The sequence below is a fragment of the Danxiaibacter flavus genome (assembly GCF_041060425.1).
GTDB lineage: Bacteria > Bacteroidota > Bacteroidia > Chitinophagales > Chitinophagaceae > Danxiaibacter > Danxiaibacter flavus.
Window position 1 is genome coordinate 17,134 of sequence record NZ_JAULBC010000006.1, and the last position, 86,545, is coordinate 103,678.

The 86,545-nt window shown below is 41.5% G+C and carries 45 protein-coding genes and 1 tRNA gene; 29 read left to right on the forward strand and 17 right to left on the reverse strand.

The genetic code is table 11. From position 1 onward, the window contains the following. Positions 1-577: 577 nt before the first annotated feature. Positions 578-2,023 (reverse strand): amino acid permease, encoded by a 1,446-nt coding sequence (locus QTN47_RS17380; RefSeq protein WP_369330677.1) that lies wholly within the window; start codon positions 2,021-2,023, stop codon positions 578-580. 134 nt (positions 2,024-2,157) lie between these two features. Further along, positions 2,158-2,568: a VOC family protein gene (locus QTN47_RS17385; protein ID WP_369330678.1), complete on the reverse strand. Its 411-nt coding sequence runs from the start codon at positions 2,566-2,568 to the stop codon at positions 2,158-2,160. A gap of 155 nt (positions 2,569-2,723) precedes the next feature. On the opposite strand from QTN47_RS17385, the gene QTN47_RS17390 reads away from it, so the two are divergent. Together QTN47_RS17390 and QTN47_RS17395 are read left to right on the forward strand one after the other, a co-directional pair. After that, positions 2,724-3,551: a GNAT family N-acetyltransferase gene (locus tag QTN47_RS17390; RefSeq protein ID WP_369330679.1), complete on the forward strand. Its 828-nt coding sequence runs from the start codon at positions 2,724-2,726 to the stop codon at positions 3,549-3,551. 665 nt (positions 3,552-4,216) lie between these two features. Continuing rightward, positions 4,217-4,654 (forward strand): SRPBCC domain-containing protein, encoded by a 438-nt coding sequence (locus QTN47_RS17395; RefSeq protein ID WP_369330680.1) that lies wholly within the window; start codon positions 4,217-4,219, stop codon positions 4,652-4,654. A gap of 396 nt (positions 4,655-5,050) precedes the next feature. Here the strand turns inward: QTN47_RS17395 and QTN47_RS17400 are convergent, their stop codons facing one another. Together QTN47_RS17400 and QTN47_RS17405 are read right to left on the reverse strand one after the other, a co-directional pair. Beyond that, entirely contained in the window at positions 5,051-6,622 is a 1,572-nt protein-coding gene (locus tag QTN47_RS17400) for a RagB/SusD family nutrient uptake outer membrane protein (protein WP_369330681.1), read from the reverse strand. A 37-nt stretch (positions 6,623-6,659) separates the two neighbouring features. After that, on the reverse strand, positions 6,660-9,845 hold the full coding sequence (locus QTN47_RS17405; RefSeq protein WP_369330682.1) for a SusC/RagA family TonB-linked outer membrane protein: 3,186 nt from the start codon (positions 9,843-9,845) through the stop codon (positions 6,660-6,662). Between the two features lie 707 nt (positions 9,846-10,552). On the opposite strand from QTN47_RS17405, the gene QTN47_RS17410 reads away from it, so the two are divergent. After that, positions 10,553-13,900, forward strand: a complete 3,348-nt coding sequence (locus QTN47_RS17410; protein ID WP_369330683.1) for a VCBS repeat-containing protein — start codon at positions 10,553-10,555, stop codon at positions 13,898-13,900. 20 nt (positions 13,901-13,920) lie between these two features. On the opposite strand, the gene QTN47_RS17415 is transcribed toward QTN47_RS17410, so the two are convergent. Beyond that, positions 13,921-14,946: a LacI family DNA-binding transcriptional regulator gene (locus QTN47_RS17415; protein WP_369330684.1), complete on the reverse strand. Its 1,026-nt coding sequence runs from the start codon at positions 14,944-14,946 to the stop codon at positions 13,921-13,923. 338 nt (positions 14,947-15,284) lie between these two features. Here QTN47_RS17415 and QTN47_RS17420 point away from each other — a divergent pair, with 338 nt between their 5' ends. The 6 genes from QTN47_RS17420 (at position 15,285) to QTN47_RS17445 (ending at position 23,668) form a co-directional block, all read left to right on the forward strand. Beyond that, positions 15,285-17,855 carry a glycosyl hydrolase 115 family protein gene (locus QTN47_RS17420; protein WP_369330685.1) on the forward strand — a complete coding sequence of 857 codons (2,571 nt, stop codon included), beginning with the start codon at positions 15,285-15,287 and terminating at the stop codon, positions 17,853-17,855. 198 nt (positions 17,856-18,053) lie between these two features. Next, positions 18,054-19,139: a glycoside hydrolase family 43 protein gene (locus QTN47_RS17425; protein WP_369330686.1), complete on the forward strand. Its 1,086-nt coding sequence runs from the start codon at positions 18,054-18,056 to the stop codon at positions 19,137-19,139. Positions 19,140-19,166: 27 nt separating this feature from the next. Continuing rightward, positions 19,167-19,967 carry a polysaccharide deacetylase family protein gene (locus tag QTN47_RS17430; RefSeq protein WP_369330687.1) on the forward strand — a complete coding sequence of 267 codons (801 nt, stop codon included), beginning with the start codon at positions 19,167-19,169 and terminating at the stop codon, positions 19,965-19,967. A gap of 5 nt (positions 19,968-19,972) precedes the next feature. Further along, positions 19,973-21,355 carry a glucuronyl esterase domain-containing protein gene (locus QTN47_RS17435; RefSeq protein ID WP_369330688.1) on the forward strand — a complete coding sequence of 461 codons (1,383 nt, stop codon included), beginning with the start codon at positions 19,973-19,975 and terminating at the stop codon, positions 21,353-21,355. 502 nt (positions 21,356-21,857) lie between these two features. After that, positions 21,858-22,946: an endo-1,4-beta-xylanase gene (locus QTN47_RS17440; RefSeq protein WP_369330689.1), complete on the forward strand. Its 1,089-nt coding sequence runs from the start codon at positions 21,858-21,860 to the stop codon at positions 22,944-22,946. 224 nt (positions 22,947-23,170) lie between these two features. Next, a complete protein-coding gene (locus QTN47_RS17445; RefSeq protein WP_369330690.1) occupies positions 23,171-23,668 on the forward strand; it encodes a hypothetical protein in 498 nt (165 codons plus the stop codon). 178 nt (positions 23,669-23,846) lie between these two features. Here the strand turns inward: QTN47_RS17445 and QTN47_RS17450 are convergent, their stop codons facing one another. Both QTN47_RS17450 and QTN47_RS17455 read right to left on the reverse strand, forming a co-directional pair. Then, a complete protein-coding gene (locus tag QTN47_RS17450) occupies positions 23,847-24,092 on the reverse strand; it encodes a hypothetical protein (protein ID WP_369330691.1) in 246 nt (81 codons plus the stop codon). 427 nt (positions 24,093-24,519) lie between these two features. Continuing rightward, entirely contained in the window at positions 24,520-27,315 is a 2,796-nt protein-coding gene (locus QTN47_RS17455; RefSeq protein WP_369330692.1) for a hybrid sensor histidine kinase/response regulator transcription factor, read from the reverse strand. A gap of 265 nt (positions 27,316-27,580) precedes the next feature. On the opposite strand from QTN47_RS17455, the gene QTN47_RS17460 reads away from it, so the two are divergent. From QTN47_RS17460 to QTN47_RS17485, 6 genes are all read left to right on the forward strand, one after another. Continuing rightward, positions 27,581-28,381 (forward strand): Cof-type HAD-IIB family hydrolase, encoded by an 801-nt coding sequence (locus QTN47_RS17460; RefSeq protein ID WP_369330693.1) that lies wholly within the window; start codon positions 27,581-27,583, stop codon positions 28,379-28,381. A 298-nt stretch (positions 28,382-28,679) separates the two neighbouring features. Further along, positions 28,680-30,017 carry a sugar porter family MFS transporter gene (locus QTN47_RS17465; RefSeq protein ID WP_369330694.1) on the forward strand — a complete coding sequence of 446 codons (1,338 nt, stop codon included), beginning with the start codon at positions 28,680-28,682 and terminating at the stop codon, positions 30,015-30,017. Between the two features lie 85 nt (positions 30,018-30,102). Continuing rightward, the gene (locus tag QTN47_RS17470) at positions 30,103-30,999 is read left to right on the forward strand and encodes a carbohydrate kinase family protein (protein ID WP_369330695.1); all 897 of its coding nucleotides are present in this window, start codon (positions 30,103-30,105) and stop codon (positions 30,997-30,999) included. 26 nt (positions 31,000-31,025) lie between these two features. Beyond that, positions 31,026-34,253, forward strand: coding sequence for a SusC/RagA family TonB-linked outer membrane protein (locus QTN47_RS17475; RefSeq protein ID WP_369330696.1), 3,228 nt, complete (start codon positions 31,026-31,028; stop codon positions 34,251-34,253). A 16-nt stretch (positions 34,254-34,269) separates the two neighbouring features. Then, positions 34,270-36,027: a RagB/SusD family nutrient uptake outer membrane protein gene (locus QTN47_RS17480; protein WP_369330697.1), complete on the forward strand. Its 1,758-nt coding sequence runs from the start codon at positions 34,270-34,272 to the stop codon at positions 36,025-36,027. 502 nt (positions 36,028-36,529) lie between these two features. Next, positions 36,530-39,775 carry a VCBS repeat-containing protein gene (locus QTN47_RS17485; protein WP_369330698.1) on the forward strand — a complete coding sequence of 1,082 codons (3,246 nt, stop codon included), beginning with the start codon at positions 36,530-36,532 and terminating at the stop codon, positions 39,773-39,775. Positions 39,776-39,817: 42 nt separating this feature from the next. On the opposite strand, the gene QTN47_RS17490 is transcribed toward QTN47_RS17485, so the two are convergent. Continuing rightward, on the reverse strand, positions 39,818-39,946 hold the full coding sequence (locus QTN47_RS17490) for a hypothetical protein (RefSeq protein ID WP_369330699.1): 129 nt from the start codon (positions 39,944-39,946) through the stop codon (positions 39,818-39,820). 118 nt (positions 39,947-40,064) lie between these two features. On the opposite strand from QTN47_RS17490, the gene QTN47_RS17495 reads away from it, so the two are divergent. Beyond that, positions 40,065-41,588, forward strand: a complete 1,524-nt coding sequence (locus tag QTN47_RS17495) for a glycoside hydrolase family 32 protein (RefSeq protein WP_369330700.1) — start codon at positions 40,065-40,067, stop codon at positions 41,586-41,588. Between the two features lie 205 nt (positions 41,589-41,793). Here QTN47_RS17495 and QTN47_RS17500 read toward each other — a convergent pair whose 3' ends face one another. Continuing rightward, entirely contained in the window at positions 41,794-42,960 is a 1,167-nt protein-coding gene (locus tag QTN47_RS17500; protein WP_369330701.1) for a LacI family DNA-binding transcriptional regulator, read from the reverse strand. A 998-nt stretch (positions 42,961-43,958) separates the two neighbouring features. Here QTN47_RS17500 and QTN47_RS17505 point away from each other — a divergent pair. From QTN47_RS17505 to QTN47_RS17540, 8 genes are all read left to right on the forward strand, one after another. Next, positions 43,959-47,000 carry a SusC/RagA family TonB-linked outer membrane protein gene (locus QTN47_RS17505; protein WP_369330702.1) on the forward strand — a complete coding sequence of 1,014 codons (3,042 nt, stop codon included), beginning with the start codon at positions 43,959-43,961 and terminating at the stop codon, positions 46,998-47,000. Positions 47,001-47,050: 50 nt separating this feature from the next. After that, the gene (locus QTN47_RS17510) at positions 47,051-48,541 is read left to right on the forward strand and encodes a RagB/SusD family nutrient uptake outer membrane protein (RefSeq protein ID WP_369330703.1); all 1,491 of its coding nucleotides are present in this window, start codon (positions 47,051-47,053) and stop codon (positions 48,539-48,541) included. 7 nt (positions 48,542-48,548) lie between these two features. After that, positions 48,549-49,364: a sialate O-acetylesterase gene (locus tag QTN47_RS17515; RefSeq protein WP_369330704.1), complete on the forward strand. Its 816-nt coding sequence runs from the start codon at positions 48,549-48,551 to the stop codon at positions 49,362-49,364. Position 49,365: 1 nt separating this feature from the next. Further along, positions 49,366-51,351, forward strand: coding sequence for a glycoside hydrolase family 2 protein (locus tag QTN47_RS17520; RefSeq protein ID WP_369330705.1), 1,986 nt, complete (start codon positions 49,366-49,368; stop codon positions 51,349-51,351). A 15-nt stretch (positions 51,352-51,366) separates the two neighbouring features. Next, positions 51,367-53,379 (forward strand): sialate O-acetylesterase, encoded by a 2,013-nt coding sequence (locus QTN47_RS17525; RefSeq protein ID WP_369330706.1) that lies wholly within the window; start codon positions 51,367-51,369, stop codon positions 53,377-53,379. A gap of 44 nt (positions 53,380-53,423) precedes the next feature. Further along, positions 53,424-55,709, forward strand: a complete 2,286-nt coding sequence (locus QTN47_RS17530) for an FAD-dependent oxidoreductase (RefSeq protein ID WP_369330707.1) — start codon at positions 53,424-53,426, stop codon at positions 55,707-55,709. Between the two features lie 189 nt (positions 55,710-55,898). Then, positions 55,899-58,475 (forward strand): glycerophosphoryl diester phosphodiesterase, encoded by a 2,577-nt coding sequence (locus QTN47_RS17535; RefSeq protein ID WP_369330708.1) that lies wholly within the window; start codon positions 55,899-55,901, stop codon positions 58,473-58,475. 73 nt (positions 58,476-58,548) lie between these two features. Then, a complete protein-coding gene (locus QTN47_RS17540; RefSeq protein ID WP_369330709.1) occupies positions 58,549-60,237 on the forward strand; it encodes a sodium:solute symporter family protein in 1,689 nt (562 codons plus the stop codon). A gap of 727 nt (positions 60,238-60,964) precedes the next feature. Here QTN47_RS17540 and QTN47_RS17545 read toward each other — a convergent pair. The 4 genes from QTN47_RS17545 to QTN47_RS17560 all read right to left on the reverse strand — a co-directional run bounded on the left by QTN47_RS17545 (position 60,965) and on the right by QTN47_RS17560 (position 68,202). Next, positions 60,965-61,285: a fibronectin type III domain-containing protein gene (locus QTN47_RS17545; protein WP_369331079.1), complete on the reverse strand. Its 321-nt coding sequence runs from the start codon at positions 61,283-61,285 to the stop codon at positions 60,965-60,967. Continuing rightward, complete coding sequence (locus QTN47_RS17550; RefSeq protein WP_369330710.1) at positions 61,286-62,473, reverse strand: right-handed parallel beta-helix repeat-containing protein; 1,188 nt, start codon at positions 62,471-62,473, stop codon at positions 61,286-61,288. Positions 62,474-63,235: 762 nt separating this feature from the next. Further along, the gene (locus tag QTN47_RS17555; RefSeq protein ID WP_369330711.1) at positions 63,236-64,747 is read right to left on the reverse strand and encodes a fibronectin type III domain-containing protein; all 1,512 of its coding nucleotides are present in this window, start codon (positions 64,745-64,747) and stop codon (positions 63,236-63,238) included. Positions 64,748-65,394: 647 nt separating this feature from the next. Continuing rightward, complete coding sequence (locus QTN47_RS17560; RefSeq protein ID WP_369330712.1) at positions 65,395-68,202, reverse strand: FG-GAP-like repeat-containing protein; 2,808 nt, start codon at positions 68,200-68,202, stop codon at positions 65,395-65,397. A 1,080-nt stretch (positions 68,203-69,282) separates the two neighbouring features. Here QTN47_RS17560 and QTN47_RS17565 point away from each other — a divergent pair. Together QTN47_RS17565 and QTN47_RS17570 are read left to right on the forward strand one after the other, a co-directional pair. After that, positions 69,283-75,270 (forward strand): FG-GAP-like repeat-containing protein, encoded by a 5,988-nt coding sequence (locus QTN47_RS17565; protein ID WP_369330713.1) that lies wholly within the window; start codon positions 69,283-69,285, stop codon positions 75,268-75,270. 155 nt (positions 75,271-75,425) lie between these two features. Next, complete coding sequence (locus QTN47_RS17570) at positions 75,426-78,341, forward strand: FG-GAP-like repeat-containing protein (RefSeq protein WP_369330714.1); 2,916 nt, start codon at positions 75,426-75,428, stop codon at positions 78,339-78,341. 251 nt (positions 78,342-78,592) lie between these two features. Here the strand turns inward: QTN47_RS17570 and QTN47_RS17575 are convergent, their stop codons facing one another. Then, the gene (locus QTN47_RS17575; protein WP_369330715.1) at positions 78,593-78,886 is read right to left on the reverse strand and encodes a DUF3606 domain-containing protein; all 294 of its coding nucleotides are present in this window, start codon (positions 78,884-78,886) and stop codon (positions 78,593-78,595) included. A 508-nt stretch (positions 78,887-79,394) separates the two neighbouring features. Here QTN47_RS17575 and QTN47_RS17580 point away from each other — a divergent pair. The 3 genes from QTN47_RS17580 (at position 79,395) to QTN47_RS17590 (ending at position 83,086) form a co-directional block, all read left to right on the forward strand. After that, the gene (locus tag QTN47_RS17580; protein WP_369330716.1) at positions 79,395-81,011 is read left to right on the forward strand and encodes a hypothetical protein; all 1,617 of its coding nucleotides are present in this window, start codon (positions 79,395-79,397) and stop codon (positions 81,009-81,011) included. 264 nt (positions 81,012-81,275) lie between these two features. After that, the gene (locus tag QTN47_RS17585; protein ID WP_369330717.1) at positions 81,276-82,097 is read left to right on the forward strand and encodes a GNAT family N-acetyltransferase; all 822 of its coding nucleotides are present in this window, start codon (positions 81,276-81,278) and stop codon (positions 82,095-82,097) included. Between the two features lie 26 nt (positions 82,098-82,123). After that, a complete protein-coding gene (locus tag QTN47_RS17590; RefSeq protein WP_369330718.1) occupies positions 82,124-83,086 on the forward strand; it encodes a hypothetical protein in 963 nt (320 codons plus the stop codon). Here QTN47_RS17590 and QTN47_RS17595 read toward each other — a convergent pair. From QTN47_RS17595 to QTN47_RS17605, 3 genes are all read right to left on the reverse strand, one after another. Beyond that, entirely contained in the window at positions 83,041-84,213 is a 1,173-nt protein-coding gene (locus tag QTN47_RS17595) for a tyrosine-type recombinase/integrase (RefSeq protein ID WP_369330719.1), read from the reverse strand. The two genes, QTN47_RS17590 and QTN47_RS17595, sit on opposite strands and share 46 nt — an antisense overlap. Positions 84,214-84,346: 133 nt before the next feature. Then, positions 84,347-84,420 (reverse strand) — tRNA-Met (locus QTN47_RS17600). Positions 84,421-84,646: 226 nt separating this feature from the next. Then, positions 84,647-85,846 (reverse strand): pyridoxal phosphate-dependent aminotransferase, encoded by a 1,200-nt coding sequence (locus QTN47_RS17605; protein ID WP_369330720.1) that lies wholly within the window; start codon positions 85,844-85,846, stop codon positions 84,647-84,649. Between the last annotated feature and the right edge of the window lie 699 nt (positions 85,847-86,545).

Below are 86,545 nucleotides of genomic sequence, written 5' to 3' on the forward strand. Positions count from 1 at the left end.
TGCAATTTTTCCCGTAGGGAATTAAGCTCAATAGAAATGATCGAATAGGGAATTTCATAGCCCGTTAGTGCTTTAACCAATGAAAGGGTTAATGTCCTATGGACAAGGAGAACATGAATTATTGACTTTTCTATTGAGCTATAAGCCCTACGGGCTATCGACACCAAGCGTACTGTCACCACCTTTTTGATGGTAATTAACCAAATTCCCTGGTGCCAATGACAGATTTTATAACAGTTGCAATTTTTCCCGTAGGGAATTAAGCTCAATAGAAATGATCGAATCGGGAACTTCATAGCCCGTTAGTGCTTTAACCAATGAAAGGGTTAATGTCCTACGGACAAGGAGAACATGAATTATTGACTTTTCTATTGAGCTATAAGCCCTACGGGCTATCGACACCAGATATACTGCCATTACCTTTTTGATTGTGGTTAACCAAATTCACTGGTCGGGATGACGATCCTGGCTTATCAACAAGCAATCACAACATTCCGCTAATTTTGAATTTTTACTTTGCCTTATCCCTCACGCCTCAAGCCCGACACCTGATGCCTGACACCTGATACCTCACGCCTTACAGCTTCTCCCTCAACCTCAACCTGCTATTCTTCTTCCCGTATCCAAAATAAATGGCAAAGCCTATCGCAAGCCAAACGATCAATCTGATCCATGTATCAGCAGGAAGAGAAACCATCATTACGAGACAGGTGATAATACCCAGAATAGGTACCAACGGAACAAAGGGCGTTCTGAACGGACGATGAACGTCAGGCTGTTGCTTACGAAGTATAAGTACTCCGGCACAAACCATAATAAAGGCCAACAGGGTGCCGATGCTTGTCATTTCACCAACGACACTTATCGGTACCAGTCCTGCAAACAGGCTGATAAAAATGCAAAGCACAATATTTGATCTTGCAGGTGTTTGAAACTTAGGATGCAATTGAGAAAAGGTTTTGGGCAACAAACCATCGCGGCTCATGGAATAAAATACACGTGACTGGCCAAGAAGATCAACCAATATCACCGATGTGTAGCCGATAAGTATGGCCACAATCACAGCCTGGCTTAGCCATGCATACGGTGTTTTTTGTATAGCTACCGCAACAGGTGCGGCACTGTTTTTAAATTCTGTGTAGTTGGCCATTCCCGTCATAACATAGCCAAACAACACAAACAATATTGTACATATCAGCAATGAACCGATGATGCCGATGGGCATGTTGCGTTTTGGGTTTTTAGTTTCCTGCGCCATGGTGGCAACAATATCAAATCCAATAAATACGAAGAAAACAACACCAGCGCCACGTAATACACCGCTCCAGCCAAATTCGCCAAATTTGCCGGTGTTTGCCGGTATGTAAGGATGATAGTTGGCCGGATCTATATAGTTCCATCCTAAGGCAATAAACACCAATACAACGCCCACTTTAAGTGCAACAACAATGATATTAAATAACGCTGATCCCTTTGTGCCTCTGATAATTATTGCGGTGATGAGCGCGATGATTAAAACTGCAGGCAGATTAATAATGCCATGAATAATTTCTCCATTGGCTAACGTAACACTTTCAAATGGAGATTGAACAAATTGTGCAGGCAAATGAATGTTGAATTTTGCGAGGAACTTAACCAGGTATTGCGACCAGCTGATGCCTACCGTGGCTGCGCCAACAGAGTATTCAAGTACCAGGTCCCAGCCAATGATCCAGGCAAACAGTTCGCCCAGTGTTGCATATGCATAAGTATAAGCACTTCCTGCAACAGGAACCATAGATGCAAATTCCGCATAACATAAGGCGCTGAATGCGCAACCAACTGCGGCAACAACAAATGACAGCGTTACCGCCGGCCCGGCATTGTTCGCCGCGGCAATGCCTGTTAATGAGAATAACCCGGCGCCAATAATTACACCTATACCAATAGCAACCAGGTTAATTGCTCCGAGGCTTCTTTTTAAAGTTAGTTTTCCTGTTTCTGCAGCTTCCTGCTGCAGCATTTCCAATGACTTCTTCAACATGCCAGATAATGTTCATATAAAAAAAGCCTTTCATAATGAATGGCTTTTAGAAATTAGTTGTTCGTTACAGGCGGCAAACATACGACAAAAAATGATAGTCTAGTTAATTGGTAGAGATTAAAAAGTTTTGTGTGTTATGGTTGCGGGGGCATGTCGCTTTCGTCCATATAAAAAATCTCCCACAAATGGCCGTCAGGGTCTTCAAATGAGCGGCTATACATCCAGCCATCATTTTGGGTGTCTTTTGGTGAAGTTCCACCTGCTTTAATAGCATTATCAACTATATCGTCCACCTTGCTTTTGTTATCAACCGACAAAGCCATTATTGCCTCAATATTTTTTGAAGAATCACAGATTTCTTTTTTTGTAAAGGTTTTGAAAAAAGGTTCTGTCAGAAGCATTGCAAATATGTCTTCGCTAATGATCATGCACGTGGCATTTTTATTTGTGAATTGCGGGTTGAACATAAAGCCAAGGGCCGTAAAGAATTGAATCGATCTGTCCAGGTCTTTCACCGGGATGTTTACATAGATTTGTGTTGCCATAAGTGTTGTTTTTAGATTGATAAAGCAAATTTACTTTCAGCAAAAATGAATGAAGCTGTGTTGATCCGACCATTTGACGGGTAGATTGCGACAACCATAAAAATATTCTCAGCAAGCATATAACCGATATTATTTCCAGTGCTAAAACGCGTACTATGAGAAATGGAGACGCTAATGCAGGACCGGTTCTCTCTCACGCCGAACCGGTGATGGCTGTAAGAGATGTGGAAGAAACCATTCAATACTGGCAGAAAGTGTTGGGTTTTCCCAATAAGTGGACCTGGGGAGACCCGCCTGATCATGGAGGCGTTTCCTGGCAAAAGGTGTTTGTGCAGTTTCATAAGGATGAGGAGCGGGCAGCAGCTTCAAAAGGCAATATTGTCTGGATCCGTGTGCAGCGAATTGCCTTACTTTATGCAATTCATCAGCAAAAGAATGCCGACATTATAGAACCACTTAAGGCTGCTTCTTACGGGTTTTCAAGGTATATTATCCGCGATATCAATGGTTACATGATCCATTTTGCAGGACCTTATGAAGAACGGGAAACGGGGCCAGCCAAACTTCCTGAAAACATACAAATTGTTGCCAGGGTGCCAACTGAAGAAGAGGCTCGCGCACTGTCTTCATCCATTGGGTGGCGTTATTCATCGCCTTCAGGCAACGGTAATCCGGCACCGTTACCGGTGGTGTTTGCAGTAGTTGCAGAAAACTCAGATGATGGCACCGTTGTTGCATCAGCACTGTTATTAGGCGATCAGCGCAGCTTTTATTACATAAAAGATGTAATGGTTCATCCTGACTGGCAGGGCAGGCGTATTGGCACCGCATTAATGATTAAGATAAACAACTGGCTCGATAGAAATGCCACCAATCATTCACTGGTCGGATTATTCGCAAAAGAAACACTTGAACCATTTTATCAGCAGTTCGGTTTTAGCCAGGCGTTTGCTATGCTGAGGTATATTGAAAGGGAGGAATAATGCCGGAGTAGGTCAATGTGCATTTTAATACCAGTCATGCTTCTATACAACTAGTGAATAGTCAATGGTCAATGGTGAAGGTCCGGGCTGGCTAAGTAAATGTAAAGTCGTTTAAGTGCAATTATTATCGCAGGCAAAATTCTTATTTGCTCTATATGCCTTCTATACAACTGGTGAATAGTGAATGGTCAATAGTGAAGGGTACAAACTCGTTGAGTAGGTACAGCCGGCTCTAGTCAACATTGGCCGGCGTGTAAGGCCTTATATTCCCTTACATGCCTTATATGGTTTAAAAAACTTCGCTTCGGTCAGCTTTTGGCTTTAAGCTTTAGGCTTTAGGCCAGTTGTTTATAGAGAAACGTTGGCATGGCCGACACCTTGGTTATATGTTAATTGTAAAACCAATCATATGCGTTTGCCTGTAAATGTAACCTTGCTTGATTTCAGCACAAACCCTGATTTGCCAAGGTATATTTTTTATATTGTCATATTTAGTTTGATCGCGGTGATTGCGATCAGGGCGATCAGGAAAAGAAACAGGAAAAACAATGTGTAGGCTGGGCTTTTCTATTTAGCCTGTCGTATTTAACCCTCAAAAAGACGTCATCATACCCCTGCTTGTTTGAAATTGGTTGCAAACTTTGTTACACAAAAAAATTATTGTCATGGACTTTACAATCACCATCAATGCACCCAGGGAGAAAGTCTGGAACACGCTCTGGGATGATGCAACTTATCGCAAGTGGACATCCGCATTTGCCGAAGGTTCCAGGGCCGAAACAGATTGGCAGGAAGGAAGTAAAATACTCTTTCTGGACGGAAAAGGAGAGGGTATGGTTTCTGTCGTTGCCGAAAGCAGGCCCAACGAATTTATGTCTATCAAGCATCTTGGAATTGTGAGTGGAGGTGTTGAAAGTATAGACAGCGACGAAGCCAAACAATGGGCCGGCGCACTCGAAAATTATACGCTCGTAAACGAGAATGGCAAAACTCAATTGCATGTTTCAATGAGTGGTGCTGAAATTCCTAAAGAGTTTGAAGACTATTTTAAAAATACCTGGCCAAAGGCGTTGGATAAGTTGAAAGAGCTGTCAGAGCAATAGCACTCAAAGGCCAGTACAAATACGAATTACGAAGTACGAAGTACGTTGGTTCGGAAAGGCTCACTGGTTTGAACACGCAGCTGTGCTTTAAGTACGAGGTACGTTGGTTGGGAAAGGTTCACTGATTTGAGCACCCGCTAGACTTTATGAATGAATTATAAAATGCGAAGTACGTTGATTTGTATTACAAGGTTTGATATTAGAACTGTCTTAAATTAATTAAGTACTTCTTCGTTCGTACTTCAAAAACAAAAAAGGGGCCGGTTATTTAAACCAGCCCCTCTTCGTATAATATAACCCAATTGCCAATTCTAAATTGATAGTTTTTGAAAACTGTTAAGAAAAAAGACGGTATACAAAATTAGGTACTTCGTACTTCTGACTTCGTACTTGCTGTTAGTATCCCGGATTTTGCTTGTCAATCCCACCTTCTCCCAGTTTCGGATTATTATCAATTTCCTGTTGTGGTATCGGAAGCAACTCATCTCTTCCCTTTCTGAAATAAGGCAACGGATCTGTTGTGTAGTAGCCTTTTTTGCGCCATCTTATAATGTCTATGTTGCGAAGTTCTTCATCACCTAATTCCACGGTTCTTTCATGCATAATGGCTTTGGTAACCTGGTCCTTGGTTCCGGTTGGAAATTGAGCTGTGGGATAGTGTGGCATTTTCACTGTGGCCCTGTCTCTAACCTGGTTCAAATATGCTACGGCATTAGCGGTACCGCCTGTTTCGTTTTCACATTCAGCCAGCATCAGTAAAACTTCGGCATAACGAATGATACGCTGGTTATTGCCGGCGGGATGGAAAGATGCCTGGGCAAGGCTCTGTTTGTAGATCATCATAAACTTGCGCCAGCTTACCTTCTTTGTAACTCCGTTTACAACCGAAGCATTACCGTTCTGCATGCCATCTGTTAAAACATCCTGATCATTATTGAATTTGTCGCCTGTTTCGTATACAGTCACTTTATAACGGGGGTCAGTTTTTGTTGCGCCTGTTGCGGTATTTTCAAATTCGTTCAGGAATCTGTTGGAAGGGATCAGGTTTCTCCATGCAACAGGGCAGTATTCCTGGTTGCGTACAGTTGCCTGTGCGTTGCCGGATCCGTCACCTGTATAACCCCAGTCAAAAGCATTGTCACCTTTATCGAAATAAACAGCTTCCCAAATGGATTCAGGGTTGAACTCAGTTTCTTCAATAAAATTATCTTCATAGTTATCTACCAGGTGATACAGGCCCGAAGAAGTAACCTTTAACAAGGCTGTTTTAGCTGCGGCATAATCGCCTTTCTGCATATTCACTCTGCCAAGCATTGCATTCGCAGCACCGGAAGTAACTCTGCCAAGGTCTGAAGTACCGTAACTCGGGCTGAGTACCCCTGCAGCATCGTTAAGATCCTGGAGGATTTGTGTATAGATGGCATCTTCTGACACGCGTGACTGAAACTGGTCGGGAGCAGATACAACCTGTGTGTACAAAGGAACAGGTCCCCACATGCTCACCAATTCAAAATAAGCCCATCCGCGGAAGAATTTTGCCTGGGCAACACATTGATCGCGCACAGCATCATTATCTGTAACATTGGCTGCACTTCCTATCACAGCATTTGAACGGTGAATTACTGTAAACAATCCGTTCCATACACTGTTCATTACGGAATTATCAGAAGTGGTTGCACCGTTTAATATTTGGGCACGTGGCACTTCCAGCTGACCGCCGCCAGATGATACATCATCGCTTCTGCAATCATGCAGAAAGAACCATTCGCGTCCAACCAGGCCGCCACCATGAAAAACAGAATAGATGGCGTTGGTGCCTTTCTGCAATTCGTCTGCATTTTTAAAATAGCTATCCAGTGTTATATAACTGGGATTGCTTTTATCTAATTGTTTATTACACGCTATAATTAAGGCGGTTGATATTAAACAGGCAATTACAGCGCTCCGGTAAAAAGTTGTTTTTTTCATGATCAATTTTTTTGCATTTCAAAAATGAATACCTGTTTTAAAATCCTACCTGTAAACCGATTTGGAAAGATCTGGCCGCCGGATATTGACCATAGTCAATACCGTTGGTAAGTGTTGTGTTTTTAGAACCGATTTCAGGATCCCAACCTTTATAACTTGTAAAGGTCAGCAGGTTTTGAGATGCCACATAAACTCTGAAACTTGCCACTGTGCCTTTCGTAATATTGCGCAGTGTAGAAGCCGGAATGTTGTAACCCAGTATAATATTTTTGAGCCTCAAATAAGAACCATCTTCAATCCATCTGCTGGAAACACGCACGTTCTGATTGGGGTCTCCACTAATCGCTCTCGGAATATTTGTGTTGGTGTGTGATGAGGTCCATGCATCAAGCACTTCAACTCCCGCGCCAAACAAACGGGCCATACCTTCGCGCAGTACACGTGTACCATCATATATTTTGTTGCCGGAAACACCCTGAAAAAAGAGAGACAGATCAAAGTTATTATAGGTTGCACTATAGTTCAAAGCGTAAGAGAATTTTGGTATATAGCTGCCGAGGAATGTGCGGTCATCAGCAGTAATTTTTCCATCATTATTCAGGTCCTTGAACTTAAGGTCACCGGCTGAGGTTGATTTTGTAGGATCGGTGCCAGATATCTGTGTCGGGCTCTTGCTTACTTCATCCTGGCTTTGGAAAATGCCATCAACAACATATCCGTAGAATGATTGAATCGGCTGTCCCGCAACAGTTCTTGTGATGTTGCCATTACCAAAGTCAGCATCAGCACCCGCGTCAATAGTTGCATTCGGCGTGTTCAGATTTAAGATCTTGTTTTTGATAAAGCCGATATTACCGCTTAAGGTCCAGGTAAATTTGCCTGACGTTTTATTGTACGCAGCCTGAATATCAACACCTGAATTTTCCATGGCTGCTGCGTTCAGTTGAGAACCAGCGCCGCCAAATCCAAAACTGGAAGGTGTTGGAATGGTAAGTATCAGGTTGTCTGTTTTTCTTTTGTACCACTCAGCAGTAATAGTCACTTTATTTCTCCATAAACCGAGGTCAATGCCCAGGTTAAGCTGTTTTGTTTTTTCCCACTCAAGACTGCTGCTTGCTAACTGGTTGTAGTAAGAAGCGTTACCGGTGCTAAGTGTATTGCCGAAAGGATAGGTGGCTCCGTTAGCCTGTACAACAGCCTGCCAGGGATATTCGTTTGCAAGAATAGAGTTTTGCAGTGCAGGGAAAATACCAATGGCATTTAAGCCGGTAATGCCCCAGCCCCCTCTTAATTTTAACTCTGAAATTGTTGGGATCTGCTTCATGAAACCTTCCTGGTCAACTCTCCAGCCTGCAGAAAACGATGGGAAATTCTGGTACTTCTTTCCCGGTGCCCACACTGATAAACCATCCCGGCGTATAGCGCCACTCAGCAGGTATTTGCCTGCGAATTCATAATTGATTCTTCCGATCAAAGATGTAATAAGTGTTGCTGTTCTTGTTGAAAATGCTGTCACATTTGTTGCGCCTGTAAGTGTTTCTACATCGTTACTGCTTTGGTTGCCTGTTTGATTTTCGCCAAAGTTTTTACCATCCTGGTTTTCGAATACGGCGATAGCGTTAACATGGTGTTTGCCAAATGTTTTATCAAATGTCAACTGTTCAGTATACAATAGTGTGGTTCTGTTAGCGCGTTGATCGGTGATAGTAGCAACGGTAGCATTCCTTCCTTTATCATTGAAGATAGGGCTGAACTGATGCTGATATTGGCTTGCATAGTCTGCTCCAAAAGTTGATCTGAAATTCAACCATGGTGTAAAGTTTACCTGCACATAAGCGCTACCCAGTAGCTTAAGGGTCTGACGGTTAGCATCGCCTAACAACAACGCGTCTTCAACCGGATTGGTAGGATCTGCACCATCTACACTGTTTTCAGCATTGCGGTAACCTCCCAAAGTAGTTGGATCACGTACCGGTAAATAGGGGAGCGATCTTACAACGTTTGCGATCCTTGTTCTGTTACCGCCAGTGTTATCATATCTCTGTTTGGAATAAGAAAGCAAAAGATTTTCACCAACGGTGAACACCTTGCTGATGTTGTGATCTGCATTAACTCTGAAATTACCGCGCTGGTAATTTACACCCTGTGCAATACCATCTTGTTTAAAATAACCACCCGACATATAATATCTGGATCTGTCATTACCCCCACCTACAGAAAGGTTGCTTTGCGTGATCATTCCATTCTTGAAATACTCATCCTGCCAGTTGGTATTTGTCTGCGCGTAAGTCTGCGTGGTACCTTCATATATAGGCGAATTAAAGTTTGCATCCTGTAATCTTGGAGGCTTAGCAATGCCCGCCGCGCCATTCAGTGCGCGCTCATATTGCAGGTATTGATTGGTATTTAATAAGTCAACTTTTTTCCATGGACTTTGAACACCAATATAACTGTCCAAATACACATGCGCCTTACCATCTCTGGATCCTTTTTTTGTAGTGATGATGATAACGCCGTTGGTAGCGCGTGAACCATAGATAGCCGCGGCACTCGCATCTTTCAATACTTCTACGGATTGGACATCTTTACTGTCAAAGTTGGCAAGATTACCTGTAGGTATACCATCAACTACATATAAGGGATCGGATGCGTAGCTGATTGAACTGATCCCGCGGATCCTCACAATGGGATCAGTGCCCGGTGCTCCGTTGTTGGTAACGGTAACACCTGCAACACGTCCCTGTAACGCACCCTGTACACTTGCTACAGGTAATTCATTGATGGTTTTACCTGTAACTGAAGCTACCGAACCGGTTAATGAACTTTTCTTTTGCGTACCATAACCAATTACAATAACCTGTTCCAGCGATTGAGTCTCAGGCCTGAGGCTTATATCATACTGTTCACCGCTGCCAACTTTTATTTCGTTCACAGTATAGCCAACATAGGTGAAAGTAAGTATGTTGCCTGAGTTTGCGGTGATGCTGTAGCTGCCATCGTTTCCCGTAACAGTACCTTTTGTTGTGTTTTTTATACCAACGGAAACGCCTGACATTGGTTTGCCATTTTCGTCTGTTACAACACCTCTGACACTCCTGGATTGCGCATAGGCTTTAGGGATGAAAAAAATGCAAAATGCAGATAGGAAAAAAAGATAAAAGATGCGCTTCTGGATATTTAATAGCGGCTGCATCTTTGAAAAGACTTCTGACAATGATTTCATATAGCAGTAATTATAGTTGAAGCAATATGGCTGTTGAAGCCACGTTTCTGGAGCAGAAGGTTTGGCAAACAGTTTTAGCTTGAGTTCATAAATAGTTTTTTAATTGTTTTCAAAAGGCAGCATACGTGCTGAAGATCTGTTCAATCTTACGGTCATACTTGTTCAGAAAGTAACATCTCCATTGTCTGAGCATCATTATTTAATTCAGCAGTCATAGAATCAAACAATGATTTTTTTTAGACGGTCTGTAATGCAAGTCAACATCTGTTTACTGAAATAGAAGCAAGGCACGTCCAGTCCGGCTTATAGCGCTATAAGCCAGTTGCAGTACAACTGTTTCAGATAAAAGAATTGGCATTTGTTTCCGGAGTAAGCAATTGTTGATATTGGCATTTTTCAATCGTTTTACTCTCCGGCAGTTAGCATTATCAAAATAAAAGTAAGTATGTTTTAAATATATTGCAACCGATTGCAAAACTTTTAAGCTTTATTAAATGTCTGTATAAAAAAGGCCTTGATATTATGCACTATTTGCACGGAATAAACCTATTTTTAAACCAGTAACCGATTGCACAATTTTATTAGTGTTGCCCCTGTTTTGTAAATCATAGCGCCGGTGGATCAAACAAATTGAACAATGCGATGAAGTCATAATTGGTCTATATTGTTTAACAAACCGGTATAAATAATCTGCAACGTTCTTCCTTATGATGAAACAACTAACTGCGTTAATCCTTGCTTGTGGTATTATAATGGCATCATGCAAATCGCCTGGTAAAGAGAAACTGTTTACAAAACTTTCCTCCGGACAAACGGGAATTCATTTTAGTAATGACATTGATGAATCATTGTTTAAGAAACAGGCGCTGAATGAGTTTGCCTATATGGGCGGAGGCGTTGGGATCGGGGATTTTAATAATGATGGGTTGAAAGATATTTTTTTCTGCGGCAACCAGGTAAGCAGCAGGCTGTACGTTAATAAAGGAGAAAACAAGTTTGACGATATTACGGAAAAGGCCGGCGTTTTCACTACTGCCTGGTGTACCGGCGTGAGTATTGTAGATATTAATGGTGATGGTTATGATGATATTTATGTTTGCAACTATGGTAAAGGGCTAACATCGGCCGCTGCTAATCAATTGTTCATTAATCAGCACGATCTTACATTTAAAGAAGAAGCGGCTTCATACGGACTCGCTGACAGCAGTTACTCTACGCAAGCCGCATTTTTTGATTTTGACCTGGATGGAGACCTGGACATGTACCTGTTGAACTATCGCTTTAACGGGCCTAATGCAAATACAATTTTCCCGAAAGATCTTTCAGGCCATTCTCCTGCAAATGACAAGTTATACAGGAACGATGGAAAGATAAACGGCGCCGCTCATCCGGTTTTTACAGATGTAAGTATGCAGGCCGGTATAAAAGAAGATGGTTACGGACTGGGGGTTTCTGTAAGCGACTTTAATAATGACGGCTGGCCGGATATTTATGTATCAAATGATTTTTTATCGAATGATGTGTTTTGGTTGAATAACAGGAATGGTACGTTCTCCAATAGGCTGGACGCCGCTACCAAACATCAGAGTTATTCAAGTATGGGATGCGATGCGGCAGATATTAACAATGACGCCCTGGTAGATTTTGCAACGCTGGATATGATGCCGGAAGATAACAAGCGTAAGAAGTTAACGTACTCCTTTATGAATTATGAACGTTATGAAACAGAACGTTCACTGGGGTATTCGCCGGAGTTTATGCGCAACATGTTACAACTGAATAATGGCAACTGGAACATGCATGATACAGCAATTCCTTTTTTTAGCGAAATAGGGCAAATGGCGGGCATTTCAGAGACAGACTGGAGCTGGAGTGTGCTGCTGGCTGATTTTGACAATGACGGTTGGAAGGATGCTCATATTACAAACGGTATTGGCAGGGACTTTATTAATTCCGATTTCATTCAGTTTACAACAACAGTGGGTGTGAATACAATTGATCCCGAAAAACAGCGCCAGTTGATGAATGAGGAAATAAAATCACTTGATCATGTTAATCTTCCCAATTATCTCTATATCAATAATCACAACTATAGTTTCCGCAATGCGTCTCATGAGGCAGGCATTGACCAGCCTTCATTGTCTACCGGCTGCGCTTATGCTGACCTTGATAACGACGGTGATCTTGATCTTGTAGTGAATAATATTAACGGAGAAGCCTTTGTGTTTAACAACAATTCCATGCAAACCAAAGAAGGCCGGCACCACTATCTGGGTTTTAATCTTGTAGGAGAGAGTGCCAATCGCGAAGCAATTGGCACTAAGATATATGTGTACAAGGATGGCAAGGCGCAATTGCAGGAACAGGAACCGGTAAGGGGATATTTGTCAACTGTCGACAGGAAGTTGATCTTTGGTTTGGGAGATGCATTGTCGGCGGATTCAGTTGTGATATCCTGGCCCGGAAGCAAACGGTCGGTGGTGAAAAATGTTCGCGCAGATTCAGTATATCGTATCGAAGTAATGGATGCAGTTGCCGCACCACCACAGGTAAACGAACATCATCCCTTTCTGTTCAGCAACGTAACAGATAGTACCGGTCTTATATACAAGCATATGGATGTTACTTATAATGATTATGCAGTTCAGCGATTACTGCCACAAAAGTTTTCACAACTGGGGCCGTTCATTGCAGTTGGTGATGTAAATAATGATAGCCTGCCCGATGTATTTGCCGGAGGCGGATTTAACTTTTCCGGAAAGCTGTTTACGCAGCAAAAAAATGGCTCTTTTCTAGGAAAAGACCTGGTAAGTGGAGTGAAGATGCAGGAGGATATGGATTGTGTTTTCTTAGACGTGGACAATGATGGTGATAATGATTTGCTGATAAGCAGCGGAGACACAAGATACAGCGACACATCATCCTGGTATAAACCGCGTTTATATATAAATGATGGTAAGGGAAATTTTTCTCTTGCTGCGAACGCTTTGCCAGAAGCCGTTCGAACGATAGCAGGTTGTGTTGCCGCCGGCGATTATGATAACGATGGAGATATGGATTTGTTTATTGGCGGCAGAGTTTCTAAGCGCTATCCACTTTCACCCAAAAGTTTTATTCTTCAAAATAATAAAGGAATTTTTACTGATGTGACTGCAACTGTTTGTCCTGCACTGAAAGAACCCGGTATGATTACAGCAGCGAAATGGGCCGATTATGATGGAGATGGAAAGACAGATCTTGTAGTGGCGGGAGAGTGGATGCCTGTCCGGTTCTTCAAAAATAACGGATCTGCCTTGACGGAAGCAACTGGAACTACCGGTCTTACTCAAATGAACGGCATGTGGAGGAGTCTTGCTGCTGTAGATATTGATAAAGACGGAGATCTGGATTTTGTTGCAGGCAACCTGGGGCTTAACTGCAAATACCGCGTTGTAGCTGGCGAGCCAATGAAACTGCTTGCCAAAGACATAGATGGCAACGGAAGCATTGACCCGGTGATGTTCTATTATTTAAAAAATGACAATGGGAAAAAAGAGCTGTTTCCTGCCATTAATCGCGATCAGTTTGCTGACCAGGTGCCCGCAATTAAAAAAATGTTCCTGAAACATAAAGATTATACTAAAGCCGATGAGGATAAAGTATTCAAAAATAAAGAAGGGTTATTGGAGTTTACTTGTGATGAAACTGCCAGCTGCTGGCTGGAAAACAAGGGTAATGGTAAGTTTGTAAAGCATCTCCTGCCTGCAGAGGCGCAGTTTGCGCCTGTAAATGCAATTATTTGTGATGATCTGGATGGCGATGGCGTCAATGACTTATTGCTTGCCGGTAATGAATATCAAACGGAAGTAATGACCGGCAGATACGACGCTTCTTATGGCTGCTTTTTGAAAGGGACTGATAAGGGGACATTTGCTTACACTTCACCGGCTACTAACGGCTTCCGGGTTGACGGAGATGTGAAGGATATGAAAATCATCAGATCAGGAAATAACAAATTGATCCTCGTGGCCATAAACAATAGCTATATGAAAGTATTCAGGGTGAACCCAAAATAGCCATGAGATAATATGTTGCGTTAAGACTTTTTTCTAAGTGAAGATTCTCTTATCAATACTTCAGACTTAAGAATGATCTTATTTGTTATCAGGATGTTGGTTAATCCGGCTAAATGATTGATCATATATGTAGCGGCCATTTCTCCCATTTGAAATGCCGGGTAGTTCACCGTTGTAATATTTGGTTCTATCAGCCTTGATACGGGATCATTGTTAAATCCGGCAATCGCAATGTCTTTCGGTATTTTAAGTCCGTTTTGTTTAAATACCCGTATACAACAGGCCGCGCTCATATCATTGGCAGCAAATAAACCGTCAGGTAGCTTTTTCATTGAAAGGATCTTCGCTGCTACTTCGGTTGATGCCTGTTCAGAAAGATCACAACTAAAAACGAGGTCGTCCGAAAAGTTGATACCAGCATCCATTAAAGCATGCTTGTAGCCGCTAAACCGTTCATTGTAAACGTTGCGTTTTAAATTGGCTGTTACGTGTGCAATTCGTTTGCAACCTTGTTCTATCAAGTGTTTGGTAATATCATAACCGTTCCGGTAATTATCGATCACAATGCTTACCTGTTCTGTGCTTTCCGGAACGCGGTCAAAGAAAATTACCGGAATATTTTTTTCTGCAAACTTGCTGAAATGATTTACAGTGTCTGTGTCATATGCTAAGGAAACGAGCAGACCATCAACCCGGTTGTCAAACATGGTCTGTGCGTTAATGATTTCTTTTGAGCCGGATTCGTTCGACTGGCTGATGATGATGTTATATCCTGCAGCGCTGGCAACTTTTTCCATAGCTGCGATAGCGGTGGAAACAAAATGGCTGTTCAATCGCGGTATGATTACGCCAATTGTATTCGTTTTGCGCTTTCGCAAATTGCTGGCAAAAAAATTGGAACGATAACCCATTTGCCGGGCTTTCTCCACCACCCGTTTACGTGTATTGCCGTTAATGCCTGAATGATCCTTAAGAGCACGGCTTACAGTAGCAGCAGAAATATTGAGTTCTTTCGCAATGTCGTAAATGGTAATATCCTTGTTCATAGTTGGCAGGCATCCATTATTTTAAAATTCCATGAAAAAGTTTTGCAATCGGTTGCAATGTTCGGATTCTTGTTTACATTAGTAATGAAAATCAGAATGCTTGCTGCCTGGTTAGTTGGCTTTTTCGGAGGAGCCAGTAGTGAAATTAAAATAAAAATAATTAACTGTAAAGAGAAAAATCGTTTTAGCTATTGTAACCGATTACGATTTTGAAACAAGGAATGGATGAGTTATTTACCCGGTTAGTTTTATTTTAATGGCTGATAGCTGAATGCTGATAGCTGAATGCTGATAGCTGAATGTTACGTATCAAATGCCTGTCGTCTAAAAACACCAAAATGAATTGCTTGCTAAAATATGGTTTCATCTTTTTGATACAACTTTTTTGTAGCGGAAATCTACCGGCGCAGCAGTTTGTTTCGGACAAGCCCGGCGCAGACTTCGTTGATATTTGCTCGAAGGCCGGTGCTGCTACTATATACGTTGACGACAACGACTTTGCCGTAGTAAAAAAAGCTTCTGTGCTTTTGCAACAGGATATTGAATCTGTAACCGGAATAAGACCTGATATTAAAGGAAATATTTTACCTGCAAAGACTGGTATTATAATCGGATCAATTGAAAGATCTTCCCTGATCAGGCAACTGGTACAGCGTAAAAAAATAGATGTAGCAAATATCAAAGGCCACTGGGAGGCATACCAGGTGCAAATGGTTCAGCATCCGTTTGCCGGTATGCAGCAGGCATTGGTGATTACAGGAAATAACAGGAGGGGAGTGGCTTATGGCATATTTGAGCTGTCAAAACAAATAGGTGTATCTCCATGGTATTGGTGGGCTGATGTGCCCGCAAAGAAAAGGGAAGCAATCTATATCAAGAAAAACCTGTTTATATCCGATGAGCCGAAAGTAAAATACCGGGGCATTTTTATTAATGATGAAGCGCCGGCATTAAGCGGCTGGACCAAAGAAAAATTTGGGGGCTTTAATCATCTGTTTTACGAGAAGGTCTTTGAATTGATATTGCGTTTGAAAGGAAATTATTTGTGGCCCGCGATGTGGGGAAATGCTTTTTACGATGATGATTTGTTGAATATTAAGGCTGCTGATGATTATGGCGTTGTCATCGGCACTTCGCATCATGAACCGCTGATGCGTGCGCACGTTGAATGGAAGAGATACGGTACAGGCCCATGGAACTATGATAGCAATGAGGTTAAACTAAAAAAGTTTTGGGAAGAAGGAATGCATCGTGCAACCAATGAGAAAATTGTAAGCATAGGTATGCGAGGTGATGGTGATGAACCAATGACAAGAGAAACAGCAACAGCTTTGCTGGAAAGAATTGTAGCAGATCAGCGTAAGATTATCACCGATGTTACACACAAACCCGCTTCCGAAACACCACAGTCATGGGCGCTGTATAAAGAGGTGCAGGACTATTATGATAAGGGTATGCGGGTTCCCGATGATGTTACGTTATTGCTGTGCGATGATAATTGGGGCAATATCCGCAGACTTCCAAAGCCCGGAGATAAACCAAGAAAAGGTGGCTACGGTATTTATTATCATTTTGATTATGTTGGCGATCCAAGAAATTATAAATGGCTCAATACAAACAATATTTCCAGAACATGGGAGCAAATGAACCTTGCCTGGGAATATAACGCAAGACAGATCTGGATCGTAAATGTGGGTGATATTAAGCCAATGGAGTATCCCATCTCTTTCTTTCTTGATCAGGCGTGGGATCCGGAAAAGATGACGATAGATAAGCTTACGACGTATTCAGAACAATGGGCCGCTGAACAATTTGGAAGTACTTACGCAAAAGATATCGGTGACATACTTACAAAATACTCAAGCTACAATGCACGGCGTAAGCCGGAATTGCTGGATGCGGAAACGTATAGTATTGAACATTACGACGAAGCAGACCGGGTTACCCATGACTGGCTGATGTTGCTTAAAAAAACTGAGGAAATCAACTCGAAACTTCCTGCAGTTTGTAAAGACGCTTATTTTCAACTGGTGCTTCATCCTGTAAAGGCTTGCGCAAATCTTCAGCAGCTATATACTGCAGTCGCCAGGAATAAATATTTTGCGGCCAGGCAAAATGCTATTGCCAATGTTTATGCGGATAAGGCAAAAGCGTTTTATAAAAATGATTCCATGCTCACAATCCAATACCACGCCATTGCCAATGGTAAATGGAATCACATGATGGATCAGACACATATTGGTTATACATACTGGCAGCAACCTCCCAATAATAGCATACCTGCTGTAACATATGTATCAACGGGGGCCAGCTTGCCGCAAAATTCAGTTTCTGTCTCTGCTTCCCAGGTAGCCAAAAACACGCAGCCGGCAAACAGTAAACAAAATGTTTTTTATGAGAATGATGGGTATGTATCTATGCTGGCAGGCAATTATACCAAAGCTATAAATGGAACGGATGCGCAATGGAAAGTGATTCCGGGCATTGGAAGAGAAGGTGATGGGATAACAACTTTTCCTGTTACGATGGCGCCAAAAGACCGTGAACTGTCACTGCGATTTGAATTTACCTGTAATGACAGCGGCGCAGTGAAAATCTATGCATTTTTCTCACCTACGTTGAATTTCCTAAACGGAGGTGGACTCAGGTACTCAATTGCAATAGATGATGAACAACCGCAGAGTATTGCCATTAATAAGGATGACGATGATAAGCCGACGTGGGAGAAATGGGTGGCGAACAATATTATTATAAAAACTACAGAACATCATTTATTGAAACCGGGAAAGCATACGATCCATTACAGCGTGCTGGATCCGGGAATTGTGCTGCAGAAAATAGTGATTGATTTTGGTGGAGTAAAACAAAGTTATCTCGGTCCGCCGGAGACATTGATGAATGGAGAATAGCGACAGTTGCCAACAATTAAAATCAATGATTTTTGGATGCTGAAATACTATACATTCTCAATATTGAGTACTTCGTAACTGTACTTAAAAACCGGCATAAATGTCTGTTAAAAGACAACATAGCATGTTCAATATGGAGTACTTCGTAACTCGTACCTAAAATAAATTCTTTACAAAACAAACAGAAAAACTTTTCACATGGCAATAATTAACCGCGCTCTGCCCATATTTGCCGCAGCGATTATTACAGGATGTGCGAATAACAAAAGTCCTGTAAATATGCAGGACAGCGCCAAAAGTAGCACAGAAAAAAAGAGAGAACCAATTTCTCAGCCACTGGTATCACACATATATACAGCAGATCCGTCTGCTCACGTATTTAACGGGTGCATTTATGTCTATCCCTCTCATGATACTGCAACGGGGACGCCGGAAAACGATAACGGTGATCATTTCAATATGATGGACTACCATATTCTATCGATGGATTCAATCGGCGGTAAAGTAACGGACCACGGCATTGCGTTACACATAAAAGACATCCCATGGGCAGGACGGCAGTTGTGGGCACCTGATGCAGCTTTTGCAAACAATACGTATTATCTCTACTTCCCTGTAAAAGATAAGAAGGATGTGTTCCACATAGGTGTGGCTACAAGCAATAAACCGGAAGGTCCTTTTGTGGCAGAGAAAGAGCCGGTCAAAGGAAGTTACAGTATTGATCCGTGCGTGTTTAAAGATGATGATGGCAGCTATTATATGTATTTCGGCGGCATTTGGGGCGGACAACTTCAACGCTGGAATGACAATAAATATGATTCAGCAGCAGGCCTGAGAAAAGGTGATGAGCTGGCTGTTTTGCCGCGTGTAGCTAAGTTGTCAAAAGACATGAAGCATTTGGACGGCAATGTAAAGGAGATAAAGATCGTTGATAAGAACGGCAATCTTTTTAAAGAAAAAGACAATGACAAACGCTTCTTTGAAGCATCATGGCTACATAAGTACAAAGGGAAATATTACTTCTCCTACTCAACCGGCGATACACATTTTATTTGCTATGCCACAGGAGACAGTCCTTACGGACCTTTTACCTACCAGGGTGTTATTCTAAAGCCTGTGGAGGGTTGGACAAACCACCATTCCATTATCGAGTTTAAGGGCAAATGGTACCTGTTCTATCACGATGTGCAGTTAAGTGGCAAAACGCATTTGCGGAATGTAAAAGTCACCGAGCTGAAATACAATGATGATGGTTCGATTCAAACTATTGATGCATATAAATAACATTTAGTAAAACACATTGCCAAATTCATGACTACTAAGATCATAACGCTTATTGTATTAGTTTGTGCATACTCATTTGTGTATGCGCAAAAAGGAAATGTATGGAATTTAAAAAAATGCGCCGTTGTATTGACTTATGATGATGCATTGAATGAAGACATTGATAACGTGGCACCTGCACTTGATTCATTGGGATTGAAAGGGACGTTTTATTTGTCCAACTATACAGGCACGTTAGATACACGTATGGATGCGTGGAAAAAAATAGGCGCAAATGGTCACGAGCTGGGCAATCATACTTATTACCATCCTTGTCTTGGGAACCTGCCAGGCCGTGGATTTGTAACTGCTGAAAAGGATCTGAGCCGTTATGCGATCCAGCGCATTGATGAAGAGATTCACATGATGAATACTTTGCTTAAGGCATTCGACGGAAAAGACAAAAGAAGTTTTGCCTATCCATGCGGAGACGTAAAAATCGGAGACTCCGCCTATCTCGATCCTTTGCGGAAAGAATTTACCGGTGCCCGTGGCACACAACCAGAAATGCCGCAAATACAGCATGTGGACCTGTACAACATTGGCTGTTATGGAATAAACGGGCAAACAGGAGCGGAGTTAATTGCGTTGGTTAAAAAAGCGGTGGATGCCGGTAGTTTGCTCGTGTTTCTGTTTCATGGAGTTGGCGGTGGTCACTCACTCAATGTGTCATTAGAAGCGCACAGCCAGCTTTTACATTTTCTCAAACAACATGAAAAAGAGATCTGGATAGCGCCTATGACGGAAGTAGCATCCTACATCCGCCAATATCAATCACAAACAAAATAAACAGCATGAAAAAAGTTGCAGGCTTTTTTCTTTTTCAATGCATGACCCTGTGTACGTTGCATGCACAAAACAATGTTGCGGATAGTCTGAAGCGCGACAGCATCTGGCGCGCCAATATGAAAGCGATTCAACAGGAGTCGCAGGCCGATCATAAAAAAATGCTTGAATTGTTGCATATCGATTCATTGAGGCCCGGCCCTTCCGGTGATCCAGAAGCGCCAAATGCGGCTAATGTTGATGAGTCAAAAGCAACTACATATACATCGCTGCCTGATCCTCTTGTGCTAAAGAATGGTGAAAAAGTGACCGATGCTAAAACATGGTGGGAGAAACGCAGACCAGAAATTGTGGAAGATTTTGATCGCGAGGTGTATGGCCGTGTTCCGCAGGAGGTCCCCAAAGTTACTTGGGAAGTAAAAAGCGTGACTAGCGAGGCCGTTGGGGATATTCCTGTTGTTACAAAAAAATTGGTTGGTCATGTAGACAACAGTGCCTATCCATCGATTAATGTTGATATAGACCTGACATTAACAACGCCTGCAAATGTGACGACGCCGGTGCCTGTAATCGTTGAGTTTGGATTTATATTTCCTCCCGGCTTCAGAATGCCTGCATCTCCACCGGGTGCGCCAAAAGAACTTTCGTGGCAGCAGCAGGTGCTTGCAAAAGGATACGGTTATGCAATCCTTATTCCGACCAGTTTTCAGGCTGATAACGGTGCTGGCTTGACGAAAGGAATTATCGGTCTGGTCAACAAAGGACAATCACGTAAGCCCGATGACTGGGGAACATTACGCGCCTGGGCCTGGGGAGCCAGCAGGGCGATCGACTACTTTGAAACAGACAAGGCTGTTGATGCTAAAAGAATTGCTATCGAAGGATTGTCCCGCTACGGTAAGGCTGCCATCGTTGCCATGGCCTATGAACCGCGCATTGCGATAGGTTTTATCGGTTCATCAGGAGCAGGTGGAGCAAAGATCCTGCGCAGGACATTTGGCGAGCAGGTGGAAAACCTGGCGAGTTCAGCCGAGTATCACTGGTTTGCAGGGAATTTTATTAAATATGCCGGTCCGCTGACGCCCAATGATCTTCCTGTTGATGCGCATGAGCTGGTTGCTTTGTGTGCACCACGTCCCATATTTATAAGTGTTGGCTCGCCTAAAGTTGAGGGAAACTGGATTGATGGCAAAGGCCTTTTTCTTGGTGGATTGTATGCAGGTCCGGTTTATAAATTACTCGGTAAAAAGGATCTCGGTACTGATACAATGCCTCCTATTGAAACCGGTTTGACAGACGGTGATATTGCATTCCGCCAACATGCCGGCGGCCATACAACGGGGCCTAACTGGCCGACATTTTTGAGTTTTGCGGAGAGGTATTGGAAGTGAGGGGTGAGGAATTGAAAATTGAAAGTGGAAAATTGAAAATGAACAAGGGCGACAGGTAGAAGGTTTCAGGTATGAGGTCTAAGATATTAGGAACGTGGAATAAGCTACCAGGAATGAAACGCGACTTGAACTGCAAGCCATGAGGCCTGAGTGTGCAAGTCCTGATACTCCATCAACTTTGCGTGTGAAGTAAAGAAAAAAGAGGGAAAAGATAACAACAAGACAAACGATATTTTTCTTCCGGCAATAGAAGGGGATTAATGATTGCAACCTTTGGGAAAAACTGTGTAGAATATGTACGTGTAAGCCGGATCAGTGCTGCACTTTGGAGAGGCGTGGGCCGGCAAAACGGCCGGAGGCATCGTGTTTGCCTTGAGTTTTTGGTTCTTTTGGGTTAAGCCAAAAGAACAAGCAAAGAGAACGGCTGTTTCGATGCCGGGTTTTATCTCATGTATCGGTTGCGAATAACTATTGCAATGCTACTAAACATCAAACTTGTTATATGAAACAAATAACAATTCTGCTAACACTTTTACAATGTGCATTTGCACTTCATGCGCAAGATATATCAAAGCATATTGATAGTACAAAAGGATTGAAAGACTATTATAAGAACTACTTTTCAATTGGAGTAGCAGTGTCTCCGGCAGCGCTAAAGCGTGATGATGAAGTAGCGTTGATATTGAAAAACTTCAACAGCATCACGCCTGAAAATGCCATGAAGATGGGACCGATCCATCCCAGGCCAAATGAATATAATTGGAAAGATGCAGACTCTATTGTTGCTTTCGCACAGCGTCATAATCTAAAAGTACGCGGCCACAACTTGTGCTGGCATGAGCAAACTCCATCGTGGTTCTTTACAGATTCTTCTGGCAAATTGGTCAGCAAGGAGGTATTGTTACAGCGGTTAAAGGAACATATTACAACTGTAGTCAATCGCTATAAAGGAAAGATCTATGCGTGGGACGTGGTGAATGAGGCCGTTGATGATGATGCTTCAAAGTTTATCCGCAACAGCCTGTTTCAACAGATCTGCGGAGATGAATACATTGCGAAGGCCTTCGAATATGCACATGCCGCAGATCCTGATGCCATATTGTTCTATAATGACTACAACACAGAACGTCGTGAAAAAGCAGATCGTGTATATAAGCTGTTGAAGCAACTGAAAGATAACGGAGTGCCCATACATGCAGTAGGATTACAGGCGCATTGGAGCATCTTTGAACCTTCCCGCGAAGATCTTGAGTATGCCATACAAAGATTTTCTTCACTTGGATTGCAATTGCAGTTTACAGAGTTGGATATGTCGGTGTACAAATGGGAAAAGAACCGGAGGAGTAAGCTGCCATCTGATGATGATGCTTATACTGCGGAAAAAGAGCAACAACAAGCTGCTCAATATAAAATGGTATTCGATACTTTTCGCAAGTACAGACAGTTTATTACGGGAGTAACATTCTGGAATATATCTGACAAACATACATGGCTGGATACTTATCCTGTACCCGGACGGAAAAATTATCCGCTGCTTTTTGATGTAAATCTGCAACCCAAAAAAGCTTACTACAAGGTTGTGAATTTTTAAAGAACCTAAAAGATAGTTAGCAGGGAATTAATATTGCAATTACGTTCCCTGGTGGATTGTTTTAAAATCTATTAACAAGCGTATTAGAATTCGTCGCTATAAAATAAACAAAATATCATCTTCTGTTAAGAAAAATGAAAGCCACAAAGCTTTAACACTTATGCTTTAAACGTCTTTTTCTAAAATGTATCTGTAGTTCTTTCTTTATACAAAACACAATAATTATGAAAAAGATCGTCATTGCAACATTTGCAGTTGTATTGTTTTCAGCAAGTGCAAAAGCTTCCGGAAAAAGTCACAAATTATTTGTCCCTTCAGTAATAGAATCGTCTTTTGATATCAATTTTCCTGGCGCGTCGAATCCTGCGTGGAGCCTGGATGAACAATTTATGAAAGCCACTTTCATCCAGAATAGCGTTACCGAAAATGCCTATTTCTCTTCAGATGGTGATTTAGTCGCGACAACAAAAGCAGCTTCATTTTCTGAGTTACCTGAAAAAGCGCAGCAACGCATCAACGCTAAATACAAGGATTATAAAGTTGAAGAAACTATACAGTTTGTCGATAACGATCCCGAAACAGAATCAAACATTTATTCAATACCCGATACGGAGATCAATTATTTTGTATCACTAACAAATGGAAAGGAAAATGTGATCCTTGACGTAAATAAAAATGGAGATGTCGCTTTTTATGAACAAAGACCTGAAATCAAACACTAGAGCGGATATATTAAACCATATAAGGCATATAAGCGATCATTGGCGATAAAGCTTAAAGCCCAAAGCCTAAAGCTCAAAGCTGACGGGAGCGAAGTTTTTTAAACCATTTAAGAAATAAAAGAGCAAATACGAGTTTTTGCCCAGGATAATAGTAGCACTTAAACGACAATATATTTACTTAGCCAGCCCGGACCTTCACCATTGACCATTCACTATTCACTATTTGCATAGAAGGTATATAAGAAAATAGTAGAAATGAAATATTGCCTTTGTGATCCTGGAACATGCATGTAACTGAGTTATTAGAGAGGCCGTGTTCTATCCCCGGATAAGAGATCGGAGTCGCTGAAAAGGCGCGAAGTGTAAATGCATGCAGCAGGCAAATAATGCTATTAGCCGGCGGAAGTGTTTTTCTGGGATACACAATCAGTTAGCGGTTTAATAAAATAAGCCAGGTGGGTGGCCTGGCCTTTATGCAAACGAATGCATCAGATACTAAATATACAATTTTTGAAAAACAGAAGACTACGAACCAGGTGGTAAAAAGAACGGCGGCAAGAAAAAAGCAGTCTGCGGCAAGTAGGAGAATTGTTACCTGGTTTTGAATAGATCAATGTCGTATTATTGAAAAGGAGTTGTTTTTTACCACAGAGGACATGGAGTTTTTTCACAGAGTGCACTGTTTAGGAAATTTCTTAAAACCTGGTATAACCCCTCAGTTAAACATAGTGCTTGTACCGAACAATGCGACTGTTGCATCTTTCACTATTTACGATCTGCTCATGCAATATGTAATTGTCCCACCAAATTGTACGCTGTTGCATCTTTCACTATTGACCATTCACCATTCACTATTTCGTCACATTATTCTTCTCCCTAAACTCACTGGGTGTCACATTAAACTTCGATTTAAATACTGTTGAAAAATAAGCAAGCGATGAAAAGCCAACCTTGTAGGCAATTTCCGATATGGTAAACTCTTCTTGCTGTAGCAGGTATTTGGCTTTTTGCATGCGTTTGTTAAGCACATATTCATTAGCGTTTACATTGAGCAGCGCTTTAACTTTCCGGTACAATTGCATACGTGATAACCCCATGTGTTTGCAGATCTCTTCAACACTAAAGTTTTCATTGGCAATGTTGCTTTCAATCAGTGCATTGAATTCTGCGATAAATTTTTTATCTATTTTATTAAGTGTTTGGATTTTTAATTCGGAAGGAATTTCGCCGGAATAGTGCTCCCGTAGAATTGAACGGTTCTTTAAAAGGCTCCTGATATTTTCCTCCAGAAATTTCTGATTGAAAGGTTTTGTGATGTATGAGTCTGCGAGATGCCGCATGCCCTCAATCTGCGCTTCTACTGAAGTTTTTGCAGTCAGCAGTATTACAGGAATATGTGAGGTGCGGATATCGGATTTAAGTACATTGGTTAATTCAAAGCCGTCTCTGCCGGGGATCATTACATCGCAAATAATCAGATCCGGAACGGCATCAAATGCCTGTTGCAAAGCATCGGTTCCATTGTCCGCTTCCAGTATCTCATAATATTTACCCAGCCGGTTCTTCAGGTAGTTTTTTAAATCCTTATAGTCTTCGATAATAAGGATGGAATACTCATTAGGAACCGCAGTGTCTGGCGTTTCTTCCGTGGTCGGCTGCGGCAATAATTCAGAAGTATAGATCTTTTCATCTTCATGCAAAACGATGTTGGCAATTTCCTTATTGATGATCTCGCTTTTTTCAAGATGGCTATCTCCTAAAGGAAGCGTAATAATGAACTTTGTTCCTTTCCATTTTTCACTCTGAACTTCTATGGTGCCTTTATGCAGCAGTATGAGTTCTTTTGAAAGGGCAAGCCCGAGGCCGGAACCTTTATAGTTCTCATATTCGCCCTGGTAGAATAATTCAAACGCATGTTGAATCCCTGTTTCACTCATGCCCACGCCATTGTCTTCAACAGTTATGCGTACATTCTTTCCTTCCTCATCTTTGGATATAGAGACATATATATAACCGTTGTCGTTGGTAAATTTAAATGCGTTAGACAGCAGGTTGAACAGAACTTTGTCAAGCATTGTTTCATCAAACCAAACATTCAGGCAGGGGATATTTGTTACAAAACGCAGATCAATATTTCTTTTTTTTGCAAACTCCTTGTAGGCTTCGATAATCTGATTCAGGAATAAAACGATATCATTTTCGGAGAACCGTAATTTCAGTTTATCAATCTCAATCTTTCTAAAGTCCATCAACTGATTTATAAGGCGCAGTAACATGATCGTGTTCTTATGCATCAGTAAAAGACTGCGTCCGGCATTTCGATATACTGTTTCATTTTGCAACAGTTCTTCTAACGGACCAAGGATTAATGTAAGCGGTGTTCTTAATTCATGCGAGATCTTCGTAAAGAATTTTATTTTAGCATCGTTGGCTTCATTTGCCTTTTTACTTAGTTCTATCAACTGGTTACGCTGATTAATGATCTCTTCATTTTGTATGGCAAGTCGCTTGTTAATTTTCTTATTTTCCAAAAGATAATAGAATAATATCGATCCAAAAATCAGGGCCAGGGCCAAAGAAACCGAAATAGCATAAATAATGTTCGATTGATTTTGCGTAATGATCTCTTCTTCCTGTATCTTCTTTTGCCTTCGGTCAATATCGCTTTGCTGTGCCAGTATTTTCTCATTTTGCATTTTCACAATACGTACATTCGAAGAATCGATAACTGTACTGGCAAGTGGATTTTCCTTTCTGTATGTTTTGTTTTCAAGAATATTTACGGCAGTTAAAATTGCTTCCTCGCCGCCGCTGGGATACAATATCGTAGCTTTTAATGCGCCTTTTTCAACAAGGTCAATGCCGCCGTTTATTCCCGGAAGTCCGTCGACACCGATAATCGAAATCTTTTTATCAAGTCCTTTTGATTCACTCACCCTATAGGCTGAAAGCGCCAGCCGGTCGTTCTGACAAAATATTAATTGAATGTCGGGATTGGTTTGCAGGAATTGCATAAGGTTGTCGCCAGATGGGTTTTCATCGCCGGGAAAGTATATCCTGGCTTTGTAATTTATTCCGGGATACTTCTTAATAAAATCAACAAAGCCATTGTGTCTGTCAATATCCGCCGATGAACCCGGTATGTCTGATACTTCCAGCACGTTGCCCTTTCCTTTTAAAATAGAATTTGCAAAAGCTCCGGCGCTTAAGCCTACGTCATAATTTCGCGCACCCACATAAGCTGTATACTTATCAGATGATGTTCGCCTGTCCACAATTATCACCCGTATTCCCCTGGCGAAAGCCTTTTCTACAATAGGGGTGATGGGTTCAGCTTTGTTGGGAGATACAATTAGCAGGTTAATATTTTCATCTATCAGTTCCTGTATCTGTTCAATTTGTTTTTCCGTGCTTCCATTAGCATCTTTAAATATAAAGTTGATCTCCGGGTGAAATGAGAGCTCTCGTTGCATCCCCTCCAGCATGGTTTGCCTCCATTTGTTTACCATTGTACATTGAGAGAAACCAACGAGATACTTCTTTTGATCTGATTTGCTGTTGCAGGCCAGTATAAAAATGCCCAGGGTTGTGAAAAAGATCTTTTTTTGAAGCAAGATTAAATTCAAAATGGACATGAAAACTTTCATCAGGCAATCTTCGTTTAAATTAAAACTTGATTAAAATTATCGTTGTGTTTTTATGAAAATTTCAGGTTGTGGCTAACAAGCCTGTTGGTGTGGAGTATGACAAGCAATGGCAATAAAATCCGTTACATCTTAATATCGGCTCCAGGAAAATTCCGGGCAAGCATTCAAAAGATTCCAGCCTAAGTAATTTAAGCTTTTTATTTTGTTTCATGAAAAGTAAACCGGGTAATGCGTTTTTATAAAATAATTACTTTAAGTTGTTTACATGAAATATCGCGCAATATTTATTGACGTTGACGGAACGCTTTTAACAGATAAGCTGGAAATATCCCGTGCCACGAGGGAAGCAATAGGATGGATTCATCGGATGGGTGTGTTGGTTGTTATCGTTACCGCAAGATCGCCCGGTGCATCTTTATTTCTGTATGATGAACTGGGCATTTCCAATAATCCTATAGTTTGTTTTAATGGTGCCTTAATCGTTCGTGAGAATACAATATTGCATGATCAGCAGGTCGAAACGTCAGACCTGAAAAATATCGTTCATTTGTTGAATGACTTTGACATAAACATAAGCGTCTATAAGCATCACGACTGGTTTGCGGAGAAAATAGACAAATGGATTGAACAGGAAAGTGCAATCACGCATTCCGTCATCAACAGAATTGATTTTGCCGAACTTCTTGAAAATGAGTTTTGCGCAAACAAGCTGCTTTGCATGGGAGAACCGGAAGAGATTGATCGTGCTGAAAAATATTTAAAGCATTCGGGCTTTGAACATCTTAATATTCATAAGTCTAAAACTACGTACCTGGAGATTACGAATCTCAATGCGTCAAAAAAGCAAGGTGTCCAAAAATTGTTGGATGTTTATGAGTTTAATCCGCAACAAATAATCGCAATCGGTGACAATTTCAATGATATAGATATGCTTCAATTCTCCGGGACAAGTGTAGTGATGGGAAATGCGCCGGAAGAAGTAAAGCAGGTAGCTACGTTTGTGACTGACACAAATAATAATGATGGTATAGCAAAGGCATTAGAACGGCTCTTCGGTGATAAGTAACCGGAAAATTAATAATGGATCAATTCCAAGAAGCTTATATATGCCGCTGATGTGCGAGTAATGATTCGCTCCCTTTAAAGCAGTTTTCGAGTCAGGTATTTTGAAAAAATATTAAAACTCCCCGTTACAATTTTGTAAATCATTCGAGTTCGGTGATGGCTTTTTCAACTTTAAAATTCTGATTTTCAAAGCACTATTTTTTTCTTACTCACTTTTACAATTTTTAAAAGATTTGATACAATAACTAAAAGAATTTTTTTTCTGGCGGGCTACTTTGTAAGCACTAACGCTCTTGCTTATGAATAAGAAAAAAGTTCTTTTGTGGAGTATTGTTGTTGCGTTGGGTGGCTTTCTTTTTGGATTTGATACTGCGGTAATTTCCGGCGCGGAAGAATCTATTCAGCAATACTGGCATCTCTCAGCCTTTGAACATGGCTTCACTGTATCGATTGCATTGATCGGCACAATTATAGGAGCGCTAACTGGCAGCATCCCGTCTGACAGGCTGGGCAGAAAAAAGACACTCGTCTTTATTGCCATTACCTATCTCATTGCTTCAGTAGGTTCGGCAATATCCACTAACTGGTATGCATTCCTTGTGTTCAGATTTATTGGTGGCCTGGGGGTTGGTGCTTCATCAGTTACGGCGCCGGTATATATATCAGAAATATCACCGCCGGCATACAGAGGCCGGTTGGTAATGATGTTTCAGTTTAACGTGGTCTTCGGGATTCTTATCTCATATTTCTCGAATTATTTAATTGGGCAGTTAGTTGGTGGAGAATCATCCTGGCGGTTAATGCTGGGGATTCAGGCCGTACCCTCTTTTCTTTTTTTAGTCCTGCTGCGTTTTGTTCCCGAAACACCGAGATGGCTTATCCTGAAAAAAAATAAGCTGGATGCAGCGAGAGCTGTTCTTAAGATTATCAATGCCGATGAATATGAAAGCGAGTTACAGGCTATAGTTGAGAATAATAAGGAGGAACATGCAACTACATCTTCTGATTCACTGCTGTCAAAAAAATACCGCTTTCCGGTTTTTCTGGCGGTTTGTTTTGCCATGTTTAACCAGGTGTCCGGCATCAATGCCATTATTTATTATGCACCGAGAATTTTTGAGATGACCGGTTTGGGCAGGCAATCTTCTTTGTTGTCCACGGCTGGTATAGGAATCGTCAACTTCACCTTTACACTTATCGCCATCAACTTCATTGATAAAATAGGAAGACGAACATTAATGCTGATTGGTTCTCTTGGGTTGATTGTAACGCTTGGTATGGTGTCACTCACATTTTACAGGCAGGATTTTAGCGGCTTCGGGATCATCGTATACCTGATGGTCTACATCGCCTTTTTTGCCTTTTCTCAAGGTGCGGTAATATGGGTGTTTATATCAGAAATATTTCCAAATAATGTAAGAGCAAAAGGGCAGACATTGGGCAGCTTTACCCATTGGTTTATGGCTGCTGTTATCGCTTTCTCCTTTCCAGTTCTTGCAGAAAAATTAGGAGGGGGAAATACCTTTCTTTTCTTCAGTGTTATGATGGTTTTGCAATTGCTTTTTGTATGGAAGATCATGCCTGAAACAAAAGGTAAATCGCTCGAGCAGATTGAAAGGACATTGGTGTTGCATTGATAAGATAGAGGTTATTTGGAGCGACAATTGAAATTTCAATATCCCGTGTCTGGTATTCGGATTGTGATTGAATAAACGTTCGTGTATGTCCGGCAATACTTACCAGGTAATATGCTTTGGTGAAATTCTTTGGAATGTTCTGCCTCAAAGGGCTGTGCCGTGCGGAGCGCCAATGAATGTTGCTTATCATTTGAATAAGCTTGGTAAAAGCCCTGCGCTGATTACTCGTGTAGGCTTTGATGATAAAGGTAAAGAGCTGATCAATTTGTTATCTGGCTGCGGTATTTCAACAGATTTTTTCCAGGTAGATTATCATACCCAAACAGGTGTTGTGCATACACGAATAAAGAAGGACGATGAAATGGTGTACGATATAGTAAAGCCTGCAGCCTGGGATTACATTCAATGGGAAGATGACTTTGAATCCCTGCTTCAAAATGCGTCCTACTTCGTATTCGGAAGTCTTGTTGCAAGAAATGCGCAGTCAAAAAATATCCTTTTTCAGTGTATGGAAATAGCCAAAATAAAAGTGTTTGATATTAATATCCGGTCGCCATTTTTTCATCAGCAGCTAATAGAAGAGCTTTTGGGAAAAACTGATGTTCTTAAAATGAACATCGCAGAGCTGCATCTCGTTTCAGGCTGGTACAACGATTATAAAAATGATCTGGAAAGGGTCAAGTCATTGAGAGAACGATTTAATATAAAGAGCATCATCGTTACCAAAGGGAATGATGGTGCATTATTCAATTTGGATGAAACATTTTATAGTCACCCAGGCTATACAGTTAAAGTTGCCGGTACATCAGGTAGTGGAGATGCATTTCTCGCCGCAATTATTTCGAAGCTTATTGACCGGGCACCACCTGTGGAAGCGCTTGATTTTGCAAGCAGGTTAGGCGCTTATGTGGCATCCAGGAAAGAAGCTTGTCCGGATTACACACTAAGTGTTCTTGACCGGATACATATTCTGCAGAATTAAAACATTAACGATTAAACCAAAAAATTATGAGAATATTCCTGACAATTTTTATAACATTCCTTGTTGCAGCAAGCTTTGCACAGCAAAAAAAAGTAACAGGTGTGGTGACCAGTAAAACGGCCAATACACCGTTGTCGGGCGTGGCCATTCAATCAAAAGTGGCCCATGCCTTTACTGATAGCAGTGGCAGGTTTTCTATTCTGGCCAATGAAGGTGACGAGCTCATGTTCACTTATGTAGGCATGAAAGCGCAGTCCGTAAAAGTATCCGGTTCATCTCCTTTATCTGTGCAGCTTGAAGACATAAATGCCGATCTTGTACAGGTTGTAGTTACAGGTTATAAGGCCGAAAGAAAGGTGGACCTAACAGGTGCTGTGTCAGTTGTAAACCTCAATACAGTAAAAAATTCACCTACAACAAGTCCTATGCTAGCCCTGCAGGGACAAGTGCCTGGTCTGTATGTTCAAACAGACGGATCACCCACAGGGGGCAATGGTAATCCGCCGACCATTCTTGTGCGTGGCGTAAACACGCTCGGCAATACCAATCCGTTGTATATTATAGATGGCGTGCCTACTACACGTTACGAGGATTTTGCCAATTTAAATACCAATGCCATTTCTTCCATACAGGTCTTAAAAGATGCATCGGCTTCATCTATCTACGGTTCAAGAGCATCCAATGGTGTAATTATCGTAACAACAAAGGCTAACGGTACCGGCGATAAGATGCACATTACATTAAACACCAGTTACACAAGGCAATCTGAAAAACCGTGGCAGGAAAAAGTACTGAGCTCCTACGACAGAGGAGCGGCACTATGGCGTGCTGCGGTTAACGACAGCACGGATCCCAATGGATTAGTAAACCAGATATACCGTTACGAGTGGAATGGAGACTATACAAATCCTGTGTTGAGCAAAGTGTTGATAGCACCATTTGTTGGTGCAACAAATAACAATCAACCTAACTACGATCCCTTTGTGGGACCTTATTCTGCGACAGATAGTCTTATGCCTGTAGCAAGCACCAACTGGCAGGATGCGCTGTTTAAACCAGCAAACGTGGTATCTACAGATCTGGCAATATCTTCAGGCAATGCGCGGAGTGGCTTCCTGATGGATGTGGGTTTTTACAACAACGACGGGCTTATCGAATTCACGAAATACCGACGGTATAACGCGAGGATTAATGCGCATACGTCGGCGTTCAATGATAGATTGAAGATCGGGGAAAACTTCCAGGTATCGAGAACGTCACAAGTGAATTCAACAACAGATGTTGGCGGCGCAGCTACACCCGGGCTGGCTCTCACGTTAGCGCCAACAATTCCTTTGTATAAAACAGATGGTACTTATGGTGGCCCGAGAGGTGCGGGTTATTCTGATAGGAACAATCCTGTCGATATGCAATATCTGAACAGGTTTAACGATAGAAATCAGTTGATAACATTAGGTAACGTTTATCTTGATCTTGAAATTATAAAACATCTTGTTTTTCACACCAGCTTTGGTTTTGAGTACTCAGATATATTGGCTAAAAACGCCGCGCTGATAGGTGATGAGGGCCCGGTAAGATCTTTTAATAGTTATGGTATCCAGGAAACAAAGGAATTTAGTTTCACCTGGACCAACACACTTAACTATAATCTGGAGTTTGGAAAAAGCAGGTTGAATTTGTTGGTGGGAACCGAAGCCATAAAAGATGACTATTCAACTTATGGTGCAAACACAACCAACTTTGCATTGCAGGAACAAAGTTATCTGCAGCTAAGCGCAGGCGTGGGTGCACAAACAAATAATGGTTCTGCAACAGGTTATAGATTGCTTTCTCAATTTGGAAAAGTGTTCTATGGGTACGAGGATAAATATCTTGCTTCATTTACCATCAGGCGCGATGGATCTTCCCGTTTTGGAACCAATAATCCTTATGGTGTATTTCCTGCATTTACATTGGGTTGGAGAATTAATAATGAAGATTTCTTTAATGCTAAAAAGCTCGTGTCAAATCTTAAACTACGTGCAGGTATAGGTACGGTGGGTAACCAGGAAATTGGTAATCTTTCATCATTCACCATACTGCAAGCCAACTATGGTACAGCCAGCCCGGCTTTTCCGCAATGGTTGAATACAGGTAGCGCTTATGATTTGTTTGGTGTAAACACCGGATCTCTTCCTTCAGGATTTGTGCAGGTGCAAAGGGGTAACCCTAACCTGAAATGGGAATCGACAACTGAAACAAATGTGGGTGTGGACTTTGGTTTCCTTAATGAAACAATTACCGGTTCATTCGATTATTTCAGCAGAAAGACCAGTGATATATTGATTCAGCCACCTGTAGCCGCTGCACTCGGTGAAGGGCAACAACAATATGTAAATGGCGCCAACGTGAGCAATAAAGGATGGGAAGCAGTGCTCAGCTATAATCACAGAACTTCCGGTGGTTTTAGTTATACTATAACAGGTAATGCAAGCCATTGGGCTGATAAGGTTACCAGTATTCCGGATAATGTACGACCTGCGTATCCTGGTGATGCAAATCACTCAATCGTAGGACATTCACGTTTCTCCATTTTTGGCTACAAGACAGCAGGTCTCTTCCAGACTTCAAAGGAGGCGCAGGATGCACCCACACAACCCGGAGTGCTGGATGGTGCGCTTAAAGGAGCCGGACGAATACGATATGAAGATCTTGCAGGAGTTGATGCCAACGGCAACTTAACCGGACCTGACGGAAAGATAGACGCCAATGACCAGACATGGTTGGGCACAACATTGCCCAAGGTTGAGTTTGGTCTGCGGTTAGATCTCAGCTATAAGAGTTTTGATCTGTCTGTATTCGGATCAGGTGTGGCAGGTAAGACCAGCTTTGACCCTACCAAGTTTTTTAATTCGTTTGCTAACGTGAGGAACAATTTTGGACCGGGCACCTTAAGTGCATGGAATCCGCAAAACACAGGCTCAAGCATTCCTGCATTAAGTGTTTTAAACCACAATGGTGAAGACAGAACTTCCGATTTCTATTATGTGAACTCATCTTATTTTAAACTTCGCAATGTTACGCTAGGATATAATTTCTCCAGAGGTATCGCCAATAGTATAAAGATGGAGTCCCTGAGGATATACATAGCAGGTCAGAACCTGTTTGCCATCAAGTCTAAAGACTTTACATCAAAGGATCCTGAAAGGGCCACAACCTTCGATACATGGCCGGTGCCAACCTCATTTACATTTGGATTGAACGCAAACTTTTAATTCAAAAAAATCAGTTATGAAATATAATAGCATAAAAATTTTTCTGGTTGCGATGTTGCTCTTTTCGATGAGTTGTAAGAAATTTTTGGATTACAAACCGCAGGGAGCATTGTCTGCATCAGATTTAACCACGCCAACTGCTGCAGATGGATTGGCTACGGCAGCCTATGCCGGAATAGCCAATGACTGGTGGGATGCGCCTGTTACAAGCATGTGGGAATACAGTAGTATTCGCTCTGATGATGCTTATAAAGGTGGCGGTGATATCAGTGATCAGCAGCAAATGGATAAATACGAACAGTTTTATTTAGTGAATGCATCTAACAATGGTGCCGGTGATTTTGGTTTTCCCGGTACATGGATCAGAGCTTATGCTGCCATCAGCAGAATGAACAATGCATTGAGAGCATTGAATAATCTTACCGATGCAGCGTTTCCAAAAAGAACAGTGCGCATTGGAGAAATGCATTTTCTGCGAGGACATATGTTTTTCTTGTTGAAAGTGATGTTCAGGAATATTCCATGGTTTGATGAAACGTTTTCTAATGACCAGATCCTGAAGGTCTCCAACAACATGTCAAACGATTCGCTTTGGGAACATATTGCTGCTGACTTTCAGACCGCCATTAACGATCTGCCTTTGACGCAGCCAGGCGAGCCGGGACGTGCAAACCAGCTATCAGCAAAAGCATACCTGGCTAAAGTCAGGCTGTACCAGGCTTACACACAGGATGACAACTACAATGTGACAGGCATAGATCAGGCAAAAATGCAACAGGTAATAACATTAACCAATGATGTTATTAGCTCGGGCATCTATTCACTGAATAGTGATTTTGCTTTTAATTTTTTAGATGGTCATGATAATAGTCCCGAATCAGTTTTCGCAATTCAGTATTCCATTAACGATGGAACGGCTATCGGTGGACGATTAAGTATGTCGACAAGCCTCAACTATTTTGCCGGTGCGCCCCAGTATGGATGTTGTGCATTTCATGTGCCGTCGCAGAACCTGGTGAACGCATTCAGGACAGATGCAAATGGACTTCCCATGTTCGATCATTTTAACGATGTTGCTTTGACTGATGCTGATCTAACGACCAATGGCGTTCGGATGGATCCGAGAGTGGACCATACAATCGGCATTCAGGGGCATCCATTCAAATACAACGCCGCAATACCATATGATCATAGTTGGGAACGATTGGCTGGTGTATATGGTGGATTCGGTACAATGAAGGAATTACAACTGGCTTCCTGCCCGTGTTTCAAAAAGCTTGGCCCATTCTATGGCACATCTGTGAACATGGATGTGATACGTTATGACGACGTGTTGTTGATGAATGCAGAAGCGCAGATTCAATCAGCCGGCGGTAATCTGAATACTGCATTGGCAGAGATAAATCTGGTAAGGGCAAGAGCTGCGCAAAGCACAAACCTGGTGAAGAAGAGTGATGGAACTTTCCCCTCCAACTATAAAATTGATGTATATAAGCCTGGTGTAAATATTCCTGCGTGGGATAAGGCTACTGCATTTAAGGCCTTGCAGTGGGAACGGAGAATGGAGTTTGCGATGGAAAGCCCAAGGTTCTTTGATCTCGTGCGCTGGGGAATTGCCGCGGAAACGCTCAATGCATTCTTTGCGATTGAAAAAACAAGACACTCATTTTTAAGCAGTGCGCATTTTACAAAGAACATGCATGAGTATTTCCCAATACCACAGGAACAAATAACATTCACAAACGGCCTGTATAAACAAAATAAGGGATACTAGGAATAATTAAACCATATAAGGCATATAAGGGATATAAGTTTAGTGAAACAGCTTGCATGTTCTTATATGCCTTCTATACAACTGGTGAATAGTCAATAGTCAATGGTGAAAGTCCGGTCTGGCTAAGTAAATGTAAAGTCATTTAAGTGCAATTATTATCGCAGGCAAAATTCTTATGTGCTCTTATATGCCTTATATGGTTTAAAAAACTTCGCTTCGGTCAGTTTTAGGCTTTAGGCTTTAAGCTTTATCAGTTGTTTACAAAGAAACGTTGGCGCCGCCACCTCCTTACCTATATGGTTCAAAAAATTTCGCTCCGGTCAGCTTTATGCTTTATGCTTTGAGCTTTGGGCTTTAAGCTGAAAAAAATACTATGTTTCAAGAAAAAGTTCCTCCTGGCATCAAATTTTTTTGTAAATTTTTAGACGTTTGATTATTGATATGCTGAATATTTAAAGTTTTAAGTATGCCTGTCCGGAAACTAAATATTTATATCCTGCTAATGTCAATCCTGCTTGCTTCCTGCCATAGTTCAGACAAACTGTTTACAAGTTTATCCTCATCCAAAACAAATATTGAATTTGCCAACAACCTTCAGGATAAAAGTTTTTTCGGTATCCTCAATTACATCTACTACTATAACGGAGGGGGTGTAGCTGTTGGAGATATAAATAATGATGGTTTGCCGGATATCTATTTTACTGCGAACAGCAAAGGCAACAACAAGCTATACCTGAATAAAGGCGATTTTGTTTTTGAAGATATTACAGAAAAAGCAGGAGTTGCAGGCACTGCAGATTGGTGCACCGGTGTTACCATGGCTGATGTGAATGGTGACGGTTTTCTGGATATTTATGTTTGTGCAGTCGCTACAATACATGGCTTCAAAGGTCGCAATCAATTATTTGTCAATAACGGAAAAGGTGGCTTTACAGAAGCAGCAACAGAATATGGGCTTGATTTTTCAGGCACATCAACCCAGGCTGTTTTTTTTGATTATGATCATGATGGAGATCTGGATTGTTATTTGCTCAATCAGTCGGAACATCCAAATCAGAATATCGTTGATACAAGTAGCCGGCGAAAGGTTGATGCTATTGCAGGTGACAGGTTATACCGGAACGATCTGGTAAATGGAAAAAGAAAATTTACGGATGTTTCAGCACAGGCTGGGATTTATCAAAGTAATTTGGGTTACGGACTTGGTATTGCCGTTGCCGACTTTAATAATGATGGCTGGGATGATATTTACGTTGGTAACGACTTTCATGAAAACGATTATTACTATGTCAACAACGGAGACGGGACTTTTTCCGAAAGTGGGGCAAAACACTTCAGGCATTACAGTAGATACAGTATGGGTAATGATGCGGCTGATTACAATAACGACGGACAAATAGATATTTTCACAGCCGATATGCTTCCATCTGATGAAAAAGTTCTAAAGACTTATGGAAACGGTGAACATTTGGATATCTACAACCAAAAGATCACGCACAATGGTTATCAAAATCAGTATTCAAAAAATTGCCTTCAAAGAAATAACGGAGATGGTGTAAGCTTCAGCGACGTTGGACTAATAAATGGCGTTTCAGCGACAGATTGGAGTTGGAGTGCTTTGTTCGCGGATTTTGACAATGATGGGAAGAAGGATCTGTTTATTTCGAGTGGTATTGTAAAGCGGCCCCTTGATCTGGATTTTATCATGTTTATGTCCAACACAAATCCGCGTGATGTCAACAGCAATGAAAAGTATGCAGAGCTTATTCAGAAAATGCCCGACGGTGCATCTCATCCATATTTGTACAAAGGCGACGGTAACTACAAGTTTAATGATGTAAGTGAAAATTGGGGAACTGGTAACATGAGCGGTTATTTTAACGGAGCAGCTTATGCGGATTTAAATAACGATGGGAGAGAAGATCTTGTAATTAATTGCATAAATGCGCCAGCCGTTATTCTAAAGAATAATTCTATTCCTGAAAGTTATTTGTCAATAGTATTTAAAGGCGGTGGCATGAATACTTCGGGCATTGGTGCTAAGGCTTATGTTTTTGCAAATGGAAAAATGCAGTATCAGCAACTGATGCTCACAAGGGGCTTCATGTCATCCTCTGAGCCAAAGCTTCATTTTGGTCTTGACAGCGCTTCTAAAATAGATAGCTTATTGATTGTGTGGCCCGATCAAAAGTATCAAATACTTAAAGATGTTGGGGTGAACAGACAATTGTCAGTGAAGCAAAGTGACGCTACGCAGCAATTTAGCTACCACACTTTTTTTCCTGGATCGCTACAGTCATTTGAAGATATAACAAAGCCGGTAAATGTTAACTGGAAGCATATTGAAGATAATTTTACTGATTTTAATACGCAATATCTAATCCCGCACATGCAGTCTACCAGAGGGCCAAAGCTGGCTGTAGCCGATGTTAACAAGGATGGCCTGGATGATTTTTTTGTGTGCGGGGCAAAAGGACAGCCCGGTTGTTTGATGATCCAGGCGAAGGATGGAAAATTTATCAATACAGATTCAGCGCTTTTTGCTAAAAACAAAGCCAGCGAAGATGTTGATGCCGTTTTTTTTGATGCCAACAATGATGGCTTTCCCGATCTGTATGTTGTGACAGGTGGTAATGAATATGAAGATGGCAATGCTAACCTGGCCGATCATCTCTACTACAATGATTTGCATGGCGGTTTTACAGAAGCTGTGAATGCACTGCCTCCTATACTTTCCAATAAATCGTGTATTGCTGTTGCAGATGTAAATAAGGATGGAAAACCGGATGTTTTTATAGGAGGGCTGGCCGATGCAAAGAAATATGGATACGCGCAGTCGTCTTATTTGCTAATGAATGATGTTAAGGCTCCCGGAACTTTTAAGAAGGCAGATGAATCGATGCTGGCTTTAAAAGATATCGGGATAGTGACCTGCGCAACATTTACAGACATAAACAATGATGGATGGCCCGATTTGATAGTTAGTGGGGAATGGATGCCAATGAAAATATTTATCAACAACAAGGGCGTTTTCAAAGCAGCGGATATTCCTCAATCCACCGGCTTGTGGCAGTCGGTGTTTGCCACGGATATAAATAGTGACGGATTTACGGATATACTTGCAGGTAACTGGGGGCATAATTCAAAACTATACGCCGGAAAGGCAGGACCGTTAAAACTGTATGTAAAAGATTTTGATCAGAATGGTTCTGTAGATCAGGTTATGACTTACAATATAGCAGGGCGGGAATATCCGTTCCTGGCAAAAGATCAGTTGGAACTGGATATGCCTGTGCTCAAGAAAAGACATTTATTATATGGGGAAGTGGCTGGCAAGTCTGCGCAGTTTATGTTGGGTGATATGATGGATGATGCAAAAGAATTAACCGCCGAAACGCTTGGCTCGGCCTGCTTTCTTAATGATGGTAAAGGCAATTTCAGGAAGACAGATCTTCCGGAAGAATTGCAACTGGCACCGCTTTTTGCTTTCGCCCGCGTTGATAGTAGCGCATGGTTTACAGCTGGTAATTTTTACGGTGTGTTACCATATGAAGGGCGGTATGATGCTATGTTGCCTGCAGTTTTTTCTTATGACAAAGTGCATCAGCAGTATGATGTAATATCGGTTTTCCCGGCCATCAGCGGTGAAGTGCGCGATGCTAAATGGTTGAAGTACGGAAATGAGAAATTACTGGTTGTTGCGAGAAATAATGATTCGTTGATTTTTCTTCGGCCTTTAAAGAAATAAGATTTTCGCTGACTTGTAGTGCTGTTTACTTAATGTAAATGCCTACTGCCCTGTGGCTGATTTCAATTCGTTGCCGTCTGCTTCAGCTGACGGATAGTAGTCATTCGTTTTTCCTGGCTTTAGCCCAAAAAACTGGAATGTGTAGCTAAAGCCATAATCAGAAATGCTCATTTTCGTAAGTTAAAGCACAACGTCATTTAGTTAAGAAAATTCATAGCTCCAGTGGAGCCTCCTGTTTGCTGAACGAACTTAAAATATTATTTAATTCTATTAACCAATATACCATCATATGAATAAGCTATTATCAAGCATAATACTCTGCCTTTTAGCTTCAACACTATTGGCACAAAGCGACCCGCAGGAAACTCCTCAATGGCGGCCGGTATATCATTTTACACCCGAAAAAAATTGGACAAATGATCCCAATGGCCTGATATACTTAAACGGCATATACCATTTGTATAATCAACAAAATCCTTTTGAAAACAAATGGGGGCATATGAGCTGGGGGCATGCTACCAGCCAGGACCTTATTCATTGGACGCATCATCCAATAGCCATTCCGGAGAAAATAGATAAGGATACAACCTGGATATTTTCCGGTTGTGCTGTTTGGGATAAAAACAATACAAGCGGTTTTTGCAATAACGGAGGTTGCATTGTTGCCGTGTATACTGCTGATCAACCTAATTTGAAGAAGGAGTCGCAATTCATTGCTTATAGTAATGATAGGGGAATGACATACACCAATTATGAAAGGAATCCTGTGATCGATTTGCAAAAAAGAGATTTTCGCGATCCAAATGTAATATGGCTTGCAAAAGAAAATAAATGGCTAATGACGGTCGCGTTGCCGCACGAACATAAAGTGCGATTTTACAATTCATCGAACCTGAAAGACTGGATGTTGCAGGGCGAATTTGGAGAAGAGGGAGATACACGAAGAATATGGGAATGTCCTTCTTTAACGCCGCTGCCCGTTGATGGGAATACTGCTAACACAAAATGGTTGCTGATGGTATCTTCCGGCAACCAGGATGCACAGACCGGAATGCAATATTTTATTGGTGATTTTGATGGAAGAAACTTTACAAACAACTATGCCGCCGATAATAAAATGTTTGTGGATGACGGAAGTATCTATTATGCTGCCATACCCTGGAACAACCTTCCGGATGATAAAAAGATTATGATCGGTTGGCTCGTTCCGACAAAAACAGAAACATATCCATGGCGTGGCCAGATGTCGATTCCGCGCGATTTGATGTTGAAGACAACAAAAAACGGTGTGCGTTTATTTCAACCACCCTCAGCAGTTGTAAAAACTGTGGTAGAAAAATTGCCAGCAGCCAAAACAATGGCAAAGAAAAATCTTGTCATTGATAATAAGGAAATGGTGCTGAATACAGAAAGCACGTTTAATGCAAATGTAAATTGGATTGAGGCCGATTTTGCAATTGGCTCAGCCACCGATTTTGGATTTAAGCTCGCACAACAAAAAGATAACAACGGAAAGGTTGTTGACGAGACAATAGTTAACTATAATACTAAGACAAGCGAGTTGAGTATAAGTCACAGTTTCAATGGCAGTGTTACTGAGCCCGTGTATACAACCACGGTTAATCCAATGGGGGATACGTTGAAATTAGAAGTGTTGTTGGATAAATCTTCACTGGAAGTGTTTGCAAACAAGGGAGAAAAGGTGATTACAACGCTCATATTTCCTGATAAAAATGCAACACAATTTTCAGCCTTCGCAAAAGATGGAAAGGTTACGGTGGAATCTTTGAAAGTATGGGATTTAGGTAATTGACAGTTGAAAATTGATAATTGAAAATGGAGGAGAGGTATATCATTTCGATGATATTTCTCTGTGCAACTCTGAGTTTTCTCCTGTATTCCTCTGTGTAATTGTCCTTATTTTTTAGCGAACCACGTTACAGTGATCACAGGAACCTACGTTTTGTTTCATTTTCAATTATCAACTTTCAATTTTCAATTAAATGAACTATTTAAGCTTATTTTTTTCTTACAGATGACTGTCTCTCTATTAAATTTGTTTTTAGCGATTTTGTAACCGGCTTAAAACCGTCAATTCCTTTTTTTATATTATCGAGAAGAAGGCGCATGGCTGTCCTTCCTATATCAGCCACCGGCTGTTCCACCGTTGTTAGCGCGGGATCGATCACGGCAGAGATAGGGTCATTGCTGAATCCCACCACACCAAGCTTCTCCGGAATTTTAATACCCATGTTTTTCGCGACAAGCATTAATTGAATAGCCGCCGGATCATTCACACAGAAAACAGCATCAGGTCTGTTCTTCAGGTTCAATAACTTTTCAGCACAGGCATGTGCCGCATCTTTAGAAAGGTCGCAATGTGTTATCAGTTCATCTTTTATTTTCAGTTTGTGTTTTTTTAGTGCATCCTTATAGCCATTTAACCTGTTGTGGCTAATGCGAAGGATGGATGGACCTCCAATATGTGCAATGTTTTTATAGCCGTTCTTTATCAGGTGTTCAACGGCCATAAAGGCACCATTGTAATCATCTACAAGCACACGCGGCGTATTCATTTCTTCACATACCCTGTTAAAAAACACAACTGGAATTCCATGGCGTTCAAATGTTCTGAAGTGCTCAAAGTTTTTGGTGTCTTTGGTCATTGAAATTAAAACGCCTTCCACGCGGTTGGAAAGTAAAACCTGCGCATTTGCAACTTCTGTTTTGAACGTTTCTTGTGATTGACAAATAATAACATTATAACCAGCCTTTGCCGCGACTTCCTGCGCGCCCATTATAATCGTTGGAAAAAAATAGGTAAGAAATTCCGGTACAATAATACCAATCGTATTGCTCTTGCTTTTTACAAGACTTTGTGCAAGTTGGTTGGGCTGGTAATCCAGTTGTCTTGCTTTCTTCAATACAGCTTCCCTTGTTTGCGGATTTATATCGCTGTGTTCCCGCAGTGCCCTGGATACCGTTGATTTTGAAATATTCAAAGCCTTAGCAATGTCAACAATTGTCGCCATATGCTTTTTGCCTGTTTCCGCAACAACTTTTTTATCTGCATCCGGCAAAGTGAAATACGTTTTGCAATCTTTACAATAATAGCGTTGCTTGCCTCTTAAAATACCTGCCCTCGTTATAGCATGTACCTGGTTACATTTAACACAACGGATCATCTCTTTAAATCATTTATTTTTTTTCATTGGGTATAAGCATCTGCCTTCACAACATAGCAATTTATTGACAACTTAACATCTTAATGTCATTTTCCAGATCTCTTTTACATCGCACCTCTAACATCCTGCTTAACCGCCGCATGTCGCACCTAACATATTTCATACTTAAAGGCATTTCGTGACGCGTACATCGTACACCGTACATCTAACATCTTACATGGCCGCGCCTGTTTCACCTAACATACTTCGTACCTCGTACTTCGTACTTTTTTGCATTCTTTGATGAGTACACTCTGCATCGTACACCATAAATCTAACTTCACCTTGCATACCCGCCGCCTGTTTCACCTAACGTACTTCGTACCCGTCCGAACGCACATTCGGCGCGGGCGGGCTTCGTAATTCGTACTTCATTACATTCCTTGATGAGTACATTCTACCTCGTACACCGTACCCGCCCGAACGTGCCGTCGGTACGGGCTGGCATCTGACATCGTACATCTAACATCTGACATCTGACATCGTACCTCGCATACCATCAGCCTGTTTCACCTAACGTACTTCGTACCCGTCCGAACGCACATTCGGCGCGGGCGGGCTTCGTAATTCGTACTTCATTACATTCCTTGATGAGTACACTCTACATCGTACACCGTACCCGCCCGAACGTGTCGTCGGTACGGGCTGGCATCTAACATCGTACATCGTATACCATCAGCCTGTTTCACCTAACGTACTTCGTACTTCGTAATTCGTACTTGCTGTGCCTTCCAACATCCATCCACCTACATTCACCAAACACGCTACATCGTACCCGCCCGAACGTGCCGTCGGTACGGGCAGGCATCTAACATCTTCCTCCGCCTATCGGTATCGTTTGCGAAATCGTTCCCGGTAGATTTCGTTATCAGTGTATAGCTTTCGTTTTTTAAACTTCTCTATCATTGCAATCAGTTTTACGATCATGCTTTCTGAAACTAACTAAAGATAACTTGCATATGAAGAAATTGTCTCTCACACTCAAAACCGTTTATGGTTTTGCCGCAACATTCCTTCTGATGTTGCTACTGGTTTCAACAGTCATTCATGCACAAAACCTTCCGGCGGTAACGGGCAAGGTTCTGGATGAAAACAATAAGCCCCTTGCAGGAGCGTCGGTTACCATAAAAGGATCATCCAAAAGCACAGTAACAAATAACGCTGGTGAATTTACGTTGAAAGATGTTAAACCCGGCACAACTGTCAGTATTTCCTTCCAGGGATATGAAAATGCAGACCTTGCGATTAGAGATCAAACCAACTACACCATAGCGTTGAAGCTGGATGTAAAACAGCTAAGTGATGTTGTTGTGGTTGGTTATGGAACCCAACGTAAAGCTGCATCAACAGGTTCTATTGCTTCTGTAAAAGCAGCAGATATAACGCAAACGCCTGTGATAAATGTGGCGCAGGGCCTTGCGGCAAGAGTTGCGGGTGTGCAGATAACACAGAATAATGCTGCTCCCGGCGGCAACATCAGCGTGCGTATCCGCGGTACAAACTCAATCAATGGTTCTTCCGAGCCGTTATATATTGTTGACGGAATTCAGATCTCCAACGGAGGAAGCGTCACAGATGTAAGTCCGTTATCTACTATCAATCCAAACGATATTGAATCAGTTGAAGTGTTGAAAGATGCCTCTGCTACGGCCATCTACGGTGCAAGAGGCGCAAACGGCGTGGTGCTTATCAGTACGAAAAGAGGTAAGAACGGAGCCACCAGGGTTCAGCTTGAGACATATCAGGGTGTCCAGAATATTACAAAAAAACTGGACATGATGAATGCTTCGCAGTTCGCTCAATTGGAGAATGACGTATATAATACCGCAGTTTACGATAATCCTTCATCACTGGGTGCAGGAACCGACTGGCAGGACTATACTTACCGTAAAGCAAACATGCAAAATTACCAGGCAGCAGTAAGCGGCGGTTCTGATAAAACAGTGTTTTCATTATCCGGCAACTATTTCAACCAGGATGGGATCATCATTAAATCAAATTTTAACCGCTACTCATTAAGAGCTACACTCGACCATACCATCAGTAAACATTTCAAAGTAGGAACAAGTATTCTTACAAGCTATACAACCAACAATAACATCCCAACCGGCATTAACTCAATTGACGGTCCGGTGGTTACACAAGGCATAGTGGGTGCTACGTTAGGTGCTCCCCCAACTTTAGTACCTTATAAAGAGGATGGCAGTATTTATCCTTTTGCAGATCAGTTCAACGGTCGTTACCGAGAGGTTGCCAATCCGATTGGTCTGGCAGAAATATTAAATCGAAACACCATAAAGCGCACACTTGCGAACGTGTACGTTGAAGCAAAAATAATTGACGGTTTGAGCTATCGCGGATCTTTCAATGCGGATATTTCCGGTACATTAAACGATTATTATTCTCCTTTGTATATACTGGGTAAGGCAGAAGTAAGCGTTAACTCAGGTTCAGCTCAAAAAGGAAATGTGAACACAACTGCATGGCTGCATGAAAGTGTTCTTACTTACAACCGCAATTTTGGCGATCATTCTTTAAAGTTTACGGGTGTGTATGCTACACAGGCAAATATGTACAACGCCAATAGCATAAGCGCAGGCGGCTTTCCGAATGATGCAACGCTGAATGAGGCTGTACAACTTGCGATAAACCGCACGGTAAGCAGCAATCGTAGTAAAGATGTGTTAAACTCTTACATGGGACGTATTAACTACGGCTACGCAAACAAATATTTTGTAGATATTACTGCGCGTTATGATGGTGCATCTAAATTTGGAGAGAATCATAAATGGGGTTTCTTTCCTGCAGTAGCAGCTGCATGGAGAATTATTGAAGAGCCATTCATGAAGAACAACAGGATCTTCAGCGATCTTAAACTTCGCGGAAGCTACGGATCGACAGGTAACGCAGGCGCTATCGCTCCATACCAATCACTCGCGCTTGAAGGTTCAGGAAGCAATTACCAGTTTAACCATATTTATACAGTTGGTATCAGTCCAACAGGCATTCCCAATAAAGATCTCCGTTGGGAAAGATCATTGCAGGCAAATGTTGGTTTAGATATCGGGTTCTTTAATAACAGATTGAACCTGGTTGTAGATTATTACAATAAAGAAACTAAAGATCTGCTCTTCGTCAAGAACCTGCCGTTATCCTCAGGGTATTCTTCTGTGACGGGTAACTTTGCAAGCATCCGGAACAAAGGTTTCGAAGTAGCTGCTGATGCAAGAATACTTACCGGCAAGTTTAAGTGGAACGTTAATGCAAATCTTTCCTTTAACAGAAACGAGTTATTGGGGCTTGAAGGCGGCGTGAATGAATTTGTATTGAATCCCTACAGTGTGTTAAGAGTGGGCCAGCCGCTGGGTGTCTTTAAGACGTATGTGTTTAATGGAATTTACCAGGCCGGTGAAGCAGTATTGCCTGGAAGTGGTAGCAGAACCGGTGGTGTTAAAGTTGCAGATCTGAACAATGATAAACAGATCACCAGCGATGACCAACGAATTACAGGTAATGCTAATCCTTCTTATATTTTTGGATTCTCATCCAATTTCAGTTACAAGAATTTTGATTTAAGCTTTTTCTTCTCAGGCGTCCAGGGCAACAATATCTTTAACCTGAGCCGTTACACTTTCGAGAATGCGCTTGGTGGAAGGAACGTTGTTGAAGGTATGGTAAACAGATGGTCGCCAACCAATCCAAGCGACGAATATGCATCCGGGTTCCAGGGCGGAAGAATTCCTGTATCAGACCGCTTTGTTGAAGATGGATCATACATACGTATGAAGAATATTACGCTCGGTTATAAATTTCCAGCCATTAAAGGTATTTCAAGTGCAAGGATCTATGTGAGCGGTAATAACCTGTTTACGATTACAAAGTATTCGGGCTACGATCCTGAAGTAAACTCCTTCGGCGGATCAAATACATTAATCGGCATTGATAACCTGGTATACCCAATGGCAAGATCATTCCTTGTTGGCGTCCAGGTTGGATTTTAAGTACTCAGGAAAAAAGAAAAAGTATTAAGCGGTTCTTTAAATGAAGTAATATGAAAGCAATAAAAAACTTACAATATATTTTAGGCGGCGTTTGGGCCCTGGTGATAACAGCATCTTGCAACAAGCTGGATGAAAAGCCTTACTCATCTATTTTTACGGAGAGCTTTTACAAAACAGCCTCTGATGCGGAAGCTGCGCTAACGGCCGCGTACGGTCCGTTAACGGGTTTGTATTTTACCGCTGCTACCTGTGTGCCTGATTTTAGTGCTGATCAGATCTATCCAAGACCCGTGGTTGGAAGAGATACTTACACGTTATTTAGCTATGACCAGAACTATACCACGCAAAAAAGCTTTAGCAGGCAGAATGAATCTGCTCAGCAAATCTGGGAATCTTGTTACTCAGGTATAGAGAAAGCCAATTGGGTGTTATATAAAGTGCCTTCAACAAATATGGATGAAGCGAGGCGCGACGTTATTTTGGGAGAAGCTTTTTACCTGCGCGCATTTTACATGTGGATGCTCACAAAGAATTTTCGTGATATAGTAATTAAAACTTCACCAAGCATCAGTATTGATTCAGCCATTATTGGTAAAAGTCCGCAGGCAGATGTTTTCAAGCAGATCTTTGCAGACCTGGATCAGGCTGTAAATAAATTGCCCGACTATGCACCAGGCATTCAAAAAGGACGTCCGTCGAAACAGGTGGCCCAGGCATTGTATGCAAAGGCGGCGTTGTATGCAGAGAACTGGACCCTGGCGCTTGAAAAAGCAAAAGATGTTTTAAATGCCAATAAATATGCTTTGATGCAGAATGTGAAAGATGTTTTTGACGTTTCAAAAGAAGATGTGGCAAGATTAGAAAATATGTGGGCGTTTGAATGTGAAAGTACTTCTCCGGGTTTTGGAACACAGATTATCAGTCTGTACGGACCGCGTAATAGTGATGGACCGCAATTCTCAGCTACTTCTTTTGGTTCTGCGTTTGTATACCAGTCATTCTTCAATTCATTTGATCCTTCGGATAAAAGAAGACAGTTGCTTGATACCAACTATATCAATAAACAGGGGCAGACAGTCGCACAAAAAGACATTACACCAATTACAACGCAGGGCGTACTGTTGAAGAAATACATGGATCCTGTGGCACCGAGCAATGCAGTTAATATTCCGATCCTGCGCCTGGCGGATGTGTATTTGATTGCAGCTGAAGCCGAAGCAAGACAAAATGGTGCTACTACAAATGCTTATGGTTATATAAAAGTTGTACGGGACAGGGCTGGTTTGCCTGACCTTACACCTGGTCTCAGCAAAGAACAATTTGTTGATGCCGTATTGCAGGAACGGAGCTGGGAATTTTTTGGTGAAGGCGACAGGTGGTATGACCTCACAAGAACAAACACGTTTATTAAAGTAACAACGGCGGCGGTGAACAATGTGTTCCCTGTAAGAAATCCACAGTCACGCAACCGTTATTTCCCAATTCCGTTGGATGAAATAAATGCCAATCCAAAACTTGAACAAAATCCTGACTGGAAATAAGCGATCGATGAAAGTAGTTGTGTATCTTATCTGTATTGTAATGTGTAATTGCGCAATGGGACAGGCAGGTGCATTGTTCCTGGTAGCTGGTCAAAGTAATGCGGTAGGGCAGGGCGATAGCCTGCAGTCTGCGCAATGTGATGCCGGAAGCGCTTATGAATATAGTTTTATAACGAATGCACTTAGGGAGCTAAAAGATCCGGTAGGTATTGCGGAATTACATTTCGAGAAAGCACATACAGGCAGTGCGTGGCCGGCTTTTGCAAAGGCATTTCATCAACTGTCAGGAAAAAAAGTAATTATTATTCAGGCAGCACGTGGTGGTAGTTCGTGTCATATTAAAGCCGAAATGAATAACTATGGCACCTGGGATACGCAAGGCCATCTTCCGTTGTTTGACAGCGCCATCATAAAAGCAAAGGCTGCTGCACACAATACCAACATGCCTGTTGCCGGCATTATCTGGAGCCAGGGTGAAAGAGATGCCAATGCAATTAACGCGGGACAGCTTACAATTACTGAATATAAAAATGCACTTGAAAGTGTGATTAAAAGATTCAGAAATGAGCTCGGAGAGAAGATTCCATTTTACATTATACAGACTGGCCACTATGTCAATCATCCGGTTAATGGTTTTGATGAGGTTCGTAAAAGCCAGGAAGAAGTGGCTGGAACTATGAAACATGTTTTTATTGTTTACAGCGATACAAATACGTTCAGGCAGAAGCAGTGGATGAAAGATGAGATACATTATAATCAAACTGCACTAAACGATATAGGAAAGGAGATTGCTAATAAAGTGTTTTTAACGAACAAGAAGTAAGATGAAACTAAGATTGATTCTGGTATTATGTTTTTTGCCTGCGATTGCGTTTACGCAGGGACGGAAAAGTAGTGAACTAAATGGCCAATGGACGTTTGCTATGGATCCCCTGAAAGTAGGTGAACAGCGAAAATGGTTTGAGAATGTTTTTCCGTCAGATAAATTTGACAAGGTTAAGGTTCCCCACTGTTTTTCTGTTGATCCGCGTTATATGTTCTACACGGGTACTGCCTGGTATTTTAAAAGATTTGCCGCTGCACCTGTTGATAACGGCCATGTATTTGTGAAGTTTGATGCCGTGTTTTATAAATCTAAAATATGGTTGAATGGAAACCTGATTGGCGAGCATGAAGGTGGATATACGCCATTTGAGTTTGATATTACGCAATATTTAAAACCGGAAAATGTATTGTCCGTGCAGGTGAGCAATGCATGGGATACAACTACGATACCTGGCGCAAAAACTGCTATGAATTATTCGGGCGATAACCAGGCCCAGGTTTTTCCCTGGATTAATTATGGAGGTTTGACGAGAGCGGTGCATTTGATAACCCGTCCCGACGTGTATGTAAGTAATGCAAAAGTTGTTGCTGAGCCAGATCTGAAAAAAGGAGATGCTTCCGTTCGTATTACAGCATTGGTTAAGAATAGTGCTTCTACTGCGCAGAAGGTAACGGTGAATGCCTTTGTGTTTAATAATGGTAAACAGAGCAGTATCAAATTTAAGCCTGCTACAGTTAGCGTGGAAGCAAGCGGAGCGAATAAGGTAGAAATAATTGCACACATGCCAGCGAATGAGGTAAAACTATGGAACCAGGACGAACCTAATCTATATGCGGCCCATATTGTAGCCGGTGGCGATACCTTGAATGTGAATTTTGGCATCCGCAAATTTGAAGTGTCTGGCACTAAACTTTTATTAAATGGGGAACCAATAAAAATGGGTGGTTGTAACAGGCCTCTCGATTACCCTGGCTATGGTTCAATGGATCCGCAGGAAGTACTTGACAAAGATCTTGCCCTGATAAAAGGCGGCACCATGGAGCTTTCCCGTATCAATCATTATCCTGTATCTGAATATTTGTTGGATTGGGCAGATAGAAGTGGCTTGCTGATAATTGAAGAAGCGGGCAACTGGCAAATGACGCCAAAACAAATGAGTGATACCATGATGCGTCGCAAGTTTCAATCGCAAATGCAGGAAATGGTTGAACGTGACTGGAACCACCCAAGTGTTGTGGCTTATAGTGTAGGTAATGAATTTCAATCCCAGGCAGAAGAAGGCAAGGCTTGGGTACGCGATATGAGCAGTTTTGTAAAATCACTTGATAATTCGCGTTTGATCACGTTTGCGAGTATGATTGTATTCCGCGACTGGATTAAGAAGCCTGAAGATGAAGCTTCCCAATATGTAGATTTTGTGAGTGCCAACATATACACTGATCATCTTAAACATGTACAACATATACATGAATTGTACCCAAACAAGCCGGTGTATATAAGTGAGTTTGGCCTTCGGGCAGACGAAGGTAAAACCGAGGAAGAGCGCGTGCAACATTTGAAAAAAGCGATGGCAGATTTCAGGCAATGTGATTATGTAGTGGGCGCATCAGTGTGGACTTTCAATGATTATTTCAGCCGCTTCCCCGGCACAGGTGCCAATGGATACAGGGCATGGGGCCTCGTGTCTCCGGAAAGGGAAAAACGAGGTATGTACATCGCATGGCAGGAAGAGTTTGCACCCGCTACACTTGAGCTGCTGAATAAGCAAAACGGCAAGGCTGTTATCAATGTAACTGCCAGGAAGGATTTTCCAAGCTATACGATCAAAGGATACCGCATCAGGTATAACGACAGGGAAATTGCTTTAAATACGTTGCACCCGGGTGAGAGTCAGCAGATTGATGTCGACTTGCCTGCCGGCGAAGTTGAAGTGGAACTTGTGAAGCCTGGTGGCTTTGTGATACTTAAAAAACTATTGAAATAAAGTTCTTATAAAACAATGGTTTCATTCAAAACGATATCTTCCGGTTGTTGCTTTTTGCTTTGTCTTTTTACATTGACGATTTCTAATAATGTTAATGCACAACCGGTACAATTGCCGCATTTCTTCAGCAGTAATATGGTATTGCAGCGGCAGAAGCCGATTGTGATCTGGGGCACAGCGCGTGCAAACTATGTGTTTCAAATAGCGTTTGCAGGAAAGAATAGTAAGGTTGTTACAGGTAAAGACGGAAAATGGCAGGCTGTATTCCCTGCAATGCCAGCCGGTGGTCCTTATGATTTGGTCATTAACGCAGATTCTTCTTATACATTGCGTAACATAATGATCGGAGATGTTTGGCTGTGCTCAGGGCAAAGCAATATGGAATGGATCATGCTGAAAACATTCAATGCGCCATACGAATTGCAGCATGCCGGTTATCCTGCAATTCGCTTCATCACCGTTCCAAAAAATGTGAGCGCTGTTCCAAAAGATGATATTGATAGGGCTGAGTGGAAAATATCAACTCCTGCAACTGCTTACGAGTGCTCGGCGGTGGCTTTCTTTTTTGCAAAGCGGCTTTATGAGAAGTATAAAGTGCCAATTGGTATTATTCACTCTTCCTGGGGAGGCACACCAATAGAGGCCTGGACAGGGTTTGATTCAATTGCCTCACAGCCCGGTTTTAAGGAAAAGGCTGCTGTTGTATCAAAGCAAAATGCTGAAGGTAAAACGGTACAAGCGCTGCAGGCGTTATACGCTGATAGCTTAAAACAATATCAATCGGCTTTGCAGATGTTGGATAGAGGTTATGTTGAAAAATGGTACGGTGCAGGTTTAAATCCATCAAACTGGGGAAAGATCAGTCTGCCTGCTCTTTTTACAGACACACTAACAAGCTATAAAGGGAGCATTTGGTTACGGAGATCCTTTTATGTTCCTCCGATGCTCGCAGGAAAGGATCTGATACTTAATCTGGAAACATTGAATGAACGGGATATAACATGGTTCAATGGCATTGTTGCCGGCTCAACTTCCTGGGCTCCGGGCAGAAGGACTTATCGCATACCAAAAGCTTTTGTTCATGAGGGAGAAAACAATATAGCTATCCGTTTAGAGAATTTTGAAAAGATCAGCGGCTTCCAAAGTAAAAATGCTGCAGATCTCAGAATAGAACCCCTGGTTGCTTCAGATCGATCAATTGTAATTCCGCTTGCCGGCGAGTGGAGGTATGCAACCGGTCTAAGTCTTGATAAATATCCACACCAGGTAACGGCCCCGCCTTTGTCTTATCAATTAGCTGCATTGTATAATGCCATGATTGCTCCTTTTAAAGACCTTGGGCTGAAGGGCTTTACGTGGTACCAGGGAGAAGCGAATGCCGGACGTGCATTTCAATACAGGAAATTATTGCCGTTGATGATCAATAATTGGAGGCAGCAATTCAACCAGGGAGATCTTCCTTTCCTGTATGTACAGTTGGCTGGCTTTGGAAAACTGACCGGGGATCCTGTTGAAAGTGAATGGGCTGAATTGAGAGAAGCGCAGGAGAAGACTTTGTCGTTGGCTAATACGGGTATGGCCGTTACTGTGGATGCCGGTAATCCTTACGATGTTCATCCGACAGATAAACAAACTGTAGGCAAGCGCCTCGCTGCAGCCGCTGAAAAGATGGCATATGGTGACACTGCATTGCAGATCTCGCCGCTATATCAATCTTGCCGGATTCAGAATGATACAATCTACATAAAGGTGAATAACGTTAGAAATGGGTTGATTGCAAGAGGTGCGATGGCAAAAGGTTTTTCTATTGCTGGGAGTGATCATCGCTTTGTATGGGCTGATGCAGTTATTCGCAATAATGAAATAGTTGTGTGGAATAAGTCAGTATCAAATCCATTAGCTGTGCGGTATGCATGGACAGGAAGCCCTGTAGAAAGCAATGGTGCAAATATTTACAATAAAGAGGGTTTTCCGCTGTCTCCTTTCAGAACAGATGACTGGAAAGGTATTACGGAAGACAGAAAATAAGATCTGTAAACGAATCGGTTTTATAATACGTCAAAACATCAAGAATGATACAATCAGAAAGCAGGGATAGCCGCTCTTTTCCCGTCGTAAAAATACATGCGGACCTGGTTATAACGGGAGGAGGCTTGTCGGGCGTTTGTTGCGCTATCACTGCTGCCAGGCAGGGGTTGAAAGTTGTACTGGCGCAGGATAGAAGTGTGTTGGGTGGCAATTCAAGCAGTGAGGTGAGGCTTTGGGTACTGGGTGCAACTTCTCATATGGGCAATAATAATCGCTGGGCACGAGAAGGCGGTGTGATTGACGAAATATTGGTAGAGAATATGTACTGCAATCCCGAAGGTAATCCCATAATTATGGATATGATCTTGCTCGATAAAGTGGTGAGCGAACCCAATATTGAATTACTGTTGAATACATCCGTTTATGATGTGGTGAAGAAAGATGCTGATACCATTGAATTTGTAAAAGCTTATTGCAGCCAGAGCCAGACTTCTTTTGAGTTACATGCGCCACTGTTTTGTGATGCTTCTGGTGATGGTGTTGTAGGATTCTTGTCCGGCGCAGCATTCAGGATGGGAGCGGAGAGCAAAAATGAATTTGGAGAGCAGTTTGCACCAACGGAGGAGTATGGAGAATTGCTGGGTCACTCTTTGTATTTCTATTCAAAGGATACAGGTGTGCCGGTTAAGTTTGTGCCTCCGTCATTTGCATTGAACGATATCACAAAGATCCCCCGCTTCAAAAGTTTTAATTCGCAGGAGTTCGGTTGTAAACTTTGGTGGATTGAATATGGCGGCAGACTGGATACAGTACATGATACGGAAAAGATAAAATGGGAGCTCTGGAAGATTGTTTATGGTGTTTGGAATTATATTAAAAACTCCGGCAATTTTCCCGAAGCTGAAACCCTTACGCTGGAATGGGTGGGCATGATTCCCGGGAAAAGAGAAAGCCGGCGGTTTATAGGCGACTATCTTCTACGTCAGCAGGATATTGTTGAGCAACGGACCCACCCTGACGCAGTTGCTTTTGGTGGCTGGAGCATCGACCTCCACCCTTCTGACGGGGTTTATTCCAGTGCTCCCGGATGCAATCAGTGGCACAGCAAAGGCATTTACCAGATCCCTTATCGCAGCCTGTATTCAAAAAATATCAAAAACCTTTTTCTTGCAGGTCGCATCATTAGTGTGTCGCATGTTGCATTTGGTTCTTCACGCGTTATGGCCACCAGCGCTTACGTAGCACAGGCGTCAGCAATGGCTGCAGTGTTGTGCAAAAAATACAATTGCAAGCCTGCTGATTTACTTCCAAAAGAGAAAATGATTGAATTACAGCGCTCACTCGCCCGCATTGGCCAGTTCATTCCGGGTGCTGATGTGATTGATGAAAAGGATCTTGTTCAGCAGGCTACAATCATAGCTAGCAGCGAGCTGCAATTAAAAGAGCTGGAAGAAGATATTGAAAGAGTTTCGTTAGATCTTTCAGTAGCGCAAATGATTCCTGTTGAAAAAGGACAAATTCCTGAAGTATATTTTCATGCCTATGCTGCGGAGCAGGCAATATTGCACGCTGAGATCAGGGCTTCATCACGTATTAATAGTTTTACACCCGATACTTGCCTGGCAAAATTTGAATTGCCGGTTCAGCCTGGTAAAAATTGCCTGCGGCTTAAAACGGATATTGAAGTGAGTGCGTCACAATATGTTTTTGTTACTATACATAAATGTCCCTCCGTTAGCGTGTCAAGGTCTGAAAAACGCATTACAGGCATATTGAGTGTATTTAATACGGTTAATCCCGCTGTCTCCAACTATGGCAAACAGGAAGCTCCGGATGAGATTGGTATGGATAGCTTTGAATTCTGGTGTCCGCAGCGCAGACCTGCCGGTCATAACCTGGCACTGAAATTTGAGCATCCATTGAATGTGTTTAAAGCCGGGAATATTCGCAATGGTATTGCGCGCCCGGTGAGTGCGCCAAATGCATGGGTGGCTGACTTTTCGGATAAATCACCCACATTAACCATTACGTGGGAAAGCCCAAAACACTTAAAAAAGATACTCTTAAGTTTCGATTCGGATTTTGATCATCCGATGGAATCGGTGTTAATGTCTCATCCGGAAAATGTAATGCCTTTCTGTGTGCGTAATTATGCCATTTATGATGACAGGGATAATTTGTTGTTTGAAAAAAAAGGCAACTATCAAACGAGAAATGAAATTGTGCTTGATGAAGCGATAACAACAAACAAGTTAGTCATTCGTGTTGAACATCCGTCAGAGTATTCACCTGCGGCTGTGTTTGAGGTGAGGTGCTATGAGGAGCTGTGAGCTGTCAGCTATCAGCTATCAGCTATCAGGTGTCACGTATCAGTTTTGATGCATGAGGTATGAGAAGGCATGAGGGGTAAGTGTTCGGTCAATCTGAACAACAAATATATCTATTGTAGTACTGTTTAAAATTGAGTCTTTAGTTTTAGGCTTTAAGCTTTACGCTTTGAGCTTTCAAAAAATGTGCGTATGAAAAAAGTTTTGTTATTAATAGTATTGCTGGGTTACACCGTAGGCTTGTTCGCGAAAGAAGATGTTATAGAACTTGTAAACAAAAGCATTCGGATTTCATGGGTGAAAAAAAGTGAAGGATGGCGGATTAAAAGTTTTGAATACAATGTCGGAGGACAGTGGCAATCCGTTGGTCGTCCGTCAGGCGAATACAGTTTGCTGTATGCAGCTCAGAAACCGGCTCAACAACCTGACACTATTTTCAAAACCATTACTGGTAATCCATGGCCGGATACGTTATATAAATACCAAATCAATAATTGGAAACAGGCTACTTCTCCTGTGTCTCTCAATACTGCTGGAGATGCTTATCATTATTTTCCTTCCGCAGCAACTAAGCAAGGGAATATTGTTCAGTTCACACAAGAGACACCACTGGGAATTATCAAGACAGAGTGGAAGCTCGATGATGAGCATAACGGAGATGTATTGGTGAAGCAGGAAATGACCTGTAAGAAAGATGGTTATTTTTCGCTGGCAAGCCCATCGCTTGTTACTGTAGATGAACAAGATATTTCCTGGGCAACCGTTCCTGGGTATTTTCAGGGAAATGAAGTACAGAAGAATGTGATACTGGGTTATGGGTACGGGCAGGGTATTCCGGCTTTGCCTGTTGTGTATCGTGAACGTTGTGCCAGTTCCTTTTGCCCTATCATAACTACCAGAGAACAAGTTTCTTTTGCTGTTATTCCCAATCCTGGTCTAGGGCGTGATCCATGGGCGTATGATAAAAGTACACATGAAGATTGGTTCCTGGGAATCTCTCATAAAAACCGGCGTTCGCAATTTTCCCCAACGATGTATTACCCTGTTTTAGGTGAGCCTTCGTCCCTGCAAAAGCAAGGAAATAAAATACAATACGGTTTTCGTTACAGTATTCAGAATGGGGGATGGTACAAGCTTTTAACACACGCGGTCAATGATGTGTATGGCTTTAATAAAACGCTTGCACTCCGGAAAAATAAGCAGGCGCTGGTAAACAGGATTGAAAAAATGCACGATTATCTCGTTGATAGAAAAACATCTTTATGGAGCGTTGAGGATTATAAAGGCTTAAAGATAGGAGGGCAGGCTTATTTCGGAGGCGTGGTAGGTTCTAATCGTGATGCCATGAAAAATTCGGATTATGGTGCGATGTGGATGCTGGCAAACCTGAGTGGCGACCAGTTCCTCAAAGACAGTGTGCTGCCTTTTGCTTTGAACTTTAAACTGGCACAGCAACAAACGGATGATGGCTTCTTTAAAGGTGCCGCAATAGGGCAATACTATCTTGCAAAAAGAAAAACCTTTACAGAGGAGTGGGGTGAGTTCGTGGAGCCCGTTAGCCTGACATACTACATAATGCTCGATATTGGTAATATCCTTCTGTTTGATCCCAATAACGCTGCATTAAAAGAACGCCTGGCGCTTGGTGCAGATCTGTTAATGAAATGGCAGAAGCCCGGTGGCGATTGGGAAGTTGCTTATGATAAGCATACGCAACAACCTTTGTTCACAGATATAAAAGACCTCCGGCCAACATTTTATGGGTTGATGGTTGCTTACCGCATTCTGAAGGATGAAAAATATTTATCAGCTGCTAAAAAAGGTGCAGACTGGTTTATTAAGAATGCGGTGGAAAAAGGAAATTTTATTGGTGTTTGTGGTGATGCGCGTTATGCGCCGGACTTCGCGACAGGGCAATCCGCACAGGCATTGCTGGACTTATATGATCTCACCAATGACAAAAAATACCAGGATGCTGCTATCCAAACTGCAAGAATGTATCTGACTTCAATTTATGCGCAACCTGTTGCCAGCAGCAAAATAAAGCAGGTGAATGGTGTTGAACGGGAGGACTGGCAAATTTCGCAATCAGGATTAAGTTTTGAACATGGCGGCATCTTAGGTTCAGCCAATCACGCCGGGCCGATTATGCTTTGTAGCCACGCAGGTATGTTTGTCCGTATGTTTCAACTCACGGGAGAATTGTTGTTTATAGAAACTGCACGTGCGGCCGCTATAGGAAGAGATGCCTTTGTTGACAGCAAAACCAGCGTAGCTTCCTATTATTGGAACACGATGAATAAAGGCGCAGGTCCCTACCCGCATCATGCCTGGTGGCAAATTGGCTGGATCACCGATTACCTGATGGCAGAGGTGCAAATGCGTTCTAATAACCAGGTTGTTTTTCCAAGAGGTTTTGTAACGCCTAAAGTGGGTCCGCATGAATCTTATGGGTTTGCCCCGGGCAAAATATTTGGTGAGTCAGCCAATTTAATCATCCGCGAGGGATTGGTAACATGCGACAATCCGAATGTTGAATATATCCTGGCTCAAAGCGTTGATAAAAAGAAATTGTTCATCATCTTACTTAATGACATAAATGAACCGGCCAGTGCAAACCTTAAGATCAACATTCAACAAGCCGGCACCGTTAGTCAAACCCGAAAAAATACAATAACAGAACTTTCGACGGGAAAAAGCGGGGGGTTAACAGATTCGTTTAAAACGGAAATAAAAGGTTACGGGCTGCGGGTTTATGTAATTGAATAAAATTAACCTGTTACAGTAATCGCCTTTCAGAAAAACAGAATAATTATCTTTCGAGTAAAACTAAAACAGCTATATGGGGCAACTTGATTTTATTGTGATGGCGGTGTTCGCTTTGCTGATATTGGGCATAGGCATGATGTTTACAAGAATGGGAAGCAAGAACTCTTCCGCTTTTTTTGAAGCAGGAGGATCTACTCCCTGGATGATCAACAGCATTTCGTTGTTCATCAGTTATTTTTCGGCTGGAACTTTTGTCGTATGGGGTTCTATCGCCTATAAAAGCGGTTTTGTTGCTAATGGCATACAATTAACGATGGTTATTGGCGGGCTTATAGTAGCCATGTTCATAGCAGCAAAATGGAAACGTACAGGAGCAGTTACTGCAGCCGATTATATCGGAAAACGTCTTGGCACTAAAACACAACAGTTTTATACGTTTCTTATTATGCTGCATGGATTGTTTACCACTGCTTCGGTGTTATATCCTGTTGGTAAAATGGTAAGTGTTGCTACGCCTTTGTCGCTAAATACGTGCATTCTGATTATTGGTGGTATCATCATATTATACACTTCTGCCGGGGGGTTATGGGCAGTGTTGGTTACAGACGTCGTGCAGTTTGTTATACTTACTGCTGCAGTTCTTATAATCATTCCCATTGCATTTAAAGAAGCCGGGGGCGCCAATCATTTTGTGCAGCAGTCGCCGGATGGATTTTTTAAATTCTTTAATGAAGAATATTCTTTTGGTTTCTTTCTGGCCTTTCTGGCTTATCAAACGGTCTATATCGGAGGTAACTGGGCCTATGTACAACGATACACCAGTGTTTCCAGTGAAAAGAATTCACGTAAAGTGGCTTACCTGTTTTCTATACTGTATTTGATAAGCCCATTTATCTGGATGCTTCCTCCGATGTTGTATCGCGTGATTAATCCTTCACTTACCGGCTTACAACCGGAAGGAGCATACATGATGTTGTGTCAGCGCATTTTGCCTGCCGGGCTGATAGGTTTGGTTTTGTCCGGCATGATCTCAGCCAGCGCCAGCAAAGCCAATACTACTATTAATATGATGGCTATTGTGTTCGCTCATGATGTATTTAAAAAGCTGATTAGTCCGAATGCGAGCGAGAGGACGTTGATAAAAATGGCGCGCGTATTTACGGTATTGTTTGGCGCCATTACAATTGGTATTGCCATGCTGGTGCCAATGATTGGCGGCATTGTTGAAATGGTGCTCAGTACTGCTTCAATTGCAGGCGGCGCACTATTCGCGCCAATTATCTGGACGCTTTATTCAAAAAGACAAACGGCAACATCAGTTGTGAGCGCTTCGTTATGCGGCCTGGTGATCAGCCTGGCTTTAAAGTTGTTTGGTCCGGAGCTTATTGGACATAAGCTCAACCGTGTATGGGAGACTTCGTTGGGAGTGGGCATACCTGTATTTGTGTTGTTGTGCTGGGAATTGTATTATGTAGCTAAAGGAAGCATTGCTGTTCATCGCTTTGTGCCTGCGGCAGAAAAGTCACGCGATGTAATTCATCAGAATAATGCCGATGCCCATGAGCAGAACGTTTTTGGTGTTAAAATAATCGCAGGTGCAGTTGCTGTCGTTGGCGCAGGTGTGGCATTATTGGGTATAATCGCAGATAACGGAACTGTTGCGCTCGTTGTCGGCATATTTATATTATTTACCTCATTGCCTATCTGGCGGGCAGCTTACAAGCCTGTTCGACAAAGCGTAAGAGATACCGGGTCTTTATAGTAATGTTTCGTTTTTGAATTGTTTGATCAATATCATTATTGTTCGACTAACCTGTGAAACAGTATTTTAATTAATAACGGAGAAGGTAGTCAATCTAATTTTATTAAGAAGATTAAGCTCAATTTATACAAACGTATATAAATTTCTATAATAATTTCATCCCGAAGGGCAATGTCATTAAGTTAAGCACAGACATCTTCAACTTTGGGAGATATCTCCTATCGTCGATATGACGATCCTGGCTTGTCTGAAAAAATAATCACAACAGCATCAATACCAAGTACAGAATAATGAGCAAGTCTGCAACCTCAACGTCACCTCGACGACAGGAGAGGTCTCCCGAATATAAAACTGATGGTGGTATTTTATAAGCGTTTGATATGAAAACTCTTAACTTAATGACATTGCCCTTCGGGATGGGGTAATCAGCGCTCAAATGTTCCTCTGTATATGTTATTTCTCAGTCACGTCTGTTCACAAAAATCTACATGCCAGAATAGGCTATTTTTTCTCTTTGCAACTCCTGGTTTGAAACATCGGATACTCCTCCCTTTATTTAGATGCAGCTTAAACTCATCTGGTACTATGACTTAAGAAGGGCTTACACTTAGTTTGTTCAAATTTTAGTCGGACAATAATGGATCAATATTAAAAAAAGAAAAGCCGCACCATTATTTGATGCGACCTTCTTTTTTATTTAATATCTGCCATTACAAAACATTCCTTGTTATTGAGGTATTGCCCTTATTGCAGCAGATAACGGACTTTCCCCAATTGCATTCAAGGCACTGATAACGTAATAGTAAGTTGTTCCGTTAACCTTATTTCCGTCAACGTACGATAATGTGCTACCGTTTGTAGTTTTGATAAGATTATACTTGCCAGGAGCAGTTCCGCGGTAGATCTTATAGCCTGTGATAGTTCCACCCGTTGTAGCAGGAGCAGACCATGACAAGGAAACTGTGTTGCTTGATGTAGCAGCGCTGAAATTAAGCGGAGCGGACGGCGCTGTGTTTGCTACAGTTGTTGAAGATGCAGGGGCCTGGATTTACTGGCCATCTGTACCGCCGTAGTAAACGTTTTTCGCATAGTCTACAGTTTTCTTTTCCCAGCTTGCAACATCATAAGTGAAGTTCGTTACTGTACCGGGTATTGCAGCCAGAGCTCCGTTGGTGGTACCATTGATCACATACATCGCAATTTTTCCTTTAACGCTTGTTGTCTGTTTAACACTTACGTTTTCCATGAACAGCTTTTTGGCTCCAAGATTATATCCCCTGTCGTACCTGTTGTCAACGATAATCCCGTAGGATTTAGAGGATAATGCTACATCCTGAAGGGCAACATTGCTTACGTGTACTTCTCCACAAGAGAAGATATTTAAACCTGCGGCGGTACTCTTGTTTACAGTAAGATTCTGGAATGTACCTGTTGTCGCATCCTGGATGGTAATGCCGCTCATTTGTGCTTCTTTGTTGGCTGTACCAGCGTTGATAACACGTACGCCATCCACTAAACAGTTCTGAGCGTTTGTTACCTGGAAGCCATCCCAGCCTGTGTTTTCTGCAGAAACATTCTGTACGGTAAGACCGATGATCGGGCTATTTTTATAACCATTCTGATAATCAGAAGTATTACCAATATAAAAGCCTTCATCAGTACAGTTTTTTACAGACACATTCTTCAAAGAAACGTTTCTGATAACGGCATTGGGATAGTAGGTGTTCGGATCGGTAGCTATCGCATCATTCTTAAGCATTACACCTATGGCAGCGCCATCAATGTGTATGTTTTCGAGCGCAATATCAGAGCAATAATAGGCTTTGATACCAATTGCTGTAGGCTTACCGGTGATGTTGATATCAACAAGTTTAATGTATTTACCCACGATATCAAATGAAGCGCGGTCGAAACCTCCGATGATAACACCCGGGGCAGCGGTAATAACAACTGGTTTTTCAGCGGTACCGTTCACCTTGTATAAAGTAACACGTACAACATTTTTTGGAACTACCAGCGTGTCACCTGGCAGGTACTTGATTGTACTGGCGTCTGTGATGTATACAGATGTGCCGCTGATTGGAAGATTGATTCTTTTGTTGGTAGTTATGGACTCGGCTGCAAGTCTTTGTGACTGAGATTCGGTTGCTGTTGCAGGAGCAACAACGTCGTTCTGTTTTGAACAACTTAAGAGCATAGCGCTGGCTATAAGCGCAGCTACTGCGATTTTAATCATGGATATTGGCTTTAAAATAATTGGATTTTGTTCAGGGCTTCTGTAGAATATTCCGGTGCACCTTGTGTATTCTTTTTCTCCCTTTGACGATGCAAAGTTAATACGGGGATCAATTGTTTTTTGTTAATGGAGGTACTTATGAAGACATTTAATCGTTTTCTAATTGAGTATCATTGCAGGCTGAAATGCCCGTCAGTACAGCGTGTCAGCGAATCTTAACACAGTGTAATAATATGATATGTGTAAAATGTGTTAGATAAAATAATTGCCAAATGTTTAAAAGTATAGTCTCGGTGTACACTTGCATATTGGGGTAGAAATAATAAAAAACGGGTTGATATAAATCAAACCAAAAATAAAAGTCTTCGTGACTTTTTTTAAGCCCGGCGACATTAATGATTTTAATTTTATTGATGTAGATAAAGTTTTTTTAAGCAGCGAACGGCTGAGTGTTAAAATTGTCAGCTAAACAATTTTTTAATGCGCTGCATACGGGTTTGGCACGATGAAATTTTGCGACATATCGAGGCCTAATTGATAGGTGCAGTTTCCACTTCCAATATCAATAATATATGGGTACTAGTGTTGTTTTTATTTCCATCCCTGATCTGTCGCATTGTTTGCAAAGCGCTTGTGCATGCAAAAGATAAGATTGTTGTCAAGGAACCTGTAGACATTAGGAAAGAACCTGCTGGAAAGCAAAGAAGCTGTATCATATGATACAGCTTCTTACTTCTTAAAAAATCACACTATTAAATCCTGTTAGGGGGTTACTTTTACTGCTGCTGATAACGGTCCTTCACCTATGCTGTTAAGTGCACTGATTGCGTAGTAGTAGGTTGTTCCCGGTACTTTATTGCCATCTGCATAGGAGAATGTACCTCCCGAAGCTGTTCTAATGAGGTTGTATTTTCCGGCAACAGTTCCACGGTAAATTTTATAACCTGTAATGGCGCCACCACCTGTGTTTGATGGTGCTGCCCATGTTAAATTTACAGTAGTGCCCGCCGCTGCTGCTGCAACGTTTACGGGAACTGATGGTAATGCCAGCGCCTGTTCTGTGCCTGTTGAAGAGGATGTAGTTGTAGGGATGCCATCTGTGCCGCCGTAGTAAACGTTTTTCGCATAGTCTACAGTTTTCTTTTCCCAGCTTGCAACATCATAAGTGAAGTTCGTTACTGTACCGGGTATTGCAGCCAGAGCTCCGTTGGTGGTACCATTGATCACATACATCGCAATTTTTCCTTTAACGCTTGTTGTCTGTTTAACACTTACGTTTTCCATGATCAACTTTTTCGCGCCAAGGTTAAATCCTCTGTCATATCTGTTGTCAACGATAATACCGTAAGATAGAGAGGACAATGCTACATCCTGAAGGGCAACATTGCTTACGTGTACTTCTCCACAAGAGAAGATATTTAAACCTGCGGCGGTACTCTTGTTTACAGTAAGATTCTGGAATGTACCTGTTGTCGCATCCTGGATGGTAATGCCGCTCATTTGTGCTTCTTTGTTGGCTGTACCAGCATTGATAACACGTACGCCATCCACTAAACAGTTCTGAGCGTTTGTTACCTGGAAACCATCCCAGCCTGTGTTTTCTGCAGAAACATTCTGTACGGTAAGACCGATGATCGGGCTATTTTTATAACCATTCTGATAATCAGAAGTATTACCAATATAAAAGCCTTCATCAGTACAGTTTTTTACAGACACATTCTTCAAAGAAACGTTTCTGATAACGGCATTGGGATAGTAGGTGTTCGGATCGGTAGCTATCGCATCATTCTTAAGCATTACACCTATGGCAGCGCCATCAATGTGTATGTTTTCGAGCGCAATATCAGAGCAATAATAGGCTTTGATACCAATTGCTGTAGGCTTACCGGTGATGTTGATATCAACAAGTTTAATGTATTTACCTACGATATCAAATGAAGCGCGGTCGAAACCTCCGATGATAACACCCGGAGCAGCGGTAATAACAACTGGTTTCTCAGCGGTACCGTTCACCTTGTATAAAGTAACACGTACCACATTTTTTGGAACTACCAGCGTATCACCTGGTACGTACTTGATTGTACTGGCATCTGTAATATATACAGATGTGCCGCTGATTGGAAGGTTGATTCTTTTGTTGGTAGTGATAGATTCGGCTGCAAGTCTTTGTGACTGAGATTCGGTTGTTGTTACAGGAGCAACAACGTCGTTCTGTTTTGAACAACTTAAGAGCATAGCGCTGGCTATAAGCGCAGCTACTGCGATTTTAATCATGGATATTGGCTTTAAAAAAATTGGATTTTGTTCAGGGCTTCGGTAGAATATTTCGGTGCACCTTGTGTATTCTTTTTCCCTTTGACGACGCAAAGTTAATACGGAGATCAATTGAATTTTGTTAATGGATATCCGGGACGGTAATTTAATTTTATTCTAATCCGGAAAAAAATGCTAGTGCTAATACATTTTAGCAATAATAATATTAAACAATTATAAGATATTAATAAGGTAATATGTGTAATATATAGCAGATAAAATATTTTGATAAATGATTAAATTGATTTTATTGATTAAGGATAACAATCGGGTAAACAGGATTTGAAATAGTCATTGATTTTTATCAATCAAATGTTAAACGTTGTTTTTACTTTTTTTAAGCCGCACATACTGATATTATTTTTTTATTGATCTGGATGAAGATTTTTGATGCGCTTAGCCGCGATATATGTTAAAATCGGTGGCTTGGCTGAAATTTTTTGCCTGTTGGAAATGTATTTGACTCGCAGATTACCGGATTGTTACGGCTTTACAAAAGGGCTTCCTTGCAGGGTATGGTTTACAGTTGACGCTTAACCAAATAGCGCATTTCCTGCTCAACATACTTGCTGATGAAACAGGAAATGCGCTGGAATGTATTCTTCTTTCTAACGGCTAATGAGTATACGTCTGCTAAAGCTTTGTTTCTTTTCATCTATTGCAATAACATAGTACATGCCGGGTGCGTAGCTGGCAACCTCAAAGGAGGCAAATAACCGGCTTTTTATGGTTTGCATCTTTTGAGACTGCAGTACCTGGCCGGATTGTGTTCTTAGTTCCATAATGAATTTGCCGTCGTTTAAACTGTTTATGGAAATATTTATTTTTTCTTTCGCCGGGTTCGGATAAACAGAGAAGTCTGTTATTTCAGCGATCGATGGCGCTTGTTGAGGCGCTAGCTGTACGCTCTTGGCTACAACCTGGCTGCCGCAGGCGTTAGATGCTTTTACTGATATCTTTCCAGGCATGTCATTCCATGTTATTGTTATAGCATTGGTATTTTTGCCTGATGTGATGGTGGTGCCGGATGGAACTAACCATTGATAACTGCTCACATTGTAATCATTTATTACGCTAAACATTAATCCTGCCTCGTTACTATTTACAACAGACGGACCGTCGATCGGCGACGGCTGGGCGGGTGCTTCCCTGGTTACAGTTATTTTAATGTAGTTGCTTGTAATGGGAACAATGGCGCAATTCCTTGCTAAGTTCAATATACAGGCTACCGAATCACCCGTTGCCGGTGTATTGTTTGTATAAGTATCGCTGTTCGTTCCAACATAAGCGTTGTTTTTTATCCATTGATAACTTGCTGAAGAGTCTCCATTGGTGATTGTTGCCTTAAATGTAACGGGGGTATTTTTACATACGTCAGTTTTGGTTGTTGAGATCTTAATCGTTGGCTTTAAAACCTCGTCAATATGAGCAGTAATCACATTGCTCTTCATTTTAAGGGTGTTTGTGGTAAGCACAGCCCAAACGCTATCACCTTCTAAAAGGCGTGTTGTTCTGTATTCTGCATTTCTGTTACCTACTCTTACGCCATTTTTAAACCAGTCGTAGTAAGCGCCGGACGGTTGATTGCGGATGATTGTTTTGAACAAAGTAGTCTCTTCCTTGCAACCAGATGAAGGTAAAGTTGATTTTATACTTATAGAGGTAGCTGTGCTATAAGTGAACTTGTTATACACGGCTGTGCCTGCAGCTGAAGTTACTTTAACAACGCCGGTTGCGCCGCCACCCACAACTGCTTTTATTTTAGAGTCAGATAGTATACTAAACATCTGTACTGCACTGTCGCCGAGGGTAATGCTTGAAACGCCGGAAAGATAGTTACCGTTGATAGTGATGGTATCGCGAATTCCACCCGTCGGAGTTACATGCGTTATAACCGGAGTTTGTGACGAAGTTTTTACCTGGTTTTTAAGTATATAGGTCTCGTAACGGGTGCTGTAGGTGTGATAGCCCACAACTATATCAGGTTTTGCATCATTGTCAATGTCATTTACGCAATTTATATAGTTGAAATTTCCGTCGTTATAAAGGATGGCAGGATCGAATGCGATGTTGCCATTCATTCCCGTATTCTTTAATAGAGCGATTGTTGTATTGTCTTCACTGTACTGTCCGAAAGTCTGGATGTCTGCTTTTCCATCACCATTGAGATCATTAAGTAATACCTGGAGCGGAAAGCTGCCGGTGGGGAAAGTAATGGCGGGCGAGAAGATTATTGTTCCTGCCGTCCCATTGTTTTGCAAAACAGAAACGGTGTTGTTATGAACGTCGGTTACTGCAAGGTCTGGTTTCAGGTCTCCGTTTACGTCGCCAACTGCAACATCCCAGGATGTGTTTGTTCCAATATAGAGTGAGTGGTATTCAAATATAAAATTGCCGGGTGTAGAGTTGTTTTTAACAATGTCTACATATTGATTTCCGTTCGCACCGAGTGCATCAATTTTGCCATCGGCGTCAATATCGCCAAACTCTATATGGGAGTTAGCGCCACGCAGAAAGAAACTGGCAGAAGTTGTTGTTGAAAAAGAGATTTTTCCATTGGCGCTCGTGTTTCTGAATATCTTCCAGTCTGCAATATCAACGCCTATAAAATCAGCCAGTCCATCGCCATCAATATCGTGAACATAGCTGGTATAGTTTAAGCGTTCATTTACTTTGAAGTCAACTGGTGGTTCAAATTGAATCTTACCGGAGGTGCTTATGTTCTTGTACACTTTAATTATGGAATCATATCGTGCGGAAAGGACCAGGTCAGGTCTTCCGTCCCCGTCCAGGTCAGTCAATGCATTTTCTCCCAGGTAAAAGGCGGGGCTCTGTGGTAGCTTAAATGTGCCGGAAAGCTTGAAATTAACATAGCCGGCCGACCCCATGTTTCTATAGAAGGAAAGGGTGGAGAAATCATAGTAAACGCCGTTAAATTGTCTTGAAGAAGATATTACCAGCATATCCAATCTTCCGTCGCCGTCGAGATCTTTAAATGCGGTGCCTGAATTGGGTACAATTGGTGCTGCTGTGCCAAATGCACCTTGAGAAAGGTCCCCGTTGTCGGTGAATGTAAAAATGAAATTGTCTTTTGAACGCCCGGTCCTGGAATTAGCAGTTACACTGATTGGTCCGTAGCTGGCTCCGGTTGGCACCGTAACGGTAAGTGATGTTGCTGACGCTCTCGAGACAATGGCGCGTGCGGCACCAAAATAAACAGTATTGCCCTGGGTTGTAGATGCAAAATATTGCCCTTGTATGGTTACAGTAGTTCCTTTTGCTCCTTGCAGGGGAGTGAATGATGTAATCACGGGCTGTTGCGTCGAAGCAGAATGGGTAAAGAATAACAGGCTTATGCAAGCAAGTAGTTTAGATGGCTGCAGTTTACACCACAGTTGGGTTGATGTTTTCTTCATCGTAATTTATTTTAGGTTAATATGGGCTGATCAGCAGGTGTTGGAAGTTCAAAAGGCGACAAACAGAGCAATGCTCCGGAATTATACAGTATTGCTAAATATGGGGTCAGGTAAAGCTAGATAATTTGAAAAGGATTGTCAAGAGCAAAATGTGTCTGCCAGATCGTTGGGTTAAATTGCTAACTCGCAGTGGCTGAGTTGTGAAAAAGCGAGGTTTACGTGTTTGCCATTGATGACATCATTGAGAAGCTAAAAACATAAGCCTCTGGAAACGGGAAGTAATTTTATCGCAATTGGAAACGGGAAGTAATTTTATCGCAGTATTTTTATGCAACTAATGTTCTCTATGTCAGCAGCCCACCCGACGTTTTGGATCATCAGATAAACCATGCCCTCAATTAGAATTGCAATATTTTTTAACAAGAATCGGAAGCACCTGTCTTAACCAGGACGGGCGTTTTTACATCCCGACTATTAAAACAAAAATAAATCTGCAATTTCATCTAAACTGTGTAGATAGTTATTGATGTCTACTGTATAAAAGAGATATAAAAGTGTACTTGTGATTCTAAGCTTTACCGGCGCAATTTCAGGAGTTTTTTAAAAGAAGAAACCCCTTGATTGCCAAGGGGTTCTTTCGTAGGGAAAGTGGGAACACAGTCGAATCTTTTATGGAAATAGCCGATGTTTTTAATGTTGCGATCTGAGATATAAATCGGTGATTAGACAGAAACTTAGGGCATATTCTCTGCTCCTTCAACTTTTTTGGCCAATAGATATTTTGCAAGCAGGGGGCTAGAAAATACAGCGCAAGTTTTTTGAACCTATCCTAGACCCTTGTATTTCAACGCAAAAAAGAAGGGACGCAAAACAAACCGTTTAATAAATAGCCCACATTTTAGCTATACAGACTTGTGCTATCAATAGTATTATTGTATTTTGTTATTCCTACATACTGACACAGAGCTTGGTTAACGTACCTGTAACTAGCAGCATGCCCTTCGTTGCATCTATACATAAAATTTCAACCAGCCGCACTACTGATGAAACAGTATATCTCAACACTTTAAATCTTTTGAAATGAAACTTTTTACCCAACACATTTTGACAATGCTTTTTCAGGTCTGCTTACTTGCATTTGCATACAAAACAAACAGCCAACCCCAAATACAATCAGTTGCACCAACCTCGGGTGCGATTGGAACAACCGTAACTATTAAAGGCTCGAATTTTAACCCTGACAAAGGAAAGAATATGATATTCTTTGGGCCGGTAAAAACTGTACCGGAAAATGCAACAACAACAGAAATTGTAGTGAAGGTTCCCGCAGGAGCTTGTAGTGGACCTATTTCAATAACTACAGACCACCTTATCGGCATTAGCCCATCTTTATTCTTTATTACTTTTCCAGGAGATGACATTCTTAGACCAGCTTCATTCGCTGAACCAATCAAGATCAGCAAGCAGTCCTCCGCACTTCATGTATTCACCAATGACGTTGACGGTGACGGTAAAGAAGACATTATTGTGCAGCATGACGTAGGTTTCTCTGTAATTCCAAATGCTTCATTAAACAACAACGTTAGTTTCTCGCGCCCCGTTGATTTTCCGTCGATAAAAGCTTCGCTAGGTATGCAAATTGCCGATCTGGATGGCGATGGAAAAACAGACATTGTTGTGTCCAACTGGTATGAAAATACTTTGACCATTTATCGAAACACAAGTGAGCCAGGCAAGTTCTCGTTTGCGCCCGGATTTGACATAGCGACGGAAAGAAATCCAAGAGAGCTGACTATTAATGATTTTGACGGCGACGGCAGAATGGATATTATCGTTATCAATAGTAACGCATTTACCATCTCACTATTTCACAACGAAGGTGCTAATAACGATAGAGCGATCAATTTTACTTTGCAAGAGTCTATACCCACCAATGGTTTGGTAAGTCTTTTCTCTGATGATCTCGATGGCGATAACAAGCCAGAATTATGCTTGTCCACTGTAGATCTCCAGGTATTGAGAAATATCAGTACAAAAGGAAAGATCTCTTTTGGCGAAACTGTCAACCTTCCCGTGGGCGTTTTAGTATCCTCATTGGTATCGACTGATCTGGATCTTGATGGAAAAAAAGACCTTGTTGCTGCTAATGCCCATGACAGCATGGTCTCTATTTTTCACAATATCGGAACGGTCGGCCACATCAATTTCGAAGATAGGATCGATTCTTCAGCAGCATGGTCGAATACTGTTTTAGTGAGCGACTTTAACGGCGATGGCAGACCTGAGATCGTTACAAGGGAATATTTCAATAATATCGGCATCATTCAAAACAATAGCCTGCCGGGTAAACTAAACTTTATTCCAAAGATCATGTACCCTTTACAGGGCGGAGCAAACGGATTTGCCCAGGGGGATTTTGATGGAGATGGGAAACCTGATCTGGTAGTGGTAAACAGTGATCTCTATGTTATGCGTAATTTATCAAAACCAGGCGTAGCAAGAGACACAGTGATCGCTCCGGGTAAATTCAAGTACCAGGATCCCCTCGGTTTCGTTGTTGGAAAACCAGTAACACCAATTTATCCGTTGAGATCAATTGAACCTTTAGCTTTCAATGGCGTTGCTTCGAGCGTTACGGGTGATCATTTAGGTAACTTATACATAACTGATTACAAGGATCATTCAGTAAAAAAAATAACAGCCTCCACTAATGTTGTTAGTACAATTGCAACTGATCTTCTTTTCCCTAAGGGCATTTGCGTTGATAAAGAGAACAATGTATACGTAACCGATTCGAAGGCCAACTCCGTAAAGGAGATATCAGCGACAGGCGAAATAACCATTATAGCATCTGGTCTTAATTCTCCAGTGGGCGCCGAGATAGACGATAACGGCAACATATATGTAGCAGACCTTAATAATGGTGCCATTAAAAAAATAGATGCTACAACTCACGCCATAACACCAATTGTAGCATTTCCGGTGCCTCGGTATTTTGCCGTGGATGGGCCAGGGAATATTTATTACTTACAGTATCCTTTCCAGGAGGTTAAAATGTATTCTGTTTCTGATGGTTCTATTAAAACTATTCTAACCTCTTCTACCTGGTTCACAAGCATTGCGACAGACGTATTTGGAAATGTATTTGTGCTTGACAATAAGGGCATGGATGTTAAAGAAATAGTTGCGGGAACTAACCATGTAATAACTATAGCTAAAGGGGAGTATAATTCTTTTGATTTAGGTACAGATGGAATTGGAAACGTGTTTTATGTGGACCTTGCAGGACAAGTAAGCAAAGTTGTATCACCGGGAACTGATGTTCGCTTTACAGTTAAGCCTACCTTGGTGCCCGGCCTTTCTATTAACGACAGTACCGGTGCCATAAGCGGCACTCCGTATACGCGCAGCCAGTATGTAAAATATATCGTTACCGCTGCCAATTTAAAAGGAAGCGTAACAGATACGGTCGCAATAAAAATAACTCTTCTCAATGCTCCCGGTAATTTTGCTTATAATAAGAATAATGCGTTTGTGCAGGGGCAGGTTATCAGCCCACTTTCTACTACTTTCACACAGCCGGGAAATATTAGCGTAGTTGGTTCTAACATTTTTCAACCCCAATCCGGTACAGTAGATGCAAAGCACAATGTATATGTATTGCAGAAGGGTGCAACCAAAGTGACGAAGATAGATGCACTAACAGGCAACATCTCTGGTTTAGGTTCTGGCTTAATCAATCCTGTGGACATCTCTATAGATACATCGGGCAATATTTATGTGGCTGACGCGGGAGATCAGACAATTAAAAAAATAACCGTGTCAACAGGACAAACAAATAAAGTTAAGGCGGGCTTTAAGGATCTGCGATGTATAGCGCTTGATATGCCAGGCAATATTTTTGCCGCTGATGGAATGAACGGTACAGTGCAAAAAATCGCCATCCCAAATGCACGTATGACCACCATTGCTACCGGATTAAAAAACACTTCTGACCTGGCTGTTGATGTTGAAGGCAATATATATGTGGCCAACAGCGCCAATGATACCATCAAAAAAATAGCCGTTCCTGATTACCAGGTAACAAGTATAGTCGGCAATTTCAGCGGTGTGTCAGGAATTACGGTCGATGCTGCAGGCAACATATTTGTAGCAGATAACGGTAATACGATAAAGAAGATTTTAAAAGCAAATGGAACTACAACTGAGCTCGGCAGTGGTTTCAGTATGGCAGCGGATGTGGCTGTTGATTTTTCGGGCAACGTGTATATTTGCGACGAGGGAAATAATGCAGTAAAAGTTATTGCAGGCGAGGGAAATTCCGTAAGCTCCTATGCCATAAGTCCTGCATTGCCAAGGGGGCTGACGCTCAATCCAAAGACGGGCAAAATATCAGGTATCCCTGCTATAATCAGCCCTGCTACAAAATATACAGTTACAGGCACCAATCCAGCGGGCAGTGTGATGACTACATTGGTTATAAAAGTATTTCAATATGCTCCGGCCGATTTTACGTATAGCACGCCAGATGTTTTCATTAAAAATCAACCTGTGCAATTTTTATCACCGGAATTTGTATCACCAAACACAGTTACAACAATTGCCACAGGCTTCAACAACCCTTCAGGTATTGCTCTTGATGATTCTGAAAACATTTATATAGCGGATACATATAACAACCGTATTCAAAAGATCGCAGGAGGAACAGTGATCAATATCACTTCCGGATTTAATGCGCCAACAGCTATAGCAATTGATATAGCCGGCAATATATACGTGGCTGATAAAAACAATAACGCGATAAAAAAGATAAGCAAAACAGATGGCACTGTTACATCTATTGGAAGCGGCTTTAGCGGACCAGAAGGAGTTGCTGTAGATGCAGCTGGCAATATATATATCGCTGATTCGAAACACAACGCCGTTAAGAAAATCGAAGCATCAGACGGAAGTATTAGTACGCTAGGTTTAGGGTTCAATCATCCTACGGGAATAACTATCGACATTTTTGGCAACGTATATGTAGCAGATCAGGGTAACAACGCCGTTAAGGAAATTTCATTTTCAACAGGAATGACTGAAATATTAGCATCCGGATTGAATAAGCCGCATAGCGTTACAGTTGATACGGCGGGCAATGTATTTGTGACTGACACTTATAACGACGCTATCAAAAAAATTGCGGTCAATACCATGCAGCTCACAACAATTGCAAGCAACCTTCATGATCCAGCCGGTGTTGCATTAGATGGTTCTGGCAATGTTTACGTAGCTGATACAAAAAGCAATTCCATCAAAAAAATATCATCCACTGGTGGTCCTGCAAAATTATTTACCATAAGCCCAGGATTAACACCGGGACTGCGCATAAATAAATTTACCGGCGAAATAAGTGGCAACCCGGCAACTATAGCCGATGCTATAACTTATACGGTAACTGCAAGTAATTCAGCCGGCAGTTCCAGCGCAAAGCTGGTTATTAAAGTAACCACATTTGCACCCGGTAATTTCAAATATAATAGTCCAAATCAATTTATTGCGGGACAGTCTATAACGCCTATATCACCTGAGCCTGTACCTGAAGGAACCGTACAAACAGTTAAAGGTGGATTAGAAGGGCCCAACGGCGTAGCTATAGATAACAGGGGCAATCTATATGTGGCAGAATCCGGCAAAACAACTATTACCAGGATTGATGCTACTTCAAAGGCTACCACAAACCTGGGATACGGTTTCAATCATCCCGAAGGGATTGCACTTGACTCTGCAGGAAATGTATATGTAGCAGACACCTATAACAGTGCTGTTAAAAAAATATCCGCATCAAACGGAAATGTTACAACACTCGGCAGCGGCTTTAACAGGCCTGTTGCTGTAACTGTAGACGGAACAGGCAACGTTTTTGTCGCCGATCTATACGCAGGTGTTAAAAAAATAAATATGTCTAACAACAGTGTGACGAAGATTCTATCCAACTATAATTTTATCAATCCAAGAGCCATAGCAGTTGACAATAAAGACGAAGTGTTAGTAATAGCTTCACAGGCAGATGCCCCGGAATATAACGTTGTAATAAAAATAACACCTTCGGGACAAACAGTTGTATTTGAGTCAAGCCTGGATGAGCCTCGCGGGCTGGCACAGGATGCAGGTAACGATCTGTATGTGTCTTACAGTAATCCAAAAATTGTTAAGAGGCTATCTGCATACGATGGACCTTTAACCTTTATCGGCACAGAAGCGCAAACAGCCAAAGGCATTTCGGTGGATGCTGCGGGCAACGTTTTTCTGGCGGATTCTGCAAGTAATTCCGTAATAAAAATTATTGCCAAAGGAGGCACAGCAAATTCATATAGCATCAGACCTGCGTTGCCGAAGGGACTTTCCTTCAATAAGAAAACAGGTATAATCAGTGGCACCCCTGCTAAAATTGATACTGTTACAACTTATATTGTTACCGCAACTAATAGTATTGGCTATTGCGAAGATTCGATAGTGATAAGTGTTGTGGACAAGGCATTAATTGCTTCAACAATCAGCTTGCGGAGTTTTGATGGAGGCACAATAGAATGGACAACAACTACAGAGAAAGGAATCAGACAATATAAAATAGAAGGATCTTCAAATGGAAAATTTTTTAAGCCTATAGCAACTATTCCTGCACGAAACAGCAGCAACAAAGAAGTTTATGCTTTTAGTGATAGGCAAACTTCAACAGGCATTAAATACTATCGCATAGAAGCCATTAACTACGATGGCACTTCCAATTACAGCAATCTAACAGAAGGCAAGAAGACAACTGATAATTTCTCCATCACACTTTATCCTAACCCAATACAAGCAGGTGCGGAGTTGCATATTACGTGCAGAAATTTGTCAGAGGGAAAATATGTATTGGCGTTGTACGATATGCAAGGCAAGTTATTAACAAAAGAAGCAATGCAGCATTCAGGAGATATTTTGACCCGCACAATTAACTTACCAAGGACTATTGCGGCGGGTAATTACAGGCTCATAATCATTGATGAAAAAAACACCAGGTACACCAAACAACTAATGATTGAATAATTACCTGTAATTGATTTTGATCATTTATAAAGTTGAAAGGGTAGTAAAGGAGTGTTTCCTCTGCTGCCTTCTCACACCCTGCCAACGTCATTTCTTTATTTTCCGCTTAGCTACGGATCATAAACGCACTATTAAGAACCGTTAAACTTTTTATTATGAAAAATGATTCTAATGGCTGTCTTCAGACTACAAATTCTTTCATTCGCTTTCAGCAAAACTATTTCCTTTTAAAAACAACTATCCGTAAAGCTTCCATACTGCTGCTTACATGCTTATTTTTTCAACAGCTTTTTGCTCAGCCGGTAGTTACTTCATTTTTGCCGCTAACTGGTTTACCGGGAAGCACCGTTACAATATATGGCAGCGGTTTTAGTGCAAATCCTTTGGAGAATATTGTGTTTGTGGGCGGCTCACACGCTTACGTTAAAACAGCTTCTGCCAACAAACTCACGGTCCAGGTGCCACGCAGCACAACCAATAAACCTATCAGCGTAACGGTGAATAACTTAACTGGTTTTTCAGCCTTGCCTTATATAACAACATATAAAACTGGTAATGTTATTACGCCGGGCACATTTGAAACGCCAGAAAATTTCCGAATGAGTCTCAGGGCAAATGTTGAGGATGGTTTAACGATTGAAGATCTTGACAATGATGGCAAACCCGACATTTTTGCCAAATCAAGAATTGGGCTCGGCTTTTTATATAGTATATACAGGAATACCAGTACACCAGGAAATATAAGTTTTGCCGCCGAAATATCAGCAGTAATACCATTAAGACGTATTGATAACGTACTGCCTCTGGCTGATATTGACGGTGATGGAAAGAAGGATTTTCTTTGTCGGAACTCATCTGATGAGTTTTTAGACATACGTATCCTAAGAAATAAAAGTACACCGGGCAACATAAGTTTCGAAAATCCGCAGTCATTTCCGTTAAACACAAGAGATCACGTATTCGACCTGGGTGTTGCAGATCTGAATGGAGATGGCAAATTAGACCTTTTTGGAATTAAAACCCGCTTCTATGCGACTGATGATCCATCTCCGGATTCTATAGCCTTTACACAAAATACAAGTTCCGGTGGCAATATTTCCTTTGCGCCACCGGTGTTGTTGCATTTCAATTTTCTCAACTACCGCTATGCTCTTGCTGATTTTAACGGAGATGGAAAGATTGATGTTTTATCTGTAACCCATGATGCCAGTTCAAATTATTCTATTTCCGCAAGCATCAACACGAGCAGCCATGGCAACATTTCATTTGACGATGCTAAGAATATTTATCCTGCCGGCTCCAATTTATTGCTCGGCGTGGGAGACGTTAACAAAGACGGCAAACCAGACATTGCCATCAGCAGCCTTCATAATAAAAATGACAGTTTGCTTTTCTTACTCAACACCAGCACTTCTAATAATGTGAGCTTTGCCGCGCCAGTTTCTTTTCCCTATGGACTTAACGCGGCAAATTTCCACATGGTTGATGTAGATGGAGATGGCAAGCTTGATATTTGCGCCTACAAGGGTAATACTGGCAATTATGTTATTCTAAAGAATACCAGCAGCACTGAACGCCTGTCCTTTGCCTCTCCGGTAAGTTTTCCGGCATTTCCCAAAAAGGCAATTGAATTTGGCGATTTTGATGGAGACGGCCGGCAGGATCTGTCTTACACCGTCAGAGATTATTTTTCATTTGTTTCGATCCATAGAAATCAAACAGATACAGCCTTAGGGATACCTTCCATTGTTTCTTTCACTCCTGCAACAGCAAACCAGAATGATACATTAACGATTGATGGAGATAATTTCAATGGAACAACCAATATAACGCTTGGAGGCACCCCCGTTCAATCGTTCAAGGTTATATCCAACAACAAGATCTCTGCAGTCGTAAATAGGGGAAGTACAGGAGATCTTCAGGTTACAACGAGAAAAGGTGTAGCAACAAAATCATTCTTTACTTATTTGTCAGACACGACAGTTAAACTACTAAGCACTTCTTCCGGAATAGTATGTTCTGAAAATCTTGTAAAAGTTAAGGCCGTAGTAACTAATGCGGACAAGGGAATATTTTATAGGTGGTATAAGAACGGAAAGCTTTCTACTATTAGCGGAAACATCTACTCTTCCCGCGCTTTAGTCGACGGAGATTCGCTTTGGTGCGTTGTGTTCTTTTCTCTTGCCCCGGGGCACAAAGAATGGAAGAGCGATGTAATAAAATTTGATGTGAATCTTTCAAGATCTCCCCAACTGCGAATTCAACCAAGCAGAACGACGACCATATGCAAAGGTACCCCTATTACCTTTAAAGCAATAATTAACAAGATCGATTTTGTACATCTCTGTCAATGGAAAAAGAACGACCAGGTTGTTGGTGATAGTAGTGATACTTATGTTGACGACAATCTTAAAAATGGTGATCTTATAAGTTGCATGATAGTACAGGCACCGGAATGCATAGTGATTCCCGGAATAGATTCTCTAAGGGTTGCGGTTGATGAGGCGAAGCCATCTGCACCGGCATTGATAATAGGTCCGGATGAAGTATCTTCATCTCAGGCTGGAATTATTTTCAGTGTTCCCCCCGTTGCTGATGTAAGAAAGTACAAATGGCAAATACCGCACGATGCCGGGCTTGTTTCCGGAAACGGTACGGATTCGATTATCGTTAACTGGGGTACTACAACAGCAAAAATATCTGTGTTAACCTGGAATGCTTGTGGCGCGCCTCCCGCAGTTACCAAAACGGTCCGGGTAACTTCTACCAATGAACGAATAGCTAAAACGGCAACAAGCAAGCAAGTAACTAACGAAACAGGATCAATAATGGTGTATCCCAATCCTGCTAACAACAAGGTTTCAATAGTGCTGGCGCCTAATACAGGTAACTATTGCATGATTGAACTAAGAGACCCCAATGGCAAACTTTTATTGCACCAAAAAATAACTACAAACGGAGAAATGCGGACTGAAATAAACACATCAACATTAGCGCCCGGTGTTTATTATATTCAAGTGATAGACAAAAGCAATAAAATAACCAGTAAACGATTAATGATAGCTAAATAAAAGCAGTCTATCGGCCAAAAACAACCTGTCCTAAAATTTTGAAGTGTAGGACAGGGTGTTTTTTCATTTTGGGGAGTTAAATAATGCGAAGCTTTTTGAAAACAGCCCTGCGGTACGGTTGAAATTGGTGAGTATTATTGATATAGGCGATGGCAATCTGCGAATATGCTAAAAGATAAATGACCAAAAGGTATTAAGATCTGTATCTAAACGGTTTTGCTCTTAATTGATGTTTTGACTTCTCCTCGGGTTTATTTCTTGGAAAGATATTCCTCAACTTTGGCCCTGTCATTACCCACTTGTTTTATAGCATCTAATATTTGTTGCTTGCTTACACCAAGCTTTTCTTCCAAATACTGTAATTCATAGTCTTCGGACCCTGATAGACGGTTGCGATCACGTTGATCTTGTAAGTTTGAAAATCTTGATGGAGACATCATGTCGACATTCTTATCTGTAATGTATACAGTGGAAAAGATGCCACCTGAAAAAAAAGGAAAGTACGAATCAAAATTTACCGAAATGGAAAGAAGGTGGCTGTTCATATGGATAAAAGTGGCAACGAAATGGAAAAGGAGTATTATATAGAACAATCCGGGTTACCGCAGTTAGCTCAAAATTATTTAAAAAAGAGTTACTCCGGAGCTAAATTTGAGGAAGTTTCAAAAGTGGTTAGCCCGAAGGGAAAAACGTGCTAAGAAGCCGAAACTAAAGGAAAGGAAATTTATTTTGATGAAAAAGGAAATCTTATCAAAGTTGAAAAGGAAAGAGATGAATAGTAGGGGATGTTGTAAATTGGAAATATTAAACCGGGCATGACGGCTAATAAATAAGTGTTATATAATTTCCAAATCGTAGTTCCTATTTTTGAGTTGAACAGACCTTAGAAATATTCGGGTGTGTAAATCCTTGAGTAGATAATTTGCTTTACGGCGCCACGTTCTCCTAAAAATATCAACCTTATCATCGGTGACGCCAATATTTTGCAGGCCAACTTATCACCCGACCAGGCATTCGAAAAATCCCAAACTATAATTAACCGTCTGCAGGGAAATGATGAAGAGCAGTAACCAGGAAAATGATTCAGTTACGGTTAAACTAAACCGGTCGCAAGCGTTAATCCAAATTATCAATGCAGGCACAACCTATTGCCTTTGGCCACGTGCGGGAGGTAAAACCGGTGGAGGCATAGGGCCAAGGATCCAGCGATTAAGTGAAGTGATGCCGCGTTCGCAAATATTGCTGGTCTCAGATACTTATGAGCGACTTGAAACAAGGGTGGTTCCAAATATCATCAATTTCATTACGGACAAGCTAGGCCTGATAGAAGGCGTGGATTTTGTGAAATATCAAAAGCCACCAGACCAGTGGACAAAACCACTAATACCGCTTGGCCGGTTTAGCCGTGTAATCTCTTTTGCTACTGGCATGGCCTTGTGCTTGGTCAGCATAAAGGTTGAAGGATCTGCCAATGCGTTCAACGCCCAGGCAATGATCTGCGATGAAACCAAGTACTGCGATCCGAAAAAGATCGATACGGAAGTTGTGCCGGCTCTGCGTGGTGCAGAACAACATTTTGGCCATCTTCCGGAATACCTCAGCAAATGGTTTTTCACTGACAAATACCTGGATGAAGCAGGTGATATAAAATGGCTGCTAAACAAACGCAAGCTAGTGGATCACGAAGCTGTCGAGGTTGTGTATGTTCTGCAGATGGAAATCTTCAATATGCAAAAGGAACTGCAGCAAGTAGAAGAAAAGTCAGCGAAATACTATGCTCTAAAGAAAAAGATAATAACCTATGAACAACGCGCCAATGCCATCCGGAAGGAACTTATCTATGTAAGTGAAGCTCAACCCTATGAGAACAAGGATGTGTTAGGTGACTTCTATTACCGCAGCCAAAAGCGCAACTGCGGACGCATTGAATATAACGTTGCTATTCTTAACGAAGATCCTGGTGAAATCCTTAACGTATTCTACCCAACCCTTGACAATGCCCACAAATACAAGATGCTGAACGACGTAGATCCAGCCTTGCCACTTGGCATAGCACTGGATTACCAATGGCGAATCTCTCCGATGGCGATTGGTCAGTTCGGGTCATTACCAGGAACTCACATCAATACGCTCAATATTGTAGCTGGTGTTCACACCCTTCACGAAGATAAAGGAGGACTGGAAGCTACCTGCAAGGCTTTCAGCGACCTATTTGCGACACATCAAAACAAAACGGTTTATTACTTCTACGATCACACTGCCATCGGTAGAACCGGATCAATAACAAACAAACCATTCCGGCAAATTGTCTACGATGAATTAACTTTTTTGGGCTGGACTGTGATCGAAGTCTACATTGGTAAAGCTTCCGACCACAACATACGTTTCGAACGCTTTAAAAAGGTGCTCGCTCAAACTGGCGAAGAGTCCGTAATGTTCAATGATCTAAGAGCTGCTACGTTACTCACCGCAATGCATCAGGCCGGCGCGATCACATCCGGAGGCGTGACCAAAAAGGATAAGAGCAAAGAAAAGAATCTCAACTATCCCGCAGAAGAACAAACCGACTACACCGAGGCTTTGGATATGTTGCTATGGGGCCATCTCCACTTTAACGAACTACGTTTGGCATTGTCCGGACAGGTTTTAGGCGGCATCTCGATAAGGTAAAATTTGCTGATTTTTGTTAGCTTTTATGGCAGGAAAGTCGTTTCATATACCTGACAAATGTCATCGTCCGGACAGAAAACGGATAGGGAGCGCCTTGCTGTCGATGGGCATTTCTGACTAAAACATTTTCTTTTTTTACCGGAAAGACGCATAAATGCTGCATTCCTTGTTAGAAAAATTAGACTAGTAACATTGCCTCACCATTAAAAACAGCGCGGTTGTTTGTGAATACCAGTTAAATTGCATTTCTCAAAAGTCAAACTAATGGCGTCACTTAAACCGTACGGAACTCCGTCTTCTTTTAGAAAAGCTCATGGAAACTTGTTTTCTTCAAACGATTTGTTTTTTCTCAAATTTACTCGGGTTATTGACCGGATAAAATCTGGGGAGGATGAATTTCGAGGGGCCTGCAAAATTTATGATGGTGGATCTTTTATATTATGTCTCCTGTCGTCGGAAAGATGCGTGCTCTACTCGAATAGTTTTCACAATGGAATGGTGAGAAAGCTTGCAGATTATTTAAATCGATCGAAGGGTCTTTCCATGTTAATAGGTTCAAAAAATATTGTAGAAGCAATCGCACATTGGTCAAAGGTCGAATTTCTATGTGACAGTAACGCGGTGTTTTATGAATGTGTAGCGATTTCATCGACATTCAGTATAACTACTGGGCAAATGAAAAATGCTTGTGAAATTGACATAAATAAATTAATAAGTATGTCTGCTAAGTTCAAGGAAGAGTTTACAAACGGAGAAGAACGATATGCGCATGATACCAGTAACGTGTTGGGGCCGATTGAAAATTATTACGTTTGGGTGGTCGACAACGAAGTGTGCGCATTTGTCTTGTTCGGGAAATCAGATACTAAGGATCCGTGTATAATCTCTATTTATACCCCACTTGAATTTCGCAATCATGGGTATGCAAGCTCACTTCTTTATGAAGTCACAAAAAAAATATTGGAAAAAAAATATCGTAAAGTTGTATTATGGACGAAGGAGCGCAATATGCAAGCTCGAAAAGTATTTGAAAAAGTAGGCTATTCTTTTGTGCAGGAATCACTAGATTTAAAAGTTGTCAGATAATACTTAAAAATCTAAAAATTGAATAAATGAAATTGCCAGACATTTCGCTTGAGCATCTGCAAACAAGACTTTTCCGCTGGGCTTCAGATCCAGACATTCCCATGAGCTATATTGAGTGGGAGTTAGAAAGATATTTGTCTTGGGTTGCTATTCCTCACGTGACTCTGGATAAAATCCCTCTATTAAGGGCGAGGCCAAACGATGGCAAGAAAAAATTCCATTCACTAAATGATCTCTCGTATCCTCCCGATGCCCAAAAAATTAGATTCGCGAGGGCGAATTACGAACAAGAACAAGTATTCTATGCGGCACTTGTATCCAAACGACATCTTGAAAGCAGGAGGCTTGACTCTGGACAAACAACTGCGGTAATGGAAGTTGGCGCTGACTTTGCGACAAGAATTCATGAACCTAGTGCATTATTTACGGTCGGTAGTTGGTATCTTTCGCAGCCCGTCAACGCTTATGTCTTACCCTTTACGTCTTTATCATTTGCAGCATATCATGACTTCAATTGGTTAAATTTGCTGTTCTATAACGAATTGGAAAAAATTTGTAAAGGCAACTACGAACGATTTGCTTATTCGTTGTCGTTTCTGAATTTTATGAGTGATGTTTTCTGTCAACAGCACGCCAAATATGTTCACTATCGAATTTCAGCGCCTTTTTTTAAGGCTTTAATGAAGCTCAAACTGCCATTAGCAGCCTCGGGACTTATATATCCTAGTGCGAATACGAATGCCCAAGGAATGAATATTGTTTTGCCAAAGGAGTTGGTTGACGACGGAACTATTCAAAAGCCTTATTCGGTAATAATGTACATCGCTGAACGTCAAAAAAATAAACAAATGATTGAATTGAGGCCTTATTCTTTTCAGACTCGTCCAAAGGAAAATGGATATTTTAATTGTAAGGTCAAAGTCAATAAAAAAAACGAAGATGTTCAGTCAAACGTAGCAAAATTTAATCCCTCCACTTCAATAAAGTAAGCACCAAGCTTCCTATTGTAACGATCCGTCATAGCGCTACTACTATGTCTATTTTGCATTTGTTGCCACTTAAGATCCACATTGCCCTTGTTGTTTAAGAGGTAATGAATATTACCACTATGTTTTAATGCATACATGTCTTTCATAATTCCTAAGTCTTCATGAACAAACCAAACCCACCGCCGATAAGGGAAATTATTGTCAAGCTTTTTGGTTCCTGGCTTGAAATTATCTGTTGTAAACAGATAGTCCTCTGGATTTCGGGTTTCGACTAAATGTTCCGTCAAAATATTTAGGAGTGGGGGTACGATTTGTATGGTAGCTTTTTTATCGGATTTCGTGCTTTTGGAAGGGAAGTAAATGCATGAATTTTTAAGGTCTACGTTAGAAATTTTTAATCTGTTTATTTCAGCCGGTCTGGCCCAGGAGTAATAGATAAAAAGAAGATAGTTTAAAAACGAGTGTTCGCCTAAAATTCTTAAATGTTCCGCAATTTTGTTTAGTTCTTCCGGTGTCAGCGGTTCATAAAGTTCTTTCTTGTTTAGATTTCTCGCCTTGTCTTTATTTGTTACTCTCGCTATTGAACTAAATGGATTCGAAGATGCCCATTTTTTTGCGATCATTAATTTCCAAAAATTACAGAGGTACGATAAAGAAGCATTTGTTGTTTTTGGCGATAGATCTTTGTGCTTAAATACATACTCTTTAAACTCCTCCGCCTTTTCTACATCAAACTCGTAGGCAGACATCGTATGGTAACTCTTGTCTTCCAGAAAATCCGTAAAACGCTTCGCATAACTTTTGTAAGAAGCTTGCGCATCTTTACTTGCTCCAACAGATTTAATCGATACAATTGCTTCAATTTGAGTAGGCAAAGTTTTGCCTGCAGTCTTGTACTCTTTCGATTTTACTGCAGTAAAAGGGTTAAATCCACTCTTGAGCTTTTCATTTACAAAATTTTCTAACTGTAAGGCATGTTTCATACGGGCAGACCTGATTTTAATTTGATTAATATCAAAGTATTCTCTGAAACGTTTGTATTTATTTGAAGATCCTGGTATTAGAAAGTAAAATTTTATATACCACCGGTTGGATTTTGATACTACAAGTTTGGCTTGTTTGTACATGGGCTTAGGTGTTAGGGTTCTTTCTTTAAATTCTCTTAATAGGATGTTTCCTATTGTATCTTGAAGTGACGCAGAAATTGACGCAGATTCCTGTGTAATAGAAAGAACCCCTTGATTATCAAGGGGCTCTTTGTAGCGAAGACGGGAGTTGAACCCGTGACCTCAGGGTTATGAATCCTGCGCTCTAACCATCTGAGCTACCTCGCCAAATGGGCGGCAAAAATAATAGTGGCAAACCATTCTGCCAAATAAAAACACAAAAAATATAAAAAAAGCCCGTTGTAAAAACAACAGGCCATCTTCGATTGCTTGCCATATGAAAACTCTTGATATAACTTATATTAGTTTTATATTTATGTATGTGTTATTCTGTATCGATGACACAAAGTAAAGGGATTAATCTTGAAAAACAATACATTAATGAAAAAAATATTTAAACTTTTCCGGGATAATTCTGCAAAGCTTGAGCCAAACAGTCCATAGAACTATTTATGTCATTTAAATTTAATACGTAGGCGAGTCTTACTTCTTGTCTGCCCAGTTGCGGATCACCGTAAAAGCCTGTTGCAGGGGCCAGCATTACCGTCTGATTGTTGTATTGAAATTCTTCCAGTAACCATTGGCAGAACTTGTCGGAATCATCAATGGGCAATTTGGCTATCGCATAGAAGGCTCCGCCGGGGTTGGGGCAATGCACTCCCGGCATTTCATTTAAGCGTCTTACCAGTAGATCCCTTCTTTTTTTATATTCCGCTTTGGTTTCGTCAAAGTAATTGTCGGGCAAGTCAATGGCTGCTTCGCCTGCTATTTGTGCGAATGATGGCGGGCTTAACCTGGCTTGTCCAAATTTGAGGACTGTACTATATAAGGCCTTGTTTTTGGTCACCAATGCACCTATTCTTCCACCGCAGGCGCTGTATCGCTTACTGATGGTGTCCATTAATACGACGTTTTCTTCTACTCCCTGAAGGCTCATTGCACTGAAATGTTCTCCTTCATAACAAAACTCCCTGTATGCTTCATCTGAAAACAGGAAGAGATTGTGTTTAGATACAATTTCTTTTAGTGTTTCCAGTTCTTGTTTGCTATATAAATAACCGGTGGGGTTGTTGGGGTTGCAAATAATGATTGCCCTGGTTCTTGGGGTGATTGCTTTTTCAAACTCTTCAATTGGGGGAAGCGCAAATCCGTTTTCTATATATGAAGTGATCGGAACAACTTTTACGCCAGCTTCAACTGCAAATCCATTGTAGTTGGCATAAAATGGTTCTGGAATAATAATTTCATCACCTTCATCGCAACAGGCCATCATGCCAAAAAGGATGGCTTCAGAGCCGCCTGTAGTGATAAGAATGTCTTCATAACTTACATCAACACCCACTTTCTTGTAGTAGGAAACAAGCTTTTTCCGATAGCTCTCATTGCCGGCACTGTGGCTATATTCAAGTATCTTAAAGTCGGAATGCCTGACGGCATCCAATACCATCTTCGGGGTTTCAATATCAGGTTGACCGATATTTAAATGGTATACTTTTACGCCCTTTTTCTTAGCAGCTTCTGCAAAAGGCACCAGTTTCCTGATGGGAGAAGCTGGCATTTCTTCACCTCTTCGGCTTATGGTTAAATGTGTCATGGGGCAAACCTACAAGATTCGTTGTCAATTGACAATTGAAATTCTGATAATTGACAATTGAAAATTGAAAATTGAAAATTGAAAATTGAAAATGGGGGAAGGTTGACGGGTGCGGGCCTGACAACAATTGAAGGGGGAGGTGGTCATGTAAGTTATGACCGTTATCGATTCTTAATAAGAGGAAAAAGAAGTGGTGTAGGGCCACCCTTCAGCAATTTTAAGACTTACAGGAATATACAGCTTTCGCATCTAACATACTTCGTACTTCATATCGAATTTAAAACGGACAAAAGAATCGTTTGCTTCTCTCACATAAAGTATTTCGTACTTTATCCTGGATTTATAAAAACTAAAGAGAAAGGTCAGATTTCGCACCAAACGTACTTCGTACTTCGTATTTCGTACTTCATCCGGAACTTATAAGGAATAAAAGAACCATTTGTCTCTCGCGCCAAACGTACTTCGTACTTCATATTTTGTACTTCATCCGGAACTTATAAAGAATAAAAGAAACGTTCGCTTGTCGCACCTAACGTACTTCGTACTTCGTATTTCATCCGGAACTTATAAAGATAAAAGAAACGTTCGCTTGTCGCACCTAACGTACTTCGTACTTCATATTTTGTACTTCATCCGGAACTTATAAAGAATAAAAGAAACGTTCGCTTGTCGCACCTAACGTACTTCGTACTTCGTATT

Bases quoted from the DNA above. Each gene is read 5' to 3' on its own strand.
- QTN47_RS17500 (WP_369330701.1), bottom strand. From the start codon at position 42,960: ATGATCCGTTGTGTTAAATGTAACCAGGTACATGCTATAACGAGGGCA.
- QTN47_RS17405 (WP_369330682.1), bottom strand. From the start codon at position 9,845: ATGAAATCATTGTCAGAAGTCTTTTCAAAGATGCAGCCGCTATTAAAT.
- QTN47_RS17465 (WP_369330694.1), top strand. From the start codon at position 28,680: ATGAATAAGAAAAAAGTTCTTTTGTGGAGTATTGTTGTTGCGTTGGGT.
- QTN47_RS17530 (WP_369330707.1), top strand. From the start codon at position 53,424: ATGATACAATCAGAAAGCAGGGATAGCCGCTCTTTTCCCGTCGTAAAA.
- QTN47_RS17420 (WP_369330685.1), top strand. From the start codon at position 15,285: ATGAATTGCTTGCTAAAATATGGTTTCATCTTTTTGATACAACTTTTT.
- QTN47_RS17445 (WP_369330690.1), top strand. From the start codon at position 23,171: ATGAAAAAGATCGTCATTGCAACATTTGCAGTTGTATTGTTTTCAGCA.
- QTN47_RS17505 (WP_369330702.1), top strand. From the start codon at position 43,959: ATGAAGAAATTGTCTCTCACACTCAAAACCGTTTATGGTTTTGCCGCA.
- QTN47_RS17525 (WP_369330706.1), top strand. From the start codon at position 51,367: ATGGTTTCATTCAAAACGATATCTTCCGGTTGTTGCTTTTTGCTTTGT.
- QTN47_RS17555 (WP_369330711.1), bottom strand. From the start codon at position 64,747: ATGATTAAAATCGCAGTAGCTGCGCTTATAGCCAGCGCTATGCTCTTA.
- QTN47_RS17595 (WP_369330719.1), bottom strand. From the start codon at position 84,213: ATGTACAAACAAGCCAAACTTGTAGTATCAAAATCCAACCGGTGGTAT.
- QTN47_RS17390 (WP_369330679.1), top strand. From the start codon at position 2,724: ATGAGAAATGGAGACGCTAATGCAGGACCGGTTCTCTCTCACGCCGAA.
- QTN47_RS17515 (WP_369330704.1), top strand. From the start codon at position 48,549: ATGAAAGTAGTTGTGTATCTTATCTGTATTGTAATGTGTAATTGCGCA.
- QTN47_RS17480 (WP_369330697.1), top strand. From the start codon at position 34,270: ATGAAATATAATAGCATAAAAATTTTTCTGGTTGCGATGTTGCTCTTT.
- QTN47_RS17495 (WP_369330700.1), top strand. From the start codon at position 40,065: ATGAATAAGCTATTATCAAGCATAATACTCTGCCTTTTAGCTTCAACA.
- QTN47_RS17435 (WP_369330688.1), top strand. From the start codon at position 19,973: ATGAAAAAAGTTGCAGGCTTTTTTCTTTTTCAATGCATGACCCTGTGT.
- QTN47_RS17520 (WP_369330705.1), top strand. From the start codon at position 49,366: ATGAAACTAAGATTGATTCTGGTATTATGTTTTTTGCCTGCGATTGCG.
- QTN47_RS17385 (WP_369330678.1), bottom strand. From the start codon at position 2,568: ATGGCAACACAAATCTATGTAAACATCCCGGTGAAAGACCTGGACAGA.
- QTN47_RS17460 (WP_369330693.1), top strand. From the start codon at position 27,581: ATGAAATATCGCGCAATATTTATTGACGTTGACGGAACGCTTTTAACA.
- QTN47_RS17410 (WP_369330683.1), top strand. From the start codon at position 10,553: ATGATGAAACAACTAACTGCGTTAATCCTTGCTTGTGGTATTATAATG.
- QTN47_RS17605 (WP_369330720.1), bottom strand. From the start codon at position 85,846: ATGACACATTTAACCATAAGCCGAAGAGGTGAAGAAATGCCAGCTTCT.
- QTN47_RS17590 (WP_369330718.1), top strand. From the start codon at position 82,124: ATGAAATTGCCAGACATTTCGCTTGAGCATCTGCAAACAAGACTTTTC.
- QTN47_RS17455 (WP_369330692.1), bottom strand. From the start codon at position 27,315: ATGAAAGTTTTCATGTCCATTTTGAATTTAATCTTGCTTCAAAAAAAG.
- QTN47_RS17570 (WP_369330714.1), top strand. From the start codon at position 75,426: ATGAAAAATGATTCTAATGGCTGTCTTCAGACTACAAATTCTTTCATT.
- QTN47_RS17400 (WP_369330681.1), bottom strand. From the start codon at position 6,622: ATGAAAAAAACAACTTTTTACCGGAGCGCTGTAATTGCCTGTTTAATA.
- QTN47_RS17485 (WP_369330698.1), top strand. From the start codon at position 36,530: ATGTCAATCCTGCTTGCTTCCTGCCATAGTTCAGACAAACTGTTTACA.
- QTN47_RS17440 (WP_369330689.1), top strand. From the start codon at position 21,858: ATGAAACAAATAACAATTCTGCTAACACTTTTACAATGTGCATTTGCA.
- QTN47_RS17550 (WP_369330710.1), bottom strand. From the start codon at position 62,473: ATGATTAAAATCGCAGTAGCTGCGCTTATAGCCAGCGCTATGCTCTTA.
- QTN47_RS17565 (WP_369330713.1), top strand. From the start codon at position 69,283: ATGAAACTTTTTACCCAACACATTTTGACAATGCTTTTTCAGGTCTGC.
- QTN47_RS17510 (WP_369330703.1), top strand. From the start codon at position 47,051: ATGAAAGCAATAAAAAACTTACAATATATTTTAGGCGGCGTTTGGGCC.
- QTN47_RS17560 (WP_369330712.1), bottom strand. From the start codon at position 68,202: ATGAAGAAAACATCAACCCAACTGTGGTGTAAACTGCAGCCATCTAAA.
- QTN47_RS17535 (WP_369330708.1), top strand. From the start codon at position 55,899: ATGAAAAAAGTTTTGTTATTAATAGTATTGCTGGGTTACACCGTAGGC.
- QTN47_RS17415 (WP_369330684.1), bottom strand. From the start codon at position 14,946: ATGAACAAGGATATTACCATTTACGACATTGCGAAAGAACTCAATATT.
- QTN47_RS17540 (WP_369330709.1), top strand. From the start codon at position 58,549: ATGGGGCAACTTGATTTTATTGTGATGGCGGTGTTCGCTTTGCTGATA.
- QTN47_RS17475 (WP_369330696.1), top strand. From the start codon at position 31,026: ATGAGAATATTCCTGACAATTTTTATAACATTCCTTGTTGCAGCAAGC.
- QTN47_RS17395 (WP_369330680.1), top strand. From the start codon at position 4,217: ATGGACTTTACAATCACCATCAATGCACCCAGGGAGAAAGTCTGGAAC.
- QTN47_RS17490 (WP_369330699.1), bottom strand. From the start codon at position 39,946: ATGAGCATTTCTGATTATGGCTTTAGCTACACATTCCAGTTTTTTGGG.
- QTN47_RS17580 (WP_369330716.1), top strand. From the start codon at position 79,395: ATGATGAAGAGCAGTAACCAGGAAAATGATTCAGTTACGGTTAAACTA.
- QTN47_RS17425 (WP_369330686.1), top strand. From the start codon at position 18,054: ATGGCAATAATTAACCGCGCTCTGCCCATATTTGCCGCAGCGATTATT.
- QTN47_RS17380 (WP_369330677.1), bottom strand. From the start codon at position 2,023: ATGTTGAAGAAGTCATTGGAAATGCTGCAGCAGGAAGCTGCAGAAACA.
- QTN47_RS17585 (WP_369330717.1), top strand. From the start codon at position 81,276: ATGGCGTCACTTAAACCGTACGGAACTCCGTCTTCTTTTAGAAAAGCT.
- QTN47_RS17470 (WP_369330695.1), top strand. From the start codon at position 30,103: ATGTCCGGCAATACTTACCAGGTAATATGCTTTGGTGAAATTCTTTGG.
- QTN47_RS17430 (WP_369330687.1), top strand. From the start codon at position 19,167: ATGACTACTAAGATCATAACGCTTATTGTATTAGTTTGTGCATACTCA.
- QTN47_RS17575 (WP_369330715.1), bottom strand. From the start codon at position 78,886: ATGAACAGCCACCTTCTTTCCATTTCGGTAAATTTTGATTCGTACTTT.